This window comes from Brevibacillus sp. BD137, from assembly GCF_041644655.1.
Lineage (GTDB): Bacteria > Bacillota > Bacilli > Brevibacillales > Brevibacillaceae > Brevibacillus > Brevibacillus brevis_D.
Genome location: NZ_JAOTNO010000008.1, coordinates 173014 through 257375 on the forward strand (window position 1 = coordinate 173014; position 84362 = coordinate 257375).

The window sequence follows — 84362 nt, forward strand, 5'->3', positions numbered from 1 at the left end:
CTCTCATATCGCTCGTCGTATCACCGACCTTGACTATCTCGTTCATTGGATATACGTCCAGAAGGATCGCATTTTGATAGCACATCCATGGATATGGACGTCCAGCAGGCACTTCACTTGGGGTGATCAGTACGTCCGGCTCGTAGCCCTGTTGTTTAGCCGATGCTGCTACCACATTCATCATTTCTCTTGTGTAGCCTGTGGTCGAGCCGATTTTGATGCCTTGCTCACGCAGACGTCCTACCAATTCCATTGCTCCCGGAACAGGAGTAGCATACTCGTGCAACGTAGCCATCAGCATCGGTTCGAAGTCAGCGTACAATTCGTCCACATCCGCTTCATTCGGAAGTCTACCGTAACGCTCATGCCATAGCGCCGCTACCCGCTCCATTTTGCAAAGCGCCTGGATATGATCGCGCTTGAGCATCCCCATCGGTTCGCGTGCTTCTGCTGCTGTCAGCTCGATTCCCCGTTTTTTGAACACCTGTAAAAAGACAGCTAAAGGAGCGAAACATCCGTAATCTACCATCGTTCCTGCCCAATCAAATACTACTGCTTTCATGCTTATGCCACCTGACCTTTCTCTTGGTAGGACCCTGTTGTCCGTTTGCGAAGTTTGGATGCGATCCATTCTGCACCAGCACGTGCGAGGATGTTGAGGAAGACAATCAATACTGACATCGCTGCTGCCGGAGCCACATCCCCGGCGTCATCCATGTTCACGATGGAGACAGATGCCAATTTGAAATCGGCTGCGTACAGAAAAACAACCGCCGAGATCGTCACCATCGAGTTGATGAAAAAGTACACCGCCATCTCGACAATTGCTGGCATACAAACGGGAATCGTGACGCGCCACAGTAGCTTTGTCTGCGAGATCCCCATGGATTCTGCCGCCTGCTCGAACTCGGGATCGAGCTTTTTCAATGCGCTCGTTGCTGTAATAAAACCAACTGCGAAAAAATGAATAACGTTCGCCAAAATCAAAATCCAGATCGTTCCGTACATACCGTGAAATGGATTCGCCGGATTATTGAAGAAGAAAATGTACGCTAGCCCAATGACCATCCCCGGCAATGCCAGCGGGAGAATCGACAGGAAGTATCCAGCTTGGCGAAGCCCCTTCCACACTTGGGACTTTTCTATGGTGTAGGCCGTAATAAACGTCACCGCCGTCCCGATCACTGACGTCAGCAAGGCGACGAGAATGCTGTTCCACAGTGGCTCGATCCCTTCTCCAGCTACGTTGGAAAAGTCGTAATGATCCAAGCCGAAAGTCAGATTGTACGGCCATACTTTAATGAAAGAAGCTAGTACCACCGCAGCCATGAGAAGCAGCAAAAATCCGCTGACGCCCAAACAAAGAATGAAGTAAAACGTGTCGCGCAAACGATTTTCCTTGATTCGATACGGTTTGGACTTGGCTGTTACAGCCGCATGCTGCTTTCGCTCAACAATCCGGTCCACGACAAACGCTACGAGAGCAGGAATGATCAATAGCAGCCCAACCGTTGCGCCCATCGTCATATTTTGCTGACCGATGACCTGCTTGTAGACGTCTGTTGCCAGTACGGAAAACTGTCCGCCGACAACCTTTGGTGCTCCGAAGTCAGTAAACGAGAGAGTAAAACAGACAAAGCAGGCGCTGACGATACCGTATTTCACGCTGGGAATCGTCACTACAAAAAACTTGCGCAAATGGTTCGCTCCGAGCGTATCCGCCGCTTCGTACAATTGATAGTCGGCAAAAGCAAGGGAAACAGCGAGAATCAAATACGCTTGTGGGAAAACATAGACGATCTCCGCCAAAACAATCCCAACTGGGCCGTACAGATCGATGTCCCATTGAAACGGAAGCAATCCGAAGATCCCGGTCGTCACCAGCCCTTGATTCCCAAAGAGGTAGGTCAGGGCGATTCCGTGCATCATCGTGGGCGCAAACAGCGGCAGCAGCACGATCGCCCGAAAGACTCGTTTTCCGCGAATCGCGCTGCGCGTCAAGGCATACGCGAATAAAAAAGCAAGTGTGACTGCAATCAGCGTGGTCATCCCAGAAATATACAGGGTGTTATTCAGCGACCCTGCCAGTGCTGGGGTGGAAAAGTACGTAACGAAATTGTCCAAGCCGATGAACTGACCGTTCTTGTTATAAAATGCTTTGGAAAACAGCTGGCCAAGTGGCAACAGGACACTCGCTGACAATCCAAGAACGACAAGGCCGATGAGCCACTTTTGCATGGCTTTTCCATCGAAGATCGATGTCATTTCCTTCATGCTGCTCACTCCTGTTCCTCTATGGTTGGCGCATGCTCAAATGTCAGCAAATTCTCTAGCGGAAACTCCAGCCACATCTTTTTGCCTCGGGCAATTCCAAGTCTTTGTGCCTCGGCCGCTATTAAATCGATTGTCAGAAGCTCTTTTTTTCTCTGCCCTTCCTCTTGCCACTCCAAAAAGATTCGGTAAAAAGCACCGCGAAATTCTATTTCGGAAATAGTCGCAGGCATGGTGCATTCGGATTCTTGCTGCAAAAGCCGCACATGCTCCGGTCTGATCGCAAGTAAGCGATTCGGATCAGATTGCGCATTTTCAAAGCGACTGTACTCAAAAAAGTTGATCGCTCCGATAAAATCAGCAACAAACGGAGTCGCTGGTCTGTTATAGATCTCCTCGGGTGTACCTACCTGAACGACCTCGCCGTGATCCATGACGACGATCTTGTCTGCCATGGTCAATGCCTCATCCTGGTCATGGGTAACCATTACTGTTGTCATGCCGTACTGCTCATGCAAACGCCGAATCTCCCGGCGCAGCTTTTGTCTTACCTTTGCATCCAATGCGGATAGTGGTTCGTCTAAAAGCAAGATATCCGGCGATAGTGCAATCGCTCGCGCCAAGGCAATTCGCTGCTGTTGACCGCCTGAGAGCTGGCTGGGATATTTGGCGGCGGCATGAGACAAATCAACCATGTCTAGCGCCTCTTCTACTTTGGCTGCGATCTCTTTTTTCCCTAGCTTCTTTTCTTGCAGGCCAAAGGCAATGTTTTCGGCAGCCGTCAAATTGGGAAACAAGGCGTACGACTGGAACATCATCGCAATGTTTCGTTTTGCAGGAGGAAGAGAAGTAATCTCCCTGCCTCCCAGAATCATCTTGCCTGTTGTCGGCTGTTCCAATCCAGCCAGCATTCTCAGTAATGTCGTTTTACCGCAGCCACTGGGACCGAGCAGACAAACAAATTCATTCTTGTCAATTTCGATGGAAATGTGCTCCAATGCGGCAAACAAACCAAAGCGCTTACTGACCCCTTGAATGGATAGATAGGATTGTGTCATGCTGTTCTCCTCACTGCTTACTTGGGTTCACTCTTGGTCGCGTATCGTTTTTGCCACTCTGCCAAGACGTTGTCGCGATTTTTTGCGGCTTGATTCAGATCGAGCTTGATTAATTGCTTGATCGGATCTACTGCGTAGCCTTCCGGGAGTGTCGCGCCTTCTTGCTTGACACTGACGATGGCGAAGTTCTGGTTATAAGCTTTCATGACTTCATCCGAGATTGCCCAGTCCAAGAACAGCTTGGATTCCGGCTTGATTTGACTCTTTTTCATCAAGGCATTCGCCTCTACATCCCAGCCGGAGCCTTCTGTTGGAAAGACGACTTCCACTGGTGCGCCTTTTTTCTTCTCAGTAATCGAACGGTAGCCAAAGGAAATACCGATTGGATACTCGCCCGATGCGGCCATTTTCGCTGGCTTCGAGCCGGAATGCGTGTAGATCGCCATGTTTTCATGCAGCTTGTCGAGGTACGCCCAGCCTTCTTTCTCCCCTTTTAATTGCATGATTCCGTTGACGGTGAGAAGCCCAGTTCCAGAAGACGCTGGATTCGGCATCACGATCAGCCCTTTGTACCCCGGCTTGATCAGATCTTCGTATGAGCGCGGGATCGGCAAATTGCGTTTTTCCAGCTCCTTGGTATTGACCGCGACCGCAGTCTCCCATGCATCGATTCCTACCCAGCTTGCAGGTTCCTTGGAATCCTTAAACTCCGGAGATACCTTCTCGATCCCTTTCGGCGAATAGCTTTCGAGCATGCCTTGCTGTTCGAGTACAAGCAGGCTTGTCGCTGCTGTTCCCCATACGACGTCTGCTTGTGGATTATCTTTTTCCGCCAGCAGCTTTGCTGTGATGATCCCTGTAGAATCGCGGACGATATTGACCTTTACATCTGGATATTTCGCTTTGAAGGATTCCAAATACGTTTTGATCTGGTCATCCTCCAGCGCCGTATACACTGTAATCTCACCTGAGGCGTTTGTACTTTCCTTTGTGGAAGTTTGTGTGTTTGGTTGTGACCCTGGTGCTTGTCCACATCCTGCTAAAAACGCGATTGATAGAACGGAAGCAAGTAAAGGATAATGCCATTTCTTCATGAGAACCTCTCCTCTTTGCGGAATGTTCATTTCTTGGTTCCTACGACACCAATCTTACGGGGAAAATATTAAGCAGATATGAACGCAACGTAAATTGATTGTTTTTATGTGTTTTTAGTTGTGATTTATTGGTTTCATAAAATACATTTGCACAAAAAAAAGACTGAGTCATCCATTCTAGTAGCAAATGGAATGAACTCAGTCTTTTATTTTTTGCCTTTGATCTACCGCAAAGCAGCTTCCACAGCTGCCTCTGCATGAATCGCAGTCGTATCAAAGACTGGGACCGTGCAATCTTGGGCTGTGATCAATAGACCGATTTCCGTGCAACCGAGGATGACTGCCTCAGCACCTTCCTTGACCAATCGCTCAATGATCGCCTGGTAGGTACTTTTGGATTCTTCGCGAATGCTCCCGACACACAGCTCATTGTAAATAATCTCATGTACGAGTGTTCGCTCTTGTTCATCCGGTAGCAGTACCTCTAATCCATGAACATCACGCAGACGCCCTGTATAAAAATCCTGCTCCATCGTAAATCGCGTCGCAAGCAGTGCTACTCGTTTATGTCCATGGTTCGTGATCTCTTGCGCTGTCGCATCCGCGATATGAAGAAAAGGCAAACTGGTCGCTTCCTCGATAGCATACGCCAGCTTGTGCATCGTATTTGTGCAGAGAACAATCAGGTCGGCTCCTGCCGCTTCGAGACTTTTCGCCGCAAGCGCCATCCGCTCGCCGGCTTCTTCCCATCGTCCTTCTCGTTGCATTTCTTCGATCTCGGCAAAATCAACGGAATACAGGATGCTTTTTGCCGAATGCAAACCGCCCAGCCGCTCCTTGACGGTTTCATTGATCAAACGGTAGTAGACCAAGGAGGACTCCCAGCTCATGCCGCCAATTAATCCGATTGTTTTCATTGTTCTCTACTCTCCTTTGTCGGTTGCGTTGCTATTTGCGTTTTCCCATCCCGCCTGACGAAAACGGGTCCGTAGCAGTTCTTGCGCCTTTTTTGTCCGCAACGAAGTATCCAACGGAATCACTCTTTCCAGCGCTTCCGTTTCTGTTAACAAGGTTTCTTTTACACCATCAGCATTCAACCCTAATGCTAGAGCCATCTTTTTGTAAAAAGAATAATAACTCTCTTTCTCTGTTGGGCCTAGATGTAGGGTTCCAAGGTAAGGACCATGCAGCAATTCGTGGATGGCATTCCCCACGTCTTCCACATGGACAAACGACTTGTACAAATTACCTGACCGGCTTATTTCTCTCCCAGCTTCCAGATCTGCACACATCGAAGCGACGCGTTTATCCCATTGCCCAACCGCATTGCGACCATAGATCGGACCCACTCGCACGATGACATGATTGGGATGCCGCTGGCGAATTGTAGCTTCCCCATGTATTTTGGCATTTGAATAAGCAGCTAACGAATTTCTCTCATCTAATGGCTCGGGCTGATCTTCTTCCCGATAAGAGCCCGTACCTCTTCCAAAGATTCCGTCTGTGGAGATGAAGATCAATTTGCTCTTTTCCGGTAGCTGAGAAAGCAGAACATCCAAGCCTTTTTCTATTAGCTCTCGTTCATCTGTTGCACTCATCAACGCCCAAATGACAACATGCGGTGAATACTTTTGCAGTATCGCTGAAAAAGAAGGGGTGTCAGTCACATCGACCCGAAGCAATTGATGGACAGCTTGTGCAGAAAAGCATGTACCTATCAGATCAATGGCATTATCTCGCAAAAGCTCCTGATAGATTTGACTTCCCAAGTAGCCGCTAGCCCCCATCAACAATACCCGGCGTTTCTCCATGGCATGTCCCCCCTTCATCACTTACCAATTCGATTATGATCTAATATACCACTATCTCCCATCTAGAGCGACGCATAAATAGCCCATTGGGGTCTGTTGTAGACCCGCTACGTCCGTCGTAATACATTTTAATTTCCGACATCGATTATTCAGAACGGTATAGCTGGCCGCATGCCGCGTTTATGTCCGATCCGAATTGAGTTCGAACCGTAACGCTTATCCCCTTTGACTTCAAGATCCGAACAAACGCTTTAATCTGAGAAGGATCAGATTGCCGATAGCTATCTGGCGTAACTTCGGTCGAATTGAATGGAATCAGGTTAACGTGGTAGAGATGTTCCCAAGATCCCCTTCCCCTTAGCAACTCGGCAACTGCTTCCGCATGTGCTGTCGAGTCGTTTACTTCACGAAGAAGAATATACGCAATATATACCTTTCTCCCTGTTTCCCTGATGTGACGATCCAATGCTATCAGTACGTCGCGGACTGGGAATCGGTCGTTGATCGGCATCAGCTCGCTTCGCTGATCGTCGAACGGTGAATGCAGCGAGAAGGTTAGATTGACCTGGGGAAACTCCCGAGTCAGCTTGTCGATCCCCGGCAACAGGCCTATCGTGGAAATCGTAATTCGTCGATGTCCTAAACCGAAGAGATACGGGTCGGTCAATATCGTCATAGCCTCAAAAATATGCGGGTTGGCGAGCGCCTCCCCCATGCCCATGAATGAGATGCTGTCCAAAGAGTGGCCGTTCAAACGAAAGTACAGCAATTGGTCGGTAATTTCGTCGGCGGTCAGATTTCGTTTCAGACCAATGGTACCGGTAGCACAAAACTTGCACCTGAACCCGCAGCCGCACTGTGTGGAAATACAATACGATTTCCACCCCCGCTCATAAGTAAGTCGTACGGCCTCCACCTGTTCGTCGCCCGGAATCGCAAACAGCACCTTGCTAACCTGTTTCGACGTGAGCTCCTTTACCGGAGCGATACTGCAAACGTTCGGTCCAAGTATCCGATTCAACTCGTCGCGCAAAAATTTGGGTAGGATGGTCATCCGTTCGTATTCGCCGATGTTTTGCTTGAAAATGGCGTCCATAATCTGAGCATACCGATACTCAGGCTGCTTGCATTCGGACAATATTCGCCGAATCGTTTCATATTTCGAGGTTAGTTTCATGTCTTCTCCTTATCGCCGGAGAAACCATATAAAGCAACCGTCAATTGGCGCTATGATACATTCATCTACGTGCATCTGTCGATAAATTGGTAAATCTCCGGCAACCGATTTGTTTTTTTGTGAACCGCTTCACACAATAGGAACCGATTCACATAATCATCTACAACCTCAATCTCCATCGCTTTCATCCTCCTGAAATGGTTTATCTCTTGTCAGAATAAAAAAAGAGCTACAAGAAAGTTACCTTTCCTGTAGCTCAAAAAATACGGCACATCCAACCCATCTCAGGGTATAAAAAGGATATATTTTCTGAGTGAAAAGAATAAGGTAACGATCTTGCCAATAAAGAATAAGACAAATGCTGCTTTATTCTTTAAAAAAGTGGCAAGAAAGATTACATTATCCTCTTCATCTCCTATCGTTAATTGTCAGCACGATTTTAACATACCAGTTCCTGCATGACAACATCCTTGAGTCCTACTCTTCGACCTTACCTGTCAGGGCATTGATATCGTTAACATTAATTGAATAGACAAGAACCGGTTTGGCTAACTTCTCACCATTAATAAATGGGTAGATGTATCGCAGTTCAGTGGGTTTCGCCAGCAGGGCCTTGGCTGCTGCATCTATGGAGATAGCCTTCCTCTTATCCGGGAGCTTGGCGGGCTTTTGGTCGAGCACTTGAAAGTACCCGATGATTTTCCCTGTGAATCCATTCACCCTAATAACAATGCATCGTCCGTATACAAGCGGTAGTCCCTCAACAGATGGCACAAACTTTACTTCATATTTATTTGGATTCTCCTCATCAGTATTCAATATGTAGTAGAACTCCTTTTCTTCCTGTTTGAGATATGGTTGCATGAACTGAACAGCTTTCTCAAGAACCTGCTTTTCCGACAATGTTGCCTTCCCTTTTTGGGGTGGGACGTTCGAATAACTTGTAAATCCGATCACATCACCATCCTTCGCAACTAATAACTCCTTTTCATCAGGGGAAAAATAGATACTCTCCATCTCGTTATGGAAGCCGTTTAAGGTACTACCCTTCAAGCTCATACCAAACTCGCTTTCGTAAATCCGCACTGCCTCCTGCTCATTCGTGACCTTTAATACCTTTCCACCGGGCGTGAGGGAGATTGGTTTCCACCTCCAGTTTCCGTATTGCCGAATAGTGAGCAGCTTAGCTCCTGTTACTGCGTCTATATAACCGGAGTCTACAGAGGAGTAGACGAGATCGGTCTGATTTTCGTCATGGGTGTACATAAGTTGCAGGCGGGGTGCGATAAAGTGACTGAGCTGATCTTTCTTCATCGCTTGGGCTGGGGGGAGGAAGTCAGCTGGATTGATGTTTGTCAGCGTGTTATCTTCTGCCGAAACGTTGGTTACTTGTCCAGCACTGTTTACTAACAACCGAAACTCATCGCCAACTACCTCGATGCCATTTACATAGCGGTTATAGATGACATCGCCTGCAGGAGCCCGCGTTACCTTGTACAGGCTGCGCAGTTCACCGATCCACCCCTCCATGAAGGTATCGGCGCTCTTATAGGCCAGCTTGTCATCAGGATTTTCAAAATCCTGAACCTTGCTATCCCAATAAAACGTAAGCAGATTCCCGGTTTCTGCATGGATATCGGCTCTGGCAAAGAATTCATTATTTTTTTCATAACGGATTTTGTACACAGGCTGGTCTTTCGTTTCCAAGGTAATTTGTCTTGATGTGTCATCGAGCGCTGGGAAGAGCATTTGCAGCTTTTGCTCCGTTCGTTTTGCCTTTTCGCTTAACTGATTTTCCTGAAGGTGAGCTGCTGCTTGTTGGTTCCCTGTCTGATTTGCCATAACTATGCCCGAGGCTGGTGACAGGAGCAGTGTGGCTGTTAGGAGTGCGCTACTTGCCAGTACAGGATAACGCCTTTGAGAGGTCGAGGTCATACGTGTATCCTCCATCTTTTCTTGACGTTGAAGCTCACACAATAAGACGATATTTGGAAATTATTGTCACATGATAAGAGAACATATCTCACAAGAAAATTTGGTTTGAGTCAACATAGTGGAGGAGAAGAAAAAGCACAGTTCTCTTCGACTCTGACACGCCAGCTGGGGGATTGTGTGTCCGTCTCCACTTCCAAAAGGGGACCGTCGAGCCAAAGCCACCCTACGGGCGGAAGTTTCTCAAGGAAGAAGTGTTCGACAAGCTGGTCCCCTTTTGGAAGTTCCGACTGGGTAGGCGTTGTCAAGGTCTACGAGCTCTATGCTTTTTCTTCTCACCAGCTTTATTGGTTCATCGGTACCTGATAAAACGTAGAATAGTCATTGTGATTGTTCTTTCAAGATGTCACAACCGTTATCTCAGAACGAATAACCGCCTATCGAAAGGATACGGGCTTTCGCACACACCAAACTTATAAATTCCTATACGCAGAAAAAGGGCCCTTATAAGGCCCTTTTTTCATGCTCCGAACATCCAGTATTTCTTGTCTGCTATTCAGTCTTTGTTCAGCCGATGATAGTACGCAAACAACTGATCACAGTCCTCACGCTTCTCCACCTTGATCATGTTCAAAACACTCTGATCCTTACCGGAAAAATAGTCGCGTAGATGCTTATCCGAAAAACCATGCTCATGCGCATCCTCCGCAGTTGAGCAGTAATGAACAACCTTGATGCCGGACCAAATGATAGCACCTACGCACATCGGGCAAGGCTCGCATGTCGCGTAAATTTCGCAGCCTGTCAGGTCCATCGTACCGAGCGCCTTGCACGCTTCGCGAATGGCTACCATCTCTGCGTGCTGGGACGGGTCCATATCTGCCAACATGCGATTGCTGCATACTGCGATGATTTCGTCCCCTTTCACGACAGCCGCTCCAAAAGGTCCACCTAGCTTGTTGTTCATGCCTTCCATCGTTTTTTCCACTGCCAGCTTCATGTAATCCATAGACTTGCATCCTCCCTTAAGAGGCCTTTATTTTACGATGTGTGTCCCTGCTTTGTTCGTAATCGCATCCTTTAAGCTCTCCGGGTTCGTAATGATCACGCTTGACCCGTTTTTCTCCAAAAAGCTCAGGCTGGCCTCAATCTTTGGCAGCATGCTGCCTTTTGCGAAATGCTCTTCACGAACGTATTGCTTCGTTTCCTCTACCGTGATGCGTTCCAGCGCTTTTTGATTCGGCTTGCCGAAGTTAATGCATACCTGCGGAACACCTGTCGTAATGATCAAGGTCTGTGCCTCGATTTGTTCTGCCAGTAAGCTGGTGGCAAAATCTTTGTCGATGACAGCATCAATCCCATCGTACGTATTTTCGCCCGATTTCACAACCGGAATACCACCGCCGCCAACAGCGACTACCACATATCCCGCTTCGATCAACGATTTGATTGCGTCTTTTTCCACGATGTCGATTGGCTTAGGGGATGGAACCACTCTTCTGTAGCCGCGACCGGAATCCTCGATAAATACCCAGTCCGGATGTTCTTTGCGCATCTCTTCCGCTTGCTCCAGCGTGAAGAAGGAGCCGACTGGCTTCGTTGGATTTTGGAAGTTCGGATCATCCTTGCTAACTTCTACCTGTGTGATGACGCTAGCAACCTTTTTGTTGATCCCTCTTTTGGCAAATTCGTTGGTGAGTGCCTGCTGGATTTGGTAGCCAATTCCGCCCTGCGTATCCGCCACGCAATTGACCAGCGGGATCGTAGGCATCCCGGACACTTCATTGGCGATTTCGCATCGTTGCAAAGCAAATCCAACCTGGGGTCCGTTGCCGTGAGTAACGACAACGCTGTACCCTTCCTGCACCATATCTGCTATATTTACTGCGGTTTCACATACGGCTTCATATTGGTCTTGAATCGTGTTGCGACCATTATCCTTAACTAATGAGTTGCCGCCGATAGCAACAATAACGAGTTTTTCCACTGGGCACTTCTCCCTTTGTTAAGATGCTTTTGCAGCTGTTTCACTCTGCGTGATCGTACTTGGTTTGTTCCATTTATAGCACAGCGCATATAGAACGCCGGATATGATCAACCCGCTAAGGAATGCTGACTTGCTGATGTTTGCCAATAGTGGCACATTTGGCAGGAAAGAGCCGGATAGCGTAATCAAGAAGCTGACTATCAATACGCCGCATGCCACCATATTAAAGCCGTTTTTGTATTCTCCGTTTTCACCCGGTTTTACGTAGATTGCAGATAAATCTAGCCTTCTTTTTCTTTCAATGAAGAAACTGACTAGCATGATCCCCGTAATCGGACCGTACATGGAGCCGATAAAGCTATAGAACATATACAGCGCCGCCGTACCATTAACCAGCTTCCAAGGTAAAATGACAGTCCCCAATACAGCTGTCAAAATAGCTGCTGATTTGACTGTAAACATTTTCGGAAGAAGCGCTGTCATTTGCAGACCAGATGGAAGCAAATTTCCAAACACAACATAGCTCGTCGAACCTATATTCAGTGCCAGCAACAAGATAATGACGGCAACAGGATTCCCAATTTGATCAATGGCAACGACTACATTAAAGTCTTTGATGCCAAACGCGATTTGCGTCCCAACCAACAATCCTACACACGTAATTCCAAACAAGATGTAGGATGCAATCATTCCAAGCGGCAGACCAATCATCGGAGCTTTCGGGTGTTTTGCCCTTTGCGTAAGGTCTGCGATATTTACAATCGGGCCACCCCAGTTCGATACCAATGCACTTACACATGCGATAAATACAAGCCAATTCTCCATCGGTTTGGCAGGAGCATAAGCAAAGATTGGACCAAATCCGCCAGCAACGCTGATCGCCCAAATCGCTGCACCTACGATGAAAATATAGATGATCGGTGAAGACCATTTACTAAACAGACTGAGAATTTTCATTCCACCTAAAAACAATCCAACTGTAATGACCCAGAGGATCACATAAGAAAGCATGGTCGGGAAATCTAACCCGAGAAAATCAAAGCCTGGAACCATACTCTTATAGCCAGGGAATATTTTCTCAAAAATGACATTAAAGGATTGTGCGCCAATAATTGTTTTTGTCCCAAAAAACACGACCCCAGCGATAAGCCCGCGACATATAGCAGGAATGATCGAGCCTTTTACACCAAAGGAGCTTCGCAGCAGCATCGAATAGCCAATCCCGTATTTCTGTCCTGCATAGCCATTCAACACATAGCCTGCCGAAACAATCAAGGCAGCAATCATGACTGCCCACAAGACTTGCGGAACGGATAATCCGAGGACAAAGAATCCGGCTACCGTCATGTACGACATGAGATTATGCACAGCACCCATCCATACGGTTACGTAGTTAAAGGTGCCCCAATCTCGATTTTCGGAAGTCTTTGGCAAAATATCGTCCGCGTATCCATAGGACTTGAATTCTTCATATGATTCCTTTACGTTTGCCTGTCCCATGTTCATTCACCTTCCTCATTCGACCCAGCTTTCGCAACCTTCTTTTGCTGCGAAAGCTGAGTCACCTAGGATGAAAAGCTATTGGCTAATCGTTTCCGTCACTGCGAGCAATGCCTTTTCAAAAGCTTCCATTGGCGGATATGTAATACCCGCACCGATCATGCCGATACCTGCGTCTTTATGCGCGATAGCGGTGTTGATAATCGGCAGGATGCCGGTTTGGATCACCTGACGAATATCGATTCCTGTTGCGACACCTTGGAAGTCCAGGAGTGGAATCGTGACGTTTGGATTTTCTGCTGTCGTGATTTCTTTCATCGTGGTGGAGAAGCCGATCGCTTCTTCAACCGTTCCGCCTACGAGTGCAACAATCGCTGGAGCTGCCGCCATCGCGAAGCCACCAATCCCGTATGTTTCGGTGATCGCACTGTCCCCGATATCCAAGCCGGAATCCTCTGGCTTGTAGCCTGCAAACATCGGACCGATTACCTTTTGTGCTGGCCCAGTAAACCAGGTGTTTCCAGCCATACCGCTTACACGGATACCGAACTCAACGCCATTACGCGCCATCGTGGTGACAATCGTGCTATTCTCAATGCCGTGCGCTGCGTCAAGTGCGCATTTGCACAGAGCCATCCATGTCGGGCCAGAGAAGTAATCGCTGCTTGCGACGAAGTCGAATACTTCGCGCTTCTGTTCTTTTGTGAAATCTGTCTCCAAAATGTACGGAGTCAGCGCTTGAATCAACAGGCTCGTACCTGCGTTGTTGCGGTTGTGGCATTCGTCACCCATGTGCAGCGCTTGCGCCAGCATGAGACGAAGATCGATTTCGCCAGCGATTTTCATTGCGTCACGCAGCATTGGTCCCAATACATCGCGCATCCAGTTTAGGCGAGCGATAACACTTTCATCGTTGGCACCCATGCGCAAAATTTTAGCCATTTGCTCACTCAGGTTGGTGTAAGCGACGTTGCCATACGTTTTGTTTTTGACTACATGCATGAACATTGAAGCGGATGTCACACCTGCCATGGAGCCTACGCAGTTGTGTTCGTGGCATGGAGAGAACGTGATTGCGCCGGAAGCAGCTACCTGTTCAGCTTCCTCGATGTCTTTTGCCAAGCCCTCGAATACGATTGCTCCGGTTACAGCACCTTTCATTGAGCCGCACATTTTGTCCCAAGTGATCGGCGGACCTGCGTGCAGAATCGTGGTTTTGGTCATGCCTGGTACCACATTGATCGCTTGGTCGAAGCCTACGAGCATCGGCTGGGAGTTGATGATACGCTCTACCGCCAGCTTGTTTGCCGCAGCGATTTTCTCGGCGACAGCTGCATTTTCCAGTCTGTCGAGGGCGTTGATCAGCTCAGGCTTTCCGCCGCCTGGTGGCTTCCAATCCAGATGAGACGCGTTCGCATTTTGCTTGATGATATCGTCTTTGAAAAACTCGATCCCTACGTTGATCGCATGAATTTTCCCGTTAAACAGCTCGTTGATTTTGCTCATGATTATTCCCCTTTCGCAACAAATTCTCTAGCCAGAAGACCTGCGTTCGTACTGCTGCTCGCAATCGTTACACCCGCATCCATCAGCTTCTTCACTTGCTCATCAAAGTTCGGTGTATCGAGGTCTGTACCCAGCACGTAGCCCAGTATTTCCAGGTGTCTGCCTTCCTTGGCAGCATTCGCTTTTGCTTCCATAATCGCTGGCAGCATCACGCCGACAGGATCTTCGTGGGAACCGAAGCCCAAGATAAAGTCCATCAGAATGACGCCGACGGAAGGATCTTTTGCTTCCTCCAAAAATCTCGCGATGCGCGTGGAAGGATCAATCATTGGGTGCGGCTTGCCATTTGTAAAGTCGTCATCGCCCATGTCGAGGAAAGTGTGAGCCTTGCTCTCATGGATGTTTTTCAGCTTGTAGTCTGCTTTCTTTTGAATGTTGCTGTATACGTCTTCATACTTGTCCATCGCGAGGTACATGGCTTCGTCGCACAGCGTACCGCCGCAGAACAGCCCGCGAACGTACTTTTGTTCTGGTGTCAGCTTTTCCCGCACTTCTTCAATCAGCGGCCAGTTGAGTGCGCGCTTGTTAAGCTCGTCTTCGTTGGCACCTGCCAGAACAACTGCTTTGATGGCTGCTTCCTTGCTCGTCTTGGCAAAATGTCCGCCTGCTTCCAGAACTGGCGTTTCTTCTCCACCAATGAAATACACAACCACAGGTTTTTTGCAGCTTTTCACTTGCGCCAACACTTTTTCCTGTACACTTGGTGCTGGTGGCTTGGAAATGAGTACGATGACCTTTGTCGCCTCATCCTCTTCCAGCGCTTTGATTCCGTCGAGCATCATGATGCCACCGACTTGCTCGGAGAGGTCGCGACCGCCTGTACCGATCAACTGCGTGATGCCGCCGCCGAAGTCGTGAATACGCACGCTCACCTCTTGGCTGCCTGTACCAGATGCACCTACGATCCCGATGTTGCCTTTTCTCACAGCATTTCCGAAGCACAGTGCCACATTGCCGATAATCGCTGTACCGCAGTCAGGCCCCATCATCAACAGGCCTTTTTCATGCGCGAATTGCTTGAGGGCGATTTCTTCCTCGATGCTCACGTTATCGCTGAACAGCATGACATGCAGATCGTTTTCCAATGCTTTTCTCGCTTCTCTCGCTGCGAATGCACCGTTTACCGAGATGACAGCGAGGTTTGCCTCTGGAATGCTGGCTGCCGCAGAATCAATCGTGGAGTATTTGATCTCCGTTGCAGATTTGCTGCCGCCTTTTTTCTTGAACAGCTCTTCGATGGCAATGAGAGCACTCTCGCACAGCTCGTCTGTCGCTGCCTTCACCACGATCATCAAGTCGCTCGTTTTCGCTGCTTCTAGCTCAGGTGTGAGCAAACCGACGTTCTTCAATACCTCTTTATTCATGTCGGTGCCCATCGCGATAACCGCTTGTTCGACACCTTCAATTTGATTCGCTTTTGTAGAGAGAGACATCAGGGATACCGAGTCAAAATACGTGCTTTGCTTGATTACGACTTTGGTAGACATACATTACCTCCAGCTTCTAGATTTCGTTCCAAACCACATAGGATGCCAAGCAGGATATCCGTACCCGACGACGAGCCGATCCTGATGATTTTGTCTAAAGCAGGGACAAGCTCTTCCAAGGAGCCGGATATCATGCATGAAAGCAGGTCATTTAGCGACTCTCTTACTTGTCCATGGGCTGCTTTTTTCAGCGTGATCGCACTGATTTCGTTCGTTAATGCTTGGGACGAACGGACGATTTCATCGAAAAATGGGCATGACAAACAAGAGGAAATGTTTTGCATTTTGTATACACTGCACAATCCCACTAAAAAATCGTCACCCGATGGTGTTAACCCCGGCCCCAGTCCGATAAGACTTATCGCATGCTGAGTAGCTGACTCTATGCGTTTGTTCGCCAGATCGTTGGAAAGCATACCTGCACGCTGGATTAGCATACGGGACATCTCTTTCTCAAACGGACTGGCAGGTTGGGAGGACATCTTCATGCCCCCCGTCTTGCCGTATTCGTCTACGTAGTTTTTCGTGAACGCCACATTTCGGCGCAATACTTCTACGGCTTCTATATCACAAGGATAGGAAGGAAGGACCCCTTCCCACTTTGCTGCTTGCTGAGTCCATATTCGCAAATCCGATCCGATAACGAGCGTGCCATCTTCCGTAGTGACCGGAGTATTAACGGGCAGCCCCAGCTCTGAAAAGCCTTTTACATCAATAATGAGCGTATTCGGTGCATTGTCTAGCTGATGGTTGCCAATGGTGTACAATTCCCCGTTTTCGCTGCATTTCAGATTGATCGTGCGCTCAAAAGTACTGTGTACGGTCCCGCTAAAGTTTGCTCGTGCCAAACGCTCAAGGAAACCAGCATCGCCAGACAACGCCTGGATGTACATGGGACGCTTTACTTTGCTCCTGCTTCCAGCAAGATGTTTTCGATCTCGGTGTAGCCTTTTCTTCTCGCAAGCTCAAGCGGTGTTACGCCGTATTTATCTACCATGTGCACATTGCAACCATGCTCAATCAATAGCTTGATGATCGTTTGTTGCTTTTCACCGCCATCACCTAAGATGATCGCTTCGATGAGTGGTGTCCAGCCCACAAAGTTCGTATGGTTTACATTGATATCAGTCGTCGTTACGAGCTCACGTACGATATCCACATGACCTTTTTCGGACGCTGGGGTAATCCCTACGCCACCAAAACGAGTCAACAGCTCCAGGTTTGTTCCTGCCTTGATCATCATTTTGACGAGCTCCAGCTTGCCGTTGATGCAACCGAACAAGAACGGGTTGAAGCATGTCTCATCCTGCAAATCTACATCTGCACCCGCTTCTACCAAAAACGATACCGCTTCCAATTTGTCGTTCATCGCAGCAGTCAGAATCGCTGTACGCTTTTGTCTGTTTCTTGCGTTAATATCTACGCCCTGCTCCAGATGCTTTTTCAGTGCTTCGATATTCCCCTCAGCCGCTGCCTCGAGAAATGCTTGTACTACGCTTTTGTCTGTCATAGTAAGCCCTCCATGATCTCGTGATTGAACAACCCGCCAAGATTGGCTCGATGCTTGCTTTCAAAAAACAATTAGACAAGCACCACGTACTTACATCATTATTTTAGACAGGGTGGATGGAATCGTCATTGTGTATGGAAACTAAAAAAATTGAGGTTCACTTGTGCACATTGCACAATTACAGGAATCCCTTTGTGGCAAAGGAGTGAACAAGGTGCTGACCATCAAAGATTTGCTTACCATTCAATCCATAGACGGTATCAAAATCATCGCGGGAGAGCAAGGCATTAACAATGTCATCTCCATCGTCAATATCATGGAGAACCCGGATGCTTTTGACTGGCTGTCTTCTAATGAATTACTGCTCTCCACCGGATATATTTTCAAGGACAATCCCGAGCTGCAAAATACAATCATCAAGGAATTGGCGGAGATCAACTGCTCCGGGCTCTGCATTAAGATGCATCGCTATTTCGATCAAATCCCGCAAAACATGATTGATCATGCCAACAAGTACGGACTCCCGCTTTTGGCTCTGCCTTTTGAATACACGCTGTCAAAAGTGATTGCCATTATTAATGAAAAAGCCTCCGGACGTTACGATTTGTTGAACCGCAAAACATTGGATATGCATAACGCCCTGTTTCGCATTGCGCTGGAAGGCGGCGGACTGGATCGCATCGCCTCCGAGCTGTCTGAGACGATCAACAACCCGATCCTTATACTGGATCAGGACTGGCATCTGCTTCATTACACGGAAATCTGGCACAATCCGATTCCGCTTGACTCCTGCCTGACCTTAAGCAAAAACAGGCCTGTTTTTACCCGTGACTTCACGGAGTCCGTTCCGCGAAATATTAGCCAGATCAAAAAGTCGATCAAGCGTATCTACCATGCGAAGGATTATGAAATTAAATGCAGGATTCTACCCGTTGCTGTAGCCAATCACATCTACGGATACATCGTCGTCTGGCAAACCGTTTGGGAGCTTACCGAATTTGACTACATCGTGTTGGAGCAGGCATCCACGATCGTGGCGCTGGAGCGGATCAAGGCGAGGGAAATCGAGGAAGTGAAGCTGAAGATCAGGCAAGACTTTTTCGATGACTTGCTCACAGGTAAAATTACGTCCTCTGACTCGCTGCAAACCTTATGTGATTTGCACGGACTGCAATCGAGCTACATGTATTTTTGTATGGTCATGAATATCGAGCCCATTGAGCTGGAAAATCTGGAGGATATCATCGATCGCAAATACGAGCTGGATCGGATCGCAAAAAAATGTGTTGACCTCGTCTATGACAATTCGAGTAAAGCTCCTGGAGAAATCACCTGCTTTTATCGGAACAATCGGATCATTATCCTCATCGGACAGAATGATCAAAAACCTGTGGTGTCTGCAAGTGAAGCCAAGCAATTCGCGAATGAGCTGTACAGCGCTCTCGTGGATAAAATCAAGAAAACCTTGTTCTTTATTGGGGTCGGACGTCAGTATAAAAACATCGCTTCGCTTCATAAGAGCTTTACCGAAGCACATGAAGCGATCCGCCTGATGCAAAAGTTCAACAGCAAGGGCGACGTCTCTCATTTCGATGATTACTCCGTCTATCATTTTCTGGGTTCCAACATTAAGGACATTGAACTGGAAGACTTCTTTTTGAAGCGTCTGGGGAAGCTGTACGAGCATGATCAAGAGTTCGGTACGAGCCTCATGGTGACCTTGGACAATTACTTTCTGTACAATCAAAACGTCAGTGAAGCGGCGAAAGCGATGTTCATTCACCGCAATACGTTTATTTACCGGATCGAGAAAATCAAGGAGATTTTGAACATGGATTTGAAAAACTCGGAGGAGATGCTTCAAATCCAGCTGGCGCTCAAGATCGGCAAGCTTTTGCATAAGGAGTAAAGCTCGAAAGAGCTTGGTCATCAGGCTGTAGTGGTCGGGAGGCTTGCCGAAGATTTCGCTTGAATACAAAAAGAGCCTCTTTAAAGAGGCTCTTTTCTCTTAGTTGCTACTGTTTAGTTATGAATATATTTTTCAAAGACTTTACCAAAATCTTTCACGACATACTTGTATCGGATGTCCTCCAGCCAATCGAAAGTGTATTGATTGATGGACTTGAATTGTGAAGCTACGTCTGCTTGCAGGCCTGTTACACGACCTAGTGTGCTTTGGGCGACGTGAAGGCTTTCTTTTGCATGCTGGAGCGCAAGTTCGTTATCGTGCATAGTCGAGGCGATCTTCACAAGTGCTTTGTAGAGGTCTTTTAATTCCTCCAAATGCTTTTTGTTTACATCGATCGAGTAGTGCTCATTGCCCATCGTGAACTTGATTTCTACATCCAAATCGACAGTTCCGGCTGTTTCCAGATACACATTAGAGATCGGGTGTGTATGGTAGGAATAGCGGCGCAGCATGCGTTTTTTGCTGGTGGCACTTGTTCCATCCAGATGAACCAACCCCAGATTGGTGAAGCAGTACTCATCGGACTTTGATTTGATCAAAAAGTAAATTTTCTCATGGTCCTCGTGCATGATGTAATCATCAGCGTCCACCTTGTCGTAATCCGCTGGTTTTACCACGATTCCCACATTGCTCAAGCCAAGTGCGTCTGCCGCAAGCTTTCCAAACATTAATAAAACAACTCCCCTCGATATGTACGGTGTAACCTTTACCATTTATACGTCCATGAGGAGGCTTAGTTGCAAAGTGGTTCACTCTTTTTTGGAGATGCTTTTCAGTTGTTCAGCAGGATTCCAACCTTCTTGAGGAAATCTTCCTTTTGAAAACCAAATACATCCATTACGAATCCAGTTATCTCTCCATACTTTGTAACCAGACTCCTTATCAGTTACGTCATCGTCATCATAACCATAGTGAAATCCACAGCATGGACATATTTCATCGGAGGATATCCCCCTTCCATCGTATGGAGGTTCAAGCAGTTCATTATAATTACAAACAAAGCATCTGTTCAATGAACTTTCATCCCTTGGGTGTCATTTTATTACCACTCTAAATCCTCTTCCTTCTTTCTCCGCAATTGAAAATGTTTTGAGTAATTTCTCTGCATATTCCTCTAAATGCTCAACACTTTTTTCGTAATTCAACCATTCAATTGTTAAAGGTAATTCAATCCATGCAGTTAAACATTCGAATAAAGAGTCGAGATTATTCCCCCAATATGTATGGTCATAATGCTCAGGCTCTACTAGTTTACTTCTTAAGATATTGTGTAAAATATCCCTGGAAGTAAACTCCTCACCGTTAATTTGTATGATTTTCATTATTTATGCTGTCTCCAAAGCTATCATTTTACAGCCAGGTCGTCTTTTCTTCCGCTGCTACCCGACTGGTCTCAGGAGCATCTGCCTCGGGATAGCCAATGAACAGCGTGCCCACGACCTTTTTATTTTCAGGCGATCCGAGGAATTGCAGCAAGCGCTCGTCGCGAACCAAGCCGACTCCTCTCGTGCGCCAAACCATGCCCAGTCCCAGTTCCTTCGCTGCCAGCCACATGGAGTGAATCGCGCAGCAAACCGCGTATTCGTTATCCTCTGAGGATGCTTCATCCCCTGGGATCACATCAGCAGTTGCGACAATGACGAGCGGTGTTTTTTCCAGGACGGCCAAGGAATCCTGCACGAGATTCGGCTTGGTCGGAAAACGCTCCAGCAAAAATTCCTTCGCGATTTCCTCGAACCGCAACTTCGCTTCTCCTCTGATCACATAAAAATGCCACGGCTGACGCAAGCGGTCGTTCGGGGCTAACACTGCACAATCTAGCAGCGCTTGGATTTTTTCTGTTTCTACTTCTTTTGGAATATAGTTACGGACGGCTCTTCTGCTTTTGAGTGCCTCTAGTACGGACATGCTAGTTCCTCCTCGGTTGTACCGTTTTCTGATTAATCCCAATCATTATATCGTATAGGTATCCATCAACGGGAATGAATCGCCAGATGTGCTTGTTGTTCCTCTTCTTTTGCCACGTAGATGTCATACTGCTTATGGTCTTGTTCTTGGGGCAACATCCCCATGTCTCCCCCTAAATGACGAACTGCATGAGAATGAATACGTGTGCGAAAACGAATGCCATGAGCACTTAGCTTGTTTACCACGCGGATGTATCCTTCATGACCAAACGCAGTGTGGATCAAGCACTTGTACTTGGAGAAAAGGGTGAGAAAAAAATCCATCATCCGCTCCACTCGCCTTCTTTTTTGTAGTATATTCCAATTATTGCGGAAAAGAGAGGGGCATTCTACTATGAATCGAAAGAAAGTGTTCACGGGTTCTCCTTGGGAACCTGTCGTGGGTTATTGCCGCGCAATTCGAGTCGGCGACCGTATTGAAGTGGCTGGCACTACTGCCATGAAGGACGGGGAAGTCGTTGGTTTGGACGATGCCTATGAACAAACGCGGTTCATCCTGGAGACGATTGAAAAAGCATTGCGAGAATTAGATGCTGATTTGTCTCATGTGGTCAGAACGCGGATGTTTGTAACGGATATCAGCAAGTGGGAAGAGATCGGAAAAGCACACGGAGAGTTTTTTCGCGAGATTCGGCCTGTCGCTACGATGGTTGAGGTCAAGGCATTGATTGACCCGCGTCTGCTCGTTGAAATTGAAGTGGAAGCCGTTGTTTAGCATGCTGGTTAGTTGGAAGCGGACCGACGACTTTTCCTGTCGATCCGCTTTTTGCTTTTTCTACGATTGTGTGAGCTCCTCAGGGATATCAAGACCTGCCTTCTCTGCTTCTTCGAGGTGATGTTTCGCCAGAAGCTCGTCCACATATTGCGCTTCATTCTGGTAAATTCTTGCCAGTTCGATATGTGCATGCGGGTAATCTCGTTCCAAAGCAGCATGAAAATAAGTGATGGCGGCGTCGATATTTTTGGCTGTACCATACCCATTACTGTAGAAAATCCCCAAATTATAGGCACCGAAATCGCTGCCTGCTTCGTAATCCTGCTGATAATAATGCAGCGCCTTTTCATAATTCCCTTTTGAATCATGCAAATAGCCAAGCCATTCAAAAACTGGAGAGCCTAATACCTCTCCCTGTTCATAATGCCAGAGAGCTTTGTCCAAATCTTGCGGCACCAGCTCCCCGTCATAATAGGTGGCGCCAAGATTGTTGTGAGCCAGGGCGTGACCGTGTTCTGCCGCCTTTCCCATCCAGTACATAGCCTGATCGGCATCAGGCTCCGTGCCTATCCCATGTCGATAGCAACAGCCTAATCCATTCATAGCATGGTGGTTGCCTGCCGCAGCCCCTAACTCATACCAGTAAAAAGCTTTATCAGCATCCTCGAAGCCTTCCAGACTGTAATACATATGAGCAAGGTTGTTCATCGAGGGGGCATAGCCCTTTTCAGCAGCAAGCGTATCGTACAGAATGGCTTTCTCATAATCACCTGCTTCATACGCTTCCATGCCCATGTTGTACAACGTTTCCACCGGCGTGTACTGATCTACACTGTCACCATCGGATTGCTCTCCTTTGGCATAGTCCAGCAGTCGCTTGCGAACCTCGGCATCAAAATAATAGCTGTAATAACGATCGCAGGCTTCCTCCAAAACGAGCGTTTTATCTGCCCTCGACAGCCCGTACTCGCTTACTAAATAAACGTCGTAACCCTTGAAGGCATAAGCAAAACCCTCGACCAGTGCCTTTTTCACCACCAGATCGAATTCGAAATCACTCCATCGCTTTTTCGGCGATAAGGCAATGCTCCATAATCCATTTCTCTTCAAAGCATACGCATCCTGATGCAGCCAAAAAATGTTCTCATAATCGTCTAAGGGGAATAACCACGCTGGTTGATCGGCATCTCCATGAAAAACGCCTAGCCTTCCATCTTTTCTCGCCAGCACCTGATTGCCCTGTCCAGCCTCCGTATACACCTGTAAATCAATCAGCTCATCATATTCGTACGGCAGCAAAAGGCTCTCCTGCTGCTTACCATAAGCGGCGTACTTCTTCCCCTTGCGCAGAACGAGCAGATTCGGAAAATGGGTTTGCCGATTCAATTTATCAAAGCCGGTTGCACCGACAGTGCCATCTTTTTTGTACAAGGTGCTATGATTTGTATCCTTATGTGGTTTGACAAGGATTAGCCCTTCGTCGATCTGTTCCACCGCCGCCAGAGGGAATTCCCCGACGTATTTCCAATATTCGTTAAAGATTTTCCGATTCTTCCTGCCTTTGACTGCCGTATGGTAAAAGCCGTCCCCACACTTGAAAGCTTCTTCATGCTCAAAATCTATCGTTACAGAACCAGATTCGTCCAGAACGCCCCACTTTCCGTCTTTCTTTGCCGTATGAAATCCTTGGTAATTGAGCCGTTCTAACTCTTCATAGTGGGTAGGGACAATCGTTTGGCCCTCCAGATTGATCAGACCATATCGACCGTTTCGTTTGACAATGGCACCAGCAGAGCCGTATTCAAAATCGTAGGCATCCTCCCACTCTAATGGAATGACGATTCTCCCGGATTTATGTACATAGCCGTATTTGCCATCTCGGGCAACCACGGCGAGATCTTCGGAAGCGAAATCGTAAAAGGCATCGAACTGAGGGGCGAGCAATACGTTTCCCTCTGCGTCTTTGAGACCAAGTAAGCCAGCTTCCTCAAAAATCTCCACATCAGGTTGTTCTTCATAAGGCTGCCAGATGTGTCCCCAGCCGTATTGGTAGTCCTCATAATTGAGCAGCTCGGCAAAAGAACGAAAGCCCGGGTTCACGTCCATCAATTCGGAGTAGTTCAGCAGTGAGATGTCATCGTTGTCCATTGCCTTTGTCATGATCTCGTTGTTATGGGCAATATTGGCGCGCAGGGTTTCCGCCTGCTCGTCATGAGGGATGTCATCCATATTGAATACGTCCCAGGCATCGATGTGAAAATACGGAAGCGTTCGTTTTTCCAGATAGCTAAGAAGCTGATTTCTCGCTTCCGAAAATGCTTCTTTGTTACCGATTAACCCTTCCTGTCTCTCCAGGAAATCGTAGAATCGCTTCACGTTTTCGATGCCTGCCTGCGCCTCGTAATATAGTCCGGAATTGTCCGGTTCGGTATGGTTGTTGTAATTGTTTCCGGCGATTATACCACCTTCTATGAAGAGCGGCTGCAAGAGTAGGGGGACCTCATAGCCCCATTCCACCATCATCGTGTCGTTGTCTTGCGCTTGAGAAGGCTCACTGACGTTATAAACATAGACTCTGTGTGACATGTCTTCTCTCCCTTTGATTTCCAATTGCTTCTTACCACATTGTAAGCAAATCTAGCAGGGCAAAACAATCCGACTGATGGGCTATCCAATGAAAAAGGCTGACTAGCAAAAATCATGCTGGTCAGCCCTTTCTACTTTTCAGATTACAGGTCAATGAGAGGAATACTCCCACCCACACTAACCGGCTCAATCGCCTTGCCCGCCGACCGCACCAATGTAAAGTACTCATAGCAGCCAATGACACCAAAATCCCCATCGATCACACCCGGATAAGCGCGATTCACGGAATACTCCTGACTTAAGTGAGCCTTCAGCGCCTCTCCTTTTTGTATCCGATAGCCCGAAATATCGACCTTGCCTGTAATCGGAACCGCTGGCTTTGGACCATGATCCGGGCAATGATCGTAGTAGTGTGGGATCGAAACATAGTACAGATCAGGATATTCTGCCTGCGTCAAGCTCGCTTCCGCTTGTTTGACGGCTCGGGTCGTTGCCTCGCACGTGACGATATGATCGGGATGGCCCGTTACCCCGTCCGGCGGAAACGTAACGACGACATTCGGCTTCCATTCCTCGATCGCTTCCCGAATCTTACCCACCAGCTCATCCAGATCGGCATTTTGCAAAGAACCATCCGGGTACCGAAACAAGTCGAGACGACTGATTCCCAGCACTTCTGCCGCTGTTTTCAGCTCTAGCTCTCGATGTTTTGCCAGCTTTTCTCTACAATCGATATCGAATGGACCGCTGCGTCCTTTGCAGCCGGAGGTAATGCACAAATAACACGTTTCATGTCCGGCGTCCTTGCACTTCGCCAACGTTCCTCCGCAGGCAAAAGACTCATCGTCCGGATGGGGGAAAACAACCATTACTTTTTTCATTTCTGGCACCTCACTTGCCGTCCGATTGGCGTTCTAGATAAGCCAATCCTTTTGCTATGACACCGTAAATCGGATCGTTTTGCGCATTTTCGATGACGACCTGAGAAGCGTACTCTCGGACGTGCTCTACGACGATCTCGCGCACGCGATCATCGTTTTGCAAAACGCCTCCCTGCATAATCATCTGAAACGGCTTGGCTTTCATTTGCAACGTATCAATGACCGCCCGAGTAGCATTGAAAAGCTCTTCGCCTGCGACCTGTAAAATAGCTACTGCCACCTTATCTCCTGCGAGTGCAGCCTGGCTGACTAACGGCGACAGCTCTCCTACCTTCTCGACGGAATAATGCTCACTGTACGTCCAGTTAAACAACTCATCTACGCGTCCCAGTCCAACGTGCGGGAGGAGCAGCTCCTTCAACACGGTCGGCTCGCCGCGGCCATCTGCTGCTTTTAATACCGCCATAATCGCTTGCTTGCCGATCCAGTAGCCGCTGCCCTCGTCACCGACCCGATGTCCCCAGCCTCCTGCTCGCGCCATTTCCTGTTCATCGTTTACACCAAAGGCAATCGAGCCAGTGCCTGCGATGACCAGAATGCCGGGGTTGCCTCCGGTCGCACCGAGCAAGGCCGCAAACCCGTCGTTTTCCACAATTAGCTGCTGGACACGAATACCGAGCTGGTGCAGTACCTTGCTCACCATCCGCGAGATCACCTGTCGATCATACTCTGTGTCCAGGCCAGCGATTCCGAACACCGCGCACTCGATTTCCCATTCAATGGGTCCATCCGGGGTCGGAGTGCCGTTCACTAAAGGGGCAACTGTTTGACGAGTTACCGCATCGTCCAAAGCTTGGCTGATCGCTGCAACCAACTCACGAGCTGCCGCTCCCTCCCCGATCCCTTGATAATTGCATGAACCGGAGCGTCCTGCACCGATTTCATTTCTGGAGCGGTCCACCAGTACCGCCAGACACTTGGTGCCCCCTCCGTCCACTGCCAGAAGAGGTATTCGCACCACTGCCATTACCCCACACTCCATTCAGCTGTCATCTGATCAAGCCCTTTCATCACATTCGCATTCGCCTGCTTTTTCTGTGTCAGCCATTCTGTTTCCTGCTGGAGTACCGCTTGGCGAACGGCGATCATGCGCTTCATTTCCTCTGGATTTGGTCCACCAGGAAGCTTGCGGATCATTACGAAATGAACCGGGTCAAGCGCCAGTCTGAGCTCTTCTGCTGTGAGCGACAGCTCCCGCCCGATTACTTCTATAGCTGCACGGTTTACCAGTTCCAAGCTGATTTGGTTTGCAGCGAGCTGCTCGCTCATCGATTCTTTTACCACACGACTCACGATGTGATGAGATTTGCGGAACGAAAGCTGATCCGTGCGAACCAATGTATCCGCGAGCTCGGTGACGGTCGCAAAGCTGCCCTTTGCCCGCTCCAAGAGAACGTCCTTGTTCACTTCCATCGTCCCCACAACGCTCGCCATCAAGCGATACATCTGCTCGAGCACTCCCATGCTCCGCCACGCGTATGGCTGCATGTCATCCTCGGTATCCACGATATCGCCAAAAGGCGTATTGTGCATCATCGTAAGCACTGTCGTCGCATTGCCTGCCGCACTGGACAACAGCGAGCGCATATGTTCAAAGGAAACCGGATTGCGCTTTTGCGGCATGATGGAGCTGATCTGTACGTACGGACTTGCGACTTTTAACCCCGCGAATTCCTGTGTGCACCAGAGCAGCATATCTTGAACCGTACGCCCCAAATTAATCGCTGCTAATTGTACAGCTGTCGCTACTTCCCCTAAATAATCCGCGCCGCAGACTGCATCATAAGAATTTTCCACCAACTCATCAAATCCGAGCAATTCGCGCATCCGCTCCCGGCTGATCGCAAAGCCAGAAGTCGTTAATGCCGCTGCCCCCATGGGTGAGCGATTGACCGTGTGATAGGCTTGGATCAGTCGCTTGATATCACGGCTGAGCATGTCAGTAGCCGCCATGATGTAATGCGCCATTGTCGTTGGCTGAGCCTGCTGTGTATGTGTGTAGCCAATCATAATCGTATCCACATGCTCATTTGCAAAGAGGAGCAAATGCTCTTTCAGATAGAGGGCAGAAGTCAAGGTCACCAACAATTTTTCGCGCAGCACCATGCGGTATATGGTAATCCCCATATCGTTGCGGCTGCGAGCGAGATGCAGATTTCCTGCCACATCAGGAGCCAGTTCCAGCAAACGGCTCTCTACCTGAAAGAACAAATCTTCAAACTGCCCGGTGTAATGCGATTGGCGCAGCTCTTCCATTTCGATTCCACACAGTGCACCAGCAATTCTTTTGGCCTCATCGTCTGTGAGCAATTCTTGTTCACGAAGCATGATCAAATGTGCCTTGTTGATCGCCATCATCGGATGCAATAAATGGTGCTTTGCTTCATTGAATGCAGGCTCCAAAACCGCCTCCACGTATGTCTTGCCAGGGAAACTGGCTCCCTCCTGTTGAAAAATTCGCTCTCTGTAATTCATTTTTCTTGCATCTCCTTCCTACCCATTCGTAAGCTGCTTCTTTTTTTGCGTCTGATCTTCTTTTGGGAGGGAGGCGACCGCCTGAACGATCGCCTTCCCTTCTACTATGATTACTGCTGTGGGCTGATCATGTTGACAAACAATCGGATCGCACCTGGTACGAGTGACGGAATTTCGCGATACCACACAAGCGAGCTGTAGGTATATGTTCCTTTTCCATACTTGGCAGTGAGGTACGTACCCGTAAATTCCTTCTCGCCTTCGTCGCCATTCGAGATTAGCTCGGTGTATTCCTTGCCCCACTCGGATGGATTGTAAGCGGAACGATCCTGAATCCAGTTATCCCAATCTTTCTCCGTGATTTTGTTTGGCGAGTGAAACAAAGCATGATCAGGCGCCAATACTGTCACTTTGGAGGTTTCGTCTGTGACACGCCATTGAATCAGCGGAGCACCGATTTTGATCGGATAAGGAGCCAGCTCCGGCTTCCATTTATCCTCTGGCTTGTGGTATTGCACGACCAGATTACCGCCGTTTTCCACGTATTTGAGCAAGCGTGCATTCGAAGGAATCAGCTCAGGTCGGAAACCATAAGCGCGAATGCCCAGCACGATCGTATCGTATTGATCCAGATCGCCAGACTCAATGTCTTTTGCCGACAGATTGGTCACATTGACTCCCAACTGGGACAAATACTGATCGATATTGTCAAAGCCACTGGATACGTAACCGACCTTTAATCCTTCCGGCACCTTCAGGTCAAATGCCTGGATGGCAAGCGTCGCTGGTTGGACAAAGTAAGTCGTGCCGATATGCGGGTAACGGATGACCTGGGCCCCTTGTCGGCTCTCTTTTCCACTGCCTGACGCTACGGCTGTCACCGTATACTTATCCGGTTGGACCGAAGCGTCTGCTTTGACTGTAAAGGCAACAGACTTCGTTTCTCCCTTGGCCTCAAAGGCGAGCGGTGCTGCTTGTGGCTCCACGCTCCAGCCTTTTGGTACATCGAGAGAGATGGTTGTTTTCGCTGCACCTGGATTGTAGTTTTTCACTGTAACCTTGACCGGGATTGGCTCCTCTGGCTTCTGCGTATTCAAAACCGTCGCATTTGGACTCAGCACCATAGAAAAAGATGGAAGAACTGCAATGGCATCTGCTGGTGTCACATGGCTATTCGCCGTCGAGCCTGCAAAGCTGTAGCTGACATCTGCTGTAATGGCAGGAGCGGCATACGGTTGGAACAGAGCAGCATCAGAAGGAACTGTGACATCAAAGGTAGTCTTCACCGTCTGATTGTAGCCGAGTGATGAAAAGCTGGTGGTCGATTGCGGCTTGGCTTGCCAGCCTTTTGGTACGTTCAGCGCGAGATTGATCTTCCCGACTTTTGCTTGGCCGCCGTTGTAAGCCGTGACCGTTACTTTCGTCGTTTGGCCTGCTACCAGTTCAGTTGTCTCAGGCTTTACTTTGGTTACGAGCGAGAGCGCTTCAGCACTAGCTTTGTTCAGCTGGGATTTCTTCACTCCCAAACGATGGCGCAAGTCTGTTTTCGTCTCAGTTGCCAGGGAGGAGGCTTCGACTACTGCCGTCGCTTTTTCTACATCCGCCAGCATCTCATGCGCTTCCTTGGCTACTGACGCAAAGCTTGGGTACGCAGCAATGACCTCTGCGGCATCCTTTTGCAGCTTTTTCAGTTCACCCGCGACTTTTTCCCCGCCAGACTGGCTGGCAACGTCCTTGGCTAAATCGTCAAATGAATAGGCAATTCCCTCAAAAAAGTCTGCTTCCTTGTCTTTTGTCTCTACGATGGATTGATCGAGCTTGTAATAATTGAAGCTTGGCCCTTCGTCATAGTGACGTCCCATGCCCTGGCTCTTATGCATGAAACGGGATTCTTCGCCGAGTTGGACGTAAGAGGCACCATAAATTTCGTCATAGTCGCCAACAGGCACCTTGACCGAGTAATCCTGCTCCTTTGCAGGCAGATACAGCTTCTTCACCTGCCAAGGAGCCAAGCCTTCCTTTGCATGCTGTGGAAAAACGTTTGGATCTGCGGCATCCTTGAATGCCCGCACCGTAATAACATTAATGGCGCGATGATGGCCGTGAGTCGAAGGTTCGTTCAAAAATGCGGGAATCACGACATCGGGTCTCAGTGTCCGGATACGACGGATGAGCTTTTCATACGCGACATCCTCGCCCCATTTTTGCAAGGTTTCATCCGGGCTTTTGGAAAAGCCGAAGTCAAAAATAGGGTCATCGATTTTTTCACTGAGGTTCTCCAGATGGATGTTCGTGATTTTGGAAGCTTCCTGCAATTCGCGGGTACGAATGATCCCCAGCGCATTACCCAGCTCGCTGCCTATCTCGTTCTGTCCTCCCTCGCCTCGGTTCGCAATGACACTGGATGTGTCCACCCCTTTGCCAAGCGACAAGTACGCGAGCATTGAACTGTGCTCATCGTCCGGATGTGCTCCAGTGTTCATCGCACTGGCAATCGTGGTGAGCGGCTTGATGGCTTTCCACAGGTCGACAACCCCGCGGTCTGCATGGGCGGTCTCGGGTGCTACCGGCATAATCAGACTCGTGGCCAGCACCGCAGCAGTCGTAATCGTGTACAGCTTGGCAAGTTTCCCCTTACTCAATGAACGTTCCTCCATTCCATTTTCAGATTGATGTCTATATCAATCATGGCGGTCTGTACGTTTGCATTTCATTGATGTAGCCATGGATCGACCCACGGTTGGCCCGGAGTGGATGGGGCATTACTGCTTCTGACTGATCATGTTGACGAACAAGCGAAAAGCGCCAGGGACTAGCTGTGGAATCTCGCGGAACCAGGCAAGCGAGCTGTAGGTGTACGTCCCTTTTCCATAATGCGCCGTGAGGAAAATGCCGCGGAACTCCGGTTCGCCTGGATCACTTGTCGCAATCAGCTCGGTATACTCGCTCCCCCAGCGAGAAGGATTGTAGATGGAGCGCTCCTGCACCCATCCATCCCAGTCCGCTTGAGTAATCACGTTTGGCTCCTGGAACATCGGATGGTCAGGGGCCAGCATACGGACATCTGATTGCTCATTGGTCACCCGCCAATCGATCAGCGACTCGCCGATAAAAATGGGGTATGGCGCCAAGTGCGGCTTCCATTTGTCCTCCGGCTTATGATATTGAACGACGAGATTTCCGCCGTTTTCTACATAGTGCAAAAGACGCTGATTGCTCTCGATTAATTCGCGACGGAATCCATATGCACGAATACCGAGAACAATCGTGTCGTAGCGGGACAAATCGCCCGATTGTATTTCGTTTGCGTCCAGATTGAGGCAATTCACCCCAACCGCGCGCAAGTATTTATCCATATTGTCAAAGCCGCTGGATACGTAGCCGATCCGCTGGTTTTTCGGGATGGCCAGATCAAAGGCTTGAACAGTCAGCGTAGCGGGCCGGATGAAATACGTGCGACCGACATGCGGGTATTCAATGACCTGCACATCCTGTGCACTCTCTGTCACACCGTCTGTCCCCGCAACCGTAGCGCTAATCTGATATTTGCCATTCGTCACCTGCGGTGTGGTATGAACAGTAAAAGCGATTGTTTTCGTCTCGCTACGGAAAGAAAACGGAACATCGACAAAGGCTGGCTCCGCTGTCCACCCCGCCGGGACAATGAGAGCGACCTTGGCTGTAGAGCTTCCCGGACGGTACTGTTTCAGTGTTACCTTAACCGGGATCGTCTCATCCGTATGCAGCGTGTTTCGCACGACATCTGACGGGGTCAGCGTCACCGCATACGGTGGAAGCACAGCCACACGGCTTTCCGGCTCCACACGAATTGTACTGGCTGTCTCGAAGGCGAAATAGAGCACCTCGACATCGAGCACGGGCGGCTTGTAAGGATGGAACAGCTCCGTCTGTGCAGGAATCGATACCTCAAATACGGTGCACACCGTCTGATTGTAAGCAAGTCGTGGAAACGCAGTTGGCGTCAGCGGTTTCACCGTCCATCCAGCGGGGACACGCATACGCAGCTGCACATGCTCAACCTCCAGCGAGCCGCCGTTGTAAGCTGTTACGGTAACCGTTGTCGTCTGGCCTGCCACCCACTCGCCCGTCTCCGGCTTGATTTTCACGACCAAAGACAGAGCCTCGGCACTCGCACGGTTGAGCTGCGCTTCCTTGAGTCCTAGCCGATACATCAAATCCAGCTTTGTTTCTTCATCAAGTGGAGCCTTGCATACTTCTTGTTGTGCAGTCGCAAGCAAAGCCTTCATGCGGTGAACCCTTTGGGCCACTTCAGCAAAACGCGGGTAGGCATTCAGTACATCTGTAGCCGCATCGTGCATACGGTGCAGCACTTCCACGAGTTCTTTCCCGCCTTTTGCAGCAATACCTTGCGCCAGATCAGCAAAACTGACGGGCAGTCCTGAGAAAAAGTCGCGCTCTTTTTCCGGTGCCGGAAAAACCGATGCATCCAAGCGGTAGTAATTGTAGGTCGGGCCTTCATCGTAATGAACACCCATCCCCTGTGTCTTATGCATAAACCTCGATCGCTCACCAAGCTGCACATAGGATGAGCCGTAGATTTGGTCGTATTCCCCCACGGGTACCGCGACGTGATAATCATCATTGTCCATGATAGGCAAATACAGCTTTTTCATTTGCCACGGCAAAAGTCCAGCCTGCCTATGCGCAGGAAAGATCTGTGGATCGGCTGCTTCGTGGAAAGCTCGCTGTGTCAGTAACGTAATCGCCCGGTGATGTCCGTGTGTCGTCGGTTCATTTTCAAAGCAGGCGATGACGACATCGGGGCGCAGCTCCCTGATTTTTCGAATCAATCGCTCATACACGACCTCTTCGCCCCATTTGCGGAAGGTTTCTTCGGCGCATTTGGAGAACCCGAAATCATGAATGGGATCATCCAGCTCTTCGCTTAAGATACCCAGCGTCACGTTGCTAAGAGAGGAGGCTTCTTCCAGCTCACGCGTCCGGATAATCCCCAGCGCGGTACCTTGCTCGCAGCCGATTTCGTTTTGTCCGCCTTCCCCTCTCGTCGCGATCACACTCGTGGTATACACGCCTCTCCCCAGCGCCAAATAAGCAAGCATGGCACTGTGCTCATCGTCTGGATGGGCCCCTGTATTCATGGCACTAGCAATAGTAGCGAGCGGCTTGATCGCTTTCCACAGATCGAGCAGTCCGTGTTCCCCCTGCATGGTGCGAACAGATGCGGGAATAGGCGGGCAGGGCAGTTTGGTCGGCTGTACGATTGGTGATTTCTTGTCCATCGATTCACTGACATCCACGTGAAGCTCCCCCTTTTTCACGAAGGCATCCAGCTTTACACGGCAGTTCCCGCTTTATCTCCGGTCAGTTTTCTGGAGATGAACAACACGATGATGATGACCACGATTTGCAAGACACCATAGGCGCAAGCGGTGCCGAATTCATTACTGTACATGCGTTGGAATACCGCGACAGACAATGGCGTTGTCTTCGGTGTGAAGATCAGAATCGAAGCCACGAACTCCCCGATACACTGAACGAATGCCAAGAGCGTACCTGCGAGAATCCCCCCCCACGCCATCGGGAACACGACACGCCTGAAGCTGTACCACCAGGAAGCACCGAGATTTCGTGCAGCCTCCTCAACAGATGGGTCCATCTGCATCAAAGTCGCATTGGTAGAACGAAACACAAGTGGCAGATGTCGGACAAAATACGCCAACGGGATAATCCAGAATGTTCCGATCAAAACCTGTCCAAAGCTGAATGCATTCGGCTCACTGAACGCTGCAATCAGGTTGATCGCCACGACTGTCCCTGGCAATGCCCATGGCAGCATGATCAATACATCAAGAAGCGTTTTCCCGCGAAACTTGAGACGAACCATGGCATATGCCGCAGCTACACCGAAAATGACGATCCCGACTACCGCGATAGCAGACAACTGCAAGCTGTTGAGAATCGGACGCCATGTCTTGCTATCCGTGAACAAATCCATGTAATGCGACAAGGTATACTCAGGAGGTAATATTTGCACCGTCCAGGTACCATCCACTGAGAAGGAAATGAGTACCAATACGAGAATAGGCAGCATCAGAATGATTGTACCGATAAAAGACAGCACAATCGTGGTGTAGCGTCCCGCTTTGCTCTTGATCTCAGTACGGTGCACGCTGACCCCTTTGCTCAAGTTCTGGTAGTTGCGCGCGCCTTGGTACCAACGCATGATCAAAAGAAAAGCCACAGAAACAATCGAAAGAATCGTAGACTGTGTCGCAGCCATGTCCAAATCTCCATTGGTGCGAGACAGATAGATTTGCATCGTCATCGTCCGGTCAATGCCGAAAATGAGCGGTGCCGTATAAGAAGCCATCGAAATCATGAAAACCAACAGAGAAGACGCGACCATGGCTGGCGTGAGCATCGGCAAAATAATGCGCCGCCAAACGGTAAAGCGATTCGCTCCAAGACTGGCTGCCGCTTCTTCCAAGGACGGGTCGAGTCCCTTGATTGCTGCTGTAGCGGTCATGAAGAAGTAGGTGTACATCGTAAACGTATGAACGACGACCACACCCCACATTCCTTTTAACGAGAAAGGAACCTGGGCAAGTCCGAACAGCTCTTTGATTGCCCGTGGAACGATTCCGCTTTCTCCGTACAAAAAGGTAAACGAGAGAACACCAATGAGGGGAGGCAACGCCATCGGAACCAAAGCCAGCACAGAAAGAATTTTTCGTCCGGGAAACTCATAGCGCTCCAATAAAAACGCCATCGTAACGCCGACGATTCCGCACGTAATGACACTCAGAACCGATATGTAGATACTGTTCCACAACGCTTCCAGGTTGGCGGTATGCTCCAGACTGAAGAAGCGAATGTAGTTTTTCCACGTAATTTCTTCATCGATTTTGATACTCGCAACGAACGTTTCGAACAATGGATAAACGACATAAGCCAACAATATTAAAAAGAGTGGCGATACCAGCACGTAGACGAAGGCGGGTGAAGCGGTGATGGACTTTCGTCTGGCTGCTGTTGGCGCTTGCTGCAACTCTGCTCTCAAAAGCTTCTTCCCCCTTATCCGGCAAAATAAATGCTCTCTTTCGGTATATGTAGCCCGATGGCATCGCCGCGCTGTTTAATCGGTCGTCCCAGGTTGATGGACATGCTGCGCAGGCTCTCCGTTCCTACCTCCGTGACGTAATTGACACACGCCCCTGTAAATTCAGACATGACAACAGAGCCTGTCACTACATTTTGTCCCTCGTTGCCTGTACTCTCCAGAACGGATTCAGGACGAATGGACATGGTTACTTTCTCCCCAACTGACAGCTGTGCGCGTGGAGAAGCATTTTCCTTCAATCCGCTGAGCATTTGTCCAGAAGCCGTGCGAACCAGCACTTCATCGCCGTCAAACCCTGCAACTGTCCCTTCCCACAGATTCGTCTCGCCGATAAAAGAAGCGACAAAACGGTTTACAGGACGATGGTAAATCTCATGCGGTGTTCCGATCTGCTGCACTTCTCCGCTCTGCATGACCATGATTCGATCTGACATCGACATCGCTTCTGCCTGATCGTGCGTGACGTAAATCGTCGTAATCCCCAGCTCCAGTTGGAGTCTCTTGATCTCGAAGCGCGTCTCTTCACGAAGCTTCGCATCCAGATTGGACAGCGGCTCATCCAACAGCAGAATCTGCGGCTCGATGACCAGCGCCCGTGCCAATGCTACCCGTTGTTGTTGTCCCCCAGAAAGCTGATCAATGCGGCGTTCGCCATAGCCTTCCAGACGGACCAGCTTCATGATTCGTTCTACCCGCTCTTTTGCATCTGTTTTGTTCACTTTCCGAACCTGCAAGCCAAACGCTATATTTTCAAAAACAGTCATGTGCGGGAACAACGCGTAGTTTTGGAATACCATCCCGGTATTGCGCTTATGGGGAGGAAGAGATGTAACCTCCTGTGATCCAAAGCGGATATGGCCTTCCGTTGGATAATAAAAGCCGGCAATCATGCGCAGGGTAGTCGTTTTGCCACAGCCACTCGGACCGAGAAAAGTAAAAAACTCTCCAGATTCGATATGAATGTGAACATCTTCGACCCCTTTTGCCTGACCAAACCTTTTGTAAACATGATCAAGTGTTACGCTGCTCATCGGGTTGTGTTTCCTCCTTCATCGCAAGTCATTTCAAGCTGACGACCGTTTTCAAACAACTTCTATAAGTGACTAGACGGAAAGGACAACGCCTTCCCGCCTAGCTGCTTGGAAAAAATCTTTCTTACTTCTTGCCTTTCCCCTTGATGTTTTCATCCCAATGCTGCATCCACTCTTTTTCTTTTGCAGCCATGACAGCCCAATCGATTTCCATTGGCTTCAGCTCGAGATTTTTCATGAAGTCTGGCAACTGGTCCTTGCTGATGTCTGTACGAGATGGGAATTGGAAGCGTTCCTTCGCCAATTGGGCAGCTATTTCAGGACTCATCAGGAATTCCATGAACTTTTTCGCTCCATCCAGGTTTTTCGCGCCTTTTACGAGAGCCACGCCGTCTACGAGAATCGGTGCCCCGCTCTTCGGATAAATGAAGTCATACGGATGGTTGTTCTTTTTGCTTTGGATCAGAACGTCCTGAAGGTTCCACAAGGAGATGACGCCCTCTTGACGATCCAGCTTCAGATACAGATTTGTCGGGTCTTGCGTGTACTCTTTTGTATTGGCATCGAGCTTGGTCAGCCATTCAAAACCTTTTTCAGGAGTATCCGCCCCTTGACGGAAGATCATTGCGGAATAAATGGTACGCATTGTGCCGGACTGCAGTACGTTTCGGATCACGATCTTGTCTTTGAATTTCGGATCGATCAATTCGTCCCAATCTTGCGGCGCTTCTTCTGGCTTCATCACCTGCGAGTTGTACATGATGACCTCTGGCAAAAGCATTTCGCCGTACCAGCGATCTTGCGAGTCTTTGTACAAATCTGGAACCTTGTCTGCAAAAGTCGGCTTGTATGGCTCCAGCAGATCTTCATTGGCCGCTGTTGTTAGAGCAGATTGGGTACCGCCCCACCAGAAGTCAGCCTGCGGGTTCGCCTTCTCTGCACGAACGCGCTCCAAAATTTGTTGGGCACCCATCTCGAGTGTTTCCACTTCAATGTTCGGATACTTTTCTTTGAATTTTGGCAACACGATTTCAAAAATGTTTTTGTCCCGTCCGGTGTAAATCACCAGTCTTTGTGGGTCACCCGATGAATCAGCAGGTTGAGCAGCCGCGCCAGATTGGCCGCCAGCGCTGTTGTCGGCAGGCTTTGCTTCCTGTCCTCCAGTGCCGCACGCAGCTACAGTCAGAGCCAAGGAGCTGACAAAAACGCCCTTCATCCATGTTTTCAGCTTGCTAGTTGTCTTCTTCAAAACGAACTCCCCCTCTTGTTCTTCTCACTCTTTGTCAAGCAGTCGTGTGAAAGGAAACGCTTCCAAAACACTGTGGACAGCACCAATCAAACCAGCTCGTTCCCCCAGACTTGCTTTTTCAAGATTAGGCACCTCGGGCACCCATTCTCTCAGCCATTCGTGAATTTGCTTCACCCCTTCACCATCGACGTGGACCATCTCCCCGCTCAGGATCAATATTTCCGGGTTCAAAATACTGATGATGTTCGCCATTCCGTACGCCCAATGTCGATACACATCTGCAAGAAGCTTCTTTGCTTCCGGATTATGTTTGGCGTGCCGGATCAGCTCTTCTATGACACTCGACCCTTCCTGAAGGTCAGAGAGAAATCCCTTAGCCTGCTCTTGGATGCCCGGAATCGAATAATGCGTCTCAAACACGCCTGACGCGCCATTCGGTCGATTATGTACCGGGCCGATCATCATGAAGCCGATTTCTCCTGCTGCCTCACGACTCCCCCGATAAAACTGTCCATCCAAAATGATCCCGGCCCCAATCCCCGTTCCTACATACATGTAGACGACGTTGGTATGGCCGACCCCCGCTCCACGGACGTACTCGCCCAGTGTCATCATATTCACGTCATTGTCGATAATGACGGGCAGTCCGAGTCGCGCTTCGATGGTTTGCTGAATCGGTGAGCCCATCCAGCCTGTGCTAGGTGAAAAGCTGACGGTTCCACTACCACGCTGTGTGACCCCTTGCAAACCGACGCCCATTCCGAGCAGTCGCTCTCGCGGGATGTCGCTTTCACGCAGCAAACGATCCAGTCCAGCTGCCAAATCTTCGATGACGGTTTCGCCATTTGCTGGTTGTGCCAGCCGTTTGCGATAGCGAGCCAAGAATTTGCCTTTCATATCTGCGATGGCCATATCCAAGGTAGAGCCTTCAAAAATCGCGCCGGCAATGGCGTACGCCTGGTAGTTGTACTCCAACAAAATCGGCTTGCGGCCGCCTTTGGAATCACCCATTCCTACTTCTTGCAGGAGTCCTTCCTGGATCATTTCATCTACGAGGGCGGAAACACATGGACGGCTGAGCTGTGTCTGTTTGGAGATATCTGCACGGGAAATCTGCCCGTGCAAGACGACCTGCTGCAATACTTCTTCTTTATTCAATTTTTTCACGAGTTTGCTATTACCTGTTTTTTTGGGAGCTTGCACGCGTCATCGATCACCGCCACACAGTTAGTTAACATTACTAACAAAGATAACCAAATTATAGACACGGCGACCATCAATAGTCAAACAATTTACATTTGTCTTTCAGATATTTTTTGTATTTTTTAGTGTATATATTCAATGTTAAAAAATACTAAAAAATACGGTCGTCACGCTGTTGTGGTGGGGAGGAAACAGGAGAAAACGCTCAGCTTCTAGGTCCACCCGCTGTGGGATTCACTGCCCGGCTCCATGAAAAAAAGCGAAACCCGCGTCCAAAGTCGTCCATTCAAGGGGTATCTCAGAGGTGGACGCTAAGGGCTTGTTTCTCTTTTTTTCATTGCGCCTCGGGCGGTGTCCCTAAGATCTTCGCTTTTTTCTCCTGTTTCCTCTACGAGCTTTCCTTGTTTACCGATCTTTTAACGACTTAAAACCATTGAAGAATGCGAGAAGTTACGCCAGAGAAGAATATTTCCAGACGTAGCGACTTGTGAAGTCCTCCGAGCGGAGAAGGGATTAGCGGGCAAAAGAAATGCAACCGTGCCCGCGCGACGAAGCGGCTACCACTTTTGCATTTCCCCGCTAATTCCTTCGGAGCGGGCAGTCCCAACCCTCAGCGGGACGGAGCACTGAGCTTAGTCTGGAAATATTCTTCTCCCCACCGTAGCTGCATATTTTGAGACCTTGAGTTGTTTCTGTAGTGCTGGGGAGGAAACAGGAGAAAACGCTCAGATTCTAGGTCCACCCGCTGTAGGATTCACTGCCCGGCTCCATACAAAAAGCGAAACCGCGTCCAAAGTGGTTCTTTCAGGATGTATTTCAGAGGTGGACGCTTAAGAGCGTGTTTCGCTTTTTGCATTCCGTCTCGGTCGGTGTACCAAAGATCTTCGCTGTTTTCTCCTGTTTCCTCTACGAGCTTTTCGTGTTTACCAATCTTTTAACGACTTAAAAGATTGAAGAATGCGAGAAGTTACGACAGAGAAGAATATTTCCAGACGTAGCGACTTGTGGAGTCCTACCGAGCGGAGAAGGGATTAGCGGGCAAAAGAAATGCAACCGTGCCCGCGCGACGAAGCGGCTACCACTTTTGCATTTCCCCGCTAATCCCTTCGGGGCGGACAGTCCATGCTTCCCTGAGGGACGGAGCACTGAGCCTGTCTGGAAATATTCTCCTCCCCACCGTAGCTGCATATTTAGAGACCTTGAGTTGTTTCTGTAGTGCTGGGGAGGAAACAGGAGAAAACGCTCAGATTCTTGTCCCACCCGCTGAGGGATTCACTGCCCGGCTCCATACAAAAAGCGAAACCGCGTCCAAAGTGGTTCTTTCAGGATGTATTTCAGAGGTGGACGCTTAAGAGCGTGTTTCGCTTTTTGCATTCCGTCTCGGTCGGTGTACCAAAGATCTTCGCTGTTTTCTCCTGTTTCCTCTACGAGCTTTTCGTGTTTACCAATCTTTTAACGACTTAAAAGATTGAAGAATGCGAGAAGTTACGACAGAGAAGAATATTTCCAGACGTAGCGACTTGTGGAGTCCTACCGAGCGGAGAAGGGATTCGCGGGCAAAAGAAACGCAACCGTGCCCATGCGACGTAGCGGCTACCACTTTTGCGTTTCCCCGCGAATCCCTTCGGAGCGGACAGTCTCAACCCTCAGCGGGACGGAGCACTGAGCTTAGTATGGAAATATTCTTCTCCCCACCGTAGCCACTGCATTCAGATATATAAAAAAGCACATCACCCTCGACAGGGGAATGTGCTTGGAACACTACTCTTCTTTTCCTAATAACCAGACGTCCTCTATTAGTCTATGTATCCAGCGACTCCTTTTTTAATCAAGTATTCCATCTCTACATCTAGGATCTTCTCGACGGTGATCTCATCCAGCTTCACATCTGACTTACCCATGACGTAATCTACGAGATCATCAAAATCAACGTCGACATCACCTTTTGCATCTGCCTTCGCACTGTTCATGTACGCTTGCTCATGCTTGAGTACGATCCTGATTTTTTCCGGGTCTACTTTTGTTTTCGTAGCTACATGCGCAACGAGTTCGGTTTCGTTTACTTGCTTACTCATTTGTTGTCATCTCCTATTTCTCTTACCTTCTGTCATTTTACACTATCATTGCCATTCCAAATGAAAGAAATCAAAATTATATCACGCAAACATCCTCGCTCTAGAGGTGCAAGAAGAAAATATTGTTTCCAAGAGATAATTTGCCCCCATTCAAATTGTATAAACGTCAAACTCAGGTCAACTTCGATATCGAATCGCTAATTTTCGAATGAAAAGCATCCGTTCCTATATTTTCCAACTTGCTATTGGGAATATCATGCTTATGCTATGTAAATAATTATCCTGACTTTATGCTACGCGTATAAAACAGTTACATGTTGGATCTACACCCGAATAAAGGAGTGATTTTCTTGGAAAACAATAACAACAGTAATAACAACGGTACGGGGAAACCGGTGCCAAAGTCAGAGCCTTCGACAGGGTCTACGACATCTACAACCCCCACAACATCTACGACTCCTACGCGCCCGGGAGATATAATACCGACGACCCCCCATGGGGGAGGTACAATACCAATACCGTCACCGTCACCGCATCGATAATAGTCCACAGATGGACAAAACCATTTGTAACCCATTCTAAGCATGAAAGGAGCCTCTAGGGGCTCCTTTCTTCTTTACTTATGAGGGACTTCTTAGACAGTCCCTTGTCATGACTACTCTTCCCTTACGGATAACCAGATATCTTTGACTAGTTCCATGAAGCTCTGGATTGCGGGTTCTTCTCGTCGGCGACCCAGACAGACCAGCGATGTTTCTGCTTTCTTGGAAAAACGGTACAGCTCGATTAGTTCTCCTGTTCGAAGCTCTTTTTCCACGAGAACCTTACTGAGCAGGGCTATGCCTGTTTGGTTCAGGACTGACCGTTTGATCGTTTCTTCGCTGCTACATTTTATGACAGAGGGTGGGCTGTAGTTTAACTCCAACAGGCATTGGGTAATAAATTCGTCGAGATTGCACCCCTCCTGATAGGACAAAAAAGGAAAGGTCACGAGTGCGTCTGCAAGTGTTTTGTCCTTCATCAAATCAGGAGAGGCAATCAGGGTAAATTGCTCCAAGTCCACGACGCTGGAATGAATACCTGGTTGCGAGGTGGTGCCCGCAATGATTCCAATATCCGCCTCGTGGGCCTGAATTTTCCTCAAAGTCTCCTGACTGGTGCATGAAATCACCTGCAGATTGACCTGTGGATGTGTCTCGACATAAGCTTTCAGAATTTGGGGCATGTATTGGATGCAATAAAACTCCGGGGCCGCCACGACCAGCGGTCCTACAGGCATGTCTAAGTGATTAAGTCCCTCCGCCATGTGCTGGAGAACGTAGAAAAGCTGATCCGTATGCTGCTTCACTATTTTTCCGGCCGGTGTCAAAAACGTGCGCTTGCCTACCCGATTGAGTAAAGGATGTCCCAGCTCCCGCTCCAATGCTTGAATCTGGAGTGTAATCGTAGGCTGGCTGTATCCGAGTTGCTCTGCGGCCTTCGTCAGGTTCAAATGCTCGGCAACGACCTGAAATGTCTTCAGATTGCGTAACTCCATGATTAATTATCCACTCCCTCACCGACGACACCCATTCTTCGTGTAAGTGCGTGTTCAAAAAGTCGGCTTTTTGAACAACCTCAGTTAGAAAAAGTGTAGCCGAGAGTGGCTCTATGTTCAACCGATATACCCTTCATGATCGTCAGTACCTTTTTGCCAGAAGGATCGACTCCCAGGATAAGAGCGTCTCTTTTTTACCCAAGAGACACTCCTCTCCTACCCTATCCTTTATTTGCGTGACTCCAAAAACTCCGATACTTTTGATAGCCCCGCTTGAAGTACTTCCGTCGAGCAGGCGTACCCGATTCGTACCCACCCTTCCATGTCGAAGCAACTGCCTGGTGTCAAAAACGCCCCTGTCGTTTTAAACAGGTCAATGCAAAACGTTTCCGAAGGGATATCCAGCTCATACTTGAGCATTGCCGTTGTACCTGCCTGCGGCTTGACATAAGAGACCAATGGCTCCTTTGCTACCCATTCGTCGAGTATCTGCAGATTGTCGCGTACGATCTTCAGGTTGCGTTCCATGATCTTGTCGCGGTTTTTCAGTGCATGGACAGCCAGCATGTCATCCAGCATCCCGCAGCTGATAGTGGTGTAATCGCGGTGCGTAAAGCAGCTCTTGATCACGTCCTGAGGTGCTGCAATCCATCCCAGACGCAAGCCCGCCAATGAAAACACTTTGGACATGCTGCTTGTCGCAATCCCTTTTTCGTACAAGTCGACGATCGATGGCACCACAACCTCCGGGTCTTGGTGCAAATTACGATACACCTCGTCACACAGCAGATAAGCATCAACGGAGCGGGCAATCTCTACGATTTCTCGCAGCAACCCTTCACCCATCAAAGCTCCAGATGGATTGTTCGGATTGTTGATACAAATCAGCTTGGTCTTGTCTGAAACGAGTGAGCGCAATTCATCCAGATCAGGCAGAAAATCATTTTCCGGCAAAAGTCTGAGCAGCTTGACCTGCGCTCCGAACGACTCCGGTACCGAATAAATTTGCTGATAGGTCGGATGAACGGTAATGACTTCGTCACCAGACGCAACGAGCGAGAACAAGGTGAGAAAATTCGCTCCAATCGCCCCGTTCATCGCCAAAATGTTCTCTGGCTTCATCGTTTGATACATACTCGCGACGAGGCTGCGGAATTCCGGCGAACCCTCGATATGACCCGTACGTCAGCTTCTTCTGGGCCATCTCGCGGAAAAAATCTTCCGGCTCATCGGATAGGCGGATCAACTCTTCTACCGTCAGCGAATCGACGCATGTTTCGGCAATATTGTAAACAGCCTCCGTCTCATAAGCGTTCATCCATTCTTCTACTTTAAAAGGTGCAATTCTCATCGTCGTTCCTCTCCTTATCCTATCCTTTCACTTTTACAGATCCACTATCGTACCTACACCGCGCTTATCCGCCACTTTCAAAATGTGTGCAGCTGTCAGTAAATCTTGAAATGCGATCCCGGTGCTGTCAAAAATCGTGATTTCTTCTACATGTTGTCGTCCTTGGACATGACCGGGGATGACATTGCCGATCTCTGCTGCGATATTGCCTTCTGTTATCAGGCCCTTTTTTACAGCTACCTTTGTCTCTCCCACGCGTACAGCCTGTCCTACATCATCAACGAAGACGCGCGCTTTTGCAAAAAGCCGTTCATCGATTTCCTGTTTTCCTTCCATGTCTGCCCCGATGCAGCTAATATGCGTCCCCGGCTTTACCCACTCCGCCTGGATCATCGGTTCACGTGAAGGGGTTGCGGTGATGATAATATCTGCTTTTCTAGTCGCTTCTTCGAGGTTGTCCACTGCAATAAACTGCACGTCACAACGGCTGGCATACCGCTCGTACTCTTCTCCCGCATACTTGGAGACGAATCTGGTCAAGAGGTTTTCTTTGATTTTGGCGGCAAAGATTTGCGCCTTTTCTGGTGATCGCGGATTGCAGATGTAAACCCGCTTGATCTCTGTCATCGTCATCAGTGTCGCCATGATTTGAAAAGGAGCCTGGTGTCCGGTCCCGACAATTAGCAGGTTCTCCGATTCGGGACGTGCCAAATACTTTGCCCCGATTCCACCGGCAGCTCCTGTACGCATACAAGTAATATGCTCTCCACTCAAAATCCCCTGTGGTACACCAGTTTGGCTGTCCAATACCATCACCGTGCCAACTAATTGTGGCAGACCTTTCTTGTCATTTTCACCGAACCACGAGACAAGTTTGAGTCCAAATACATCAGCTTGGGGCAAATGACCGGATTTGATATCCATGTCCGCTCTACCCTCGACGAACTCATGAAAAATGAGCGGAAACAACGTCGCCTGCTGACTCGATTTCATTTGATAGGCTTGCTCGACCACTTCAATCACGCTGGCCATATCCAGCACATCTTCGGTAGTTTCCTGATTGATGACGCGAAATGGAAACATGTCTATCTTCCCTCCCCACTGTTTCTTTCACACTAACACAGTTTTTCAGGGCGAAAAAATTGAAAGATCCAATGGTTCCTATTAAAAAAAGCAAACCCTCCACCAACAGATGCTGGAATGGAGAGTTTGCTTATGCTCCACCGATTCTTGCCGAAATCGTTGTAGCTTGACGCTTCACTTTTTCGATGAGTAGGGGCAATCGATCTTCTGTCACCCGAAAGCATGGGGCGTTGATCGAGAGCGCTCCGACGAGTTGATTTCCGTAGCCGATGATCGGAGCGGCAACTGCCATGGTGCCTTCCGTCTTCTCCTCGTAACTGATCGCATAGCCACTTTTCTTGGCTTCACTCAGCTGCTCCAAAAATGACGGCTGCTTGTCTTGTGCAAGCTGGGCGGAAACGACCTTTGTAATCGCATCCTGCTTCAAATACGCGAGAATGATTTTACTGGGGGCGCCAATTGTGAGAGGTATTCGCTCCCCCAGGTTCTCATCTATGCGTATTTTCAGTGGACTTTCTACTTTTTCGATCGGCATCGAATCCGTTCCGGCCAATACGTTGAGGAAAATACTCTCCTCGACTTCATTCGCCAGCTCCTCCATGAAAGGTCTCGCTACAGCACGCAGGTTTAGCTTTTCATGCAGGATAAAACCGATTTCCATCCACGTATATCCCGGCTTGTAATGCTTGGTGACTGGGTCCTGCTCAACCAATCCGAACTGGATCATGGATTCGAGAAAACGGTGGAGCGTACTGATTGGTAGACCTGTTGCGCTCGCTAGCTCCGAAATCGGCCAAGCATGTTTTTCGTCTGAAATCAGTACCCGAATAATTTTCATCGCCCGTTCGACTGATTGAACCATCCTTCTTTCGTCCTCCATGACAAAAAGTTACGCTGCAACACTCGTGTTATCTTTCGTTTGTTTTTTAGTGGGGGTTTTCCCTTTGGCAAGCCTTGCTTCCAGCTTATTCACAAAATACGAGAAGATCATGATCAGTACGAGATAGTACAACCCGACGACCATATACGTCTCCAGCTGCTTGTAGTTGGAAGCTGCCTCACCGAGACCCGTTCCCCATAAATCCTGCATCCCTACGTAGGCGACCAACGACGAATCCTTCAGCCCGATAATAAACTGATTGCCAAGCGATGGGATCGCCCGACGGAACGCCTGCGGCAAAATGATTCTTCGCATCGCCAATGGGTACGACATTCCGAGTGATCTGGACGCTTCCATTTGCCCGCGGTCGATGGACTGGATGGAGCCTCGGAAGATTTCCGCAATATACGCACCGTTATGAACGGCCAGAGCGATGGCCCCTGCCCAAAACTGCGACAGCGTGACCATATTCGCCAAGCCGAAGTACAGAATACAAATTTGTACGATCAATGGCGTTCCGCGAATGACGGTAATGTAGGTGTGCGCGATGTAGTTCAATGCTTTGGAATCGGATATCCGGAAAAAGGCAATGACAAGACCTACCACACAACCGAGGATCAGGGCAACCGCCGTCAACTGAACCGTGAGCCATGTCGCTTTTAGAAAAAGGGGATAACTGGATAGAAAAATATCAATAATCACGTTTAATCCTCCTCACATGAAGCGTTAAAAGGAGGGCGTCCATCACGGACACCCCGTTGCCCACTTACTGTTTTTGCAAGATGTTGCGGCCAAACCATTTTTGGCTGATCTTCTCATAGGTGCCGTCTTTGACGATCTCATCCAACGCCTTGTTGATCCGCTCCACTGCCTCTTGGTCGCCCAAGCGCACAGCGATTGCTTGCTCGTCAAAGCTGAGTGGTTCGCCTACATCAATCACTTTTCCGCCGCCTTCTTTAATGAATCGCAAGCCTACTACCTGGTCGGTAATCACTGCATCGAGACGCCCTGTCGGCAAGTCCAGCAAAGCGGTGATATCGCTATCATATTGAGTGATTTTGTCTTCATCCGTCAGCTTTTTCGCCCAATCCAAGTAGTTGGATGCTTTCACGACACCGATCTTTTTGCCTTTCAAATCCTCTTTGGTCTTGATTGTTGTATTGCCCTCTTGTACGAAAATTTGCGAACCGGAACGGTAGTATGGATTGGTGAACAAAACAGCTTTTTGACGTTCAGGTGTGACGGTCAAGCTCCCGATGACAGCGTCGTATTTTTTCGCGTCCAGACCAGGGATGATCGTTTCGAATGGATTGGTGATCGGCACCGCGTTCATGCCCATTTTTTCTGCCAGCGCTTGTCCAATCTCTACGTCAAATCCAGTCAGTTGCCCGTTTTCCTTGAAGCTAAACGGCTTGTACACGCCACTCATGGCGTACGTAAAATCCTTCTTTCCACCGTCTCCAGCAGTTTGTCCACCTGCTGCCGGTGCACTTCCCTGTGATCCACAAGCAGAGAGCAACAACGAGCCTACTAGGACAGTGGACAACAAAATTCCGGACCATTTTGCACGCTTTTTCATTGGTGATTCCCCCTGTATTCATCTCTATTATTCGTGTTCAAAAAGTCGGCTTTTCAGCACCGAGAAAGTGGTGAGAACCTGAAGAAGGAGGAGCGGAATGTAGCGGACCTACATGAGCACCGGACTTCGAAGGTGAACACCTCTTTCGATGTCGAATTAGCTTTCAGGACTACTTCGTGATCAAAAGACTACTTTTTGAACTACCTTTTTCGTGGATTTTAACGGATGCTGCCTAAAAACTGCTTGGTGCGATCATGCTGTGGGTTTTCAAAGAATTCTCTCGGCGGTCCTTGCTCCAGGATTTGCCCATCGTGCATGAAGACCGCCCGATCTGCTACTTCACGAGCGAACCCCATCTCGTGTGTCACGACGATCATCGTCATTCCTTCTTTGGCGAGCTGCTTCATGACCTGTAGCACTTCACCGACGAGCTCGGGATCGAGTGCAGAGGTTGGCTCATCAAACAGCATGATCTTCGGCTTCATCGCAAGAGCCCGGGCGATGGCAACCCGCTGCTTTTGTCCACCAGAGAGCATGTCCGGGTAGACATCGGCTTTGTCCTGCATATTTACTTTTTTCAGGAGCTCGTACGCTAATTGTTTGGCTTCTGCTGCACTCATCCCTTTAACGTGAACAGGTGCCTCGATCACGTTTTCCAAAACGGTCTTGTGCGGAAACAGATTGAAGTGCTGAAAAACCATGCCGACTTCGGCGCGGAACTGATTCAGATTCGTCTTGTGTGGATCAATTTGCTGGCCGCCGATTCGAATCTCTCCGCTGTCGTAAAACTCCAGAAAATTCAAACATCGGAGTAGAGTACTTTTGCCTGATCCACTGGCTCCAAGCAAGACGACAACTTCCTTTTCTTCCACCGTGAGCGTAACGCCCTTCAACACGGTTAACGGGCCAAAAGATTTGACAAGCTGCTTAACCTCAATCATCCTGCTATCCCCCATTTATCTCCCGGATGAATTGCGTATTCCTTTTTCCGAATACCGGAAACGTTTTCTGATTTAAATTATAATTATATATTTTCTGATATTCAAGAAAAATATGTTTTATTGAATAAATATTCATGATAAGAATATGGAATAGTTTTCCTCCTCGCTTGGAATGAATAAATGAGAGTGTTTTATACATCAAGGAGGATCGGGATGAAAGTAGCAACGTGCTTCTATGTAGGACTCATCATCATTTTTCAGCTCTCCGCCTGTTCGCTGCCAGGTCCACAAGCAGCACCACCCCCACAGCAAGCGGCTCCATCTGACCCTGAGCCGGAAGTCAAAAGACCGGCAACCGATGAGATCAAAGGTCGAATCATAAACAATCCATTCACGGTGCCAATCCCGATCACCGAGACATTTACGTTATGACCCCGCAACTCCAGACGGCAAGCTGTATGGGCAAATGGTCATGTCCCTTGATCAGGTAAAAAATGCGTTTTCCGTTCAGTAATAGAAAAAAGTGGTTAGCAGCGCAGAGTCTGCTCAACCACTTTTTCGCGTAAAGACAAATAGTTTCCCATCTGCGTTCAACACTTGTGTCCCTTGGCCAAGCTCGATCCAAGATCGCGCCCAGTGTACATGCCCACAGCAAACGAGTACTGGAGAATGCTGCTGCAAGCACTCACGAATTTCAGGCAAGCCTTGCAGATCAAATGAAGGCTCATCCGGACCTTGATGAAGTAACAAAATGTCAGGCTGCTTCCGAAGCAGCTCCCGCATTCCTTTCAGGAACTCCTTCCTTTCCCTCCGATTCGGTTTATCCGCACGACCTACGATTCCGCCCAAGCCCGCAATACGGAGCTGGCTGACTTGCACTATTTCAGGATCATTGATTACGGTGATATCTGCCATGTGTTGAAGCTGTGCGAGTGAACCCGAGTCAAACACATCGTGATTGCCAACAACCCCGACCACCGCTCCAAACTCACGTTGAAAAGCCTTCCATACGGAAGAGGGATCGCCGCTACTTCCCCGTTCCCATGGATCGGCATACAAGTCTCCGCATAGCAAGACCAGAACGCGTTCCCTTGAAATGGATGGCTTTTCGATTTGGAGTAACAGTGAAACCATCTCTGGCAACGCTTCGCCAAGCAGTACCTGCTGCTCGTGCCGAGACTCGATCACCCCTTGCAGATCGGAAGTAATGATGATCGCATCATAAGCATCAGGAATATTCACCATTTCCCCAAAAAAGATGGGCAACCTGCTCGGAACAACACCTTTGCCATTCGCACCTGCTGCTAGATAGGGAACCTGTTCGACAGGTTCTTCTCCGATCTTGGTAATCCGGATCACGAACGCAGTTGCTCCCTGACTGCCATCAATGCAAAACCGAGCAAATTTTCTCCCCGCCACTTTTCGGGCTGTTCCGCATGCGGATGATCTTGGGCCATCCCGATTCCCCATATCCGATCATAAGGACTCGCTTCTACAATAATGCGGTCACCGGTGTCCAAGAGGTATGCTTTCAAATCGGCATGCTGGCTGAATTTTAATAGGTTTGCTTGGCGAACAATCGATGTCTTGTTCGCATTCCACACAGCCTCGTCAAAGGAATGTACCTTTCGTCCCAAATCCTTCGCTTGTTTCGGATGATTTTTCCTCAGTATTTCATCACGGATGACCAGATCGCCGAATAGTTCAGCCTTTTTCGCCATCATGTAATGCTCAGCGGTTAGGTACGTGATACCGTCCTCTACAAAAGCGGCCGGATACCATTGGCTGAAACAAGATTTATCGGTCGTGCCTGAATCCTTCTGTGTATGTCCCCAAAAGAACAAGTATTTCACTCTGGTCTTCTGCGATTCTTTGAGTAAGCTTTGGACGTCATGTATGTGCGCCATCGTTGTATCCCCATCTTTCTTTTATAGACAATCCCATGTATACGAAACCTTTGAAAAATCCAGACGAAGCAGGTCCTCCCTGCGAATGAAGAAGTTGCCCACTCCGCTATCTCCCCATGAGACATAGTAATCGTAATTGTCGCCTTCCATATCCAGTTGAAGGAGCATCTCCCATCCATCCTGATTCCCATACTCCTGGGTAAAGTAGGGATATCCTCCGATCCGTGACCCGCTTGCATCGGCGAGGTCCCAATATTTGGAGTAGGCCACTTGATTCTCATCGGTAGGTAGCTGATAATTCACCGCCTGTGGATCTCGATGAGGGACGTACTGCGACTCTAGTTTTCCTGTCACTTTGTATGGCCCACCTAGTACCGGACTGTACACGTCAGGGTCCTCTGGTTGAAAGGGGTCAATTTCCTGTGTGTCCATGACCTCTTCAAAATGGAGCACGTGAAAGGATTGATCCATCAATCCGAAGGTATCATCCTCCTTGACAAAAAAACTGGTTAATCCACTAGCAGGGTAGCCATCGAGCCGCGGCATTTGCGTCCAGTTGATTTGTGCGAGAAACAAGTAGTCGTTTCCATCTTCATCCTGTGGGTATGGCATTTGTGGCGGCAGCCAAGGCTTTCCGCCCACCTTGCTATCTGTTAAGGTGGCCGATTCTTTCGTCAGCGTGAGCTTAATGGATGACTTCGCGGATTTTTGGATGTGTTCCAAAAACTCTGGGGTCCATTGATTATTTGCATCTAAGAAGTTCAAGGAAGATCACCTCGGATATTGAAGCATATGGAAAATGGTTACATTCATTTTATCTGAACCATCTACCTATCCGCAAATTTCTTACATCACTTGCGCAGCAGGATGCCAGCCTGCGGTATACCAAGCCAGAAGCCAGAGGTAGGCATAGCAATCACCCCGACCACGCAAATCCCGAGTATCGTCCACCCAAAGGCAGCCGGCGTCTCCATTCCCTTCTTTTTCATCAGCCAATCCGCCATATATCCGAGCAACATCAGCAAAAACCCAAACATCAGAAACCAGAAAGCAGCAACTTCTTCTTTCCCTACCCCATTCCAAATGCCATTAGCAACAATCTGCTGAAGCGGCTTTGCGTATAAAAACAGACCGACAACCGTATGCAGCAGTCCTGTCAGGATGAGAGTGAAACCCATTTGGCGCTTGATCCCACTTACCATGTCCATTCTCCTCTCAATGCTGGGCAGCCCCTTCCCTTGCGCTAAAACGAATAATCAGTCGATCTTCCGCATATTTCGCTCCCGTCACCTGTCGCCCCATTAACACTCGTGGCAAGATGACTTTTCGCTTGTAGGCGCCAGCATTTACGGTCAATTCATCCCCTGTTTGCGTTAAATCCAGCGCTGCCTTATCCACAAAAGGAATCATCAGCTCCAAATGCAGCTCACCATCCACTTCTCGAATCAGTTCCGTTCTGCCCTGATAAAGCTTGGCGGATGGGTCTTCTGTTCCAAAAACGATATCAGCCAATTCTTCTAACACGGGAAGCCCAATCACTTCTTTTGGCATCATCGGGGCTTTCAAAATCGGCAGCGGCTGAAAGTTTTCCACGATTTCGTTCTCATACTTGCGTTGCAGCTCCCGCCAGTGGGCAAAAAATCCTTCTCCCGCTTCATCCGGAAGCACCCGATTCACGATGATGGCATCCGTATTGAACCCGAACAGATTCAAGTACGTAAACGAGCGCTTTGCTTCCGCAAGTACCATTTTTTCTGGATTTACTACGATTCTCACTGATGTAATCTCCGGGTCCAAAACAATGCGTTGCATTTCCTCCAGCCCCCGAGCGAGCTGCTCGACGCTGTTTAGCACCTCATCAGAAGGAAGCTCTACTTTGTTGACGATCTTGGCCACTGGGCGAACCAGTTTGATCAGCTTGCGTTCCGTCGGAAAAATTTTCTCTAACCACCAATTCAATACGTTGGGATAGCTGAGCAGACGCAGGGTTTCTCCGGTTGGGGCACAATCTACTACCAGGACGTCGAACTGCCCGCTTACGGCGTGTTCCTTGATCTGTAGCAAACTGAACATTTCCTCCATGCCAGGAAAAACAAGCATCTCCTCCGTCGTAATATCAGTCAGCTGTGCTTTGTCGAGCAGTGTTGTCAGCCATCCCTGAACGGCTCCCCAATTGCGCTCGGTTTCCCGCAAGCTGTTTACTTCCTGGCCCCATAAATTTTCGCTAATGAGTACGGGGTCTGGTCCGATCACAGTCCCCAATGAATCTGCCAAACTGTGTGCCGCATCCGTACTGAGTACGAGCGTCCTCTTTCCCTGCTTTGCCAGCTTAACAGCCGTTGCTGCTGCAACACTTGTCTTGCCAACTCCACCTTTGCCAGTGTAGATGATGATTCTCATCTCGACTCTCTCCTTCACGGTCCATTTAGTACGATTTCGTAGTAATTAAACAAAAAAAGAAGCAGATTCGATCAAACTATTCCTCAATGTTGATCTTGATGGAACGAACCTTTGTTTCACGAGGCTTGACAGGTCCTCCGTCCTGAAATACCTTGGCGGCTTTGAGTAAAAGGGCAGTGAATTGCTCCATTTCCTCCCGTGTAAATGCCTCCTGAAGCCTCCCCAACATCGCTAGCATCATTTGCTCTGATTCTTTTGCGAGCTGTTTGCCTGGTTGTGTCAGTGTGACGAGCTTCACCCGTTGATCCTCTACAGAGGTAGCCCTCGCGATGTAGCCTTTGCGTTCAAGCCGTTTCGCGATGCTGGTCATCGAACTAAGCGGCGCCCCCATCTCTTGCGCCAACTCTGACATAGTCAAATCTCCGCGGAACAACAATAGGAGGAGGGTCGTCAAATCAGAGCGAGTCAGTTTTTCTTCAAGCTGCATCGTATCGGACATAAAGGCGAACGGACGCAAACCGGTTTTCAGAAAGAGGTCATATAGTTGCTGCATACCGGTGACTCCTTTTAGTACGATTTCGTAGTAATTTCCCCTCCAATTTATTACATATTTTAGGGAATGTCAACAGCGGTAAAAAGTATACTGCGCTGGGCTGACGTACATATTAAAGCTGTTACAACTGACAGGAGGAATCAAAATGAATAAACAGCGCGCGAAAGAAATCGCCGCTTCGCCCGTTATGGCGAATGTGACCTGCGATGGAATACCCGTATACATCCAGCACATTGATGATAACAACGACATGGCGAGAATTTACCCGCTCAACCAGCCGGATCAGGAGATGAGCGTTCCTGTAGCCAGCTTGCGGGAGCACGGTGAGTACTGATTTTTGTCACGATCAACGATTGAGGGGACCTGTAGCGAATCCACAGGTCCCCTCATCTTTTTCTTTTTTTATCGTACAAATGGTCTTACAACAAGCCCTGAATGAACGGCAGCTCCAAATTCTCGATCATTTTTTTCTGACTCGCCGCCAATTTTGCTGTGATCTGATCCTTGCGTGCGATGGCCTCCCAGGTGCAGGAAAGAATTCGTTCACCTAATCGCGGCTCGTCTGTTGACACGATGAGCTCCGGGAGATCCAGTGAATAAGCGAAGTCAATGCCCTTAATGCGATACGCCAAACAAACGAACGGAACACCCGCAGCGGCACTCAGCACATTGGCATGCAACTTAAAGTTGATCGTCGCTTGAAAGCCTTTCATCAACTGCAGCATTTGCGTATGATCGTGCAGCTCAAGGTCGAGAATCGTATACGCTGGATCGTTGATTTTTTTGTACAGTCTTTTAATGGCTTCCCGATCCGGTCCCCACATGGTGAGCAAGTGGATATCGTAGCCTGCCTGGATTAGCTTCTTGGCTGCATGCGCTAGCGCATCCTCTACTGCAGTCTCGTTTTTCCCATAAATCCGGTTATAGGAAGTGCCCCAGTTGATGCCAATCGTGGGTCGCTTGCTTTTATCTACTACTATTGGCAATGATGCAGGGAGAAGCAGCATCCCCGGGTCTCCGCTAATCGCAGCCTTTTCTCCTACTCCCGCTTGCTGGAGGTATTGGAGTGTAAGTGGTCCGCGTACACCAAAAAACGTGGCGTGCTCGGTGATTTTTTGCAGCATGTGGCTCATTTTATCTTGGCCATTTATCAGCTTGCTCGTCATTCTGCCGGAAGAATCCAGCTCTACCCGATCTTGTGAGTCAAATCCGCTTCCCCAGACCCAAAGATTTTTTTTCTGTTCAACAGCACGATAAGCTACATCCACATACCCAGGGATGAGAAGCGATCCTCCCCCCAAAACGACGGTGTCATACTCGCTTACATCCTTCAGATCAACCCCGGGCAAGGAAGGTATTACCTTGTATTGTGTAGGGTCGAGGTATTTGCACGACAAATTGTAAAAGGCATGCCACATCAGCTCGTCGCCCAAATTGTTGAATCCTAACCAGCCAACGTACAATATTTTTTTCATGCTTGTCGCCCCCCCTCCATTCTTTATTTGTGCATAAATAGTAAGCAAGGAGGCACATTTTTGCGTGATAGGAAACTGTTTTTGAACCCACGCCCTTCCTTGACCTCCTATTTCCTTCAATTGACTCCGGTCACTACATGCTTGACGCAGAGCACTGTCGATCAACGGAGGAGACGGCTTCTGCACAGAGGAGTGGTCACCGAAGTAACAGTCCCAAGCCACCTCGTAAGACGAAGGTTCCACCAAACCGACGTAGCCGTGATTCCCGATCGCAAGCACAGGCTTTCCGCACGCCATCGCTTCGAGTGCGACCCTCCCTGTTCCAATCACCAAATCACTGATTGCGTAATACGGCCGGACATCGGTTTGCTCCCCCACAATGTGAATATAGGGCTGCGCTGCGGCCTTATTCAGAACTTTTGCCAGCTCATGAACATGAATGGCCTGGGCACCCGAACCCACCACCACGATATGCAGGTTGGGGATTTCATTCCGCAGTGTTTTGGTTGCCCGCAACACCATGTTGCACACCGTCGCTTTTTGCCAAGCCAACCGGCTCACATACGTAACCACTGTAGCATCAGGCGGTAAAGCCGGCACATCAGCCCTATTTGCTGAGCCAGACTGAAACTCTTCCATATCAATCCCATTGGAAATGAGTGTGGTTTTTACCCCGCGCTTTTGCCAGAATAGTTGGACAGGTTTGCTCACACTGATAACGGCGGAGCAGAGCTGGGCTACTTTTATCGCCTCATCCTTTGGGTAGTACGTTCCATGCAAGGTGAACACGACAGGAATGCCGAGCTCATTGGCTGCCGTAGCGGCAAGAAAGCCTGATGGTGTTTGATGGACATGGACGATGGTAATACGATGCTTCTTCATACATGCACGGTAACATTCGATCAGATGCTGTCTGCGTGCCGAAAGCGGCTCACGAGCGGATTCTATCGGTTCAACCAAAAAGCCTGCATCAACAAATTCTTGGTAGAAGGGGCCATTACCACCTGCATAAAACAGTTGGACGCCTTTTTTCCTCAATGCTTTCCCCATGCTAAGAACATGTGTCTCCGTTCCGCCTGTCCTCAAACTGTCCAGCACCATCAATATCCGATCATTACTGCTAGTCAACTTTTTACCCTCCCTTCTTCCGATAATAGTGGGCCGAACGCTGCTCAGCGTGGGTCCGGTAATAATACAATGCTTCTGCTATATTGTTCACGCCTGCTCTCGCATTCAAAGCTTTGGCGATAAATTCGTAGTCTTCTGCACCCTCAATTCGACGTGTCGGGCCACCAATCTGGTCAAACAATCGCCCTCGAAACATGCAGGTTCCGTGACAGACGCAGTGTCCCCCGTTTCCGTATACTTTGCGAATGTCATCGCCATACTTGATCCATCCAGCTAGCTGCTTTTTTTCCGGATGATCGGCCGAAAACGCATAGTAGTTCGTACCAACTAAATCGATCTGGGGATGGTTTTTCAAATATTCAACCTGCCGCGAAAGACGCAGGATATGGGAGAAATCATCCGAGTCCTGAATCGCGATGAACTCGCCTCTGCTCAGGTAATGCCCGACATTGATGGCACCCGAAAAGCCAATATTGCGAGGGAGCTCATGAATCAGCACCTGGTTCTCTCTTGGAAAAAACCTTTTACTCTCTTCTAGCCATTCTCTGGCCACTTCTACGGAATGATCTGTCGATGCATCATCGATCAGGACAATCTCCCAATTCTCATAGGTTTGCTGGAGGATGCTATCCAAGCATTCACGTATATAAGCAGCCCTGTTGAAATTGGTAATGACGACACTTACCAGACCTTCTATTCTCTCTCCTGCCAAATTCATTTCCTCCTTCCAGTCTTCTTGTTTTTACAGCGTATCCTCGTTACCGTCCTTTGGCCAGAAACTGCAAGGCCTCCACGTGGTCACCCGCAATCTGTTCAACAGCAGGGGGCATTCCGGAGCTGGCGAAGTGTTTTTCTGGCCGTAGTCGGTTGGTGGTGAAGCTGTTCACCTGATGAACCAATTCCATCTTTACACCCGCCTGTGCGTATGCTGCTTGTGCTTTTGGCGGGCAAAGCAGTATGTGCCACCCGAGCGGAGCAACCGCTTCCCTGCGCAAGGCAAAGGGGACGGTCACCATAGACCCGATCCCCAAATCCTTACGATTCAAAGCCAAGTTGAGAACTTGGCGACAAGCCACGAAGACATTGTCTGGGCAAGGTTGATTCAAAAATACAGAAACATCATTCAGGGCCACATCCACGCCGCACTCACACGCGAGAACAAATGGGTACAGATCATGGGCGGTCATAATCGTATCCGCATCGACAAACAACAGGATGTCGCCTTTCGACAGAGTTGCTCCAATTGCCCGTCCAGTATCGACGCCCAATGCAAATGGGAACTCTACGGTCGTCACGCCGCATTCACGGGCAAGCTGTGCTGTTTGATCAACCGAGCCATTGACGACCACGATAATCTCAGCAGGGTCCAGTCGAAGAACTTCACGGATCACCTGCTGGATCGTCGCTGCCTCGTTATGGGCTGGAATGATCACGGATACCGTTTTCCCACCGTAAAGAGTTGTTGGTCGCAAAGGCCATTTCCCTACCTGTGTAACAGGCATACCACTGTTTTTACTACTCACCTTCTCTGCTATATCTCTTCGCCGGCCTCCATCGGACAGCCCGCCGCGAAAAGGAAGACCCGAGACGAGATCAAGCTGTTCGGCAATCACCAGCTTTTCGTACAAGGAGAGCTCTTTGAGCAACGAACCGTGAAGCTGTGGCAAAAACATCCGCTCTTCCGTCCCCGTTCCAAAGGCTTGCGCGGTAATGGACAGCCCGCTCATAACTGCCCGCTTGTGCGCTTGGGCAGGCTGTGCCAACTGTTCCACTCCGATTTTGGAAAGTGCGTCTCTGGTCATCGCGTGAGGAGTGTCTAGTAAGGAAGCTTCACGCAAATCAGTGCGGCCGAAGAGATTATTTACCAGCAGGGAAAAACTGTGGATGGGCCTTAGTTTTGTCAGCCTCCTGTGTCGCATATCCTGCTGGGGCAAAACGATCTGTGTCTTTCCATATAAAATCGGGAACAAGAAACGTTGCAATCCAGACAGCGAATGAATTTGTTCTTCACCGAGAAAAAGCAGGACACTCCCTCTTGCATGCTTGGCAGCCTCTCTCCGCCATGAGAATAGATTCTCAGCAGCGTCTGAAAGAACGACACGGACACCCGAGTCAAGTTCCAGGGCCCTTGTCGAAATCACGATGATCTCCAGTGGTGCAAGCTGTTTACATGCGGCGATCAGCTTTGGCAGATGAGCTGTCCCATGCATGGCAGAAATTAGAATGGATAGGGGCACTAGGCCCCTTATCCCTTGCCTCTCTTTCATTAGAGAACGCGCACGTACGTGATGCGATCGAGTTGAAATACTACTGTTTGGCCACCGCCATAGCCGGGATCACTTGCTGCAAGCACGGTTAATGTCGAATTGGTCACGCCTAGCAACTCACCGTTAATTACGTCTAATCCGATTACGACTTGTACACTATCGCCTATAAACGTTCTCAATTTCTGTACATAGTTCATTTGTCTTCTCCTCCTTACACCTCATGAACATAATTAATTTGTGTGAAACGAATCAGCACACGTGAACCGCCTGACTCTATGATTTCAGCATAGTCCCGACCAACCTCATTCAGGACCCCTGTGACACTTCCTGCATCTGTTCCCAGCTCGACGTTTTCATGCAAATAGCGCAGCAGCACTTTACGAAAAGAATCTTGTCGCAGCAAAGTACTGTGGTTTTCTTGCAGAAACGCGGCGAATTCTTCTGCATACAGCTCTTTGCGAAGCGAACAGCGAATAGCTTCTTCCTTGTCATTTTCGACTTCTTCGTCTCTTCGGTCTTTTCCCCAAACGAGACGTCGCAGCCCTTGAAAATACTCTTTCAACTCTTTTTCATTCACAATTAATTTCATCTGGTCACTCTCATCTCCTTGATCCTACTCTTTTGATTTATTTTTCGCCGCTTGTACACGGTATACAAGTAAGTTCAAAAACGTACTAGGACAACTGTGTAATTTTTTGGTTTTAATGAAAAGTTCACGGAGTTTTTACCGAAAAACAAAAAAAGACTGCGAAAAGTATTCGCAGCCCTTCCTTCGGTGTTCTACAACTCTTTCATTGTTACGTACTGTTTTGGCTAACTCTTTGCCACCTGTGCCTTTTCGTCCCTGTTCTTGCCTAGCTCGTGCTTGATGAACAAATAGCTCTCAATTTCCCCCAGAAGGTAGAAAAGCGAGGCACGCGTCTCAAATTCCTCTCGCGTTCGCGGCAAATCTGCTGCCTTGATCTCCTCTTGCATCACGCGTAGTTGGTCGATGAAGCGGTAGGCGGTATTGCCCGGATGTACCGAGGCACTGATTCGCTCAAGAAAATCTGCGATCCGATGGCTCTCTGCCACCTGATTGTCCAAGGAAGAGACGATTGGCATCATGCGTTCCAGTAACTCGAACTGCTTTTGCCGCATCACAAAATACTCGTAGTACGAATCATTACGACGTCCCAATCGATTGCCAACATCTCGTGAGGCCAAACGAATTGCCGTTTCCAATACACCGGTTGTTTCGATCAATTCTTTCCCGTCCCAATCACTTTCCCCGTGACGCAAGTAGTAGCAGAACTCTCGCAAAATTTTGCTGAACAGCTTCTCCACCTTTACTTGCATCCCTTTCAGCTCTTTATCGAGACTCGGCATGTACAGATTGACCAGTAGGGCTACACCCACACCGATGACGAGCAAAGCGACCTCATTTAGCAATAGCATCCCATCGATTCTCTTTGAAGAATACAGATGCATAAGCACAACCATGCTGTTGACGAAGCCTTCCTGAATGCCAAAACGCACGGCGAGCGGCAAGAAAAGCAAAATGAAAAGGAGAATGGCAACCGGCGTATAGCCCATAAGGGAAAACAGACAAACACCGATTCCCAGACCCAATAAACTGGCCAGAATCCGATTCCACGCTGTCTGAAACGATTGCTTGACTGTTACCTGAATACACAAGATCGTAATGATCCCCGCAGAAGAAGCAAACATCAAGTCTAGCTGCTGGGCGATCAGAATCGAGATAGCCGTTCCAATGGCTGTTTTTAACGTACGATAACCAATTTTAAACTTGAGAAAGCCCAGTCTTGTTCCCCTCCGCTGTCAAAAATGCTTTCCTGTTTACTTTAACAAAAAGTGTCTGGGAACCAAAGACAAGGTTTCATAAATTTTCGTAGGAATGTCGGCAAGGGTATTCTTGCGGTGAGGAGTGGCTGTTCAATCATTTTTATACATCCATTATCGCCTACCGATACGCCGTTTATCACGATGGACATAGATCCAAATAAAAATCCGCCAATGCGACGATCTCGCACAGCGGATTTTTGAACATATTGATTATACTTCCAGCTTTTTCACCAGTGTTTCTTCGTTCAAAATGTTTCCTACGAGGAAGTTGCCGAATTCACCGAAGCGCGCACTCACTTCGTCAAAGCGCATTTCGTAGACGATATGCTTGAATTCCAGCGGATCGTTGGCAAAGAGGGTAACGCCCCACTCCCAATCGTCGAAACCAACGGAGCCACCGATAATTTGCTTCACGCGGCCAGCGTAGGAGCGACCGATCAAGCCGTGGGAGCGCATCATTTCTTGGCGCTCCTGCATGGAGAGCATGTACCAGTTGTCTTGCAGATCGCGCTTTTTGTTCATTGGATAGAAGCAAATGTGCTCCCATTTTGGCAGGATTGGATAGAGGCGGTCGCGCACATGCGGATTCGCTTTTGGATCTTCACCTGGGCTATTTACATAATTGCTCAGCTCTACTACGGATACATACGAATAAGGAGCTTCTGTATAAGCAGCAAAGCGAGTTTTATTGAACACCGTTTTGATCTCATCGAGTTCTTGCATAGTTGGACGCAGGAACATGAACACGAGGTCTGCTTTGTGTCCGAGGATGGAGTACACAGCCGTGCTTCCTTGGTTCTCTCCCTCATTCGCTTCCCATGTGCGGATCAAAGCATTCAGCTCGTCCAACGCTTCTTTGCGTTCTGCTGCGGACGCTGCTTTCCACTTTTCCCAATTGATGGTGCGGAAATTATGATACGTATACCAACCTTCTAATGTAAGCAACGCTTCGTTTGCGCTCATTAAAATCAGCTCCTTAGAAAAATCTGGTGACCTTCTTGCAACATTCCCAGTATAGCATAAGGAACAAGTGCGTATTCGGAACAGATTGGTGAACAAGCAAAAGAAAAACCAAGCGGTACATTAGCTGCCGCTTGGTTTGGTTCCTGCAAGTATGGAGGTGGTCAGCTTGCTAGCTGCTTCCTGATCTACAATAACGGTTACGTCTCTATGCAATTGCAATAAGGAAGCTGGGACATCTGCCGTAGGTTCTTCCTCTAGCATCAGTCGCACGGCTTCTGCTTTTGCCTCTCCACTTGCGAGAAGTACAACTTTTTTAGCGCCAAGAATCGTCTTGATCCCCATGGAAACCGCCTGAGTCGGCACCTGTTCCACACTATCAAAATAGCGGGCATTTGCTTCAATCGTACTGTCAGTGAGCTGGACCACGCGCGTCAATGAGTCAGCAGGAGAGCCAGGCTCGTTGAAGCCAATATGGCCGTTATTGCCGATCCCCAGCACCTGGATATCAATCCCGCCCGCCAATCGGATCGCTTCCTCATAGCGTGCACACTCTGCCAAATGATCTGTCGTATTCCCAACTGGCACATGTGTTTTCTCCGCAGGAATGTTGATGTGATTGAACAAGTTTTCTTCCATATACGAGCGATAGCTTTGCGGATGAGTCGAAGAAAGTCCGACGTATTCATCCAGATTAAAGCTGCTCGCTTGCGAATAATCGATGCTCTGTGCTTGTGACAGCTTGATCAGCTCACGGTACATCCCTACTGGCGTGCCTCCGGTTGCAAGGCCAAGGACGGTCTTCGGATTTGCTTTTACTTCGCTTACGAGCATTTCAGCAGCTTTTCTGCTGAGCTCCGCGTAATCTTTCACGATCACGAGCTTCATTTCCAACCACTCCTATTTCATATAAAAATAAGTTCAAAAAGTCTCCAAGGACTACTCCATGATCAAAAGACGACTTTTTGAACTACCACTTAGTATTTTCTCTCTAGGACAGCCTTCGCTGTTCTCTCTTTATATAAAAGGGCCTTTTCCTTGTTGCGCATCGTGATTGTCGTACTGATAACATCCAGTACATGCAGCTGTGCAATTTTCGCTGCGAGAGATCCCCCCTGCAACGGACCTTCTTGCGCTGCGGTTAAAAGCGTAATGTCCGCTACATTCGTAATCGGCGAGCGTCGATAGTGCGTCAGACAAATGCAAGCTGCGCCTGCCTGTTTGGCCACTTTCAACGAATCGATCGTGTCTTTCGTACTGCCTGATACAGACAAACCGATCGCGACATCCCCCGGTCCCAGAGTCGCTGCAGCCATCGCTTGCAGATGCGATTCATTAAAAGCGTCCACGCGAAGCCCGATCCGTAAGAACGTGTACTTGGCATCCTGGGCTGTTACCGCAGACGTGCCTACCCCGTAAAAATGGATCGTGTTTGCTTTTTGCAAAAGGTCTACACAGCGCTCCAGCTGTTCGAGCTGAAACAGCGCCGAGGTATCCCCAATCGCCTGTTGGTTGGTTGCGGTTACTTTGTGCGTGATGATGTCCAGCGAATCGTCTTCTCCTACTTCTCCATGCAAGTTTTTGACCGGATTGACCAATTCCTGCGCCAATGCCAGCTTGAATTCCTGATAACCATGGAAGCCTATTTTCCTGCAAAATCGCAAAACGGTCGTCTCACCCACTCCGGCCTTTTCGGCAAGGTCAATCACCGATGAATAAATCACGCTGTCTGTCTGCTGTAAGACAATATGGGCAACCTTTTGCTCCGATTTCGTAAAGGAGGGAAGGAGACTCTGAATATGCAAAAGCGTATTTGTCTTCGTGATGGTAGCTGTCAATGGATGGGACAGCTCCTCCTGCTGTTTCATCATATGGCCCGCTCCCCCTTGTTTTTACCCAAAACAAAATAGCCGTATTTCTACAGCTATTATACCAAAAAAGGAGTTATCCGCCATATTTATATTTTTAAGTGGAGCAATTCTCCAAATCATCAAAATGGGGTAAATAAAATGGTCGGACATGTTGCGACTCGAAAAGATCCGCTCATGGCTGCTGGAACTAGAACTAGATCGAGCGTCACGATTTCCCCTGCGCCTAGCGTTACTGTCCCTCTCGCTTCTCCACTCCCCATCGCATTGGCTACAACCAAGTAGGTGCCAGGAGCAAGACCAGTCACCTTGTACCTGCCGAAGCTGTCTGTTTGGACGACCACAGTGGTTCTGTTTGGTTGATTTACCGTTTGCACATATACGGTCGCTCCAGCAATTGGCAAGCCTGTTAAACCAGATCGAACCGTTCCTTGTATCGTACCCGTTTGAGAAAGGCGGATGATGATAAAGGTTGTTTGGTTCGGCAAAACGACTGCTTCCGCCTGACCGGTACCGATGCCCGGGATGGTTCCTACAACGGTATACGTACCGGGAGCCACATTGACAAAATGGAATGTTCCATCCGGCTCAGCCAAAATATTTTGCAGGCGAATCTGGTCTGAATGGAATAACGACAATTGAATATTGTTTCCGCTCGCTTGCGTGCCATCGGGTAAGAGGACGATCCCGGATATGGTTCCCACGATTGGCAGCAGCTCGACAGTTGTTATTGTTGTCTGCCCGTTTAGGACCGAAACTGTACTGTAATGCGTGCCAAAGCCATCTGCGCTTGCGATGACATTGTAAATTCCCGCCGTCAAGCCATTCACCTGGAATTGCCCGCTCTGATTCGTTACGGTGTTGGCAATAAACAAACCATTGGCAAACAGTTGTACGTTAACAGCCGCACCCGTGATCGGAAGTCCCGTCAACTGATTGGTCACCTGACCAAAGATGCTGCCTGGCAGAGCAGGCATCGTGAGGATAACCCCGTTTAATGTCTGTCCAGCCGTCACTATAATGCTTTGTGTTGCTGTTGCGTAGCTATCTTCACTTGCGCTAATCAAATACGTCCCAGGTGGAAGGTTACCAACAGAAAAATGGCCCAAGTCATCCGTGATTGCACTGCCGAACAATGTTCCATGTGAATCCTTCACCTGTACCAATGCATTGGGAACAACACCTCCACCAGCAGCCTGTACCTGACCTGTTACAGCAGCGGGAAAAGGAGGAAGACCCACATTAATCGTAGTCGTCTGTCCGGAAAAGATCGTCGCACCAACAGGTTGAGTGGTGTAGTCTTGAGCGCTTATCGCAAGTGTATAGGTTAAAGGCGCCAGACCGTCGATTTCAAACTGACCGAGACCGTCCGTAATCGTCCGAGACAACAAGTTGTTTGTGCCAGGGAAATAGATCAATACTTCCGCCCCTACCAGTGGCGTGCCATCAAGAGCATCCCTGACGGTGCCCTGCAAAACACCAGGATTCGGGTCCAGTGGAATATTGATTGTAGCTGTTCCCCCAGGAGCTACATCAAAGGAGACACTCTCCCTCTGATAGCTTTCGTTCCTTGCCAAAATGGTGTAATTGCCAGCCACAAATCCATCCATGAAGTAAATCCCCTGAGCGTCTGTCTGGGTAGAAAAGAGAATCGTATTGTTGTTGCCCAACAAGCGGACGAGCGTATTCGGCAAAGGTGTGCTGAGAAGGGCGTCACTAATTTCGCCTGTGACATTTGCAGGCAGATTCTGCAAAGAAAAATCAAGACAGGTAGTCGCTCCCATTCCGATCATAGCTGTTGACGCCTCAGCAGCGAATCCCGTCGCACTTGCGATTAGTGTATAGCTCCCAGGAGATAATCCACTCACCCTATACTGACCCTGCGCATTCGCGAGGACAATAGCCAGTATCGTTCCAGACGGACTTCCTTGTCGAACCGTAATGACCGCACCGGCAATCGGTGAAGCCGTACCTTCCTCTCGCACTGTACCAGCTATCCCACCAGGCAACTCGTTTAACGCAAAGCTAAGTACGGACGCCGCCCCTGCTTGTATTAGTGCACCAGCTACATCGCTTGCATATCCAGTTGCATTGACATTGACGGTGTACCCTCCAGGAGCCAGCCTATCAAGCGAAAAGCTTCCCGTTGCATCGGTCAGTACGGAGCCCACAGCGGCACGAGTGCTGTCGAAGACGATTAATGTTGCGCCAATGATCGGCAAGCCCGTCTCCTGATCAGTCACTACGCCGGATAAACTGCCGGGATTGGGAACTAATGCCTGCTGAAAGGTGGTGGTAATGCCCCCTTGCAAAATAACCGCCTGCGAGACGGATACAAAGTTCGGCGCAGAAACAGTTACATTTACAACACTCGGCGGAAGCTTCTCTGCCAAAAAATTGCCTTGATTATCTGTCAATAATTGAGCAAGCACAACGCCATGTCCATCCGTAATGAGCACGGTGCTTCCCGGAATCCCGAATCCCGTCATCTGATTGGTCACTACACCCGAAATAGCCGCTGGCAAGTCAGGTAACGTGACTGTTGTCGGAGTTGGGGTATTGGCTACAACGATCACGCCAATACTGCCTACGGCATAGCCAGGCGCTGACGCGATCACGGTGTAAACGCCTGGAGAGACACTCCCAATGAAAAATACACCCGATTCATTCGCGAGCAAGCTCTGTTTGACGGCTTGATTGCTATCCAACAGCTTGACGCTGATTTCGCTTCCCGTAATTGGTACACCCAAGCTATTTATGACACTGCCCACGATGGACCCAGGCAAAGGCAAGAGCGACACACTAGCCCCTGTCGTTTCTCCACTGACTACATTGGCGCCTACTGATTGATCTGCATAGCTTGGCGCACTGACCGTGACGGTATAAGCCCCCGGCAACAAATGTTGAATCAAATAGCTGCCCGTCTGGTCGGTGCTTGCTGTAGCCACTACATTTCCGTTACTTATGGAACGAATCAGTACAACGGCTCCTGCAATGAATACCGCGGGATTCGTCGCGTCCGTCACCTGTCCACTAATCCCGCCTGCATTCACCTCAAGAACAAAGTCTACTCCGGTCTTATTTTCACCGGGTCCAAGAGTAACACCAACCGAGCCCGTAACATATTCGGGGGCACTTGCCACCACGACAAATGATCCGGCAGGCAGGTTGCCAATTGTATAGGCCCCGTTTGAATCCGTATACCCAAAGCCTATCGTCGTCTCATTCAAATCCAGAATACGAACAACAGCATTGACAATCGGCTGCATACCCGTGTCTTGCACCGTTCCAGAAATACTGCCCGGATTCGGGATAAGCGAAAAGGAAACGATGGTCGTCTGCCCAGGCTGTACGATCGCCCCAACAGATTGCACAGCGTAGCCAGAGGCGGTAGCTGTAAGGCTATAAGAGCCTGGTGCGACCCCTGAAAATGAAAATGCCCCATTTCCATCTGCGACGAATGTATCTTTCAACAGGTTATTGTTATCAAACAATTGAATGGTCGTTCCCGGTACGACAGGAACTACTGTACCGTTAATAGTACCGAAATCCTGATTAAGCTGAACCTGGACAGGAGTAGTTGTATTCGCGAATACAATGGCTCCGACATGATTGGACTGAAAACCATCCGCCGAAGCACTGATAACGTATTGACCTTGCGCCAAGCCCGTGATCACAAAGCTTCCTTGACTATCGCTGTATACCGAATGCACGACGGAGCCATTGAAATCGAGTGCATTTACTTGTGCACCGGCAATCGGCTGTAACGTCCCAGCAGCAAGCACCTGCCCTTGGATCTCACCCGGACTCGCAAACAACGCCAAGCTGACAGGCGTATTTGTGTTGGCAAGTACAGTAGCGGAAGCACTGTTTGTTTCATAATTGGTTGCACGGGCCGTAATGGTATAAACTCCGGGTGCAAGCCCTGTGATCTGGTAATTGCCCGACAGATCGCTATTTGCATGGGCGACGATTGCCCCTGCTTGGTTCAACACGCTAACAGCTATCGAAGCACCAGTGATCGGCAGACCAGAGGTAGCATCAAAAACCGAACCTGAAATGCTTCCCGGCAAGTCTGCCAGCTGCACATTCACCATTGTTGTCGTTAATGAGGTGACGTTTGCCCCTGTGATTACTGTCGTTTTATTCGGAGCAGATACGATGACAACGTACGCCTGGGGTAGCAGATTAGGTACCACATACTGTCCGTTTCCATCAGTCAATACAGTAGCGATAACAGCACCTGCTGCCGTATTATCCCTTACGATCACAGCGGCACCCTGAATCGGCTGATTGCCGCTGTCGACCACCTGTCCTGCGATTGATCCCGGTGAAGCTTGTAGGACAAAAGCAAGGGACGATATTTCCTGAGGCTGCACAGTTGCCCCCAACACAATAGTGGAATAACCAGAAGCCGAAGCGGTTACGGTATACGTGCCTGGGGCCAAGTGCGGAAAGGAAAAGGTGCCAGCGCTGTCGGTAATGGTCTGCGCTACAGGAACAATTCCCTTCATAACAATGATAGTAGCATTACCAAGCGGATTACTCCCTGTGTCCGAGACAGTCCCGTTCAATACCCCTGCCAGTTTTTCCAATTGGAGGTCAACTGGTGTAGTCGCTCCGGCATTGATCCCTATCCCAACTGTTTTGCCCGCATACCCCTCTGCAGCAGCCGTAAGGACATAGTTTTCCGGACCAAGCAAGGATAAAGCGTAGTCTCCATTCGCGTCGGTTACTGCCTCTCCTACTGCAATCCCTGAGCGAGATACCACCTTGATGCTTGCATTTGGGATTCCTTCACCCGTTTGCGCATCGGAAATGGTTCCACTTACCGTTCCAAATGCAGTCGTAAGAGAAAAATGAAGTACCTTGGCATCGCCCGCTTGCAGACTGATTCCAGCTAATTGTGTGGAAAAGCCCGCGGCACTGACGCGGATTTGATAAATACCTCCTGCGAGCTTGTTCAGCAGATACGTGCCAGCTCCATCTGTTGTTGTTTCCGTTAGCGTAATCCCTGTCTGATTCAGCACTTCCACCAATGCCCCGGCAATCGGTATGCCACCCGGACCTGTCACCAGACCAGATAGCTGGGCAACGGATGACTGGAGCCCTACATTTTGTGTTGTCGTCTGGGCTCGAATGACATTGATTGCAACGGTTGCTGGCTGAAATGTATCCGCACTGACTGCAAGGGTGTAGGCACCCGGCACGACATTGGTAAACTGGTAAGTCCCCACTCCCCCAGTCGCTGCCTGATTTACAGTCACGCCTGTCGTATTAATGAGCTTTACCACTGCCCCTGAGATGGGGGCCAACCCGGTATCTGTTATCGTCCCGTTCACCTGACCCGGACTCGGAGGAAGCAAAATGTCTGCTCTTGTGGTCTGCCCTGCCAAAACGCTCACGAATTGGATTTTGGAGTTATAAGTCGGCGCGGTCACCGACACAGAATACAGACCAGGAGCCAATCCAGTAAACGAATAGGCACCATCTGTGTCTGTTGTCGTCGTTCCGATTAATACGGGAATCGAGTCATATAGCGCAACTTGCGCACCTGCTACAGGCAAGTTCGTGGACTGGTCAAGCACCACACCAGCCACACTACCAGCCAAGTTAACCGTGATGACAATATTATCCTGGACAGGAGAAAGCGTCCCGCCAGAAAAGCTGTCTACGCCAGTAACTGTCGCTGTGTTTAACCGCCGTGTTCCGCCGGGAGAAACCGCGAAAAGCCCGCTGACCGCAAATGACAAGCTGGCAGTAGAACCAGCGGCCAAATTGCCAATCGTCCAGCTGAGCACCTTCGTGAGGGGATTGTAGATGACAGAGCCGATACTTGTTGCGTTCACCGTAAAAGCCGTTACCTGATCCAGCTCGATCAAATCGTTGACAACAACTGTCGTTGCCTGGCTCTTCCCGGTATTGGTAACAGTGATCGTTCCCGTCCATTGCGATAGTTGTCCTGTTGTAACCACTGTTGGTCCTGCTGTTACTTGCTTATCGATGGCAAGGCTAGCCCGAACGTCTCCTGTCGCCACCGTAGTCGTATTGCTCAAGGAATTTTCAAAGCTAAAGCCTTCACTTGTTCGCAGAGAGTCTTTGTTGTAATTATTGTCATTTGCAGAGGTAAAAGGGAGGAAACGAATGGAAGTAAGGGAGGTAACACCGATCGTTGAAAAAAAAGTAGTAGCCGGCATGACGAGATCGATGAAGTAATCAGGAGTGCCGCTAAAATTAGAGCCGTCATTTGTCAGCCGCACACGAGCCGTGTCAAAATTGATAATCGGCGCTTGCCAGTTGGGAGCTCCACTTCCGTTTGTGCCCTCTGCCGGATCGTTCCAGGAGTTAAATTCAACAATGGTGTTTTGAATCAAAGCAACTCGGTTGCGCAGGCCTTGCACGCCCAACATCCACTGGTATGTGCCAGCCACTCCGGTTGTATTGATCAAATATCCCCAAGCAAAGTTTTGAAACCCTGTTTTTTGCGAATTTCTTGGATCTTCGTTGACTCTCATCCGAAAGTAGAGATTCGTTCCATCATAAGCCGAAAAGGCAACGGGAAACGTAGCGTTCCCTACGATGTCTGCAGAGCCGGGACTTTCATCGTTCGGGACGTCTCCGAATGGACTTCCCCCGAGCATAAACGGGATGAATTGACTGTCAGAAGGATAGGCCATTTTTCTTTCCTCACCTCTCCCCCTTAACATATGTACATAGAGTGATATGGCCCCAGCTCTCTCTTTGCTAATTGGCTTGTCTGTGCCCGTCCAAACAAAACGGTCATGACCGTTTTGTTGACCGCAAGCGGTCGCATCCACTTTTATGAAAAACGTCGAGACGTTTTTCACAGAAAAAAGGGCTTTCGCCCGCAAATATTTCTTGCGAGGAAACCCTCTTCCTTTCCGTATTGCCTATCTTACATTAATACGCGATAGCCAAGCAGAATAACCAGCACCAAAACGACAATACAGCCGATGAAGAAGCCGATGCTGCCTTCTTGTCTCTTTGCTTTACCCAGGGACATTTCCATCAAACCAAAGGCGATAACCGCGATAATGCCCTTCACGTAGTAATAGAAATCTGTTGCGTGACCCACGAAAAGCATCCAAGCTCCGGATACAAGAATGATGACCATCATGAGTCTGAGCAGCATATGTACGATCTTGCCTGCTTTTGCTTTACCCACGCGATACAAGATGTAGGCAACGATCAAGAGCACGAATGCGACTTCCCAGCTACCCACATGCGCTTCCATTAACGCTTTGTACGGCAAAAAATTCAACCCCTTTACTCCTAAATTCAATCTTGTCCATTATACCAGAAGAAGGGAAAAAATGCTGATGTCCCAATGCGTGGCAGTATTGTGACTAGGCTTTTTGGGGATGAACAAGAGGCTGCCTGTGATCGGCAACCTCCTTATTCTAGCAAACGATCCTATCGCAGTAAAAATCCGTCTTTCAGTGGGTCCGTAGGGTCAACCACAAATTGATGCAGACCTGTGATGAACGCCTTGCCTTCTATGCTCGGAATGACAGCCGGATAACTCCCCACCTGGGTTGTTGCTACCACCTTGCCGATAAACTGGCTCCCGACAATTCCTTCATGGACAAACGATTCTCCAAGAGCCAGCTTTCCTCGCGCATGCAAGGTGGCTACGCGAGCCGCAGTACCTGTACCGCACGGGGACCGATCGACCTGCTTATCGGCGAAAATCGTCACGTTGCGTAGGTCTGATCCTTCCACTCTCGGCTTATCCGAAATAATCACTCCATAAATTCCTTTGAGCTCAGGCTCCAACGGATGAACGACCTCCATTTTCGCCTCGATTTGTTCCTTGATTCGTCTGCCCCATTCTTGCAGCTCGACCAATTGCTCCATTTCCACCTGAACCCCGATATCTTCTGCCTGTACGACTGCATAGAATGCGCCGCCAAAAGAAATGTCCACAGAAAAAGTACGTCCTCCCCATTCAATGGGAACGTCATGTGCTAAAACAAAGGAAGGGACATTTTCAAACGAGACGGAATGGACCAGCGATTCTTTCACAGTGGCGTGTGCAATGATTCTTCCTGCCGGACTGTCAATCACAATACGCTCTGTTGGACCTTCCAGCCGAAGTATTCCAGTCTCAATAGCAGCGGTCACAACTGCAATGATTCCATGCCCGCACATGGTACTGTAGCCCTCGTTATGCATGAATAGCACTCCAAATGCCGCATCTGGGCTGATGGGCTCTGTCATGACACATCCGTACATCCCATGATGGCCGCGCGGTTCATACATGAGTACCCGCCGGATATGGTCCAGCTCCTCCCGAAAGTATCGTCTCTTCTCCAAAATCGTCTCGCCCGCGAGCGGCGGGATGCCGCCTGTTATGATGCGCAGCGGCTCCCCACCAGTGTGGGCCTCGATCGTCGTAAACAACTGATTGATGTGCATGACATCCTCACCTTTTTATGTTTATGCGATTGGCGAAAAGCTTGCTGGATCACCACGCGTATTTGATCGCGCATGTTTTCGTCGTACTGTAGAAATCGAGCGCCGCCTGACCCTGCTCTCGTGTATGCGAGCTGGACAGCTTCATGCCGCCAAATGGAGCCTGGTATTCCACACCTGCCGTCTCCTGATTGACCCGAACCATGCCCGCCTGCGCCACATCCAAGAAGCGATGGGCACTCGCCAAATCTCGGGTGAACAGCGAAGCACTCAGTCCGTATACAGACTGGTTGCACAGCTCCACCGCCTCTTCAAAACCGTCTGCTGTCAAAAGCACAGCCAATGGTCCGAACACTTCCTCCTGAACAAGGCGATGACTGGCTGCGACACCCTCAACAATTTGGGGACGGATGTAATAGCCTTGCTCCTCTTTTGCATATGAGGGGCTTTGGGCAATGACTGCCGCTTCATCATTCGCCAAGGCGATGTATTGCCCAACCGTCTCATACTGTGCAGCCGAGGCAACCGGCCCCAAATACGCTTCCAGATCGCTGGCATCTCCTACCCGGCATGTCTCCATAGCCGTTTGCAATCGCTCAACAAGTGGCTGGTAGATCGCTTTTTCGACAATGATCCTGCTGGTAGCCGTACATTTTTGACCAGCCGATCGAAACGCGCCGCTGAGCAAAATCGGAACGGTTTTGTCCAAATCAGCATCAGCCAAAACGACTGCCGCATTTTTTCCGCCCATTTCAGTTTGATATTTGATGTTCCGACCCGCGCACGCGATGGCAATCTGTCTGCCTGTTTCCGATGAACCCGTAAAGCTGACTGCATCGACTTCGGCTTCATTCGTGAGTGTGTTGCCGATCTCTCGGCCCTTGCCAATCACCAGATTCAGCACACCCGCAGGCAGCTTTGTTTCCGCAAATATTTCAGCTAGTCGTGTCGCTGTGAGCGAACCATTTTCCGCTGGCTTCCAGATAACCGTGTTCCCGCAAATGAGTGCAGGGGCGATCTTCCAGATGGGGATCGCAACGGGGAAGTTCCATGGTGTAATGACCGCCACGACTCCGAGCGGGACACGACGGCTGTATTGCAGCACGTTCGTATCTGAAGAAGGTATCAGGTTGCCGTTGGAACGCATCCCTTCTCCGGCATAATAGCGCAACAGACTGACCCCACGCGCCACCTCTCCACGCATCTCGCCAAGCTGCTTGCCCATTTCCCGGCTTGCCAGCTGTGCCAAACTGTCTGACTCTGCCTCTAATGCAGCAGCCATTTGAAAAAGGATTTCGCCACGAGCCGCACCCGTTTGTTTTGCCCAGCCGATCTGTGCGGCACGGGCTGCCTGTTCAGCGGCAAAAACATGTGACCGATCAGACAGATGCAGAACGCCGACCTCTTCTGTGGTACGCGACGGGTTTTTGACGGTTAGTTCTTTCCCTGACGGCGTCATCCATTCGCCGCCAATCCAGTTTTTGCTGTGCATTTTGCCCATCCCCCTTATCGTCCACTTGCAGCGCCGACAGCGTAGTCAAACGCCTTTTTAATACCTGCGTAGTATTCTTCAGTCAGTGGCAGACGCGGCGGACGAGTCGGTCCTACAGGGAAATTCGCCAGCTCCATCATGTATTTGATCGACTGTACCAACTGTGGACTTGCATCATAGTGGAACAGTGGCAACAAACGACGATAAAGCGCTTGTGCTTCACCGAGCTTACCCGCCCGTGCCAGACGGAACAGCTCCACTCCTTCTTTTGGCAGTGCATTTGGCACACCCGAAATCCAACCTGTCGCCCCGATCAAGCCGCCCTCCATGACGAGATCGTCTACACCGACCATAACTTCCAGGTCCGTCTGCGCGAGAATGTCCTGCATGCGGCGTACGTCACCCGAGAATTCTTTCACAGCGACGATATTTTCGAACTTCGCCAATCTTGCCAAAATGTCCGGTGTCAGGTCGATTTTGTAATCGTGAGGATTGTTATAGGCAATGATCGGCAGCCCGACGGTGTTCAGTGCCTCGTAGTGGGCAAATACTTCATTTTCCAATGGCTTGTAGTTAATCGGAGGCAAGGCCATCACACCTGCTGCTCCCGCATCCTTGGAGAATTGCACCCATTCCACTGCTTGACGGGTAGACGGAGCAGCAGAGCCTACGACCACCGGGACTCGGCCTTTTGCGGCAGCGATCACGGTATGAATAACTTTAGCCCGCTCTTCTCCTGTCATCGTGGCGTATTCCCCCAGTGAACCGGACGGAACCAGTCCATCTACGCCCTCCTGAATCAACCAGTCACACAATTCCGCCAAACGTTTGTAATCCACCTCATAATCGTTTGTAAACGGCGTGACAATCGCCACGTACACTCCTTCAAATCTTGCCATTATTCATTCTCCTCTCCCATTTTGGGCTTTGTTTTAGTGATCAGTTGCGGCTGGGATGAGCAAAAAGCCATTCGCCAGCTCGTCTTCCGGATTGTAAAAAATCGTATGCTTGCCCATCAGCCAGGCTGAGCCTGCAATTCGGGTGATGACAGCAGGCAGCCCGCCTTCCTCCGTCACCTGCAGTACTCTTCCTGTAAACAGAGAACCGACGATGCTCTCATGTACAAACGGTTCGTCTATCCCGATCTCCCCTTTGGCAAACAAAGTCGCCAGCTTGGCGGAAGTGCCTGTTCCACATGGCGATCGGTCTATTCCTCCCGGTGGTACGACGACGGTATTTTTCACATCCGCTCCCGGATTGTCAGGGGCCGAATAGAATTCCACATGGGTCAATCCGCGTATAAACGGCTTCTCTGGATGAACGATCTCCATCGCCTGATTCATCGCTTTTCGAATCGCAACGGCCGTATCGACAATGGTGGATGCATGGGCTGGCGTTAGTTCGAGATGGAGCTTGCGTGCATCGGTGATGGCATAAAAGTTTCCACCGTATGCAATATCGCAGGTCACCGCTCCAATCCCTTCTACTTCTACAGTCACATCTTTTTGATAGAGGAAGGCTGGAATGTTCACAAACGATACTTCCTTGGCTTTCCCTCCCTCTACCTGTATGTCTACCTCGACCAATCCTGCCGGCGTATCGAGCGTAAGCTTTGTCACCGGCTCGGTCACAGGGATCATACCTGTCTCCACCAGCGCGGTACATAGACCGATCGTATCGTGGCCACACATCGGCAAGTATCCGCCCGTCTCGATATAGATCACTCCTACATCCGCATCCGGATGGCAAGGATCAACGATCAAGGCCCCGGACATCACATCATGCCCGCGCGGCTCATACATCAAAAACGTGCGAATCCAGTCGTATTCAGCCTTCATCTGGAGCATTTTTTCTCCCATCGTGGCTCCGGTAAGCTTTGGCAGACCACTGATTACCGTGCGGGTAGGGTTTCCCCCAGTATGCGTGTCAATGGTGGTAAACACTCTCGTTGCTTTCATGGATGCAACACTCCTTTTTTCGTAAAACGATCCAAGCGCAACGGCTCTGTCGGAATGATGGTGTCTGTCTGATCGACTAGCATCTCGGACACCAGCTTGCCTGTGACGGCAGCCAGACTGATTCCATCTCCTTCATGACCAGCCGCGATAAAGTAACCGGGTACTTCCTCTACGCGAGAAATAATTGGCAAGTGATCCTCAGTCCACGGGCGTAAACCGCAATAGGTGCGGATGATAGCGAAGTCGGCTATCTTCGGATAAAAGCGCAGTGCTCTTCTCGCCATGCACCTGACGACATTCAGATCAATCTGTGTATCAAAGCCTGCGAACTGACGACTGGAGCCAATCAAGAAGTTTTGGCTTTCTGTCGGTTCAAATACGAGCGCGACTCCATACTTCTCTGTCTCCTCGTCTACTTGTCGCACGCCGCCAAACTTCGAGATGAGATAGCCGAATTCCATCACCTTTCGCACGCCGACAGGCATCTGTCTCGAGGCGACGATCAAATGCCCTTTGCGCGGAACGATCGGAATATCCACCCCGACCATTTTGCCAATGACTGGCGCCCACACCCCCGCGGCGTTGACGACCTGCTTGGCTGTCATGCTGCATGTACCAAGCCCGATGTGAAACGTTCCCGTCGCCTGATCACGTCTGAGCGACTTGACCTCAGTACGACGCATGATCCTCGCTCCATGCTTTTTCGCGCCTTCAAACAGGGCAAAGGTAAGCATGTACGGATTGACGGTAGAATCGGTGGCGCACTCCAAGCCTCCCAGCAAGTCGTCGGCAAAGTAAGGCGACTCCTGCCGAATATCCGCTCGATCCAGCATCCGAAACGGCAATCCTGCTTCTTTTTGCCGTTGCACCCATTCATGAGCGGCTTCCATCTCAGCCTCTGATTCGCAGACGAGAATACTTCCCGGTGCCCGATATTCAAATGTATGGTCCAGCTCCCGGCTTAGCTGATCGACGAGCATCTGACTTTTCAGGGACATCTGACTGTCAAAGCCGGGGTCCTTGTCGATCGCCAAAATATTCCCGTCACAGCGTGAGGACGTCCCTGATGCCAGCTCGCCTTTTTCAAGGACAACGACATCCAATCCAGCCTTCGCAGCGTAATACGCAATCGCCGCGCCGATGATACCACCGCCGATTACTGCAATCTGCGCATGGGTTTGTACTGTCATGCTGATTCTCCTCAAATGCGTATTCTGCTACTTGCTTACTCTTTTTTTGCAAAAGCCATGCCAATCGTTCCAAGCAAGATATCCAAAATATTTCGTCTAAATTCTTTGACAATTGAAAGGGCGAATGTATAATAAATGAGAAAATGTTCAAAATTTTATACACTTGAACTACCTCTTTAAAAAGGGATGATCGAGTTGAATCACAAACTTCCTGCCTTAACCGAATTGATCCAGACAAACATGCGAATTTTCAACGATCAAGAGCTTCTCCCTCCTCAGTTGGACGAAACCGTTCCTGTATTTACCCAGCGTCAAACCAGCTGGTATGTCGCCGATTCCTCTCATTTCACTACCAATTTGACGATCGATTGCACACATGCCCCTTGGGAACCAGCTGCTGTGACGACACGGGATTCAACATTGGCCGATGCCATCCGTCTGCTAGCTACTCACAACTATCTCCTAATCGAAAAACAGCCTGGAATCCCTGTCGGCTACCTTCATCGAGGTGCAGTCATACAAGCCATTTTTTCCTCGTATGAGATTTTGGAAGCGTATTTCGAGACGATGATTAAGACCATGGATGCATCCATATCCGTCATCGATGAAAAAGCGCGTGTGATGGTTTGGACAGAAGGCGCTGAACGAATCTTTTCCTTGAAAGCAAAAGAAACGATTGGTCACCCGATCACCGAATTTTTCCCGCTCGAAATGCTTGAAACACTCAAATCTCTGCAAAGCGGACAATCTCTCTACCGCCATCAGCATCAGCCGCGGGAGGATCTCGTCGTTCTCATCAATACGAATCCGATCTATTTGCATGACAAAATCATCGGAGCTGTTGCGGCGGAAACCGATATCACGAGCCAAGTCCGACTGAACCAGGAGCTGTTGAACGCCAATAAAAAAGTGAATCACTTGCAGCAGGAAATGGCAAAGCTCAGTCCGACGCCCGATCCATTTGCACAGATCAAGGGAACGAGTCTCCCCATTCGCCATATCAAGTCCATGATCCAAAAGCTCAGCGCTACGCAAGCAACCGTCTTGATCACAGGGGAAAGCGGCGTCGGCAAGGAGCTTTTCGCCAAAGCCGTGCATGATGTGCGGGAAGGCTCCAATGCGCCCTTTATCGCCATCAACTGCGGTGCGATTTCGCCTACTTTGTTTGAAAGCGAGCTGTTCGGGTACGAAAAAGGGGCCTTCTCTGGTGCGGATCAAAAAGGGAAAAAAGGAATGATTGAGCTGGCTCGCGGAGGAACGCTGTTTCTCGACGAAGTAGGAGAAATGCCGCTCGATATGCAAGTGAAGCTGCTTCGCGTGCTTCAGGAGAAAAAGTATTATTCGGTCGGAGGGACCAAGCAGATTGAAGCGGACTTCCGCGTGCTTGCTGCCACGAATAAAAATCTGGAGGAGTTAGTGAAGGAAGGGAAGTTTCGCCAAGACCTGTTCTATCGGCTCAATGTCGTGACGCTGAAAATTCCTCCGCTACGAGAACGCCTTGAAGATACGATTGAGCTCGCCCACTTTTTTCTCTATGAATTCTCTTTACGCTACAACCGTCCCATTCATGCCATTTCGCAAAATGTGATGCAAAACCTGCTTCAATACGACTGGCCAGGCAACATTCGCGAGCTACGAAATGCCATTGAACGATTGGTGGTATTCGCGACGGACGGTATTATCAAAGAAGAGGATTTGCCGTATTCCTTGCAAGGTCAGACGAAACAGGTACCGATTGAGCTTCCGCCTGATCTGTTTTCCTTGCAAGAGGAAATCGAAGCGCATGAGCGCCGTGTCATTTTGCGAGCCATCGAGCTGGAAAATGGCAACAAGCAAGCGGCTGCGAAAAGACTTGGCATATCGCGGGCCACGCTCTATAACAAATTGGGGAAGTAAAAAACGTTGTCCTTCAACGGTTGTGCATGGGGAAGCCCTGCCACATGTTTTCCAGTCTCCTGTATCCTCTCTTCGTTCGGGCAGTCTCCTTCCAAACATGTGACAGGGCTTTCGAGCTGTTAACGTTCATCGAGCTTTTCAAATCGTTTTTGGGGTTGGTCACGGTAGATTTCTTGTGCTTGCTGATCATCTTGAGTTATCGAATCATGATCGTGAAGCATTTTTGGTTCGTTTTGACGACTCAATGATCGCGAGTTGTTCATCTTCCTTCTTGGATCGACTTGCAATCATGTTTTACAAAAGCTACGAAGAAGAAGCGGATTTCCAGTCCAAGCGCCTCTGGAGCCCATCCCAGCTCCGGAATGAATGGCGGGGAATTTAAGCTTCACTTATGGAATACTTCTTCGAAACTTCTACGTTTGAAGCGCTCCCGCCATTCATTCCGGAGCGGGCAGTCAATCCCCCTTGCAGGGCGGAGGCCGAAGCGTAGACTGGAAATCCGCTTCTTCCCTCCACTACAGCCGCTTTTTGCAAGCAAAAAACGCACGCCAACGCGAACAAAAATCAGGAAACCTTCGCCCCTCTTTTGGTGGCAATACCTCAGACAAAATACGGATTAATTCCACGGTTGATTTCTTCATACGCAATGACGGCACCCCTGGATTTTTCAACGGATGCTTTGGCAAAATCAGCCAAGTCCTTGGCGTAGGCAGAATTGTGATGGATGAGCACTACTTTTTTCGCTTGGTTCGCTGCCATGTAATCTGCCGCGGTTTGTGCTTGATCTGGGGTTTGGCCATTGATCAAAAAGAGGGTGTCATAGCCTTGAGCGGGTAATTTGGCTGAGTTGGCTGCTGTGGTCGCTATTTTTGGATCGCAGCCATCATCAGCTACTTCGGTCTTCAATTTTTTTCCAATCACTCCACTGCTGTCATTTATTTTTTTGACACCCATTTCAATGGCGTTTTACATGTATTTTCCATCTGTTGCGCCATTACCAGTTACTGGTAAAACTACACCAACGACTATCACACTTCCCCATTTTTTCATTGCCCATCCCCCATCCGAATATTATTCGATTGATGTCCATTTCCAGTCGATTGCCCCTAGACCATCCTGGAAGATCCCTTTTACCTTGTCATTCTTCACCCATGTATGCGTATAGAAGTAGATCGGCATAATCGGCATTTCATCCATCATGATTTGCTCGGCTTCACGTAGAATCGCCTTCCGCTTTTCCGGATCACTCTCAGTGGCAGATTGATTCAACAGCTCTTTGAATCTCGGATTCTCCCAACGCGTGTCATTGTTTCCTCCGTCCTTTTCCTTGAACAGCTCCAGGAAGTTGATCGGATCGTTGAAGTCACCTGACCAGCCGAGACGCCCGACCTGATAGTTGCCCTCGTGCATGGTCTCGAGGTACACCTTCCATTCCTGATTTTCCAGCTTCACATCTGCTCCAAGGTTTTGGCGCCATTGGTCCTGAATCGCTTCTGCGATTTTTTTATGCCCTTCGGACGTGTTGTAGCTAAGCTTGATCGGTGGCAGTTTAGAGATGCCCAGCTCTTTCATTCCTTCCTCTAACAGCTTTTTGGCTGTCTCTTGATCATTGTCTTTGAAATAACCACCCGTATTGAGTCCCATTGTCGGTGGAACTGCTGCCATCGCTGGCTGCTGATTCGCTTGGAGTACGTTGTCGATCAAGATTTGACGGTTAATGGCGTAGGCAAAGGCTTTCCGAATCTTCACGTTATTGAACGGGGGTTTCTCTGTATTGAACTTGTACCAGTAGGTAGCACCGACAGGCTTCACTTGCAGCTTTCCGCTGTCTTTAAGCGCTGGCATCGCATCTGTTGGCAGCGAGCTTAACGGACTGCCTGCCCAATCAATCTCGCCATTTTCGAACATGGACAGCTCTGTGTTTTCATCCTCCACCATCGAGAACTCGATCTTGTCCAGCTTGACACGCTCTTTGTCCCAGTAGTTGTCGTTTTTCACGAGTACCATTTTGCTTTTGTGTTCCCATGACTCCATTTTGAAAGGACCATTTCCTACGTGTGTTTTAGCATCTCCGGCCCATTTTTCACCGGTCTCGATTACCTTTTTATTTACCGGGAAATAAGTTTGGAAGGCGGTTAGCTCCAGAAAAAACGGAGTTGGATTCGTCAACTCTACTTGGAGGGTCTTGTCGTCCAATGCTTTTACGCCGACATCATTCAAGCTGCCAGTCCCTTTGTTGGCCTTCTCCGCATTCTTGATGTAATAGAGCTGATAGGCGTAATTCGACGCTGTCTTCGGATCGAGAGCTCGCTTCCACGCATATTCGAAATCGTGAGCTGTTACTGGTTCTCCGTTGCTCCACTTGGAGTCTCTCAGCTTGAAGGTGTATGTTTTCATATCACTCGATACTTCAATCTTCTCGGCTACTGCTTCCTCTGGCTTGCCCGAAGGCCCGATGCGTGTCAGTCCATCAAAAACTGCTTTAACGATGGCAGCAGAAGTCGTGTCTTCCGCAAGTCCAGGATCACCTGTAGGTGGTTCGGAGTGAAGATTCCAGCGAAGGACTTGTGCTTTTTCTGGTTCTTTAGCCGTGGAGGCAGGCGCTGGCTGTATACTCGACTGTCCACTCTGTGCTGCTTGCTCGGCTGGCTGTCCTCCTCCACATCCTGCCAACGATAATCCCATGACTGCTAGGCTACTCATCACCGCGAACACACTTTTTTTCATTGGATCAACCCCCATTATTCAGTCGTTATGTGTTGGTTTTCAGAATTATCAGAATGCAAAAGATGTGCCAAAAATGAAAGCGGCAGTGGCTTCGTTCTAGCGTTGGTTGTTGTAAACTTTTTTGTACACGGTATTACTTGTCGTGTTTCAAATCTTAGACACTGCTGTTAGACAAAAAAAGCCTCAGCCCACTTACTCGGCCAAGACTTTGTCTCTCGATTTATAAAATGATCAATTCACGCGGTGAATGTGTAAGCACCTCATTACCGCTCTCTGTGACAACCAGATCGTCTTCGATACGGACTCCACCAAGCTCTGGGATATAAATCCCCGGCTCTACGGTCAAAATCATGCCTTCTTGGAGAACAGCGGTGCAACGTGTGGACATAAATGGCTCCTCATGAATATCGAGGCCCACTCCATGCCCCATTCCATGTCCAAAACGCTCGCCATAACCGTGCTCCGTGATGTAGTCCCGTGCGAAGGCGTCTGCCTCTTTCCCGGTAATACCAGGACGAATGCCTGCAACAGCCCGATTGCGTGCTTCCAAAACGATCTCGTAGATGACTTTGAGCTGTTCATCAGGAGTGCCAACCGCAACCGTACGGGTAATATCCGAGCGATACCCTTGGTACAATGCACCAAAGTCCATCGTGACCATATCGCCCTCTTCAATCGTTTTTTCACTCGCTACGCCATGAGGAAGTGCGGAACGATAGCCAGAAGCAATAATGATGTCAAAAGCAGAGCCCGACGCCCCTTCCTTTCGCATGAACATTTCCAATTCATTAGACACCGCAAGCTCTGTGATACCAGGACGCAGGAAGGAAGTTATATGGGAAAATGCCGCATCGGCGATTTGTGCAGCCGTTCGGATGATCGCCAGTTCTTCCTTTGTCTTTATCATCCGCAATCCCTCAATGACACCTGACGTCGGAATGAATGCTGTTTGGACGGCCTCGCTGTATTTACGATGTAAGGCAAACGAGACATTCTCCTCCTCAAAGCCTAGATGTTTGATTCCCATCGCTTCCGCCTGACGTGCTACTTCGCTGTAAACAGATTCTTTTGTCGGCAAATAAACGATCTCAAACCCCGTTGCTTGTGCTTGCGCTTGGGCTGTGTAACGGAAATCTGTGAAGAGCTTGGCCTGGTCCCTGGAAATGAGGACAACTCCGTATGTACCTGTAAAGTTTGTGAGGTATCGGCGGTTTTGTCCATTGGTGATCAACATCCCGTCAATCCCCATTGAATCGAATTGCTCACGCAGTCTTGTTACTTTTTCCATCTCTGTCATCCCTCTTCTGTTTTGTCGTGATTGGGCTATTTCTTTGAGAATATTCAGCAAGTATTGTGCCAGCCAGGACGATCTCAGTCTCTTTCCCATGGCACGACACTTGCATTTTTCATCAAGCAAGAATGAAAGGAGGCATCATCATGGAATCGCATCCATTGATTATCTGCCGTTGTGAAGAAGTAACTCTCGCTGAATTGGTAGAGACCGCCCAAACCTACCAATGTACTGCACGCGAGCTGAAGCTACGGACCAGAGCCGGCATGGGCTGCTGCGGTGGGAGAACCTGCCGTATATTGATCGATCAGGTCATTCAGCAAGTAACTGGCCAAGTGCCTTCTCATACTGTACCTCTTGGATACCAACCGCCTATCCGTCCTGTCTCATTTCAAACGCTTGGGGGGCAACGGGCATGAATCAACGAATTGATCACCATCCGGTCCTCGGTTCACTCGGGGACAGAAAGCAGCTTCCTTTTTATTATAACGGCTCTGTCTATACGGCTTTCGAAGGCGAAACGATTGCGGGAGCACTATTAGCCGCAGGGGTCCGTACGCTTCGGGTGCACGAGGAAAAAGGAACACCGCGAGGCATTTACTGCAATATCGGTCACTGCTATGAATGTCGCGTCCATGTAGACGGTGTTCCAACCGTGCGTGCTTGTATGACGCTTGTGCAGGAAGGCATGCAAGTAAATGCGGGTTCTCTCCTTCCTACGCCCTTGAAAAAAGGAGGGCATGGTGCATGATCGACCTTCTGATCATCGGGGCTGGACCCGCGGGCTTATCCGCAGCAATTGCTAGTGCAAGGCAGGGATTGGCTGTTCGTGTAGTCGATGAGTTTTATCGCCCTGGGGGCCGCTTGCTTGGTCAGCTTCACGAAGAACCGAACGGTGTGTGGTGGAATGGACTGGATGAGGCTGCTCGTCTCACGCAAGAAGCGATTGGGCTTGGCGTAGAGATCCGTTGCGGCGTTTCCGTGTTCCATTTGACACAATCTCAAAATGGCTGGATTGTTTCTACCACAGTGGGGGAAATGGTAGCCCCATTGCTCCTGATCGCAACGGGGGCTTCTGAGGCAGCCGTACCCGTGCCAGGGTGGACATTACCTGGCGTGATGTCCATCGGAGCGGCTCAAGTCATGACGAATGTGCAGCGCGTGCGAGTAGGACAGCGCGGAGTTGTCATTGGAATCAATATCTTATCGGTGGCGATATCCCGGGAATTGCAGTTGGCTGGAATTACCGTGGATCGAATGATTCTCCCGCCCAGTACGGCTGTCAGTGGCACTGCAGGGCAACCACAAGCCGTGATGCAATCCTTATTGCGCGTCGCCCATCTTGCCCCTTCTTTGATGATTCGGCTGGGGAGCAAACTGATGGGAAGTCCATGTATGCAAAAACTGGCAGTGTCCCTCTACCCCTCCAACGGGTTTTCTATGTGGGACATCCCGATTCAACTGCGAACAGCAGCAGTGGAAATCGTCGGAACCTTTCAAGTCGAGGGTGTCCGTATCGCCCGAGTTGCAGCCGATGGTTCACCCATAGCTGGAACCGAACAAGTCATTCCAGCTGATTTCGTCTGTATCGCAGGCGGATTAAGTCCACTCGCCGAATTAGCAGCGATTGCTGGGTGCCCTTTTGCCTATGTTCCCTCCTTGGGTGGGCATGTCCCCTTACACAATGAAAGCATGCGAACACCACTCTCCGGACTCTATGTTGCCGGCAATATCACGGGAATTGAAAGTGCCAAAGTGGCAATGGCTCAAGGCACGGTCGCGGGACTTTCTATCGCAAAAGCTCAGGGAAAGCTAACAAATGAACAACCATTATCGGATGCCATTCAACAGGTGAAAATCGTCCGCCAAAACGCAACGATTCAGTTCCATCCAGACATTGTTGCTGGACGTGCACTGGTAGGGCAAATGACAGCAGAATGGATCGCACACTAGTTGATTCTTTTCATAGGAAAAGGCAGCCTGTCATTCTTTCACAGCAGGCTGCCTTTGTTTTTTCTTTCTGGATTGTGCCTTAGTAGTTGATGAAGATGGCAACTCTGAGCCTAGAGTAAGTGTACCGTGTATTTCCTCCGCTTGTTCTTGATAGTAATCAATGAGCTCAGGGTACTCCGCGATTTCTCTCTCTCCTGTCGGCGTGATCGCATATAGCCCTCGTTGCACACGAGTAAACCACCCATAATGATTTTGGATAAGTATCGACGAGGTTTTCTCCCCTGCCCCTTTATTCTTAAGTAGTTTAGGCGATAACGGCCCATACTGCTGAAGCAACGTCGCGATTTGAATGCAGCTCTGCTTGTAGGCCGTCATGAGCTTGGTTTGATAACTGCCGCCAACATTGTAATCGCCGTATCTTCCCCGCATCTCTGCAATGATGCGGTTTCGCTTTTTTTGATTGAATTGCTTGCTTTTTACCCGATCAAACGGTCCCGGTGAAATATTCACTTCCATGACTGCGGGCCCTCTTTTTGGAAAGGACACGAGAATAAGACCGAGCTCAAGACGTCTAACCAAGTAGCATATATCTTGCCATTTTTTCGAAAACAATTTGTATTTGGGCTTCGGAATTGCCATATATACAAAATCGGTATAGCGTTGTCGCTTGGTTGCCTGTATGAGCAATTCCACACTTAGGTTGCGCTTAAATTCAACTATGATCAGTTCCTCGCCTTTCATGGCCGTTAAATCGCAATGCTTGACCTCGCCAAAAACGTCATATCCTTGCGCGACAAAATAATTTCGAATCGGTTCGTACATGTCAGCTTCATATTTTTTCTCTGCTTTCGGTTCCATGTGCTCCCCTTCTCTTATAGGAAAAAGAGCCAATCCAGTGGATTGACTCCTTTCTTCGTT

At 49.2% G+C, this 84362-nt stretch carries 74 protein-coding genes (1 of these 74 running past the window's edge); 9 read left to right on the top strand and 65 right to left on the bottom strand.

Features of this window, described 5'->3' with window-relative positions:
• The 15 genes from phnX to ODZ53_RS18690 all read right to left on the bottom strand — a co-directional run.
• Positions 1-562 carry the 5' portion of a phosphonoacetaldehyde hydrolase gene (gene phnX / locus ODZ53_RS18620; protein WP_372679027.1) on the bottom strand. Its footprint begins 233 nt before the window's first position, so only the first 562 of its 795 coding nucleotides appear in the window; the start codon lies at positions 560-562; the stop codon falls past the left edge of the window.
• Between the two features lie 2 nt (positions 563-564).
• Positions 565-2274, bottom strand: coding sequence for a putative 2-aminoethylphosphonate ABC transporter permease subunit (locus tag ODZ53_RS18625; protein WP_372679029.1), 1710 nt, complete (start codon positions 2272-2274; stop codon positions 565-567).
• 5 nt (positions 2275-2279) lie between these two features.
• On the bottom strand, positions 2280-3329 hold the full coding sequence (locus ODZ53_RS18630; RefSeq protein WP_173606949.1) for a putative 2-aminoethylphosphonate ABC transporter ATP-binding protein: 1050 nt from the start codon (positions 3327-3329) through the stop codon (positions 2280-2282).
• 17 nt (positions 3330-3346) lie between these two features.
• Positions 3347-4423, bottom strand: a complete 1077-nt coding sequence (locus tag ODZ53_RS18635) for a putative 2-aminoethylphosphonate ABC transporter substrate-binding protein (RefSeq protein WP_372679031.1) — start codon at positions 4421-4423, stop codon at positions 3347-3349.
• Between the two features lie 224 nt (positions 4424-4647).
• Positions 4648-5340 (bottom strand): aspartate/glutamate racemase family protein, encoded by a 693-nt coding sequence (locus ODZ53_RS18640; RefSeq protein ID WP_372679033.1) that lies wholly within the window; start codon positions 5338-5340, stop codon positions 4648-4650.
• Positions 5341-5346: 6 nt separating this feature from the next.
• Entirely contained in the window at positions 5347-6234 is an 888-nt protein-coding gene (locus ODZ53_RS18645; RefSeq protein ID WP_372679035.1) for a sugar nucleotide-binding protein, read from the bottom strand.
• 145 nt (positions 6235-6379) lie between these two features.
• Complete coding sequence (locus ODZ53_RS18650) at positions 6380-7411, bottom strand: Cfr family 23S rRNA (adenine(2503)-C(8))-methyltransferase (RefSeq protein ID WP_372679037.1); 1032 nt, start codon at positions 7409-7411, stop codon at positions 6380-6382.
• A 477-nt stretch (positions 7412-7888) separates the two neighbouring features.
• Positions 7889-9346, bottom strand: coding sequence for a YcdB/YcdC domain-containing protein (locus ODZ53_RS18655; RefSeq protein WP_372679039.1), 1458 nt, complete (start codon positions 9344-9346; stop codon positions 7889-7891).
• 553 nt (positions 9347-9899) lie between these two features.
• Entirely contained in the window at positions 9900-10352 is a 453-nt protein-coding gene (locus ODZ53_RS18660) for a nucleoside deaminase (protein ID WP_372679041.1), read from the bottom strand.
• 27 nt (positions 10353-10379) lie between these two features.
• Positions 10380-11330: a carbamate kinase gene (gene arcC / locus ODZ53_RS18665; protein ID WP_372679043.1), complete on the bottom strand. Its 951-nt coding sequence runs from the start codon at positions 11328-11330 to the stop codon at positions 10380-10382.
• An 18-nt stretch (positions 11331-11348) separates the two neighbouring features.
• Positions 11349-12830: a cytosine permease gene (locus ODZ53_RS18670; RefSeq protein WP_372679146.1), complete on the bottom strand. Its 1482-nt coding sequence runs from the start codon at positions 12828-12830 to the stop codon at positions 11349-11351.
• A 78-nt stretch (positions 12831-12908) separates the two neighbouring features.
• The gene (locus ODZ53_RS18675) at positions 12909-14336 is read right to left on the bottom strand and encodes a YlbE family protein (protein WP_142498625.1); all 1428 of its coding nucleotides are present in this window, start codon (positions 14334-14336) and stop codon (positions 12909-12911) included.
• 2 nt (positions 14337-14338) lie between these two features.
• Complete coding sequence (gene fdrA, locus ODZ53_RS18680; RefSeq protein WP_372679046.1) at positions 14339-15883, bottom strand: acyl-CoA synthetase FdrA; 1545 nt, start codon at positions 15881-15883, stop codon at positions 14339-14341.
• Positions 15865-16776 (bottom strand): oxamate carbamoyltransferase subunit AllH family protein, encoded by a 912-nt coding sequence (locus ODZ53_RS18685; RefSeq protein ID WP_372679048.1) that lies wholly within the window; start codon positions 16774-16776, stop codon positions 15865-15867. Before ODZ53_RS18685 ends, fdrA begins: the two co-directional genes overlap by 19 nt.
• Positions 16777-16784: 8 nt before the next feature.
• The gene (locus ODZ53_RS18690; RefSeq protein ID WP_064202704.1) at positions 16785-17393 is read right to left on the bottom strand and encodes an ankyrin repeat domain-containing protein; all 609 of its coding nucleotides are present in this window, start codon (positions 17391-17393) and stop codon (positions 16785-16787) included.
• 214 nt (positions 17394-17607) lie between these two features.
• Here ODZ53_RS18690 and ODZ53_RS18695 point away from each other — a divergent pair, with 214 nt between their 5' ends.
• Positions 17608-19302, top strand: coding sequence for a PucR family transcriptional regulator (locus tag ODZ53_RS18695; RefSeq protein ID WP_016743222.1), 1695 nt, complete (start codon positions 17608-17610; stop codon positions 19300-19302).
• Positions 19303-19415: 113 nt separating this feature from the next.
• Here the strand turns inward: ODZ53_RS18695 and ODZ53_RS18700 are convergent, their stop codons facing one another.
• The 4 genes from ODZ53_RS18700 to ODZ53_RS18715 form a co-directional block, all read right to left on the bottom strand.
• Positions 19416-20030: a PH domain-containing protein gene (locus ODZ53_RS18700; RefSeq protein ID WP_372679050.1), complete on the bottom strand. Its 615-nt coding sequence runs from the start codon at positions 20028-20030 to the stop codon at positions 19416-19418.
• 366 nt (positions 20031-20396) lie between these two features.
• Positions 20397-20684 (bottom strand): barstar family protein, encoded by a 288-nt coding sequence (locus tag ODZ53_RS18705; protein WP_199928384.1) that lies wholly within the window; start codon positions 20682-20684, stop codon positions 20397-20399.
• 28 nt (positions 20685-20712) lie between these two features.
• A complete protein-coding gene (locus tag ODZ53_RS18710; RefSeq protein WP_064202701.1) occupies positions 20713-21270 on the bottom strand; it encodes a nitroreductase family protein in 558 nt (185 codons plus the stop codon).
• A 65-nt stretch (positions 21271-21335) separates the two neighbouring features.
• On the bottom strand, positions 21336-21596 hold the full coding sequence (locus tag ODZ53_RS18715; protein WP_372679053.1) for a hypothetical protein: 261 nt from the start codon (positions 21594-21596) through the stop codon (positions 21336-21338).
• Between the two features lie 67 nt (positions 21597-21663).
• Between ODZ53_RS18715 and ODZ53_RS18720 the strand changes: the two genes are divergently transcribed.
• Positions 21664-22044 carry a RidA family protein gene (locus tag ODZ53_RS18720; RefSeq protein WP_372679055.1) on the top strand — a complete coding sequence of 127 codons (381 nt, stop codon included), beginning with the start codon at positions 21664-21666 and terminating at the stop codon, positions 22042-22044.
• Positions 22045-22104: 60 nt separating this feature from the next.
• Here ODZ53_RS18720 and ODZ53_RS18725 read toward each other — a convergent pair whose 3' ends face one another.
• The 20 genes from ODZ53_RS18725 to ODZ53_RS18820 all read right to left on the bottom strand — a co-directional run bounded on the left by ODZ53_RS18725 (position 22105) and on the right by ODZ53_RS18820 (position 48098).
• The gene (locus ODZ53_RS18725; RefSeq protein WP_372679057.1) at positions 22105-24630 is read right to left on the bottom strand and encodes an SEL1-like repeat protein; all 2526 of its coding nucleotides are present in this window, start codon (positions 24628-24630) and stop codon (positions 22105-22107) included.
• Positions 24631-24773: 143 nt separating this feature from the next.
• Positions 24774-25511, bottom strand: coding sequence for a PIG-L deacetylase family protein (locus ODZ53_RS18730; protein WP_372679059.1), 738 nt, complete (start codon positions 25509-25511; stop codon positions 24774-24776).
• 10 nt (positions 25512-25521) lie between these two features.
• Positions 25522-26538: an N-acetylglucosamine kinase gene (locus ODZ53_RS18735; protein WP_372679061.1), complete on the bottom strand. Its 1017-nt coding sequence runs from the start codon at positions 26536-26538 to the stop codon at positions 25522-25524.
• Positions 26538-28046, bottom strand: coding sequence for an argininosuccinate lyase (gene argH / locus ODZ53_RS18740; RefSeq protein ID WP_372679063.1), 1509 nt, complete (start codon positions 28044-28046; stop codon positions 26538-26540). Before argH ends, ODZ53_RS18735 begins: the two co-directional genes overlap by 1 nt.
• A gap of 110 nt (positions 28047-28156) precedes the next feature.
• Entirely contained in the window at positions 28157-30688 is a 2532-nt protein-coding gene (locus ODZ53_RS18745; protein WP_372679065.1) for an NEW3 domain-containing protein, read from the bottom strand.
• A 120-nt stretch (positions 30689-30808) separates the two neighbouring features.
• Positions 30809-33328: an NEW3 domain-containing protein gene (locus tag ODZ53_RS18750; protein WP_372679148.1), complete on the bottom strand. Its 2520-nt coding sequence runs from the start codon at positions 33326-33328 to the stop codon at positions 30809-30811.
• A gap of 53 nt (positions 33329-33381) precedes the next feature.
• The gene (locus ODZ53_RS18755) at positions 33382-35109 is read right to left on the bottom strand and encodes an ABC transporter permease (protein WP_016742976.1); all 1728 of its coding nucleotides are present in this window, start codon (positions 35107-35109) and stop codon (positions 33382-33384) included.
• 14 nt (positions 35110-35123) lie between these two features.
• Positions 35124-36200, bottom strand: coding sequence for an ABC transporter ATP-binding protein (locus tag ODZ53_RS18760; RefSeq protein WP_199928392.1), 1077 nt, complete (start codon positions 36198-36200; stop codon positions 35124-35126).
• A 124-nt stretch (positions 36201-36324) separates the two neighbouring features.
• Positions 36325-37449 (bottom strand): extracellular solute-binding protein, encoded by a 1125-nt coding sequence (locus ODZ53_RS18765; protein ID WP_372679068.1) that lies wholly within the window; start codon positions 37447-37449, stop codon positions 36325-36327.
• A gap of 24 nt (positions 37450-37473) precedes the next feature.
• Positions 37474-38652: an ROK family protein gene (locus ODZ53_RS18770; RefSeq protein WP_372679070.1), complete on the bottom strand. Its 1179-nt coding sequence runs from the start codon at positions 38650-38652 to the stop codon at positions 37474-37476.
• A gap of 1796 nt (positions 38653-40448) precedes the next feature.
• Positions 40449-40727: a hypothetical protein gene (locus tag ODZ53_RS18775; RefSeq protein WP_142498635.1), complete on the bottom strand. Its 279-nt coding sequence runs from the start codon at positions 40725-40727 to the stop codon at positions 40449-40451.
• 310 nt (positions 40728-41037) lie between these two features.
• A complete protein-coding gene (locus tag ODZ53_RS18780) occupies positions 41038-41313 on the bottom strand; it encodes a hypothetical protein (protein ID WP_372679072.1) in 276 nt (91 codons plus the stop codon).
• Positions 41314-41382: 69 nt separating this feature from the next.
• Positions 41383-42264, bottom strand: coding sequence for a LysR family transcriptional regulator (locus ODZ53_RS18785; protein WP_372679074.1), 882 nt, complete (start codon positions 42262-42264; stop codon positions 41383-41385).
• Between the two features lie 228 nt (positions 42265-42492).
• Positions 42493-43386, bottom strand: a complete 894-nt coding sequence (locus ODZ53_RS18790) for an aminotransferase class I/II-fold pyridoxal phosphate-dependent enzyme (protein ID WP_372679076.1) — start codon at positions 43384-43386, stop codon at positions 42493-42495.
• Entirely contained in the window at positions 43304-43615 is a 312-nt protein-coding gene (locus ODZ53_RS18795) for a hypothetical protein (protein ID WP_372679078.1), read from the bottom strand. Before ODZ53_RS18795 ends, ODZ53_RS18790 begins: the two co-directional genes overlap by 83 nt.
• Before the next feature lie 33 nt (positions 43616-43648).
• Entirely contained in the window at positions 43649-44698 is a 1050-nt protein-coding gene (locus ODZ53_RS18800) for an ornithine cyclodeaminase family protein (protein ID WP_372679080.1), read from the bottom strand.
• A gap of 130 nt (positions 44699-44828) precedes the next feature.
• On the bottom strand, positions 44829-45560 hold the full coding sequence (locus ODZ53_RS18805; protein ID WP_372679082.1) for an IclR family transcriptional regulator: 732 nt from the start codon (positions 45558-45560) through the stop codon (positions 44829-44831).
• Positions 45561-45587: 27 nt separating this feature from the next.
• Positions 45588-46280, bottom strand: coding sequence for an amino acid ABC transporter permease (locus ODZ53_RS18810; RefSeq protein ID WP_372679084.1), 693 nt, complete (start codon positions 46278-46280; stop codon positions 45588-45590).
• 64 nt (positions 46281-46344) lie between these two features.
• Positions 46345-47157, bottom strand: a complete 813-nt coding sequence (locus tag ODZ53_RS18815; RefSeq protein WP_372679086.1) for an ABC transporter substrate-binding protein — start codon at positions 47155-47157, stop codon at positions 46345-46347.
• Between the two features lie 218 nt (positions 47158-47375).
• The gene (locus ODZ53_RS18820) at positions 47376-48098 is read right to left on the bottom strand and encodes an amino acid ABC transporter ATP-binding protein (RefSeq protein WP_142498640.1); all 723 of its coding nucleotides are present in this window, start codon (positions 48096-48098) and stop codon (positions 47376-47378) included.
• Positions 48099-48311: 213 nt separating this feature from the next.
• Here ODZ53_RS18820 and ODZ53_RS18825 point away from each other — a divergent pair, with 213 nt between their 5' ends.
• Entirely contained in the window at positions 48312-48530 is a 219-nt protein-coding gene (locus tag ODZ53_RS18825) for a hypothetical protein (RefSeq protein WP_372679089.1), read from the top strand.
• Between the two features lie 114 nt (positions 48531-48644).
• On the opposite strand, the gene ODZ53_RS18830 is transcribed toward ODZ53_RS18825, so the two are convergent.
• From ODZ53_RS18830 to ODZ53_RS18855, 6 genes are all read right to left on the bottom strand, one after another.
• Positions 48645-49457, bottom strand: a complete 813-nt coding sequence (locus ODZ53_RS18830; protein ID WP_372679091.1) for a metallophosphoesterase family protein — start codon at positions 49455-49457, stop codon at positions 48645-48647.
• The gene (locus tag ODZ53_RS18835) at positions 49454-50005 is read right to left on the bottom strand and encodes a riboflavin biosynthesis intermediates N-glycosidase (RefSeq protein ID WP_372679093.1); all 552 of its coding nucleotides are present in this window, start codon (positions 50003-50005) and stop codon (positions 49454-49456) included. The genes ODZ53_RS18830 and ODZ53_RS18835 overlap by 4 nt, the downstream gene beginning before the upstream one ends.
• A gap of 21 nt (positions 50006-50026) precedes the next feature.
• Positions 50027-50770, bottom strand: coding sequence for a YwqG family protein (locus tag ODZ53_RS18840; protein ID WP_372679095.1), 744 nt, complete (start codon positions 50768-50770; stop codon positions 50027-50029).
• 86 nt (positions 50771-50856) lie between these two features.
• Positions 50857-51207: a DUF6463 family protein gene (locus ODZ53_RS18845; protein ID WP_372679097.1), complete on the bottom strand. Its 351-nt coding sequence runs from the start codon at positions 51205-51207 to the stop codon at positions 50857-50859.
• A 13-nt stretch (positions 51208-51220) separates the two neighbouring features.
• A complete protein-coding gene (locus ODZ53_RS18850; RefSeq protein WP_372679099.1) occupies positions 51221-52405 on the bottom strand; it encodes an ArsA family ATPase in 1185 nt (394 codons plus the stop codon).
• A gap of 76 nt (positions 52406-52481) precedes the next feature.
• Entirely contained in the window at positions 52482-52958 is a 477-nt protein-coding gene (locus ODZ53_RS18855) for a MarR family winged helix-turn-helix transcriptional regulator (protein WP_372679101.1), read from the bottom strand.
• 145 nt (positions 52959-53103) lie between these two features.
• On the opposite strand from ODZ53_RS18855, the gene ODZ53_RS18860 reads away from it, so the two are divergent.
• On the top strand, positions 53104-53292 hold the full coding sequence (locus tag ODZ53_RS18860) for an H-type small acid-soluble spore protein (protein WP_372679103.1): 189 nt from the start codon (positions 53104-53106) through the stop codon (positions 53290-53292).
• An 85-nt stretch (positions 53293-53377) separates the two neighbouring features.
• Here ODZ53_RS18860 and ODZ53_RS18865 read toward each other — a convergent pair whose 3' ends face one another.
• The 16 genes from ODZ53_RS18865 to ODZ53_RS18940 form a co-directional block, all read right to left on the bottom strand.
• Positions 53378-55561, bottom strand: coding sequence for a polysaccharide pyruvyl transferase family protein (locus ODZ53_RS18865; protein ID WP_372679105.1), 2184 nt, complete (start codon positions 55559-55561; stop codon positions 53378-53380).
• 4 nt (positions 55562-55565) lie between these two features.
• On the bottom strand, positions 55566-56273 hold the full coding sequence (locus tag ODZ53_RS18870) for a glycosyltransferase family 2 protein (RefSeq protein ID WP_372679107.1): 708 nt from the start codon (positions 56271-56273) through the stop codon (positions 55566-55568).
• 46 nt (positions 56274-56319) lie between these two features.
• The gene (locus ODZ53_RS18875) at positions 56320-57798 is read right to left on the bottom strand and encodes a glycosyltransferase (RefSeq protein ID WP_372679109.1); all 1479 of its coding nucleotides are present in this window, start codon (positions 57796-57798) and stop codon (positions 56320-56322) included.
• Positions 57799-57827: 29 nt separating this feature from the next.
• Positions 57828-58025 carry a hypothetical protein gene (locus ODZ53_RS18880; RefSeq protein WP_015892790.1) on the bottom strand — a complete coding sequence of 66 codons (198 nt, stop codon included), beginning with the start codon at positions 58023-58025 and terminating at the stop codon, positions 57828-57830.
• Positions 58026-58039: 14 nt separating this feature from the next.
• Entirely contained in the window at positions 58040-58417 is a 378-nt protein-coding gene (locus ODZ53_RS18885; RefSeq protein WP_199928404.1) for a DUF2642 domain-containing protein, read from the bottom strand.
• A 224-nt stretch (positions 58418-58641) separates the two neighbouring features.
• Positions 58642-59631, bottom strand: a complete 990-nt coding sequence (locus ODZ53_RS18890; protein WP_372679150.1) for an aromatic acid exporter family protein — start codon at positions 59629-59631, stop codon at positions 58642-58644.
• Positions 59632-59883: 252 nt separating this feature from the next.
• The gene (gene hemQ / locus ODZ53_RS18895) at positions 59884-60636 is read right to left on the bottom strand and encodes a hydrogen peroxide-dependent heme synthase (RefSeq protein ID WP_015892794.1); all 753 of its coding nucleotides are present in this window, start codon (positions 60634-60636) and stop codon (positions 59884-59886) included.
• Between the two features lie 120 nt (positions 60637-60756).
• Entirely contained in the window at positions 60757-61521 is a 765-nt protein-coding gene (gene nagB / locus ODZ53_RS18900) for a glucosamine-6-phosphate deaminase (protein ID WP_015892795.1), read from the bottom strand.
• A gap of 89 nt (positions 61522-61610) precedes the next feature.
• Positions 61611-62504, bottom strand: a complete 894-nt coding sequence (locus ODZ53_RS18905; RefSeq protein ID WP_015892796.1) for a MurR/RpiR family transcriptional regulator — start codon at positions 62502-62504, stop codon at positions 61611-61613.
• Between the two features lie 119 nt (positions 62505-62623).
• Positions 62624-69178 (bottom strand): carboxypeptidase regulatory-like domain-containing protein, encoded by a 6555-nt coding sequence (locus tag ODZ53_RS18910; RefSeq protein WP_372679112.1) that lies wholly within the window; start codon positions 69176-69178, stop codon positions 62624-62626.
• Between the two features lie 239 nt (positions 69179-69417).
• Positions 69418-69783, bottom strand: a complete 366-nt coding sequence (locus tag ODZ53_RS18915; RefSeq protein WP_372679114.1) for a YisL family protein — start codon at positions 69781-69783, stop codon at positions 69418-69420.
• 152 nt (positions 69784-69935) lie between these two features.
• Positions 69936-70940 carry a proline racemase family protein gene (locus ODZ53_RS18920; protein WP_372679116.1) on the bottom strand — a complete coding sequence of 335 codons (1005 nt, stop codon included), beginning with the start codon at positions 70938-70940 and terminating at the stop codon, positions 69936-69938.
• A gap of 49 nt (positions 70941-70989) precedes the next feature.
• Complete coding sequence (locus ODZ53_RS18925; protein ID WP_372679118.1) at positions 70990-72429, bottom strand: aldehyde dehydrogenase family protein; 1440 nt, start codon at positions 72427-72429, stop codon at positions 70990-70992.
• Positions 72430-72443: 14 nt separating this feature from the next.
• Positions 72444-73328 carry a dihydrodipicolinate synthase family protein gene (locus tag ODZ53_RS18930; protein ID WP_142498653.1) on the bottom strand — a complete coding sequence of 295 codons (885 nt, stop codon included), beginning with the start codon at positions 73326-73328 and terminating at the stop codon, positions 72444-72446.
• A 33-nt stretch (positions 73329-73361) separates the two neighbouring features.
• Positions 73362-74387: a 4-hydroxyproline epimerase gene (locus ODZ53_RS18935; protein WP_372679120.1), complete on the bottom strand. Its 1026-nt coding sequence runs from the start codon at positions 74385-74387 to the stop codon at positions 73362-73364.
• A complete protein-coding gene (locus ODZ53_RS18940) occupies positions 74384-75577 on the bottom strand; it encodes an NAD(P)/FAD-dependent oxidoreductase (RefSeq protein ID WP_372679122.1) in 1194 nt (397 codons plus the stop codon). The genes ODZ53_RS18935 and ODZ53_RS18940 overlap by 4 nt, the downstream gene beginning before the upstream one ends.
• A 195-nt stretch (positions 75578-75772) precedes the next feature.
• Between ODZ53_RS18940 and ODZ53_RS18945 the strand changes: the two genes are divergently transcribed.
• Positions 75773-77473, top strand: coding sequence for a sigma-54 interaction domain-containing protein (locus tag ODZ53_RS18945; protein WP_372679124.1), 1701 nt, complete (start codon positions 75773-75775; stop codon positions 77471-77473).
• 44 nt (positions 77474-77517) lie between these two features.
• Positions 77518-77721 (top strand): hypothetical protein, encoded by a 204-nt coding sequence (locus ODZ53_RS18950; protein ID WP_372679126.1) that lies wholly within the window; start codon positions 77518-77520, stop codon positions 77719-77721.
• 352 nt (positions 77722-78073) lie between these two features.
• Here ODZ53_RS18950 and ODZ53_RS18955 read toward each other — a convergent pair whose 3' ends face one another.
• The 3 genes from ODZ53_RS18955 to ODZ53_RS18965 form a co-directional block, all read right to left on the bottom strand.
• Positions 78074-78379 carry an ABC transporter substrate-binding protein gene (locus tag ODZ53_RS18955; RefSeq protein WP_372679128.1) on the bottom strand — a complete coding sequence of 102 codons (306 nt, stop codon included), beginning with the start codon at positions 78377-78379 and terminating at the stop codon, positions 78074-78076.
• Positions 78380-78544: 165 nt separating this feature from the next.
• On the bottom strand, positions 78545-80200 hold the full coding sequence (locus tag ODZ53_RS18960; protein WP_372679130.1) for a peptide ABC transporter substrate-binding protein: 1656 nt from the start codon (positions 80198-80200) through the stop codon (positions 78545-78547).
• 220 nt (positions 80201-80420) lie between these two features.
• Entirely contained in the window at positions 80421-81488 is a 1068-nt protein-coding gene (locus ODZ53_RS18965) for a M24 family metallopeptidase (protein ID WP_372679152.1), read from the bottom strand.
• A gap of 149 nt (positions 81489-81637) precedes the next feature.
• Between ODZ53_RS18965 and ODZ53_RS18970 the strand changes: the two genes are divergently transcribed.
• Genes ODZ53_RS18970 through ODZ53_RS18980 form a run of 3 tightly spaced genes read left to right on the top strand, consistent with a single transcriptional unit; the run spans position 81638 to position 83444 of the window.
• Positions 81638-81910 (top strand): (2Fe-2S)-binding protein, encoded by a 273-nt coding sequence (locus tag ODZ53_RS18970; RefSeq protein ID WP_372679132.1) that lies wholly within the window; start codon positions 81638-81640, stop codon positions 81908-81910.
• Positions 81907-82242: a (2Fe-2S)-binding protein gene (locus tag ODZ53_RS18975; protein WP_064203436.1), complete on the top strand. Its 336-nt coding sequence runs from the start codon at positions 81907-81909 to the stop codon at positions 82240-82242. The genes ODZ53_RS18970 and ODZ53_RS18975 overlap by 4 nt, the downstream gene beginning before the upstream one ends.
• A complete protein-coding gene (locus tag ODZ53_RS18980; RefSeq protein ID WP_372679134.1) occupies positions 82239-83444 on the top strand; it encodes an NAD(P)/FAD-dependent oxidoreductase in 1206 nt (401 codons plus the stop codon). Before ODZ53_RS18975 ends, ODZ53_RS18980 begins: the two co-directional genes overlap by 4 nt.
• A 30-nt stretch (positions 83445-83474) precedes the next feature.
• Here the strand turns inward: ODZ53_RS18980 and ODZ53_RS18985 are convergent, their stop codons facing one another.
• Complete coding sequence (locus ODZ53_RS18985) at positions 83475-84302, bottom strand: DUF2161 domain-containing phosphodiesterase (protein WP_372679154.1); 828 nt, start codon at positions 84300-84302, stop codon at positions 83475-83477.
• Positions 84303-84362: the final 60 nt, after the last annotated feature.

What these genes read in the sequence shown, in the direction of transcription:
- ODZ53_RS18625 (WP_372679029.1), bottom strand. Translation starts at nt 2,274, where the DNA reads ATGAAGGAAATGACATCGATCTTCGATGGAAAAGCCATGCAAAAGTGG.
- ODZ53_RS18630 (WP_173606949.1), bottom strand. Translation starts at nt 3,329, where the DNA reads ATGACACAATCCTATCTATCCATTCAAGGGGTCAGTAAGCGCTTTGGT.
- ODZ53_RS18635 (WP_372679031.1), bottom strand. Translation starts at nt 4,423, where the DNA reads ATGAAGAAATGGCATTATCCTTTACTTGCTTCCGTTCTATCAATCGCG.
- ODZ53_RS18640 (WP_372679033.1), bottom strand. Translation starts at nt 5,340, where the DNA reads ATGAAAACAATCGGATTAATTGGCGGCATGAGCTGGGAGTCCTCCTTG.
- ODZ53_RS18645 (WP_372679035.1), bottom strand. Translation starts at nt 6,234, where the DNA reads ATGGAGAAACGCCGGGTATTGTTGATGGGGGCTAGCGGCTACTTGGGA.
- ODZ53_RS18650 (WP_372679037.1), bottom strand. Translation starts at nt 7,411, where the DNA reads ATGAAACTAACCTCGAAATATGAAACGATTCGGCGAATATTGTCCGAA.
- ODZ53_RS18655 (WP_372679039.1), bottom strand. Translation starts at nt 9,346, where the DNA reads ATGACCTCGACCTCTCAAAGGCGTTATCCTGTACTGGCAAGTAGCGCA.
- ODZ53_RS18660 (WP_372679041.1), bottom strand. Translation starts at nt 10,352, where the DNA reads ATGGATTACATGAAGCTGGCAGTGGAAAAAACGATGGAAGGCATGAAC.
- ODZ53_RS18670 (WP_372679146.1), bottom strand. Translation starts at nt 12,830, where the DNA reads ATGGGACAGGCAAACGTAAAGGAATCATATGAAGAATTCAAGTCCTAT.
- ODZ53_RS18675 (WP_142498625.1), bottom strand. Translation starts at nt 14,336, where the DNA reads ATGAGCAAAATCAACGAGCTGTTTAACGGGAAAATTCATGCGATCAAC.
- fdrA (WP_372679046.1), bottom strand. Translation starts at nt 15,883, where the DNA reads ATGTCTACCAAAGTCGTAATCAAGCAAAGCACGTATTTTGACTCGGTA.
- ODZ53_RS18685 (WP_372679048.1), bottom strand. Translation starts at nt 16,776, where the DNA reads ATGTACATCCAGGCGTTGTCTGGCGATGCTGGTTTCCTTGAGCGTTTG.
- ODZ53_RS18690 (WP_064202704.1), bottom strand. Translation starts at nt 17,393, where the DNA reads ATGACAGACAAAAGCGTAGTACAAGCATTTCTCGAGGCAGCGGCTGAG.
- ODZ53_RS18700 (WP_372679050.1), bottom strand. Translation starts at nt 20,030, where the DNA reads ATGTTTGGAAAGCTTGCGGCAGACGCACTTGGCTTGAGCAATGTGGGA.
- ODZ53_RS18705 (WP_199928384.1), bottom strand. Translation starts at nt 20,684, where the DNA reads ATGAAAATCATACAAATTAACGGTGAGGAGTTTACTTCCAGGGATATT.
- ODZ53_RS18710 (WP_064202701.1), bottom strand. Translation starts at nt 21,270, where the DNA reads ATGTCCGTACTAGAGGCACTCAAAAGCAGAAGAGCCGTCCGTAACTAT.
- ODZ53_RS18715 (WP_372679053.1), bottom strand. Translation starts at nt 21,596, where the DNA reads ATGATGGATTTTTTTCTCACCCTTTTCTCCAAGTACAAGTGCTTGATC.
- ODZ53_RS18720 (WP_372679055.1), top strand. Translation starts at nt 21,664, where the DNA reads ATGAATCGAAAGAAAGTGTTCACGGGTTCTCCTTGGGAACCTGTCGTG.
- ODZ53_RS18725 (WP_372679057.1), bottom strand. Translation starts at nt 24,630, where the DNA reads ATGTCACACAGAGTCTATGTTTATAACGTCAGTGAGCCTTCTCAAGCG.
- ODZ53_RS18730 (WP_372679059.1), bottom strand. Translation starts at nt 25,511, where the DNA reads ATGAAAAAAGTAATGGTTGTTTTCCCCCATCCGGACGATGAGTCTTTT.
- ODZ53_RS18735 (WP_372679061.1), bottom strand. Translation starts at nt 26,538, where the DNA reads ATGGCAGTGGTGCGAATACCTCTTCTGGCAGTGGACGGAGGGGGCACC.
- argH (WP_372679063.1), bottom strand. Translation starts at nt 28,046, where the DNA reads ATGAATTACAGAGAGCGAATTTTTCAACAGGAGGGAGCCAGTTTCCCT.
- ODZ53_RS18750 (WP_372679148.1), bottom strand. Translation starts at nt 33,328, where the DNA reads ATGGACAAGAAATCACCAATCGTACAGCCGACCAAACTGCCCTGCCCG.
- ODZ53_RS18760 (WP_199928392.1), bottom strand. Translation starts at nt 36,200, where the DNA reads ATGAGCAGCGTAACACTTGATCATGTTTACAAAAGGTTTGGTCAGGCA.
- ODZ53_RS18775 (WP_142498635.1), bottom strand. Translation starts at nt 40,727, where the DNA reads ATGAGTAAGCAAGTAAACGAAACCGAACTCGTTGCGCATGTAGCTACG.
- ODZ53_RS18780 (WP_372679072.1), bottom strand. Translation starts at nt 41,313, where the DNA reads ATGCTTAGAATGGGTTACAAATGGTTTTGTCCATCTGTGGACTATTAT.
- ODZ53_RS18785 (WP_372679074.1), bottom strand. Translation starts at nt 42,264, where the DNA reads ATGGAGTTACGCAATCTGAAGACATTTCAGGTCGTTGCCGAGCATTTG.
- ODZ53_RS18790 (WP_372679076.1), bottom strand. Translation starts at nt 43,386, where the DNA reads ATGAAGCCAGAGAACATTTTGGCGATGAACGGGGCGATTGGAGCGAAT.
- ODZ53_RS18795 (WP_372679078.1), bottom strand. Translation starts at nt 43,615, where the DNA reads ATGAGAATTGCACCTTTTAAAGTAGAAGAATGGATGAACGCTTATGAG.
- ODZ53_RS18800 (WP_372679080.1), bottom strand. Translation starts at nt 44,698, where the DNA reads ATGTTTCCATTTCGCGTCATCAATCAGGAAACTACCGAAGATGTGCTG.
- ODZ53_RS18805 (WP_372679082.1), bottom strand. Translation starts at nt 45,560, where the DNA reads ATGGTTCAATCAGTCGAACGGGCGATGAAAATTATTCGGGTACTGATT.
- ODZ53_RS18815 (WP_372679086.1), bottom strand. Translation starts at nt 47,157, where the DNA reads ATGAAAAAGCGTGCAAAATGGTCCGGAATTTTGTTGTCCACTGTCCTA.
- ODZ53_RS18820 (WP_142498640.1), bottom strand. Translation starts at nt 48,098, where the DNA reads ATGATTGAGGTTAAGCAGCTTGTCAAATCTTTTGGCCCGTTAACCGTG.
- ODZ53_RS18825 (WP_372679089.1), top strand. Translation starts at nt 48,312, where the DNA reads ATGAAAGTAGCAACGTGCTTCTATGTAGGACTCATCATCATTTTTCAG.
- ODZ53_RS18835 (WP_372679093.1), bottom strand. Translation starts at nt 50,005, where the DNA reads ATGGCGCACATACATGACGTCCAAAGCTTACTCAAAGAATCGCAGAAG.
- ODZ53_RS18845 (WP_372679097.1), bottom strand. Translation starts at nt 51,207, where the DNA reads ATGGTAAGTGGGATCAAGCGCCAAATGGGTTTCACTCTCATCCTGACA.
- ODZ53_RS18850 (WP_372679099.1), bottom strand. Translation starts at nt 52,405, where the DNA reads ATGAGAATCATCATCTACACTGGCAAAGGTGGAGTTGGCAAGACAAGT.
- ODZ53_RS18855 (WP_372679101.1), bottom strand. Translation starts at nt 52,958, where the DNA reads ATGCAGCAACTATATGACCTCTTTCTGAAAACCGGTTTGCGTCCGTTC.
- ODZ53_RS18860 (WP_372679103.1), top strand. Translation starts at nt 53,104, where the DNA reads ATGAATAAACAGCGCGCGAAAGAAATCGCCGCTTCGCCCGTTATGGCG.
- ODZ53_RS18880 (WP_015892790.1), bottom strand. Translation starts at nt 58,025, where the DNA reads ATGAACTATGTACAGAAATTGAGAACGTTTATAGGCGATAGTGTACAA.
- ODZ53_RS18885 (WP_199928404.1), bottom strand. Translation starts at nt 58,417, where the DNA reads ATGAAATTAATTGTGAATGAAAAAGAGTTGAAAGAGTATTTTCAAGGG.
- hemQ (WP_015892794.1), bottom strand. Translation starts at nt 60,636, where the DNA reads ATGAGCGCAAACGAAGCGTTGCTTACATTAGAAGGTTGGTATACGTAT.
- nagB (WP_015892795.1), bottom strand. Translation starts at nt 61,521, where the DNA reads ATGAAGCTCGTGATCGTGAAAGATTACGCGGAGCTCAGCAGAAAAGCT.
- ODZ53_RS18905 (WP_015892796.1), bottom strand. Translation starts at nt 62,504, where the DNA reads ATGATGAAACAGCAGGAGGAGCTGTCCCATCCATTGACAGCTACCATC.
- ODZ53_RS18910 (WP_372679112.1), bottom strand. Translation starts at nt 69,178, where the DNA reads ATGGCCTATCCTTCTGACAGTCAATTCATCCCGTTTATGCTCGGGGGA.
- ODZ53_RS18920 (WP_372679116.1), bottom strand. Translation starts at nt 70,940, where the DNA reads ATGCACATCAATCAGTTGTTTACGACGATCGAGGCCCACACTGGTGGG.
- ODZ53_RS18925 (WP_372679118.1), bottom strand. Translation starts at nt 72,429, where the DNA reads ATGCACAGCAAAAACTGGATTGGCGGCGAATGGATGACGCCGTCAGGG.
- ODZ53_RS18930 (WP_142498653.1), bottom strand. Translation starts at nt 73,328, where the DNA reads ATGGCAAGATTTGAAGGAGTGTACGTGGCGATTGTCACGCCGTTTACA.
- ODZ53_RS18935 (WP_372679120.1), bottom strand. Translation starts at nt 74,387, where the DNA reads ATGAAAGCAACGAGAGTGTTTACCACCATTGACACGCATACTGGGGGA.
- ODZ53_RS18940 (WP_372679122.1), bottom strand. Translation starts at nt 75,577, where the DNA reads ATGACAGTACAAACCCATGCGCAGATTGCAGTAATCGGCGGTGGTATC.
- ODZ53_RS18950 (WP_372679126.1), top strand. Translation starts at nt 77,518, where the DNA reads ATGTTTTCCAGTCTCCTGTATCCTCTCTTCGTTCGGGCAGTCTCCTTC.
- ODZ53_RS18960 (WP_372679130.1), bottom strand. Translation starts at nt 80,200, where the DNA reads ATGAAAAAAAGTGTGTTCGCGGTGATGAGTAGCCTAGCAGTCATGGGA.
- ODZ53_RS18965 (WP_372679152.1), bottom strand. Translation starts at nt 81,488, where the DNA reads ATGGAAAAAGTAACAAGACTGCGTGAGCAATTCGATTCAATGGGGATT.
- ODZ53_RS18970 (WP_372679132.1), top strand. Translation starts at nt 81,638, where the DNA reads ATGGAATCGCATCCATTGATTATCTGCCGTTGTGAAGAAGTAACTCTC.
- ODZ53_RS18975 (WP_064203436.1), top strand. Translation starts at nt 81,907, where the DNA reads ATGAATCAACGAATTGATCACCATCCGGTCCTCGGTTCACTCGGGGAC.
- ODZ53_RS18980 (WP_372679134.1), top strand. Translation starts at nt 82,239, where the DNA reads ATGATCGACCTTCTGATCATCGGGGCTGGACCCGCGGGCTTATCCGCA.
- ODZ53_RS18985 (WP_372679154.1), bottom strand. Translation starts at nt 84,302, where the DNA reads ATGGAACCGAAAGCAGAGAAAAAATATGAAGCTGACATGTACGAACCG.